Annotated in this window: 91 protein-coding genes and 5 pseudogenes (1 of these 96 only partly in view); 64 read left to right on the forward strand and 32 right to left on the reverse strand. The window is 36.4% G+C overall.

Translation table 11 applies throughout. The features are described from left to right. The 3 genes from ACFVS1_RS22800 to ACFVS1_RS22810 all read left to right on the forward strand — a co-directional run. A protein-coding gene (locus tag ACFVS1_RS22800; protein ID WP_387550797.1) for an Alp7A family actin-like protein crosses the window boundary here: on the forward strand, positions 1-76 show its end. The gene continues 1067 nt to the left of window position 1, outside the view; the window shows 76 of its 1143 coding nt (coding positions 1068-1143); its start codon lies beyond the left edge, outside the window; the stop codon is at positions 74-76. A gap of 9 nt (positions 77-85) precedes the next feature. Further along, a complete protein-coding gene (locus tag ACFVS1_RS22805; RefSeq protein ID WP_387550800.1) occupies positions 86-505 on the forward strand; it encodes a hypothetical protein in 420 nt (139 codons plus the stop codon). Between the two features lie 1292 nt (positions 506-1797). Further along, positions 1798-2481 (forward strand): MerR family transcriptional regulator, encoded by a 684-nt coding sequence (locus ACFVS1_RS22810; protein WP_387550803.1) that lies wholly within the window; start codon positions 1798-1800, stop codon positions 2479-2481. Positions 2482-3159: 678 nt separating this feature from the next. On the opposite strand, the pseudogene ACFVS1_RS22815 reads toward ACFVS1_RS22810, so the two are convergent. Continuing rightward, positions 3160-3758 (reverse strand): annotated as a pseudogene (locus ACFVS1_RS22815) (IS6 family transposase); the annotation flags it as partial. Between the two features lie 9 nt (positions 3759-3767). Continuing rightward, a pseudogene (locus ACFVS1_RS22820) lies at positions 3768-3896 on the reverse strand (transposase); the annotation flags it as partial. A gap of 380 nt (positions 3897-4276) precedes the next feature. Here ACFVS1_RS22820 and ACFVS1_RS22825 point away from each other — a divergent pair. From ACFVS1_RS22825 to ACFVS1_RS22965, 29 genes are all read left to right on the forward strand, one after another. Beyond that, positions 4277-5491: an ROK family transcriptional regulator gene (locus ACFVS1_RS22825; RefSeq protein WP_387550806.1), complete on the forward strand. Its 1215-nt coding sequence runs from the start codon at positions 4277-4279 to the stop codon at positions 5489-5491. 101 nt (positions 5492-5592) lie between these two features. Continuing rightward, on the forward strand, positions 5593-7089 hold the full coding sequence (locus tag ACFVS1_RS22830) for a sugar ABC transporter ATP-binding protein (protein ID WP_387550808.1): 1497 nt from the start codon (positions 5593-5595) through the stop codon (positions 7087-7089). A 161-nt stretch (positions 7090-7250) separates the two neighbouring features. Further along, on the forward strand, positions 7251-8117 hold the full coding sequence (locus tag ACFVS1_RS22835; protein ID WP_387550811.1) for an ABC transporter permease: 867 nt from the start codon (positions 7251-7253) through the stop codon (positions 8115-8117). An 88-nt stretch (positions 8118-8205) separates the two neighbouring features. Then, a complete protein-coding gene (locus ACFVS1_RS22840) occupies positions 8206-9246 on the forward strand; it encodes a substrate-binding domain-containing protein (RefSeq protein ID WP_387550814.1) in 1041 nt (346 codons plus the stop codon). Between the two features lie 28 nt (positions 9247-9274). Beyond that, positions 9275-10141, forward strand: coding sequence for a sugar phosphate isomerase/epimerase family protein (locus ACFVS1_RS22845; RefSeq protein ID WP_387511665.1), 867 nt, complete (start codon positions 9275-9277; stop codon positions 10139-10141). Positions 10142-10302: 161 nt separating this feature from the next. Next, positions 10303-10758: a cupin domain-containing protein gene (locus ACFVS1_RS22850; RefSeq protein WP_387550817.1), complete on the forward strand. Its 456-nt coding sequence runs from the start codon at positions 10303-10305 to the stop codon at positions 10756-10758. 26 nt (positions 10759-10784) lie between these two features. Further along, entirely contained in the window at positions 10785-12032 is a 1248-nt protein-coding gene (locus ACFVS1_RS22855) for a Tm-1-like ATP-binding domain-containing protein (protein ID WP_387550819.1), read from the forward strand. Next, positions 12025-12861, forward strand: a complete 837-nt coding sequence (locus tag ACFVS1_RS22860) for a phosphoenolpyruvate hydrolase family protein (protein ID WP_387511671.1) — start codon at positions 12025-12027, stop codon at positions 12859-12861. The genes ACFVS1_RS22855 and ACFVS1_RS22860 overlap by 8 nt, the downstream gene beginning before the upstream one ends. A gap of 98 nt (positions 12862-12959) precedes the next feature. Beyond that, positions 12960-13547 (forward strand): gluconate 2-dehydrogenase subunit 3 family protein, encoded by a 588-nt coding sequence (locus tag ACFVS1_RS22865; protein ID WP_387511673.1) that lies wholly within the window; start codon positions 12960-12962, stop codon positions 13545-13547. Then, positions 13544-15289, forward strand: coding sequence for a GMC family oxidoreductase (locus ACFVS1_RS22870; protein ID WP_387550822.1), 1746 nt, complete (start codon positions 13544-13546; stop codon positions 15287-15289). Before ACFVS1_RS22865 ends, ACFVS1_RS22870 begins: the two co-directional genes overlap by 4 nt. A gap of 298 nt (positions 15290-15587) precedes the next feature. Continuing rightward, positions 15588-16769, forward strand: coding sequence for a glycerate kinase (locus ACFVS1_RS22875; protein ID WP_387550825.1), 1182 nt, complete (start codon positions 15588-15590; stop codon positions 16767-16769). 940 nt (positions 16770-17709) lie between these two features. Beyond that, positions 17710-19416: a sigma-54 interaction domain-containing protein gene (locus tag ACFVS1_RS22880; RefSeq protein WP_387550828.1), complete on the forward strand. Its 1707-nt coding sequence runs from the start codon at positions 17710-17712 to the stop codon at positions 19414-19416. 195 nt (positions 19417-19611) lie between these two features. Further along, entirely contained in the window at positions 19612-21684 is a 2073-nt protein-coding gene (locus tag ACFVS1_RS22885) for a hydantoinase/oxoprolinase family protein (RefSeq protein ID WP_289324674.1), read from the forward strand. 3 nt (positions 21685-21687) lie between these two features. Continuing rightward, positions 21688-23466, forward strand: coding sequence for a hydantoinase B/oxoprolinase family protein (locus tag ACFVS1_RS22890; RefSeq protein ID WP_387550832.1), 1779 nt, complete (start codon positions 21688-21690; stop codon positions 23464-23466). 20 nt (positions 23467-23486) lie between these two features. After that, positions 23487-24731 carry a Zn-dependent hydrolase gene (locus ACFVS1_RS22895; protein ID WP_387550835.1) on the forward strand — a complete coding sequence of 415 codons (1245 nt, stop codon included), beginning with the start codon at positions 23487-23489 and terminating at the stop codon, positions 24729-24731. 420 nt (positions 24732-25151) lie between these two features. Continuing rightward, entirely contained in the window at positions 25152-26570 is a 1419-nt protein-coding gene (ncs1, locus tag ACFVS1_RS22900) for an NCS1 family nucleobase:cation symporter (protein ID WP_387550838.1), read from the forward strand. A 462-nt stretch (positions 26571-27032) separates the two neighbouring features. Continuing rightward, a complete protein-coding gene (locus tag ACFVS1_RS22905; RefSeq protein WP_387550841.1) occupies positions 27033-27782 on the forward strand; it encodes an aspartate/glutamate racemase family protein in 750 nt (249 codons plus the stop codon). Positions 27783-28065: 283 nt separating this feature from the next. Beyond that, a complete protein-coding gene (locus tag ACFVS1_RS22910) occupies positions 28066-29526 on the forward strand; it encodes an NCS1 family nucleobase:cation symporter-1 (RefSeq protein WP_387550843.1) in 1461 nt (486 codons plus the stop codon). Positions 29527-29960: 434 nt separating this feature from the next. Next, entirely contained in the window at positions 29961-30887 is a 927-nt protein-coding gene (gene yhfZ / locus ACFVS1_RS22915) for a GntR family transcriptional regulator YhfZ (RefSeq protein WP_387550846.1), read from the forward strand. Between the two features lie 68 nt (positions 30888-30955). Next, positions 30956-31321 carry a PRD domain-containing protein gene (locus tag ACFVS1_RS22920; protein ID WP_387550849.1) on the forward strand — a complete coding sequence of 122 codons (366 nt, stop codon included), beginning with the start codon at positions 30956-30958 and terminating at the stop codon, positions 31319-31321. A gap of 12 nt (positions 31322-31333) precedes the next feature. Further along, positions 31334-31696, forward strand: a complete 363-nt coding sequence (locus ACFVS1_RS22925; RefSeq protein ID WP_260357359.1) for a DUF2620 domain-containing protein — start codon at positions 31334-31336, stop codon at positions 31694-31696. A gap of 22 nt (positions 31697-31718) precedes the next feature. Continuing rightward, positions 31719-33017 carry a YhfT family protein gene (locus ACFVS1_RS22930; protein ID WP_260357360.1) on the forward strand — a complete coding sequence of 433 codons (1299 nt, stop codon included), beginning with the start codon at positions 31719-31721 and terminating at the stop codon, positions 33015-33017. Between the two features lie 146 nt (positions 33018-33163). Beyond that, positions 33164-34033 (forward strand): phosphotriesterase family protein, encoded by an 870-nt coding sequence (locus ACFVS1_RS22935; protein WP_260357361.1) that lies wholly within the window; start codon positions 33164-33166, stop codon positions 34031-34033. A gap of 9 nt (positions 34034-34042) precedes the next feature. Further along, positions 34043-35152: an aminotransferase class V-fold PLP-dependent enzyme gene (locus ACFVS1_RS22940; RefSeq protein WP_387550853.1), complete on the forward strand. Its 1110-nt coding sequence runs from the start codon at positions 34043-34045 to the stop codon at positions 35150-35152. A 39-nt stretch (positions 35153-35191) separates the two neighbouring features. Continuing rightward, on the forward strand, positions 35192-36412 hold the full coding sequence (locus tag ACFVS1_RS22945; protein ID WP_387550856.1) for a phosphopentomutase: 1221 nt from the start codon (positions 35192-35194) through the stop codon (positions 36410-36412). 15 nt (positions 36413-36427) lie between these two features. Further along, complete coding sequence (locus tag ACFVS1_RS22950) at positions 36428-37579, forward strand: YhfX family PLP-dependent enzyme (RefSeq protein ID WP_387550859.1); 1152 nt, start codon at positions 36428-36430, stop codon at positions 37577-37579. 156 nt (positions 37580-37735) lie between these two features. Next, the gene (locus ACFVS1_RS22955) at positions 37736-38485 is read left to right on the forward strand and encodes an HAD family hydrolase (RefSeq protein ID WP_387550862.1); all 750 of its coding nucleotides are present in this window, start codon (positions 37736-37738) and stop codon (positions 38483-38485) included. Positions 38486-38725: 240 nt separating this feature from the next. Continuing rightward, positions 38726-39469: a glucosamine-6-phosphate deaminase gene (nagB, locus tag ACFVS1_RS22960; RefSeq protein WP_387550865.1), complete on the forward strand. Its 744-nt coding sequence runs from the start codon at positions 38726-38728 to the stop codon at positions 39467-39469. Between the two features lie 213 nt (positions 39470-39682). Then, entirely contained in the window at positions 39683-40561 is an 879-nt protein-coding gene (locus ACFVS1_RS22965; RefSeq protein WP_387550868.1) for an aldose 1-epimerase family protein, read from the forward strand. Between the two features lie 611 nt (positions 40562-41172). On the opposite strand, the gene ACFVS1_RS22970 is transcribed toward ACFVS1_RS22965, so the two are convergent. Next, positions 41173-42318 carry a tyrosine-type recombinase/integrase gene (locus ACFVS1_RS22970; protein ID WP_387550871.1) on the reverse strand — a complete coding sequence of 382 codons (1146 nt, stop codon included), beginning with the start codon at positions 42316-42318 and terminating at the stop codon, positions 41173-41175. Between the two features lie 357 nt (positions 42319-42675). On the opposite strand from ACFVS1_RS22970, the gene ACFVS1_RS22975 reads away from it, so the two are divergent. The 3 genes from ACFVS1_RS22975 to ACFVS1_RS22985 all read left to right on the forward strand — a co-directional run bounded on the left by ACFVS1_RS22975 (position 42676) and on the right by ACFVS1_RS22985 (position 45762). Further along, the gene (locus ACFVS1_RS22975) at positions 42676-43926 is read left to right on the forward strand and encodes a helix-turn-helix domain-containing protein (RefSeq protein ID WP_387550874.1); all 1251 of its coding nucleotides are present in this window, start codon (positions 42676-42678) and stop codon (positions 43924-43926) included. Positions 43927-44330: 404 nt separating this feature from the next. Further along, positions 44331-45149 carry a hypothetical protein gene (locus tag ACFVS1_RS22980; RefSeq protein ID WP_387550877.1) on the forward strand — a complete coding sequence of 273 codons (819 nt, stop codon included), beginning with the start codon at positions 44331-44333 and terminating at the stop codon, positions 45147-45149. Between the two features lie 340 nt (positions 45150-45489). Beyond that, a complete protein-coding gene (locus ACFVS1_RS22985; protein ID WP_387550880.1) occupies positions 45490-45762 on the forward strand; it encodes a hypothetical protein in 273 nt (90 codons plus the stop codon). A gap of 44 nt (positions 45763-45806) precedes the next feature. Here the strand turns inward: ACFVS1_RS22985 and ACFVS1_RS22990 are convergent, their stop codons facing one another. Then, positions 45807-46457, reverse strand: coding sequence for a hypothetical protein (locus ACFVS1_RS22990; protein WP_387550883.1), 651 nt, complete (start codon positions 46455-46457; stop codon positions 45807-45809). A gap of 126 nt (positions 46458-46583) precedes the next feature. On the opposite strand from ACFVS1_RS22990, the gene ACFVS1_RS22995 reads away from it, so the two are divergent. The 22 genes from ACFVS1_RS22995 to ACFVS1_RS23100 all read left to right on the forward strand — a co-directional run bounded on the left by ACFVS1_RS22995 (position 46584) and on the right by ACFVS1_RS23100 (position 82083). Next, positions 46584-47027: a hypothetical protein gene (locus ACFVS1_RS22995; protein WP_387550886.1), complete on the forward strand. Its 444-nt coding sequence runs from the start codon at positions 46584-46586 to the stop codon at positions 47025-47027. 212 nt (positions 47028-47239) lie between these two features. After that, complete coding sequence (locus ACFVS1_RS23000) at positions 47240-47473, forward strand: hypothetical protein (protein ID WP_387550889.1); 234 nt, start codon at positions 47240-47242, stop codon at positions 47471-47473. Positions 47474-48548: 1075 nt separating this feature from the next. Continuing rightward, positions 48549-49757 (forward strand): hypothetical protein, encoded by a 1209-nt coding sequence (locus tag ACFVS1_RS23005; RefSeq protein ID WP_387550892.1) that lies wholly within the window; start codon positions 48549-48551, stop codon positions 49755-49757. Further along, entirely contained in the window at positions 49758-51026 is a 1269-nt protein-coding gene (locus ACFVS1_RS23010; protein ID WP_387550895.1) for a hypothetical protein, read from the forward strand. Between the two features lie 797 nt (positions 51027-51823). Continuing rightward, positions 51824-51994, forward strand: a complete 171-nt coding sequence (locus ACFVS1_RS23015) for a tyrosine-type recombinase/integrase (RefSeq protein ID WP_387551091.1) — start codon at positions 51824-51826, stop codon at positions 51992-51994. A 409-nt stretch (positions 51995-52403) separates the two neighbouring features. After that, positions 52404-54854, forward strand: coding sequence for a tRNA-guanine transglycosylase DpdA (dpdA, locus tag ACFVS1_RS23020; RefSeq protein ID WP_387550898.1), 2451 nt, complete (start codon positions 52404-52406; stop codon positions 54852-54854). A 207-nt stretch (positions 54855-55061) separates the two neighbouring features. Beyond that, a complete protein-coding gene (locus ACFVS1_RS23025; RefSeq protein ID WP_387550901.1) occupies positions 55062-55880 on the forward strand; it encodes a ParB N-terminal domain-containing protein in 819 nt (272 codons plus the stop codon). 100 nt (positions 55881-55980) lie between these two features. Continuing rightward, on the forward strand, positions 55981-56892 hold the full coding sequence (locus ACFVS1_RS23030; RefSeq protein WP_387550904.1) for a queuine tRNA-ribosyltransferase: 912 nt from the start codon (positions 55981-55983) through the stop codon (positions 56890-56892). Between the two features lie 75 nt (positions 56893-56967). Next, on the forward strand, positions 56968-57723 hold the full coding sequence (locus ACFVS1_RS23035; protein ID WP_387550907.1) for a hypothetical protein: 756 nt from the start codon (positions 56968-56970) through the stop codon (positions 57721-57723). After that, entirely contained in the window at positions 57704-60442 is a 2739-nt protein-coding gene (locus ACFVS1_RS23040) for a hypothetical protein (protein WP_387550910.1), read from the forward strand. Before ACFVS1_RS23035 ends, ACFVS1_RS23040 begins: the two co-directional genes overlap by 20 nt. Positions 60443-60730: 288 nt before the next feature. Continuing rightward, complete coding sequence (locus tag ACFVS1_RS23045; RefSeq protein ID WP_387550913.1) at positions 60731-64051, forward strand: SNF2-related protein; 3321 nt, start codon at positions 60731-60733, stop codon at positions 64049-64051. Next, complete coding sequence (gene dpdF, locus ACFVS1_RS23050; RefSeq protein ID WP_387550916.1) at positions 64044-66626, forward strand: protein DpdF; 2583 nt, start codon at positions 64044-64046, stop codon at positions 66624-66626. The genes ACFVS1_RS23045 and dpdF overlap by 8 nt, the downstream gene beginning before the upstream one ends. 44 nt (positions 66627-66670) lie before the next feature. After that, complete coding sequence (locus ACFVS1_RS23055; protein WP_387550919.1) at positions 66671-67525, forward strand: hypothetical protein; 855 nt, start codon at positions 66671-66673, stop codon at positions 67523-67525. Next, positions 67525-70704 (forward strand): hypothetical protein, encoded by a 3180-nt coding sequence (locus ACFVS1_RS23060; RefSeq protein WP_387550922.1) that lies wholly within the window; start codon positions 67525-67527, stop codon positions 70702-70704. Before ACFVS1_RS23055 ends, ACFVS1_RS23060 begins: the two co-directional genes overlap by 1 nt. 2 nt (positions 70705-70706) lie before the next feature. Further along, positions 70707-71363: a hypothetical protein gene (locus tag ACFVS1_RS23065; protein ID WP_387550925.1), complete on the forward strand. Its 657-nt coding sequence runs from the start codon at positions 70707-70709 to the stop codon at positions 71361-71363. Between the two features lie 10 nt (positions 71364-71373). Beyond that, complete coding sequence (gene dpdJ / locus ACFVS1_RS23070) at positions 71374-75897, forward strand: protein DpdJ (protein WP_387550928.1); 4524 nt, start codon at positions 71374-71376, stop codon at positions 75895-75897. Continuing rightward, positions 75890-76393, forward strand: a complete 504-nt coding sequence (gene dpdK / locus ACFVS1_RS23075; RefSeq protein ID WP_387550931.1) for a phospholipase D-like domain-containing protein DpdK — start codon at positions 75890-75892, stop codon at positions 76391-76393. The genes dpdJ and dpdK overlap by 8 nt, the downstream gene beginning before the upstream one ends. Continuing rightward, on the forward strand, positions 76386-78665 hold the full coding sequence (dpdD, locus tag ACFVS1_RS23080; RefSeq protein ID WP_387550934.1) for a protein DpdD: 2280 nt from the start codon (positions 76386-76388) through the stop codon (positions 78663-78665). Before dpdK ends, dpdD begins: the two co-directional genes overlap by 8 nt. A 553-nt stretch (positions 78666-79218) precedes the next feature. Further along, positions 79219-79878 carry a 7-cyano-7-deazaguanine synthase QueC gene (gene queC, locus ACFVS1_RS23085; protein ID WP_387551094.1) on the forward strand — a complete coding sequence of 220 codons (660 nt, stop codon included), beginning with the start codon at positions 79219-79221 and terminating at the stop codon, positions 79876-79878. A gap of 3 nt (positions 79879-79881) precedes the next feature. Then, on the forward strand, positions 79882-80364 hold the full coding sequence (gene queD, locus ACFVS1_RS23090) for a 6-carboxytetrahydropterin synthase QueD (protein WP_098936039.1): 483 nt from the start codon (positions 79882-79884) through the stop codon (positions 80362-80364). After that, a complete protein-coding gene (gene queE / locus ACFVS1_RS23095) occupies positions 80357-81079 on the forward strand; it encodes a 7-carboxy-7-deazaguanine synthase QueE (protein WP_387550938.1) in 723 nt (240 codons plus the stop codon). The genes queD and queE overlap by 8 nt, the downstream gene beginning before the upstream one ends. Positions 81080-81609: 530 nt before the next feature. Then, positions 81610-82083 carry a hypothetical protein gene (locus tag ACFVS1_RS23100; protein ID WP_387550941.1) on the forward strand — a complete coding sequence of 158 codons (474 nt, stop codon included), beginning with the start codon at positions 81610-81612 and terminating at the stop codon, positions 82081-82083. A 1407-nt stretch (positions 82084-83490) separates the two neighbouring features. Here ACFVS1_RS23100 and ACFVS1_RS23110 read toward each other — a convergent pair. The 4 genes from ACFVS1_RS23110 to ACFVS1_RS23125 all read right to left on the reverse strand — a co-directional run bounded on the left by ACFVS1_RS23110 (position 83491) and on the right by ACFVS1_RS23125 (position 86573). Next, positions 83491-84684: an AI-2E family transporter gene (locus ACFVS1_RS23110; RefSeq protein WP_144551304.1), complete on the reverse strand. Its 1194-nt coding sequence runs from the start codon at positions 84682-84684 to the stop codon at positions 83491-83493. Positions 84685-85250: 566 nt separating this feature from the next. Then, on the reverse strand, positions 85251-85523 hold the full coding sequence (locus tag ACFVS1_RS23115) for a DUF1206 domain-containing protein (RefSeq protein WP_387550944.1): 273 nt from the start codon (positions 85521-85523) through the stop codon (positions 85251-85253). Between the two features lie 11 nt (positions 85524-85534). Continuing rightward, positions 85535-86110, reverse strand: a complete 576-nt coding sequence (locus ACFVS1_RS23120) for a DUF1206 domain-containing protein (protein ID WP_387550947.1) — start codon at positions 86108-86110, stop codon at positions 85535-85537. Between the two features lie 208 nt (positions 86111-86318). Continuing rightward, positions 86319-86573, reverse strand: coding sequence for a GlsB/YeaQ/YmgE family stress response membrane protein (locus tag ACFVS1_RS23125; RefSeq protein WP_387550950.1), 255 nt, complete (start codon positions 86571-86573; stop codon positions 86319-86321). Positions 86574-86867: 294 nt separating this feature from the next. Between ACFVS1_RS23125 and ACFVS1_RS23130 the strand changes: the two are divergent. Both ACFVS1_RS23130 and ACFVS1_RS23135 read left to right on the forward strand, forming a co-directional pair. Then, a pseudogene (locus ACFVS1_RS23130) lies at positions 86868-87152 on the forward strand (YflT domain-containing protein). A gap of 257 nt (positions 87153-87409) precedes the next feature. After that, on the forward strand, positions 87410-87646 hold the full coding sequence (locus ACFVS1_RS23135; protein ID WP_387550953.1) for a hypothetical protein: 237 nt from the start codon (positions 87410-87412) through the stop codon (positions 87644-87646). A gap of 473 nt (positions 87647-88119) precedes the next feature. Here the strand turns inward: ACFVS1_RS23135 and xerS are convergent, their stop codons facing one another. The 8 genes from xerS to ACFVS1_RS23175 form a co-directional block, all read right to left on the reverse strand. Next, complete coding sequence (gene xerS, locus ACFVS1_RS23140) at positions 88120-89247, reverse strand: tyrosine recombinase XerS (protein ID WP_387550956.1); 1128 nt, start codon at positions 89245-89247, stop codon at positions 88120-88122. A 131-nt stretch (positions 89248-89378) separates the two neighbouring features. Further along, the gene (locus tag ACFVS1_RS23145) at positions 89379-89540 is read right to left on the reverse strand and encodes a hypothetical protein (RefSeq protein ID WP_185151477.1); all 162 of its coding nucleotides are present in this window, start codon (positions 89538-89540) and stop codon (positions 89379-89381) included. A 15-nt stretch (positions 89541-89555) separates the two neighbouring features. Continuing rightward, positions 89556-89960, reverse strand: coding sequence for a type VII toxin-antitoxin system HepT family RNase toxin (gene hepT, locus ACFVS1_RS23150; protein ID WP_387550959.1), 405 nt, complete (start codon positions 89958-89960; stop codon positions 89556-89558). Then, positions 89950-90357 (reverse strand): type VII toxin-antitoxin system MntA family adenylyltransferase antitoxin, encoded by a 408-nt coding sequence (gene mntA / locus ACFVS1_RS23155; protein ID WP_387550962.1) that lies wholly within the window; start codon positions 90355-90357, stop codon positions 89950-89952. Before mntA ends, hepT begins: the two co-directional genes overlap by 11 nt. A gap of 961 nt (positions 90358-91318) precedes the next feature. Continuing rightward, positions 91319-91498: an IDEAL domain-containing protein gene (locus ACFVS1_RS23160; RefSeq protein WP_387550965.1), complete on the reverse strand. Its 180-nt coding sequence runs from the start codon at positions 91496-91498 to the stop codon at positions 91319-91321. Positions 91499-92022: 524 nt separating this feature from the next. Further along, entirely contained in the window at positions 92023-92886 is an 864-nt protein-coding gene (locus ACFVS1_RS23165) for a carbohydrate ABC transporter permease (protein WP_387550968.1), read from the reverse strand. Further along, a complete protein-coding gene (locus tag ACFVS1_RS23170) occupies positions 92883-93779 on the reverse strand; it encodes a carbohydrate ABC transporter permease (protein WP_387551100.1) in 897 nt (298 codons plus the stop codon). Before ACFVS1_RS23170 ends, ACFVS1_RS23165 begins: the two co-directional genes overlap by 4 nt. 240 nt (positions 93780-94019) lie before the next feature. Beyond that, positions 94020-95318 (reverse strand): ABC transporter substrate-binding protein, encoded by a 1299-nt coding sequence (locus tag ACFVS1_RS23175; protein WP_387550971.1) that lies wholly within the window; start codon positions 95316-95318, stop codon positions 94020-94022. A gap of 424 nt (positions 95319-95742) precedes the next feature. Here ACFVS1_RS23175 and ACFVS1_RS23180 point away from each other — a divergent pair. Next, a pseudogene (locus ACFVS1_RS23180) lies at positions 95743-96535 on the forward strand (putative hydro-lyase). Between the two features lie 241 nt (positions 96536-96776). Here the strand turns inward: ACFVS1_RS23180 and ACFVS1_RS23185 are convergent. The 8 genes from ACFVS1_RS23185 to ACFVS1_RS23220 all read right to left on the reverse strand — a co-directional run bounded on the left by ACFVS1_RS23185 (position 96777) and on the right by ACFVS1_RS23220 (position 104438). Beyond that, the gene (locus ACFVS1_RS23185) at positions 96777-97085 is read right to left on the reverse strand and encodes an excalibur calcium-binding domain-containing protein (protein WP_387551103.1); all 309 of its coding nucleotides are present in this window, start codon (positions 97083-97085) and stop codon (positions 96777-96779) included. A 318-nt stretch (positions 97086-97403) separates the two neighbouring features. Next, complete coding sequence (locus ACFVS1_RS23190; protein ID WP_387550974.1) at positions 97404-98510, reverse strand: Ger(x)C family spore germination protein; 1107 nt, start codon at positions 98508-98510, stop codon at positions 97404-97406. After that, complete coding sequence (locus ACFVS1_RS23195; RefSeq protein WP_387551106.1) at positions 98507-99565, reverse strand: GerAB/ArcD/ProY family transporter; 1059 nt, start codon at positions 99563-99565, stop codon at positions 98507-98509. Before ACFVS1_RS23195 ends, ACFVS1_RS23190 begins: the two co-directional genes overlap by 4 nt. Before the next feature lie 30 nt (positions 99566-99595). Continuing rightward, a complete protein-coding gene (locus ACFVS1_RS23200; RefSeq protein WP_387550976.1) occupies positions 99596-100960 on the reverse strand; it encodes a spore germination protein in 1365 nt (454 codons plus the stop codon). An 825-nt stretch (positions 100961-101785) separates the two neighbouring features. Next, positions 101786-101917, reverse strand: coding sequence for a hypothetical protein (locus ACFVS1_RS23205; protein ID WP_286676073.1), 132 nt, complete (start codon positions 101915-101917; stop codon positions 101786-101788). Positions 101918-102337: 420 nt separating this feature from the next. Then, complete coding sequence (locus ACFVS1_RS23210; protein WP_387550979.1) at positions 102338-102964, reverse strand: hypothetical protein; 627 nt, start codon at positions 102962-102964, stop codon at positions 102338-102340. Beyond that, entirely contained in the window at positions 102948-103436 is a 489-nt protein-coding gene (locus ACFVS1_RS23215; protein ID WP_387550982.1) for a hypothetical protein, read from the reverse strand. Before ACFVS1_RS23215 ends, ACFVS1_RS23210 begins: the two co-directional genes overlap by 17 nt. Before the next feature lie 603 nt (positions 103437-104039). Next, the gene (locus ACFVS1_RS23220; RefSeq protein WP_387550984.1) at positions 104040-104438 is read right to left on the reverse strand and encodes a JAB domain-containing protein; all 399 of its coding nucleotides are present in this window, start codon (positions 104436-104438) and stop codon (positions 104040-104042) included. 1220 nt (positions 104439-105658) lie between these two features. Here ACFVS1_RS23220 and ACFVS1_RS23225 point away from each other — a divergent pair. Together ACFVS1_RS23225 and hpaB are read left to right on the forward strand one after the other, a co-directional pair. After that, positions 105659-105772: pseudogene (locus tag ACFVS1_RS23225) on the forward strand (YjcZ family sporulation protein); the annotation flags it as partial. Between the two features lie 285 nt (positions 105773-106057). Next, positions 106058-107503, forward strand: coding sequence for a 4-hydroxyphenylacetate 3-monooxygenase, oxygenase component (gene hpaB / locus ACFVS1_RS23230; RefSeq protein WP_387550987.1), 1446 nt, complete (start codon positions 106058-106060; stop codon positions 107501-107503). Positions 107504-107665: 162 nt separating this feature from the next. Here hpaB and ACFVS1_RS23235 read toward each other — a convergent pair whose 3' ends face one another. From ACFVS1_RS23235 to ACFVS1_RS23260, 6 genes are all read right to left on the reverse strand, one after another. Then, positions 107666-107797 (reverse strand): hypothetical protein, encoded by a 132-nt coding sequence (locus ACFVS1_RS23235; RefSeq protein WP_387550990.1) that lies wholly within the window; start codon positions 107795-107797, stop codon positions 107666-107668. Positions 107798-108169: 372 nt separating this feature from the next. Then, positions 108170-108733 carry a hypothetical protein gene (locus ACFVS1_RS23240; RefSeq protein WP_387550993.1) on the reverse strand — a complete coding sequence of 188 codons (564 nt, stop codon included), beginning with the start codon at positions 108731-108733 and terminating at the stop codon, positions 108170-108172. Between the two features lie 397 nt (positions 108734-109130). Continuing rightward, positions 109131-109781, reverse strand: a complete 651-nt coding sequence (locus ACFVS1_RS23245; RefSeq protein WP_387550996.1) for a hypothetical protein — start codon at positions 109779-109781, stop codon at positions 109131-109133. Between the two features lie 51 nt (positions 109782-109832). Further along, a complete protein-coding gene (locus ACFVS1_RS23250) occupies positions 109833-110030 on the reverse strand; it encodes a hypothetical protein (protein ID WP_387550999.1) in 198 nt (65 codons plus the stop codon). Between the two features lie 358 nt (positions 110031-110388). Continuing rightward, positions 110389-110958, reverse strand: a complete 570-nt coding sequence (locus tag ACFVS1_RS23255; RefSeq protein ID WP_387551002.1) for a TIR domain-containing protein — start codon at positions 110956-110958, stop codon at positions 110389-110391. A gap of 46 nt (positions 110959-111004) precedes the next feature. After that, complete coding sequence (locus ACFVS1_RS23260; protein WP_387551005.1) at positions 111005-111859, reverse strand: macro domain-containing protein; 855 nt, start codon at positions 111857-111859, stop codon at positions 111005-111007. A 707-nt stretch (positions 111860-112566) separates the two neighbouring features. On the opposite strand from ACFVS1_RS23260, the gene ACFVS1_RS23265 reads away from it, so the two are divergent. Both ACFVS1_RS23265 and ACFVS1_RS23270 read left to right on the forward strand, forming a co-directional pair. Then, positions 112567-113223, forward strand: a complete 657-nt coding sequence (locus tag ACFVS1_RS23265) for a hypothetical protein (protein ID WP_387551008.1) — start codon at positions 112567-112569, stop codon at positions 113221-113223. 16 nt (positions 113224-113239) lie between these two features. Continuing rightward, positions 113240-113449, forward strand: coding sequence for a hypothetical protein (locus ACFVS1_RS23270; protein ID WP_387551011.1), 210 nt, complete (start codon positions 113240-113242; stop codon positions 113447-113449). Positions 113450-113546: 97 nt separating this feature from the next. Here ACFVS1_RS23270 and ACFVS1_RS23275 read toward each other — a convergent pair whose 3' ends face one another. Further along, complete coding sequence (locus ACFVS1_RS23275) at positions 113547-114635, reverse strand: protein rep (RefSeq protein ID WP_387551013.1); 1089 nt, start codon at positions 114633-114635, stop codon at positions 113547-113549. A 210-nt stretch (positions 114636-114845) separates the two neighbouring features. Beyond that, on the reverse strand, positions 114846-115226 hold the full coding sequence (locus tag ACFVS1_RS23280) for a hypothetical protein (protein WP_387551016.1): 381 nt from the start codon (positions 115224-115226) through the stop codon (positions 114846-114848). Positions 115227-115343 lie beyond the last annotated feature (117 nt).

The raw sequence follows: 115343 nt of genomic DNA on the forward strand, positions 1-115343 counted from the left end.
CTATTTTAAAATTTTGCTTATGTATTTACAAAGTAAAGGGATATCTACACAAAACGTGGCAGCTACAAAAGAGTGATATAAATCCATGGAACAGTTTGAGCCTGGAAAAACCATCTCTTTTCGCTTACCCTCTGATACCCCTTTACATGTCAGTGAGTATTTAATAAGCAGGAAAAAGGAATTAGGCAGGAAATTCAGTAGTGAAATAGCTCCGATCTTTGTTAAGGCTGTTTCCCAAAAAGCCTTGGGGAATACAGATAGCGATCAAATCACCATTAGCTTGCCCGAAGGTTTGACAGCTGAACAAAAGGAATGGATGAACCACCCTAATACAAAAGCATTGATTGGTCAACTTCTTTATCAGGTAGTGACCAAGCCTACTAAAGCCTTTGAATTTAATCAGCCTCTAGAAAATAAGCAAGAAGAAAAAACCGCATTTAAAGCAAATGCAGCGATTCAAAAATTCGCACAAAAAACATTCTTAGATTTTGACGATGACGACTAACCCCATCCTTTGATGGGGTTTTTCCTGATATAGACAAAATCAGTCAAAACCAGAGAAAGGACATTGCTTATTGAATGTCAAATACATATAGAGCACAAACAACTTGTATTCTCCAATTATTGTGTGACTCACATGATTAGATTGTTGCCCCTCCCCCAAAGTTGCAGCAAACGAAACTCTTTAAAGACCATTTGTGTTCTATAAGGAATATATAGTCTATAAATTTAACAGGATTTAAGCTAAAGATGGTGATTTCAAAGATCAATCTACCCCTGCTCCATAACTGGCTATAACTTTCTCTTAAAAAAGAATAAATATAATAAATCAAAGTTGGCCAACTAATAATTCCTTTTTATTTTGTTATTCGTTACTGGTCTTGTATAATATTATTATTCTTATAGACCATTTGTGTTCTGTAAGCTATATATAGTCTATAAATTTAACAGGATTTAAGCTAAAGATGGTGATTTTTGTGGTCCATTTGTATCTTGTGTTCCACATATAGGCTATAATTTAAAGGCTAAATCTAGATAGGTAGTTTTCAAGTTTCAAACCAATGTATCTTACCTATCCTAAGAAAAGGAACTTATAGAGCACATATGCTCTATATTATATAAATGGTCTATAAACTATTACTATATATAGCCTACATAAACTCGGATCCATAACTAGATCGTTTTTTAATCATTTTCTTTTGGCCATTTAACAATTACTGCAAGCATAACAGTTTTTGATGTAGACCATTTGTGCTTTGTATTCTACATATAGGCCATAACAAAGAGGCCATATCTACACCATATATCCTCTGTTTCTTACCTAAGAAAAGGAACTTAGAGGGCATATACTCTATAATTCATAAATGTCTATTAAGTATCACCATATATAGCCTACATCAATCTGGAACTACAGATAGATAATTATATTACCCTTTTCCATTCTATTACTTAACTGCTACTTTAATTGTAACAGTTACTAATGTAGACCATTTGTGTTTTGTATTCTACATATAGACTATAATCCAAAAGCTACATTTCAATACTAAAAACCAATTTTCAGGTAAGAGTTTTCGACTCTACGATCAACGGTCATTTTGTTACTTAATTTGAAAAAGGATATAGAGCATATATACGCTATAATCTATAAATACTCTACATAAACAGAGCATCTTATTATTCTTTCTATTACTACTGGTAAAACCTTCATATATGTAGACCATTTGTGCTTTGTGTTCTACATATGGTTCATTAATTAGAGACTTTTAAGACAACATTATAAATTTAGGGGGTTCAACAATGTCAGAAGAAACCTTTTGGAAAATTAGCGATTTTGTAGAAACGTTAAAAAATCATCTGAACAATCAAAATATACATATTAATACAGTGGACGGATGGTTTAAACGGTTAGAGAAAGAACGCCTCCATTATATAAATCGTACTCTAGAAACCAATGAAAAGGTGTACGATGAATTAGATTTAAAGATCGCAATGTTTATAAAGAAGAGAAGGGAAGAGAAGTGGGCCTTATCAGCGATTTCAAATGATCTCTCAAACTTTTTTGAGTTAAGACCATTCCCTGTAAAAAAAGAGAAACCTGCACCATATGTAGACAATATGGAGACTTTGAAAAAACAGATAACAGATGAAGTAAAGAAAACCTTTGAAGAAATGGCTACCGCAAAAGTCGAAGAGTTGAAAAGCCAATATGAACAGTTACTAAACGGCTTGCCCAAACCACCATCTATAGAAGAAAGGAAGAACCAAAGCTTTCAAGCGATGGTAATCCAGAGAAAGATTGAAAGTTCACTGGAAGAGGAGGCGAACCAGGCATGGTCCAACTTGCCTGAGGATCAACGCCTTAAGAGGGTGGGTTTTTTTAGAAAAGACATCGATTTGGAGAAAAAGGATCAGTTTATCCGTACTTATATCAATGACCGTTTTGTGGAACGGTTGAAAAAAGAAATGGAACTTGATAAGTAATTAATGGATGGACATATTCTATAAATAACCGTACATTTACGTTAAGAGTTCAATCCCGTTTTTTCATGTATGGATGAAATTGGAATACCCTTGAATCAATCACAATCATTAAGACCTTAATAAGGTCTTTTTTTATTACCATTTACACTTAAAGGGTTATCCCAGTCTTTTGCGTTTGTTACCCACCAAATCTAGCCATACGGTTTGCTAAGGGCTTTCAATATGAATTATAGAAGTGCTACTGTTACCTATCCACTAACTCGAGGATAGACTATAGTTCTTGTTGGAGAATAACGAGAAATTTAAGTAATTTCTATCTTTTTGATATAAATAGTGAGTATATAAGACGTTTACCTAATATAATCCGCGATATAGTAAAAGATTATTTGTTTGCACTAATAGATACACATTCAGTAGTTGGACAATGAAGATAAGAGGACGTTTTGCAAGAAATTAATTACTTAACTCTGTTTTGTTAAGGATAGAGGAATTAATTAATTATTCTGCAGAAAGATTTACCTTCAATAATAAAAGATGAAGATCACATTTCTCTTTTAGAGGACATCAAAAAATATCATCATCCTAAAAAACTCTATCTGGATAGAGTGGAAAATATGATTCTGGTGCAAAGATGATTTCAAAAAAACATAGGACATAAATTTCCTGCTAACTTACGGATTATGATGCGATGCCAAACAGTTTATCAATGAATTCTTTTCGAATTTGGGCAAGTTCACCCCTTGGTGAACTTGCCCTTTTTTCATCATATGCATGGCTTCAATGCCACGTATTATTGAAGTAGCAGTTTCATACGTTTTGAATCCCAGCATGGAGCGTATTCTTTTCTTAATGAAACGATGATCTTGTTCTACGATATTATTGAGATATTTCACTTGTCTCATTTGGATGCCTTCAGCATCTTTTGCCCGTCTTTTAGCTGTTGAACGGATACAAGATACGCTGGATTTTTATCTACAGTTATGACACGAGGCTTAGAAACATGAAAAGACCGCAAAGCTTTCTTGAAGAAGTACTTTGCAGCCTTGTGGTCTCTCATTTTGCTTAGGTAATAGTCAATGGTGTTTCCTTCGGAATCTACTGCACGATACAGATACAGCCATTTACCTTTTATTTTGATATACGTTTCGTCCACTCTCCATGAATCATTTGTACGTTTTATGACGACGAAGTTTCTTGTCTAATCCAGGAATATACTGATGAATCCAACGCATAATAGTCGTGTGAGCCATCGATAATCCTCATTCCTCCATCATTTCACAAGATTACGAAAGCTCTTTAACCCATTTATAAATAGTAACTTCTGATACGCCATAATCGCCGCTTAATTCTTTGACCCGATTACCCGAGTGATAAAGATCTACAATAGTCTTCTTGAATTCATTATTATATTTTATACCTGTATTCTTACGTTCCAAAACGGACACATCCTCTCAAAAATCATTGTAAGGACTTAACTAAAATGTGTCCATCAAACTATACGAACTCCAAGTTTTGTAGATATATTATGGTTTAACTTACTTAGCCTTTATATAAGCTTTATCAAAAGTTCTTATACTCATTTTTAATTAATTCTTATACTTTTTTATATTGACCGTAAAAAGTTACTATAATAAATTAAGAACACGAAATAGTTTTTTGAATATTCAATATACATTTTTAATTAATTCTTATACTTTTTTATATTGATTTAAAAAAGTGAACATTTAAAATTTGTAAAATAATCAAAAGGATGTGGTTTTATCTTTAACATGTTACGGAAGGGGTGAGGGTTAGGATGAATATGCCGCCGGGAACGAGGAAAGTTTTACAGGCAATTTGGAAGAGCAAAAAGCCAAATTCTAAAGCTGAAATAGTGCGGGCAACAGGTTTTAGTTTAGCGACGGTAACAGAACATGTTGAAACACTAGTTAGGAGTAACCTGATAATCGAAGAAGAGATGGGAAATTCTACTGGCGGAAGAAGACCAAGACTCTTAGCGTTCAACCATGAAGCTGGATACATAATTGGAATTGATTTGGAGTCAACTCATGTTCAGGTCGGAATAACAGATTTGAACTGTAGTGTCGTATCATCAAAAGCTAGTGATATAGACGTAGCAGCAGGACCTGCAGCAGTTCTTGAACATATTAGAGAAATGATCTATTCCTTACTTGACGAAAGTAACATAGAGATTTCCAGAATCAAAGGAATTGGTATGGGAGTACCGGGACCGGTTGAATATAGCACTGGTTTGCCTGCATCACTTCCTATCATGCCAGGTTGGGATCGCTACCCGATTCTTCAGTTCTTGTCCCAACACTTTGATTGTGCATGCTATGTTGACAATAATGTCTATACGAGGGCACTCGGGGAGCGTACTGTTGAGGGAGTTTCCGGAACTGATAATCTGATTTTTCTGAAAATTGGGAATGGAATCGGTGCAGGAATTATATGCAATGGTCAGATTTATCGCGGATCTACTGAGTGTGCAGGTGATGTTGGTCACATAAACATTGGGCAGGATTTGCTTTGTTATTGCGGGAATCGGGGTTGCTTAGAAACAATTGCTGGCGGTAGAGCGATTGTACGAAGAGCAGAGGAAATTGCTAGGAATGGCCAAAGTGAGATACTTGCAAAAATAATGGCGACCAAAGGGGAGTTAAGCCTGGAGGATTTTAATCGTGCAGTACGAGAATCAGATCCAAGTGCTGTTGAACTAATCCGGGAATGTGGTTTTCAAATTGGAAATGTAATAGCTGGTCTCATTAATTTCTTTAATCCTTCTCTAGTTTGTATAGGGGGTAGAGTGTCTGAGGTTGGTGATGTACTTTTGGCATCTATAAGGCAAGCTATCTATCACCGTTCATTGCCATTGTCTACACGTAATCTAATAATACAGCCGTCATTATTGGGTGAAAAAGGTGGAATAATAGGCGCTGCGGTTTTAACAGTGGATAAAATAATCGAGGATTCACTTAAGAAAACCAAAGAGGGTATCTTTTCTTTTTAAATATTTTAGGAGAAATATATAAAGATATCTAATTTAAAATATTTGTAAACGATTGCATGAGTGTTGAATGGATTAATCTAAAGAACAGGAGGCTGTCTTTTATGGAGGTTAAAGCAAATCTTCCCCTTCTTGAGATGCGAAATATATCAAAAAGCTATTCTGGAATTACAGTGCTCAATAACATCAACTTAAAGATTAATTCTGGTGAAATATTAGCGCTTGTAGGAGAAAATGGAGCCGGAAAATCCACATTAATTAAAATTCTTTCCGGTGCAATAAAGGCAAATGCAGGAAATATTTTAATCAACGGCAATCAAGTGGAGTTTCATACTCCTCTTGATGCAGAAAAAAGTGAAATTGTAACCGTTTACCAGGAGTTTAATTTATTTCCCGATCTTTCAGTAACTGAAAACCTCTTTTTTAATAATTTTCATAAAACTAAAGGACGTATTAATTGGAGGGAATTACATAAAGAAGCCGAGAGATTCCTTGATGAATTCGGGGTACAACTTCCAGTAAAAAATCCTGTATCCACCCTTAGCATCGCACAAAAACAGATGCTAGAAATTGCCAAAGCACTTTACAGTAACGCACGCCTTATGATTTTGGATGAACCGACAGCAGTTTTAGGCGGAGATGATGTGGATCGGCTAATTACTATTGTGAAAGAGTTGCAGAAACGAGGTATAGCGGTCATCTTCATTTCTCATAGATTAAATGAAATCTTCGGTTTAGCAGATCGGTACTTGGTTTTAAAAGACGGACAACAGATTGGTGACGGCCGCATTGAAGAGACGAATCCTGACGAATTAGTAGGGATGATGGTCGGACGTCATATAAGCACTGCTCCTCGCAATAAGATTAATTATGAAAAAGGGCAAGTTGTACTGCAGGTTGAAGGCCTATCACGTAAAGGAGTCCTTCATGACATCAATTTCTCCCTCAATAAGGGAGAAGTGTTGGGTATAGCCGGTCTAAGAGGAGCCGGTAGGACTGAGTTGGTAAGAGCAATATTTGGGGCTGATCCCATAGATTCTGGCAAAGTGACTGTTAATGGTCGTCAAGTTAAAATTAACTCCCCTAGACAGGCAATTAACATTGGAATAGGTTTGGTCCCCGAAGATCGAGGAGGACAGGGGTTGTTTAAAAATCTTTCATGCTTACAAAATATCTTTATGGCGAGTACTAAGATGAAAGTAATTAAAAACAAAAAGGAACAAATCATAGCAAAGAAACATGTAGAGTTATTAAAAATAAAGTTAGCCCATTTGGGGATATTAGTCGGAAGTTTATCAGGGGGGAATCAACAGAAGATCGTCCTCGCTAAATGGTTGGAGTCAGGTATTGATATTCTCCTTCTGGATGAGCCGACTAGGGGTGTTGATGTTGGAGCCAAAGCCCAAATTTATACCGTGGTTAGGGAACTCTGTGAGCAGGGAATGTCTGTCATTTTAATATCCTCAGAATTACCTGAAATTCTTGAAAATAGTCACCGCGTTCTAGTTATGTATAAAGGTCAAATTTCTGGTGAGATGGATCACGAGTCAGCCACTGAGGAAGAAATCATGAAATATGCCGTAGGAGGGACGAATAAGTGAAAAATGAAACTACTATAAATCCCACAGAATCTGTTGTTCAAACTTTGAAAACCGACAACAATAATGTCTTTAGGCAGTTATTTAAGCAATATGGAGTGACCCTTCTTCTTTTTATCGCTCTCCTTATATTTACAGCACTGTTAACACCGGAATTTTTCAATTTGCAAAATATAATCAATGTTGCTCGTCAGGCATCCATCGTTGGAGTCGTTGCTATAGGGATGACATTTGTTATTTTAACCGGGGGAATCGATCTTTCGGTAGGGGCTATCGTTGCAGTTTCCGGGGTATCTTTCGCATTGATGATAAACCAAGGTGTTGCGGTTCCACTAGCACTCTTAATCGTCATGTTAGTAGGTATTGTAATTGGAATAATCAATGGAATTGGTACCACTTTCTTTGGAATTCAACCCTTTATTATGACTCTTGCTACAATGGCCGTAGGTAATGGTGTCGCTTTACTTCTATCGAATGGTGCACCCCAGACTTTTACGACAAACAGCAAGATTGTAGATATGTTAGGTAATGGTGGAATCGGGTTAATACCAGGCCCAGTGATTTTGTTCATATTGAGTGCTCTTGTTGCCTGGATGGTGTTACGATACTTATCTTTTGGTAGGTTTATATATGGAGTTGGAGGAAGTTTAGATGCCGCACGTCTGTCTGGAGTCAAAACTACTCGTATCTTACTAATGGTTTATGCCATCAGCGGTTTATGTGCTGCTGTTGGAGGATTAATAAATACATCAAGGCTTTTTGTTGGGCATCCGACTGCAGACAGTGCAATCATGCTAGATAGTATTGCAGCGGTTGTTATTGGCGGAACCAGTTTAATGGGTGGCAAGGGAGGAGTTGGAGGAACAGTACTTGGGGCACTATTGCTGGCCATGGTTGCAAATCTCTTGAATTTATTGGGAGTATCTCCATACAATCAACAGGTAGCGAAGGGACTAATAATCGTGGCCGCAGTTTTATTTACGACTCCTGCGCTAAAGCAGCTTATTAAACAGCAATGGACAGGACTTTGATGTTTTAAAAACAAATTTGAGGGAGGACTGGTGTCTTAATAACACGTTTATAGCGGATCTAATCAGTAATGAAAAGGGGGGAACGTTAATGAAGTTTAGGAGAAAGGTGTCAATAATAGGTTTTTCAATGCTCATGCTTGTTACAGTGGCTTGCAGTAATAACTCTTCTAAAGAGGTTGTAAAGGTTTCGACTAAAGGGCCAATTGATTACGGTCTTTACTGCAATTCCGAGTGTGAAAGTGTATTGGAGCTAAAGGCTTCACGGGAATCTATTAAAGGAAAGGTAGGAATGGCCATAGCGTCCACTACATTTCCTTATGGTGTAGCTATTAAAACCCAATCTGAAGAAGCCGCCAAAAAATATTTCCCTAATATGGAATTATTAGTAGGCGATGGCCAAAATGATCCAGTTGCCCAAACTAAACTTGTGGATGATTTTATCTCTAAAGGAATTAAAGTTTTGATTATAAACGCCGTAGAGAAAGATGCTTTAGCCCCTGCGGTCAAACGAGCAACTGCTGCGGGAGTAAAAGTAATTGCCATTGACCGTACAGTCAACGCCCCAGTTCTTACGACAATAAAGGCAAATGATTTAGATTTGGGAATGAATGCGGGTAAGGACCTAGTGTCCCGCTTAAATGGGAAAGGAAATGTAGTTGAATTGCAAGGAAGCCCTTCAGCTTCGCCAACAATTGATAGACATAAAGGATTTATGGAAGCGCTTAAAGAGGCTCCTGGAATTAAAGTGATTGCGAGTCAAAGTGCTAACTATGATCAGGCGCAGGGACTGAAGGTGATGGAAGATCTATTGCAGCGATACCCTAAAGGGAAGATTGATGCAGTATTTACACATGCGGATATTATGACTCTTGGTGCTATACAGGCAATAAAGGCAGCAGGCAGAGAAGATGAAATTAAAGTGATCAGCATAGATGGACAACAGGCGGCATTTGATCAGATTACAAATGGTGTCATAGATTCTACTACTGTTTATCCGGTCATTACTCCTATGAGCATTATTGCAGCCGCAAAAGCGTTAGCCGGAGAGGAACTACCAGAGAAGATTAAATTAGACTCACCTGTTGTAACAAAAGAGAACGTGGAAAAATATAAAGGCACTACCTATTAAACTAGCAAATAAAAGGAGGAAGTTTATTATGACAATGAAACTATCATTTAACACTTGGCCTTACGCAAGTTTTCCAGTATGGTTACCCGCTTATCCGCTTGAGGAAGTAATTAAGAGGATTGCCGCTATCGGTTATGACGGAATTGAGATTGGAGCGGCCAGTCCACATGCTTATCCACCTACTTTGTCTACAGAAAGACGAATGAACATGAAAAAAATATTAGAACATTATGGGTTAGAGGTATCAAGCATGCTTCCAGCTCTAAGCGGAGGGCCTGGCCATAACGTAGCTTCTCCTATCCCTGAGGAGAGACGACATACTATTGAGCATTATAAACAAGTTATCGAGTTATGTGCCTATTGGGGAGGTAAAACCGTACTTTATATTCCTGGTTGGCAGGTTTTCGGTACTAGCCGAAAACAAGCATGGGAGTGGAGCCGAGAAGCTCTGAGCGAGATTTCAAAAACTGCATTGGATTATGATGTAACGATGGTTATAGAACCAACTCCATTTGATAGCAATCTAGTAGATCGTTGCGATGATGCTATTGAGTTGATGGAAGAGGTAAACAAACCGAATGTAAAACTTATGTTTGATACATTCCATGCTCTTCACCGTAAAGAAGTTTCAACCGATTACGTGTACAGCATGGGAGAGAATCTTCACCACATGCATATATCTGACAATGATCGATTAGCTCCTGGGCAAGGAAGAGGAGATTTCGTCTCTCTTATCTCTGCACTGAAGGACATCAATTATGACGGATACCTGGCTATGGAACTTGGTTTTGATCGCCGTGATATTGAGCCAGACTATGTGGCACGTCAAGCGTTTGAGTACCTCAAGCCATTGGTCGATGAGGCAAATAAAAGTTTATTGATCAAGTCTAAATAAGAAAGGCTGGAGCACTAGGTAATCAAGTCGTGTTCTAGCTACTCTTCCGTAAGTTAAACAGATGATCAATGATTTACGTGAATTGCGACAGTAAATGAAATACAAACTTTTTGATTGTGGATTAAATACCTTAAATCTTGTTTAAGAAAGGGGCCAATACCATGAGTGTTGAAAAAGGATATAGTGCTTCAGTGAGTGATAAAAAGTTGTATATAAGGCCAGATGATGTAGAAACATTGATGTTTGATTGGGGCTGTTTCAAACTGACATCCACTCCAGAGGTTACTGGAGCTGAAAGATTTAGTACAGGAATAGTCGTTGTTGATCCAGGTAAAGGGCATGAACGACATAATCATCCTGGTTCAGAGGAGATCATTTATATTGTCTCTGGTGAAGGTGAACAGATGGTTGAGGATGAGAATGGCAACCCAGTGATACAGAAGGTATCCGCTGGATGCACAGTATATGTTCCAGAAGGCAGGTACCACTACACCATCAATACAGGCTGGGAGCCAATGAAATCATTTGTTGTTTATTCACCAACTGGTCCCGAGGCGGAGTTGCGTGAGTTACCTGACTGCAGAATCGCTCCACCTGGTGAAATACCAAAGCGATAGGGACAAGCAATGGAGGGATTTCGCATATGGCAACGATTGTAGTCTTAGGTACACTTGATACAAAGGGTAACGAACATAACTTTGTAAATCAGATTATTCGCACCAGAGGTTGTGAGGTAATTCTTGTTGATGTTGGTGTTCTAGGACAACCTCAGATTCCAGCTGATGTTACCAGAGTCCAAATTGCTAGTGCCGCTGGGACCGATATCGAGGAGCTTATAAGCAAAAACGATCGTGGTATAGCCATGGAGGCAATGGCAGTCGGTGCAACAGAGGTAGTTCGTAAACTCTATACAGAAGGCCGTCTAGATGGAATTCTTGCATTGGGAGGGTCAGGTGGTTCTTCAATAGCGACTCAAGCGATGCGTGCACTACCGATTGGGGTGCCAAAGCTAATGGTTTCTACTGTCGCTTCAGGTGATACGAGGCCTTATGTAGGAGAATCGGATATCACTATGATGTATTCGGTGGTGGACATTGCCGGTATAAATTCTATATCAGAAAAGATACTTTTCAATGCTGCAGTCGCTATTACTGGAATGGCAACAGCGAGCAAAACCTACCGTCCAATAAAACAAAATAAGCCATTGATCGCTATTACTATGTTTGGAGTTACAACGCCTTGTGTTTCAAAAGCCAGTAAGTGGCTCGAAGAGAATGGATACGAGGTAGTAGTATTCTCCGCTAATGGTACCGGGGGGCGTGCGATGGAAGCACTTATGAGAGATGGCTTCATTAGTGCTTCCTTGGACGTCACTACGACTGAACTTGCTGATGAGTTGGTTGGCGGGGAGCTATCAGCGGGTCCAGAGAGGCTTGAAATGGCCGGACGTCTCGGTATCCCGCAGGTTATTTCGCTAGGCGCCCTAGATATGGTGAATTTCGGACCGGCATACACGGTACCCAGACATTTCCAGGGGCGGAAGATAAGTAAACATAACCCGAATGTTACTCTTATGCGTACTACAGTGGAAGAGTGCGCTCAATTGGGTCAAATAATTGGTCATAAAATAAACCAGGCAAAAGGACCCGTTAGTGTTTTTGTCCCGCTCAATGGCGTCTCTGCAATCTCAAAAAAAGGGGAGGTTTTCCATGATCCCGAAGCGGATCAGGCGTTAATCCAGAACCTTAAGGAGACACTCGATTCACATATTGATTTGGTATTAATGGACTCAGATATTAACGATTCAGATTTTGCTGAGGCAATGGCGAGAAAGTTAAACCAGCTCTATAAAACTAAAATAAGAAAAGAAGAGGTGCTTAGACATGAGTAGAAAAGAAATATTGAAGCAATTAAAGGATCAAGTGGCAGCAGGAATACCAATTATTGGAGCCGGAGCAGGTACTGGGATTTCAGCAAAGTGTGCAGAAGCTGGCGGTGCGGATCTTCTTATCGTTTACAACTCTGGAAGATTTAGAATGGCGGGACGTAGTTCAATATCTGGTTTAATGCCTTATGGAGATGCAAACCAAATCGTAGTTGAAATGGCAAGTGAGGTCTTACCGGTAGTGAAGAATATACCTGTACTCGCAGGTGTTTGTGGTACGGACCCATTTAGATCGATGCCTAGTTTCCTTGAAGAGTTAAAAAAGATTGGCTTTAAAGGGGTGCAAAACTTTCCTACTGTAGGACTCTATGAGGGACGGTTGCGCCAAAATATGGAGGAAACAGGGCTTGGGTATGATCGGGAAGTAGAGATGATCAAAATAGCTCGTGACCTAGACCTATTAACGACACCCTATGTTTTCAATGAGCAAGAGGCACGTGCTATGGCCGAAGCAGGAGCTGATATCATAGTTGCCCATGTTGGTACGACGGTTAGTGGATTAACTGGAGCGCATAGTGTAATGACTCTTGATGAATCCGCCAACATCATTCAAGCCATGCACGATGCGGCAAAAGAAGTGAACCCAGATGTACTTGTGATCTGCCATGGTGGTCCTATTGCAGAGGTCCAGGACGTTGAATATATATTAGAACACACAACGGGCATTGATGGATTCTATGGCGCTTCTAGTATGGAGAGACTGCCGGTTGAAATAGCCATTACAGAAAATACACGACGATTTAAAGAACTTCCACTCTCAAAGGCAAGGGTTTGAGTTGATAACTTAAAAAAAACGTCAAAATATGAATAAATGGGGAGAGATTGCTCTCCCCATTTCACTTTAAGAGAGTAGAGTTTAAAGGAGGGGAAGAAATGTACAAAAGCGAAGAATTTCAAGTACTCATGTTTTTTAACAGGGACGAAGCAAGTACAATTGAAGCAATTGCCTCCCGGCTCATACCAAGTGACCTTGTAAGTCCTGGTGCAAAAGAAGCAGGGGCGGTCATGTTTATTGACCAATCACTCGCTGGTTTTTTTAAACATCTTCAAACATTTTACAGGCAGGGTTTGATGGAGCTCCAAAGGTACTGTGAAAAGAATCATGGTGACGCGTTCATCGCACTTACTGAGGAACAACAGGATCAGGTTCTTCGTGCTATTGAGGGATTTGTAGCTGAGGATTCCTTAAATTCCGGTGAAAGTTCAGACAGAAGGGGCAGTGTACTGGCACAATTCTTTGCTGTTGTATATGAGCATACAATGGAGGGAACCTTTGGTGACCCTCTATATGGAGGAAATCGTGATGCTATCGGTTGGAAGATGATTGGATTCCCGGGTGCACAATGGGGTTATACTCCGGAACAGATGAAATTAGGTTTCAATATTGATCAAATTAAGGTGAAAACTCTTACGGATATCCAAAGGGAACATAGACCAGTGATAACAGAGGTGGAATTATGACTCAACAAATAGATGCAATTGTAGTTGGTCTTGGTGCTTCAGGTGGACTCATAGCAACAGAATTGGCTCGAGCTGGTTTGAAGGTTGTTGGTCTTGAGAAGGGAGCATTCTACCAGGATGCAGATTTCTTAACAAAGTTTGATGAAATTCGTTACTATACTCGCAGTGCAATGGTCCCGCATATGGGTTCTGATCCCATTACATGGAGACCAAACGAAAACAAAAAGGGTGCCATTCTTCCGTGGGCTTCTAACAAAATGGGACTAGGTGATCCTTTCCAGACACCTCCATCTATAGGGACGGGAGGTGGCACTCGATCATGGGGTGGAGCTGCATTCCGATTTCGTGAAAAAGATTTTAGTATGCGTAGTACAATCATTGAAAGATTTTCTGAATCTGCTTTACCTGAGGATACAACAATTGTCGACTGGCCTATAGGTTATAAGGAGTTGGAGCCGTATTATGACCGAGTCGAGTGGGAACTAGGAGTTTCGGGTAAGGCGGGTAATATTAAAGGCGAAATTCAGCCTAATGGCAATCCTTTTGAATCAACTCGCGATAGAGGCTACCCAATGTCTCCTTTACCACGTGCAGCAGCGGATAACCTTTTTGTAGAAGCTTCTACTAAGTTAGGTTATCATCCATATCCTACTCCATCAGCCATTGCGACTGAAAATTATAAGGGTAGGTCGGCTTGTACCAATTGTGGATTTTGCCATGGGTATCACTGCCATGTTGGTGCTAAAGTATCTACTCATGATTTAGTTAAAACCGCAGCCATGGAGACTGATAATTTAGAAATCCGCCCTTATGTTCGAGTTTTTCGAGTAAATAAGGATTCCACTGGTCGAGTGCGTGGAGTCTCCTACTATGATTCCGAAGGGAAAGTTGTTGATCTTGAAGCTGATATTGTCATCTTGGGCTGTTACGCTCTTGAGAATGCTAGATTACTTTTAGCCTCAGGAATTAATGAGAATGGTCATGTGGGGAAGCATTTGGCAATGCACAATTATGGTTGGTTTACTGGAATATTACCTGAGTGGACAAATCCATTTATGGGGTCCCTCCAATCAGGTAGTGTTCTAGACGATTTAACATCCGAGTTAATTCCTGACAACGATGAGGGCGTTCTTTGGGGTTCTCCTATTAACACTTGGACTGGTGATATGCAACCGATGGAAATTATTCATAGTCTCCCACCTCATGTCCCTCGTTGGGGGAAGGGCTTTAAAGATTGGATGAATGAAAATTACCGGAAACTTTTCAAGATGTACTCCCAGCATTCTTCCTTACCATCAAAACAATTCTACGTTGACCTTGATCCTAAAGTGAAGGATAAGTTTGGTCAGCCAGCAATGAGAATTACCCATGATTGGACTGATAACGATCGCAAGACGGTGGAATATTTCATGAAGATCAAGCGAGTAATCGCTCAGGAGATGGGGATGACTGATTGGTGGGAGGATTCACCAACACCTGCTTATCATATTTCTGTTCACGATACTGGTACTCACAGAATGGGATGGGATCCATCTTCATCAGTTGTCAATCCATTTGGAGAAGTACATGAGTGTAAAGGACTTTATGCTGTAGGTGGAGGGCAGTTCCCTACCCTCCCTTCATACAACCCGACAGAGACTATTATGGCATTAGCTTATTTGACCGCAGATCATCTTCTTGGACGAGGTCAATTGGAAGGGAAAAATACAAAAATAATAAATGCCCAAACTCACTTAGCTTAATGTCTGTTATAGGACGCACATAAAAACCTCTTGTTTAACAAGAGGTTTTTATGAATCTAGAGAGAGTACTAATATTTAAAAATAGTTCTTTACACTATACACCGATTAAGGTCCTAAAATTCATTACTGGTTGATTAGGGAGAAGTTAAGGCCATTATTTATATCATAAAAAGGCGATTTCCAAAGGGTAGAAATTAAATATTGCTGTCTTTTTGTGTATGATTTTAGTATTTTTATTAGTTTCATTATTAATAGCATTAGAGTGAGCATATACGATAAGGGTTTTGGGAGGGGTTTAATGAAAATTTTAATTTCACCTGATTCATTTAAAGGAAGTTTATCAGCAGAAAATGTCGCAAAGCACATTGAACGCGGTATTAAAAGTGTGAAAGATGATGCAGATACATTAAGAATACCGATGGCAGATGGTGGTGAGGGTACACTCGAAACACTGGTAACCGCAACAAATGGCAAAATTGAAAAAGTTCTAGTGAATGACCCGTTAGGAAGAAGGATTAACGGCCACTTTGGTATTATCGGGAACGAAAAAACGGCGGTTATTGAGTTAGCAGTAGCCTCTGGCCTGCCATTGTTAACATCAAAAGAATTAAACCCTGCAATTGCCTCAACATTTGGAACAGGCCAATTAATTAAAGACGCTTTAGGGAAAGGGATTCGTTCTTTCATTATTTGTCTAGGAGGTAGTGCAACAAATGATGGAGGAACTGGAATTTTAAAAGCGCTCGGTTATCGCTTTTTAGACAGAGAACGAAATGAGTTAAAAAGTGGAGGACTAGCACTTAAAGACCTTTCAATTATTGATGACACTTACGTAGATGAACGAGTAAAAGAAGCGCATTTTCAAATTGCTTGTGATGTTAGTAATCCATTGATTGGTCCAAACGGGGCATCTCATGTATTCGGTCCACAGAAAGGTGCTTTACCGGAATTAGTAAATCAATTAGATCAGGCCCTTAGAGTATTTGCAGATGTTGTCTATAGAAAAACAGGCAAACAAATTCATAACTTAGAGGGGGGAGGAGCAGCCGGGGGAACAGCAGCAGGCCTGTATGCATTTTGTCAAACAGAAATGAGACCCGGAGTAGAACTCATGATAGAGACATTAAATCTATCAACCCTTTTTCACGAACAACAATTTGATCTTATTATAACCGGAGAAGGAAAATTGGATGAGCAAACCGCCTATGGAAAAGTGGTTTCAGGTATAACAAAACTATCGAAACAATATAAGGTCCCTATCATTGCAATAGCTGGAACCGTTGAAGGGGATATCACTCCTTTGCATGAATTAGGGTTAACTGCTGCGTTCAGTATAATAAACGGGCCAATGGATTTAGAAACAGCTTTTGCGGAAACTGGTAAATTGATTGAAAAAACAACCGAACAGTTATTTCGATTATTTATTAGACAGGGAAAAAGCAATATAGGAACAGATAATAGTTACTTGTACGTACCATAAAGGGCTTTTTTTCTTATATTATTTACCACAAGAGTCATTATGGGAACATAAGAGTTTGGGTATCTAAAAAGCACTTGTAGACCTACCTTCCTTTAAGATCGGGTATACCGTCGTGGTCTTATCGAATGTTTCATTTCCTTTAATCATCTTGACTAATATATTTGCAACTGTTTGACACGTGAGAAATGGGAATCAGATTGTGGAATTCCCTTTTTTTATTGCAAGGCGGTAAGAGTAGCTGGGGTTGGCTCTATAAAGCTGTAAGTTAATCCAAATAGCAGTCCACATATGAGCGAGAGTACTTGAAGCTGTGACTCAGTCAGCATAAACCGGCTCCGATTGCGATATATAGAAGTGTTTTAGCCACCTAAAATTGTAGTATGGCCACTAAAAAAATCATTTAGAGTTATGCTTAAGTCTTGCCGGGTTTTTTTCTAATTTATTTTAATTCCTTCACTCGTTTAAATGCATGGCTCTCAAGAAGCTTTTGAGTGTGTGAGACCTGTTTCTTTGGTGTACTTGTTAGGGCGGACCTCTCTGATTCAAATATAAGTAAATGATATAATGAAAGAATCCTACTCTTAAGGAATCCAAAGTTTTTTTATGATAATGGTTTTGAATTTATCTCCAACTTAAAAAGGCAGAAAATTCATAATAGTAATACTATAAAGTTGTCAAAAAAAATTGAAGCAATAAAACAAGGGAAGAACTTAATTGATTGAAGTATCCCAAGATCAGTTCCATGTGGTTCCCAGTTCAAGAGACGTAAGGATTGTATTCAACTTTCAAACTGGCGGGTTGCCGTATTGGTATGTAGTGGGGAATGGAGATACTTTAATATGCTTGGGTGCTTTCTTTAGCTGCTGAGCGGATTCATCCTAAAAAAATTTTATTAAATCTATGATCTCAAAATAAGTGATGTTAAAAGGGGTGTGTTAATTTGAATAATTTACAAGAAATAGTGAAATATTTTCCCTTTGGTCTGCTATTAGTAAACAATAAGGGTGAAATACGATATGGGAATGAACTTTGTGAAAGTATACTAGGAGTCAAAAAACTAGATAAGAATCTTATACAAGTTGTATTACCAGGTTGTAACATAATAAAAGTAATCAAAGAAGGCGGATTTGAAATTACCGCTCATAACTCTTTAGAGGAAATGCACCTCATGTGTTTCTCATTGATGACTGGGAATCTTGGGATAATTCTATTCATTCCTAAAGAAGTTTATAATAATGACATCATAAGTAAGTCTCCTAATGTTATTGAGTTAAAACAAGAACTGGAAGCGATTATGAATTTGAGTGGTGAGCTTGTAACAATCACAGATGCTGAGGGAATCGTACTGCGAGTTAATAAAGCATGCGAACAGATTCTAGGAGTAAAGGAATCTGATGTTATTGGCAGATTCGCCTCTATCATGGAAAAAAATGGTGTCATAAACTCATCCTCAACAAAGCATGTAATAAAGCACAAGCGTAAAATAACCATGAATCAAACAACGATGTCTGGACGGCGGTTAATGGTTGATGCGCACCCAATTTTTAATGATGATGGGTCATTGAATAAAGTTATTAATATTTCAAAAGATGTAACAGAGATATCAAACCTTCAAAAAAAATTAGAAGAAACCAAAAGCATACTAGATTACTATCAGCAGGAACTTAGTATTCTTCAGAAAAAAGATCAAGAAATAGTTGTTAAATCCATGGCTATGGAAAAGGTTTATGAACTGGCATGTAGAGTAGCCGATTCGGATGCCACCATTTTTCTGCAAGGGGAAACAGGTGTAGGTAAGGAAGTTCTGGCTAGAACGATTCATAATTCAAGCATTAGAAAAGAAGCTCCGTTTATAAAAGTGAATTGTGGAGCAATTCCGGAAAGTATTATGGAATCTGAGCTTTTTGGTTATTCAAAAGGCACTTTCACCGGTGGGAATAAAGATGGAAAAAAGGGGTTAGCCCAGGCAGCGCATAATGGAACTTTATTTTTAGATGAGATTGGTGAATTACCACTTAATTTACAGGCGAAATTACTTCAACTTTTAAATGAAAAGCAGTTCACTCCACTTGGAGAAATAAAGCCAGTACAAGTAGATGTTCGATTTATAGCTGCGACCAATCGTAATTTAGAGGATATGGTGAGAGAGGGAACTTTTCGTGAAGACCTATATTATCGTTTATTTGTTATACCTATTACCATTCCCTCTTTATCAGAGCGAAGAGAGGATATACCCTTTCTAATCAACCATTTTTTAGAAACATTTAACCATAAATACAAATTATATAAAACAATTGATAAGGAAGTAGTACAGTTTTTCATAGATTATGAATGGAAGGGAAATGTAAGAGAATTACAAAATACTATTGAAAGACTCGTTCTTATATCATCAGCTCAGCAAATAGAGTTAAGTGATCTATCAGATAAATTTAAAAAAGCCGCTTCTCTCACTAAAGGAATCAGTGGCGAAGGTTTGAATCTAAAGCAAACAATGGAGCAATTTGAAAAGCAAATCCTTGTTCAAACTTTAGAAACGTCTAATACAATGAAAGAAGCAAGTGAAAAATTGGGAGTGGATGCATCGACGATTACCAGAAAAGTTAAAAAATACAACATTAATGTTGCAAAATTGCAATCTCTATTGTGATTTTGCAATTTTTATTTTAAGCCTAGTTTTATGAATTTTCTGATATAAATTATGGATGTTAGTCCATTTAGGATTGCACCTTTGCAATTTTGATTTATTCTCAATCTTAAAAAGCTATTTTTATCAGCTTTTTATACTTTGGCATGAACCTTGCTGTAAATAATAATAGAACACAATTTAAAGGGGGAAAGTGTAATGAAATTATTTGGCGTAGACGTCGGAGGAACTTTTACCGATATAATTTTTAGCGATACTGAAACACGGGTGACAGCTATTCATAAAGTCCCGACAACATTGGACGATCCATCAACCGGTGTGGTTCAGGGTATTCTTGAACTTTGTGACCGTCAATATATTGACAGAACTGCAATTGATCATGTGTTTCACGGAACAACGATTGCCACTAATGCGATTCTTGAGTATGACGGGGCAAAAACAGGGATGATCACAACAGAAGGATACAGGGATATCATACATATCGGGAGGCATCAACGACCACAAAACTATTCCATCATGCAAGAAATTCCATGGCAGGATAGACCATTAGTCCAGCGAAGACATCGATTAGCGATTGCAGAGCGTATGGGCCCAGTTAAAGGCCAGGTCATCACTCCAGTACAGGAAGATCAAGTTCGGGGTGCGGTTGCAACGTTAAAGGAAAGGGGCGTTGATTCTATTATTGTTAACTTCTTATTTTCCTATACTAACCCTGAGCATGAACAACGTGTAAAAGAAATTATCGAAGAAGAATATCCGGAAGCATTCGTCACGATTTCTTCTGAAGTTTCACCGCAATTTCGTGAGTTTGAACGTTTTACCACAGCTTCCATTAACGGCTTTGTGGGGCCGAAGGTGAAAAATTACATTCAAAACTTGGAACAGAGTTTGAAAGATTCAGGAATCTCTGCTGAACTTCATATTATGTGCTCAAACGGTGGAGTAGCAACGCCTAAAACTGTATCTGAAAAGCCTGTCAATACGCTGTTGTCAGGGCCTGCAGCAGGTATCCTGGGAGGAGCTTGGGCCGGGGAATTAACAAATCGTCAAAAACTGATTACCTTTGACGTAGGCGGCACTAGTGCTGACATAGGTATTATCACTGATAGCGGTTATGGCGAATCGTCAGCTCGTGATACATGGATAGCCGGTTATCCAGTCATGGTACCGATGATTGATATTCATACAATCGGCGCAGGTGGCGGCAGTATAGCCCATATCGATGAAGGCGGTGCATTTAAGGTTGGGCCAAGAAGTGCAGGTTCTCGTCCAGGACCAGCCTGTTACGGCCATGGAGGGTTAAAGCCAACAGTAAGTGATGCTAACGTTGTGCTCGGAAGGATTGATGAACATAACTTCCTTGGTGGAGAGATGAAAATCTATACAAATGCAGCATACAAGGTAATAGACGAATTAGCGGGACAATTGGATTTAAGTAGAGAAAGAACAGCTGAAGGTGTCTTGCAAATAATGAATAACAACATGGCAAATGCGATTCGCGAAAAAACGATTCAAAAAGGCGAGGACCCGAGGGAGTTCTCATTGGTTGCTTTTGGCGGAGCCGGTCCGCTACATGCCGTAGAAGTCGCTCAGATTTTAAATATACCAGAGGTAATTATACCGTTATACCCAGGAATCAACTCCGCCACTGGTTTATTAACGACAGATTTAAAATATGACGTTATCAAAACGGAATTTATGATGAGTACTAATATGGATTTCTCCGGCTTGAACGAAGATTTAGCTGGATTAGAAACCCAGCTTATTAATCAACTAAAAGAAGACGGAGTCTCCAAACAAGATATTCGCATTCTTCGAAGTGCTGATTGCCGATATGCCGGTCAGGGGTATGAGTTGCGTGTTGATCTGCCAGACGTATTTCTTGATGAAGAAACTATTGTCGATGCATTGAACAATTTTCATGAGAGCCATAAAGCAGAGTATGGACATAACTTTACAGACAGCCCAATTGAGTTTGTGAATATTCGCGTAACTGGAACTGGCTACATGCCGAAGATCGAAAAGCAGGCAATCCATCACGAGTATCAATTGGAAGATGCATTGTTAAAAACAGGTGATGCTATTTTTAATATCGATGGAAGCCTAGTAAAAGTCGAAATCAATTTCTATCAAAGAGAGAAGATTCCTGTTGGTGCTGAATTTAATGGTCCTTGTATTGTGCTACAAAAAGATACAACCACTGTCATTCCTCCTAACTGTACTGCCTATATCGAGGAATACGGAAATATGATTATTAAGGTAGGTGTTTAATTTATGTCAAAAATCCATACTGACTTAAAGAAGATCGACCCAATTACGGTTCAGGTTGTTCTAGGTTCTTTAGAAAATGTTGCGGTTGAAATGGGACACAAGCTTGCCCGGATGTCTTATTCCAGTATTATTCGGGAATCTGAAGACTTTGGTTGTGCCCTAGTTGATGTCAGAGGACAACAGCTATGTGAGTCCTCTCACAGTACACCTCTTCAATCTGGTCCGATTCCGGGTTATATAAAGGGGATCCGTGAAATCATGGAGGATCGCAACGATACCTTCAATCAGGGTGATGTCATTATGCATAATTCACCATATCATGGAGCTTCCCACGGTCCAGATGTAGGATTTTGTATTCCGGTGTTTTATAAGGCCGAATTAATTGGATTCTCTGTTACGACGGCACACCATTTAGATATAGGATCATCAACTCCAGGAAGCTGTGGGATCGTAGATGCGGTAGATGCCTATGCCGAAGGCCTTCAATTTAAAGCTATAAAAGTCTATGACCAAGGTGTTAAAAACCGTTATGTATGGGATATTTTGAAAGATAACATACGCGCTCCGAAATTAGTCGTTGGTGATATGGAAGCCCAAATAGCAGCCGCTAGAATCGGTGCACAAAGGTATATAGAGATTATTGAAAAATATGGATTAGACACCGTTCAAGCAGCAAGTGAAGAACTGATGAACTACTCAGAAAAAATGATGCGGGATGCCATTAAAAAGCTGCCAGATGGAGAATACACTGCTGAAGGTTTTTTGGATGGATATTTAGACAGTGACGATCCTGCTAAAAAAGATTTAAGAATCAATGTAACAGTGAAGGTTGATGGGAGTGATTTGACAGTCGATTTGACTGGAACATCTCCTCAAGTGACTGACAAACCAATCAATATGCCATTATTAGGAACAGTCGATATTGCTATCTATCTTACATTACGGTCAATCTTACTAGATTCCACAGTATATGGGAATTTCCCGCAAAATTCAGGGTTAATCCGGCCAATTAAGATTGTGGCACCGAAAGGTACATTATGTAATCCAATCTTTCCTGCGCCGACGATTGCTCGATTCAATTCTGGGAATGCAGTTGCTGATACTTTAATGAAAGCTTTAGCACAGGTTGTTCCGCATCAGGTCAGTGCTGGTGTCGGTAACCTTCAGGTTGTGGCATTCAGCGGTCAAAGTAATGAGAATTACTGGGTTTATATGGATATCATGGAAGGGAGCTATGGAGGTCGCTACGGCAAGGATGGAATGGATGCAGTAGATACTTTATACGCTAACACGAGAAATAATCCGATAGAAGATATTGAATCTCACTATCCTTTAAGAGTAAATCGATATGAGCTAAGAGATAATGATAGTGCTCCAGGGAAGTGGCGCGGAGGAATAGGATCCATTCGTGAGGTCAGTTTCTTGGCTGATGGAAGTTTCTCTGTTGAAGCGGATGGACATAAATATGCACCGTGGGGATTTGATGACGGGCAAGACGGCTATGTCGGAAGCTTGTCTATTCGAGACAATGAAACAAATGAACTCGTCCAATTGCCTTCCAAGCTCCCTAATAGACACGCTCAATCCGGAAGCACCATTCAATTAGTAGGCCCATGTGGAGGAGGTTATGGCAATCCACTTGAAAGGGAGCCTGAGAAAGTTCTATCAGACTATTTAGATGGATTTATTACAAAGGAAAAAGCTCTAGTGGAATATGGAGTCACGATTACTGATTCAGAGGAAATAGATTATGAGAAAACGAACGAGTTAAGAAAGGTTTAAAGTTAAAAATGGAGGACGCTATGAAAACAGTAACTATTAGTAAAGAAAGGTTACACATCCATATAGAACAACTAGGTGAAATAGGAAAGACGAAAGATAAGGGCGTACAACGTCTTGCATTATCCAAAGAAGATAGAGAAGCTACCCTGCTAGTTTCTGAATGGATGAGAGAGGCCGGCCTTACAGTTACTCATGATCATTTTGGAAATTTAATTGGACGGAAAGAGGGAGAAAACCCAAGCCTTCCTTCCGTAATGATCGGTTCTCATATTGATTCTGTTCGAAATGGCGGTAAGTTTGATGGGGTTATTGGAGTACTGGCAGGGATTGAAATTGTCCACGCCATATCCGAGGCAAATGTCGTTCATGAACATTCAATTGAAGTGGTAGCTTTTTGTGAAGAGGAAGGTTCAAGGTTTAATGATGGATTATTCGGAAGTAGAGGCATGGTTGGAAAGGTAAAACCCGAGGATTTACAAAAAGTTGACGATAACAATGTAACTAGATATGAAGCGCTAAAAACCTTTGGCTTTGGGATAGATCCTGATTTTACCCAGCAATCTATACGGGTGATTGGTGACATTAAACATTATTTTGAGATGCATATTGAGCAAGGGCCATATCTAGAAAAGAATAATTACCCAATAGGGATTGTAAGTGGGATTGCGGGTCCTTCTTGGTTCAAGGTAAGGCTAGTTGGAGAAGCTGGCCATGCGGGGACTGTTCCTATGAGTCTACGCAAAGACCCCCTGGTCGGGGCTGCGGAAGTCATTAAAGAAGTAGAAACTCTTTGTATGAACGATCCAAATGCTCCCACAGTCGGCACTGTTGGTAGAATAGCGGTTTTTCCTGGAGGAAGTAATATTATTCCTGAATCAGTAGAGTTTACCCTTGATATCAGGGATATTGAACTGGAGAGACGAAACAAAATTATTGAGAAAATAGAAGAAAAGATCAAACTTGTAAGTGAAACCAGAGGATTGGAATATCAGGTTGAAAAAAACATGGCTACAGTTCCTGTGAAATGCTCTGAAAATCTAATCAACTCCTTAAAACAATCATGCAAGGAGCTGGAGATAGATGCACCGATTATCGTTAGCGGTGCAGGACACGATGCGATGTTTTTAGCGGAAATAACAGAAATAGGAATGGTGTTTGTCCGTTGCCGTAATGGTATAAGCCACTCACCAAAAGAGTGGGCGGAAATAGATGATATTCTCACTGGAACTAAGGTACTGTATGAATCAATTGTAAAACATATATAAACTTTTGTATGGCGGTCTGTATGGACTGCCATACAATTGAATAATTATAATATTTATTTTCGGAAAATTCTTAATTTTTTAAAAAATATTTTTTGGATTTCACGAACAAAGGAATTAGTAACACCTATTGAAGGTAAATGAAGTGGACTAAATCTCAAAACTTCGAATCTTAGAATACTTACTGATAGGTGAAAAAATAATTGTTAATTAACTATTTGAAAGTGAATTATTGATGTTAGGCCCCAACATCAACGTTATTTTCTCCATAAGTATTAGAAATGGTTTTGCTCTTAGACAATCATCACAATAAAAACTAGTAACACAAACAAAATGTCCTGTTATGAGAGAATCAATCGGAACATTATGAAGAACTTCAAAGAAGATTTCTTTCTAAGGAAAAATTAAAAGGAGGTAATTTCTTTGAATAACGTTAATGAAAAGGGGATTAGTTTAAAGGGAAAAGACATCATGCCGACAGTGAACAAGGAAAGAAATATGTCCGCAATAGCGTATTTTATTTTATGGGTTGGGATAGCTGTACAACTAGTAACCCCCATAACAGCGGCTCAGCTTTATCCAGCATTATCACCCCTGCAAATCATCATAGCTTGTATCCTTGGTAATCTAATTGTCGCTATTCTTTTAACATTATTAGGTGATATTGGGGTGAGATATGGAATTCCATATGCGGTTTATATTAGGGCGAGCTTCGGTTATTTAGGAGCCCATATACCAGGTATTGTACGTGCCGTTCCAGCGGTATTCTGGTTTGGTTTTCAAACATGGATGGGTGCATATGCCTTGGATGCAATCATGGAAATGTTAACGGGTTACTCGAACCTGACATTGTTAATTATATTATTTGGTGTAGTGCAAATCATTAACACTGCCATGGGAATGGAAGCTATTACAAAATTTGAATGGCTGGCTTCTCCTAGCATTTTAATTATAGGGATTATTTTACAAGTATATATTATGAAACAGCATCATTTAACATTCAGTGAGATTTTCTCCCATGGGGGTGACGGTGGTGTTTCAATGGGCTATGCTGTCGTCGTAATGATGGGAACATATATTACGATGGCTTTAAATGCCCCGGATTTTACCCGGTTCTTAAAGACAAAAACTGGTAGTAGTGAGCCTAATTGGTGGAAAGTCAATAAAGGAAGTTTTTGGGCACATACATTTGGTTTGATAGGATCAATGCTACTCTTTACGATTATCGGTTTAACGAGTGGGGTTGCAACGGGAACATGGAATCCAATAGATGCTATGATCCAAACAATGGGAAAAGATAACCCTTTCCTTTTAATTGTATGTTTAGCCTTTGTTATTTTAGCTCAATGGTCTACAAATATTAGTGCGAATCTATTGCCTCCAGGTTATATCATAGTAAACCTTTTCCCACGTAAGATATCATTTCCGATGGGTGCGATAATAGCAGGGATTATTGGATTACTTATTCAACCATGGAATTATGCGGAGTTTGTTCCTCAAATTCTAATGGTTATAACAGCCACACTAGCCCCAATCGTAGGTATTATGTTTACCGATTATTATTTGCTTAGAAAACGCAGGCTGAACTTAGATGAACTGTATAAAGTCGATGGTCAATATAAGTATTGGAAAAATGTTAATCCCGCAGCCATCATTGCATACATTCCATCCGGTTTGTCAGTTATTTTGTTTCCTGATTATGGATTTGTTACAGCATTGTTAATTTCTATGGTTTTGTACTATACCTTAATGAAATATTGGATTTGCAAGATCTATGAACAGCCTGAAATTACAGATGCAAATTTTAATATAAAAAGTCAAGGATTTACGAAGGAGGGATAATGAATAAAAATTAAAGTAATTAACCCAAGAAATGACGAATGGCATTGTACACAGGTCAAAAAGTGAGCTGGACCGGACATACAGATCATTACGGTACCCGAAATGGGTCACGCATCAATTGAATCCTACTATGATGGAATACTTGAGTATTTCTGGAGTACTCCTGAAAATACAAAAGAAATGTAGAGGGCACTACACTTTCAGTTGAGGAAGGTAAGTTACTAGGTTGTGCCGGTATGGCGGATTTAACCGATAAACTCGAGAAAGAACTTGGGGTACCTGAAATTGATGGTGTAGTAGTGATTGATTGTTTATAGAAACAATTGTTGACCCTTGGAAAAAACAATCAAACTAAAAACTTATAAATCACCTGAAAAGAAAGAATATAGCGGGAATTAAGAAATTTGGGTCCGTGGAAAAAGCTATAAAATAAATTCACTAAATTCTAGGAGGAAAATGGTTATGAAAATTAAAGTTATCAACCCGAATACAACTTTGGCAATGACAAAGGGAATTGAACATGCTGCTAAGTCAGCTGCAAGATCTGATACTCAAATTGTTGCAGTGAGTCCTAAAATGGGTCCGGCTTCAATTGAATCCTACTATGATGAATATTTAAGTATTCCAGGAGTAATTGAGGAAATTAAAAAGGGAGAAGAAGAAGGAGTAGATGCATTTGTTATAGCATGCTGGGGAGACCCTGGATTGCATGCTGCGAGAGAAGTAACAGATAAACCAGTTGTAGGCATTGCGGAATCCTCCGTTTATTTAGCATCAATGCTTGCTGCCAGATTTTCCGTGGTCACAGTTTTACCTAGAATTAAAACAATGTTAGAAGACCTGGTTGATTCATACGGTATGCAAAAACGTGTAGTAAACATCCGTACGACACCAATGGGCGTATTAGATTTTGAGAGAGATCCAGAAGCGGGAATTGAAATGTTAAGGCAGGAAGGGAAAAGAGCGGTAGAGGAAGATAATGCAGAAGCTATTTTACTTGGATGTGCTGGTATGGCAGAATTTGCGGATAGCCTTGAAAAAGAATTAGGAGTTCCCGTTATCGATGGAGTTGTAGCGGGTGTGAAATTCGCCGAAGCAATTGTTGATCTAGGAAAGAAAACAAGTAAATTAAAAACTTATAAATATCCAGAGAAAAAAGAATATGTTGGGGCATTGGAGAACTTTGGCCTGAATCAAACAACTACAAAATAAAAAATTAATTGGTTTTGGCACAAAAATTAAAGAGTTTTCACGCTTGTTAAATGATAGATAGTTTATATCAATTTTATTTAATTTTGGGCGAATTTCACTTACTAGTGAAATTGCCCATTTTTTAAAAGCATAACAGGGATTCAGTGATATTTACTGTTAGGCAGAACAGAAATTATATTATACATCCCTTGAATGAATTATTGCATTTTTAATCGAATGGGTGAACTGTAAAAGTTCTTACATCAATATATATCAATAAAATGAAAAAGGAGTGGAGATATTCATGGATTCAAATTCTAACAGTGTCATCAATCCAGATCCTTCGTTATACAATGAAGATCTTGCCCCGGTTCCAAAAGAAAAGAGAACATGGAATTGGATATCCTACTCAATGATTTGGATGGGAATGATACACAATATCGTTTCTTATGAGCTTGCCGGAAGTTTAATTGCTATGGGAATGAGTGTATGGCAGGCATTGGGTGCAGTTATTGTGGCAAACGTAGCGCTAATTGTAGCCATTTGGTTAAACAGTGCGGCGGGTACAAAGTATGGTTTGCCCTTTCCTGTTTTGATAAGAGCCTCCTTCGGATATAAAGGGGCACATATACCAGTATTAACTCGGGCGTTCGTGGCCATTTTTTGGTTTGCGGTGCAGGCGTATGCAGGGAGTAAAGCAGTTGGTGCTGTAATAACTGTACTTTATCCTGGATGGGCTTCTCTTGGAGACTACTCTTTTTGGGGAATGGGCCTTAATGATTGGATAGGCTTTGGGACGTTTTGGTTGCTCCATGCTTGGGTGATTTCTCATGGGATGGAGAGGGTTAGACGTTTTGAAATGTGGGCTGGACCGTTAGTCATTGTGTTAGGTTTAGGTTTGGTGTATTGGGCAGTTGATGTAGCAAATGGCTTTGGGCCGCTTTTCTCCATTCCTGGTACCCTTGCTGGAGATGAGTTCTGGAAAAGCTTTTTTCTTTCAGTTACGGGGATGATTGGTGTATTAGCAACCTTAGTTTTAAACATTCCCGACCTTACTCGATTTTCAAAAAGCCAAAGAGATCAAGTCATTGGCCAGGCTGTAGGATTACCCATTATGATGACGTTTTTTGCATTTATGAGCATCATGATCACGGCAGGAACAATTATTGCATTCGGAAAGCCGATAACAGATCCAGTACAACTACTAGTCCAATTTGATAATCCTATTGTTGTATTATTGGGGGCATTTTCCCTGCTAATAGCGACCCTTTCCGTTAACGTTGTTGCTAACGTTGTCTCGCCGGCATACGATCTTATTAACTTGATTCCAATAAAGCTCAATTTTGTCAAAGCAGGAATTATTTCTATAGTAATTGGTGTATTTTTTGCACCTTGGCTATGGTTTAACAACGCAGGCACGATTTTTAATATCATTGGTGCTATAGGAGGAACATTAGGACCAGTATCAGGAATTATGATCGTGGATTATTTCCTTGTCAGACGCAGTCAATATGATTTAAATAGTTTCTTCGTGAAGGATGGGCAGTATACATACCGTAACGGGTGGAACCCGCGGGCGTTTATTGCAATGTCAATGGGTGTAATTGTTGCCTTGATAGGACTAGTGGTACCTTCTTTACATTCTCTCTATACCTATAACTGGTTTTTAGGGATAGCAGTAGGCGGAGTATCCTACTTTTTCTTAATGCGTTCAAACCCAAAGTCCATAACCACTGTTGTGGAGGAGAATGCTATTATTAAATAAAACGAAGACCGCTCATACCTATATAGGTAGTGCGGTTTTTTGCGTGCTTGTTAAAAAGAGAAGGTGCCCAAGCCAAACTAAATTGAGTCCCTTTATGCAAGGTAATACCCTAAGCTATTATCTGTAGCTTCATCTTGCGCTTTTGGAGGAAAGCTGACAATTATAAACGCCTTTTTTTTCACTTGGAATGTATATAGTAAAACTTGGAGGTACATCCTGTCAGCGAGAAATTCTCCATAACAAGCCATAGCACCGGATAATTCCATGTTAGCCCCAATTTTAGTCGTACATATGCTTAAATGTGTTTTGGGAATTAGAGTGAATAATCTAATTTTTTTAAAAAGGTAGTAAAAACTATTGTGAAATCGTGTAAAAACGTTTACACTTGCAATATACTAAATTTAGTATATTTAATTTATTATAGGAAGTTGATTATGTGGGATAAATTTTATTCTAAAAATGGGTTAGCTGCTAAAAATATAGCCAAAGTGTTGATAGAACTAGAGGTAGGCAAAAGAATACCCCGGGTTTCAGATTTTTGTGAAGTACTTTCATTTGGACGCGGGACTATTCAAAGCGCTCTTAATTTGTTAGAAGAAATGAAAGCGATTAAATTGGAAGCGCGTGGTCATCTCGGAACCTTTTTATTAGGAAAAGATGATGAGTTGTTACTTGAAATTGCTGGTATTGCACCTTTGGTTGGATCCATGCCGCTTCCTTATTCACGCAAATATGAAGGGTTGGCAACAGGGTTAGTTGAAGCCTTTGAATCAAAAGGTAAAAGAATCAATTTAACTTTTATCCGGGGGGGAATTAATCGAATTGAATCCATTCGTATGAAAAGATGCGATTTCGCAGTTGTTTCTAAATTGACTGCAGAAGCACAAATATTACAGTTTCCAAATTTAAAAATATTCGAAGAGCTTACGCATAATAGTTATGTATCAGCTCATAAAGTGTTTCTGTCTAATTCGAGTGAAACTAGAATTAGACAAGGAATGAAAGTCGGTTTGGACATTGAATCCCTTGACCAAAGCAGATTAACGTTTGCAGAAGTTGAGGGCATGGACGTTCAGTTAGTTCATGTAAACTATATGCAGTTGTTTGATATGCTACATGCCAAACAGATAGATGCAACTATCTGGAATGTGGATGAAAAAAAAATGATTGAAACCTTTAGAGCTGTAGAGTTTCAATCACCTTTAGCTCGGCAATTGTCATTGGACACATCCGAAGCTGTCATAGTTATTGATGGTAATAGGGAAGATGAAATTAAACAAAAATGGAACTGTGTAACCAAAGAAATGATTCTTAAAGTTCAAGCGCTTGTTGAAACAGGAGAAAAGGTTCCTCGTTATTAAAAATATCGAGGAAATTTCTAAAATATTTTTATCAATATACTAAATACAGTAGATTGGAGTATGTGAAATTGAATAAAGCAGAAATGAATCAAAAATTAGATATATTAAAAGACAATAAGATTATTACCGATTTAGCCTATGACATTACAAACGAAACATTTGATTTAATGTCAGAAAAGTACAAAAAGACCGATATATCTGAATCCGATATGTTTTGGACACATATGTGCATGGCATTAACAAGGATTCAATGTGAGGAATCTATAGAAGGACCACTTGAAATGATTATGGTAGAAATCAGACAAACACCTTATAAAAATGAAATAGAGGAAATTATCAAATTTGTTAATAATAGATTTTCTCAGGGAATTCCTAAAGAAGAACAGGATTATTTCTATCTGCATCTACATCAAGTACTAGATAAAAATCAATAGGAGGTTTTAATAATGATCAAAATTGTAGTAGGTGGACAGTTAAATAAGCAAACAATCGAAAAGCAAATCAAGGAGTTAGGAGGAAGTGAGGTTGAAGTAAGTGTTAAGAGTGATTTAGAAGCCGTAATGGCGTTAAAAAATAAACAGGTTGATTATTATGTTGGAGCTTGTGAAACAGGGTCTGGTGGGGCGCTTGCTATGGCATTAGCACTTTTGGGACATGATCATTGTGTAGCACTTGCTTCCCCAAGTAAAGTTAAGAATCAAGAAGAAATTCTTGAAGAAGTTAATAGTGGGAAAATCGCTTTTGGCTTTACTGCCCCTTCGTCCGCTAATGTGTTAAAAGCTTTAGTTCCAGCATTACTTAATAAATAAAAAAATATCAGGGGGAGTACTTTTGGATTTTACTATCATGCAACTAATAACCATAGCCGCACTTGGTTCTATGGGTTCCATTCTTGTTAACCGAGGTGTAGCTGTTTTTAATGACGGTTTACGTCCAATTGTTCCAGAGTTTTTAGAAGGCCGGATTACCAGAAAAGAATTGGCAGCAACCAGTTTTGCGTTAAGCTTTGGATTAATTATTGGGTTTGGTATCCCGCTGTCCATAGGTGCAACAATCATTATTGCGCATAGTATTTTACTTGCATGTGACATTATAGGAATATGGTCACCTGACAATAAAAAGGGCATAATCATTTCTGGTGTCGTAGGTGCTGTTTATAGTATTGGTGTATGCCTTGGACTACAATTTGTTGTTGATCTATTTGATAAACTACCTATTAACTTCCTTGACTCTTTAAGTCTAGTAGGTACACCTATTATTATTGCATTTACTGTATTCCCTGCTGTAGCCGTAGGTTACCAGCATGGTTTTAAGAAGGCTGTAATTACTGCTAGCATTACCTTTATTTCTTATCTATTGTTCGCTCGCTTTGGAACTTTTACTATTTCAAGCTACAAAATTGCATTAAGTCCTGAAGGAATGTCTTTATTATTTGGGATGTTTATGATGGTTTATTTTGCAGCAAGAGTAAAAGGTGGGGAAGGTACTACAAACGCAGATTTAGTTAATATATTTACAGAACGTGTGAACAGAATTAAAAAAAATCGCTGGTTGCTTGCGATTATGGGTGGCTTGGTTGCATTAGTTTCAGCCCAGATGATTCTTGCGGTTGACGCGATGCCACAAGCTTTAATTAATGATGGGAAATACTCGGAAGCAGCAATAGCAACTTTAGCACGTGCCATAGGATTTATACCTTTAGTATTCTCGACTGCCATTGTGACAGGTGTATATGGATTAGCCGGTACAACTATGGTGTTTGTGGTAGGGATCATTTTTAGAGAAATGCCGATTCTAGCATTTTTTGTTGGTGCAGTCGTTATGTATGGGGAAGTTATGCTGTTATCTGTTGTTACAAAAAGCATGGATAAATTGCCTGGTGTACGAGAAATGGGAGAACACATTCGTACGTCCTTAGCTGATGTTCTCGGGATGGCTATCTTAATTGGTAGTGCGATGGCAGGAGAAAAAATTGCACCAGGAATGGGCTTCTTCTGGGTAATGGGCTTTTATCTACTTAATCGTATAGCGAAAAAGCCATTAGTGGAATTAGCAGTTGGACCAGTAGGGGTTATTGCCTTAGGTATCTTAGTGAATATTCTTCATTTATTTGGTTTATGGTCTAAATAAAGGAAAAAAGAATACCTCTTCCGTGATTATTTTAAAGATAATAATGGGGGAGGTATTCATTAGTTAATAGAAACTACACATCTAATTATGAACAAAACTAAATCAATTCGATCAAAATTTTATGAAAGAAAGTGATTTTAGTGTTAATGGACGGTATTACTCTTATGCACGAACATACTACGATTGATTTATCAGAAGTTAAAAATACGGAGGATTGTCAACTTGATGTCTTTAGTGAAACTTTAAAAGAATACAAAAAATTATATGAAAAGGGTGTTAGAAACATTGTAGATGTAACCGTTTTTGGAATGGGAAGGAATATCCCGTTTGTCCAAAAGATAGCTGAAGAAAGTGGCATCAACATTATTTATTCTACTGGTTTTTATCAAGAGGAATTTTATCCAATCCAGGTATTTCGTGAAACACGGGAACAATTAGTTGAAAGAATGGTTAATGAAATCAACCATGGAATTAAGGGAACGGGAGTAAAAGCAGAAATCATTGGTGAAATCGGAACAAGCTATAACGTATGGACAGATACAGAGAAAAAAGTGTTTGAAGCGGTTGTAATTGCCCATCAAGAAACCAAAAAACCTATAACCACTCATACCTCAATTGGTACCTTGGGACATGAACAAGTAGACTTCTTTAAAAAGCATAATGTTGACTTAAATCGTGTTGTTATTGGTCATGTTGATTTAACTGGGGATGCTGATTATATATTGAAAATGTTAAAAGATGGTGTTTATGTTGAGTTTGATACTGTAGGAAAAGAGAGCTATATGCCTGACCGAACACGTGCAGAAATCTTGAAAAAAATTCAGGATGCAGGATATATCGATCATGTTTTCCTTTCAATGGATATCACAAGAAAATCACATCTGGAATATAAAGGTGGGCTAGGTTACAACTTTTTACTAGACTCCTTCATTCCTTTACTTACTAGCCATGGACTAACAGATGATTCTATTGAAAAAATGTTAGTCACAAATCCCTTGGTATTTATGAATCAATGAGGTGATAAAATGCAAACATTCCCTTTAAAAAGTCTTTCAATGGAAGAAGCCCAACAAAAGCAATTTCAGTTAATTGATATCATTACTCGTTATTTTCGAGGTGATGAAATACTTTCACTTGGAGATTTAGGTGTTGTGAGAGGTGTGAATAAACCCCAATATACAAAAAAGGTAGAAGAAATATTGGCAGATTTTTTTCATGTCGAAAGAGCCTTGTTTGTACGAGGCGCAGGAACTGGAGCACTACGATATGGATTTATGAGTTTTTTGAAACCAGGCGACCAAATCTTGGTCCATGACGCACCTATTTATCCAACAAGCAAGACAACGCTAGATAGCATGGGGATAGAAGCGATATTTGTTGACTTTCATCAAAAAGAGAAAGTGAAAAAAGTAATTCAACTTCATCCTGAATTAAAAGGCGCACTCATTCAACATACACGTCAAAAAATGGATGATCATTACGATATAGGCAAAGTCATTGGGCACATTCGTTCGATGAATCCTTCTCTATACATCCTTACTGATGATAATTATGCAACAATGAAAGTAGAACAAGTAGGGGTTCAAGCTGGTGCTGATTTGACAACCTTCTCATTATTTAAATTGTTAGGTCCAGAAGGAATCGGTCTCATAATTGGTAAGGCAGACTTGATTAGAAAAATAGAAAAAATGAACTACTCTGGTGGTAGCCAGGTACAAGGTTATGAGGCGCTAGAAGCTTTGCGTGGGCTTGTCTATGCTCCAGTTATGTTAGCCATTCAAGCTGAAGTAAATGAAAAATTAGTATCAAATCTTAATCAAGGGATAGTAACAGGTGTAAAACGTGCTTTCTTAGCAAATGCGCAATCAAAAGTAGTATTAGTAGAGCTAACGGAACCAATCGCAGAAGACGTACTCCATTATGCAAACGAACTTGGGGCAGCCCCGTATCCAGTAGGTGCCGAATCCAAGTATGAATTTGTTCCTATGTTCTATAGAGTTTCAAATACCTTTCTTACATCAGATCCTACTTTATATAAAAAAATGATTCGGATCAATCCACTAAGAAGTGGAACAGATACGATTATCAGGATATTAACGCAATCCATTCATAAGGCTCAGGCTAAAAGTCAGTGACTTTTGGGTCAGACTGCACAAGATGGAGGAGTAATAACAATGAATAAAAGAGTAATCGTTATAATTTTAGACAGTTTAGGTGTTGGTTATATGGATGATGCAGTAGAATATCATCCCCAAGATGTTGGTGCAAACACCTTTTATCACATTTTAGATGCCGTTCCATCACTTCGGATTCCTACTTTTGAAAAGTTAGGAATTAATAAAGTCCTGAATCATCCAAGTTTAGAAAAGAAAGAAAACCTGGCCAGCTACGGTGTAATAAAACTCATGCACCATGGTGCTGATAGTTATGAAGGTCATAATGAAATAATGGGCTCAAAGCCTAAAAAGGCCTATCTTGCCCCTTTTATCGATAATATGGCTGAAGTTCGAACTGCCCTTGAATTAGATGGCTATAAAGTAAATATTCCTAATCGGGATATCCCCTATTTATTGGTGAATGATTTGGTCATCGTCGCAGATAACATTGAGACTGATTTTGGACAAATTTATAATGTGAGTGCGCCGCTGGACAATATATCCTTTGAGGAAGTTCTAAAAATAGGCGAATGTGTTCGGAGAAATGTGAGGGTCAATCGAGTAATTGCGCTAGGCGGTGAGAACGTAACACCTGAACACCTACAAAATTCAGTGGAACTTCGTGAAGATGGATTGGTTGGGGTTAACTCACCAAAGTCAAATGTATATAAAAAGGGATATCAAGTTCGGCACTTAGGGTTTGGCATTTTACCTGATCATCAATTGCCAACTTTGGCTGTTAAAGAGGGAGTAGAAGTTTCTCTCGTGGGTAAAATGCAGGATGTGATCTATTGTGAAGGGGCAAATAAATTCCCTGGTGTTGATACTGAACAAGTAATGAAGGATATCCTAAATCAAATGGACCATGTTCAAAATGGATTAATTGCTGCAACTATACAGGAAACAGATTTAGCTGGGCATGCTCAAGATCCAGAGCGCTATGCTAACCGGATTTCGTTAGTAGATCAATATTTAGCAACAATAGTAGAAAAAATGACGGAACAAGATTTACTAATCATAAGTGCAGATCATGGGAACGATCCTACCATCGGCCATAGCCAGCATACACGAGAAAAAACATTCTTGTTAGTCTATAATAAATTGCTTAAACCAATGAATCTTGGAGAAAGAGAAACACTTTCTGATATAGCTGCAACAGCAGCTGAATATTTAGGGCTTGATGCCACTGAAAACGGGACGAGTCTTTACAATATCAAGGAAAGTAACAAAGGAAATTAGATTGGAGAGATATTAATGTTTTTAGACATAACTCAACAACGCAATCCGAAGTTAATAGAAGCTTCCTTAGAACTACATCAACAAGGCGCTATTTCTCCAAATACGTACGTACTAGATCTGGATACCATAAAATCGAATGCTACTCTTTTAGCCAAAGAAGCCAAAAAACAGGATATTGAATTATTGTTTATGTCCAAACAATTCGGTCGAAATCCGTTGGTAGCTAAAGCCATTGTTGAGGCAGGAATTGAAAAAGCAGTGGCTGTGGATCCGTGGGAAGCACTCACTCTCAGCAAAAATGGAATTAAAATTGGTCATGTTGGACATCTTGTACAATTGCCAAAAAGAATGATACCGAAGATTTTAAATATCGAACCCGATTTTATCACCGTTTTTAGCTATGAAAATGCAAAGAATGTTAGTGATGCTGCAAAACTGGTGGGAAGAATCCAAAAAATTTTCTTGCGCATTGCAAACATTGGTGACTTTATTTATAACGGCCAAGAGGGTGGTTTTACTCTTCATCAGCTCCAGGAAGAAGTAAAGAAACTTGAAGAGTTGGATGGTATTGTTATAGCGGGATTAACGAGTTTTCCTTGCATATTAATACAAAACGATACTCCTGCCGTTACACAGAATGTCAAGTCGATGCAACTGGCAAAAGAATTGCTTCAGCAAAGAGGACATCAACATTTGCAGATGAATATGCCGAGTGCAACTTCCGTATCAACGATACAATTGTTAAAAGAAAACGGAGCAACTCAAGGAGAGCCAGGACACGCTCTTACTGGTACGACCCCTTTACACGCAATCCAACATTTAGAAGAAAGACCAGCAATGACATACGTTTCTGAAGTTTCTCATTTTTATCAAGATCGAGCTTTTGTCTTTGGAGGCGGTTTTTATCCGCGTTCCCATATGCAAAATGCCTTTGTAGGGAAAAATATAAATAGTTTGAAAAAAGTGCCTATCATAGTAAATGACCCTTCCAATATCGATTACTATGGAACATTAAATACACGTGATGTCAAAATTGGTGACACTGCCATATTTGCTTTTCGTACTCAAATATTTGTCACTCATGCCCAAATAGCAATTGTAAAAAATCTTTCAACTAAACCGGAACTTCTTGGGATTTATGATGCAACTGGTAATTTAGTAAATTAAGAGAAAAAGGCGCTAAACTTTATATAAGTTGAAGACTCAATGATACATTAACTTCTTAACTTCTTTTAACTTGTGGGCTAAGCCCTCTTCTTCCTACTCGCCTGTATATCCAATGACATAGGCAGTGGGTCCACCATAATAAGGATGTGTGATAGTATGTATCGAATTGTTTTTCTGGATATTGATGGAACTATTTTAAACTCTAATGAACAACTTGAAGAAAGACTCATTGAAAGCATCATTAAGTTACAACAAAAGGGTGTATTGGTAGCTTTAGCTTCAGGAAGATCTTTGGTTGCTTCAAAAATATATGGAGAAAAATTTAGATGCTCGATATATGTAACATACAATGGGAGCTTTGTCATTTCGAATAATGAGGTATTATATGATGTCAAAATACCATCACAGTTAGCTTTTAATTTATGCAGCAAAACGAAAGAATACAATGGTGCTTATTTTCATTTTTCATATAAGACTTCCCGTTCGAATCGACCCCAGCCTGATATTGAACATTTACTGCCACAAGCTACACAATCTAATCTTACTGATACAAATCGCGACGCTCACCGCTTAGCCCTTTATCTTGATTCTACTAAAGACCGTGAATCCCTTAGAGCTGAAATAACGGATGAATATGTTTTTGATGAAGGCAATCGTTTGGAAGTTTATCCGGTTGGATCTAAATGGTCTGGCATTATACCTATCTTGAATCGTCTGGGAATTTCTGCGAGTGAAGTAGTGGCAATTGGTAATGGCATAAATGATATAGAGATGCTAGAAGCAGCCGGATTAGGAATCGCTATGGGAAACTCACCTGATTACGTAAAAAAATGTGCGAATTTGATAACTGAGGATAATGATCACGATGGTGTTGCATTAGCATTAGAAGAAATATTTAATTTATAAGCCATTAATCAATAAGTAACAAACCATGGTAATGGTCCCATTGTCGAACCCTAATGGGAACACCCTTACTTATAAATAGTTTGCAAAAAACAAAAATAGTTATTGGAAATAAAGAAGCGTTATAGATACCTCAGCAATCTTAGGCAACTTGGAAAGTGTATGAGACCTGAGTTCGATAATAGTATTTAAAAGAACGTAGGATAAAACGATAATTTTTTCTAAAAATTTAGGAGTGTTAAGATGAAACTTGTTAAAGTTAGAAATCCTGAAGAGATGAGCGCTTTTACAGCAAGACGAATCATTGAAAAAGTAAGTTCTTCCTCTATGTTATCACTTGGTCTTGCAACAGGGGGTACACCTGTTGGTACTTATGAATTTTTAATTGATGACTATAAGAAGAAAAAAACAACCTACAGGCATGTTTTTACGTATAATCTAGATGAATATGTTGGATTAGAATCTAGCCATCCAAATAGCTATCATTATTACATGTATAATCATTTATTTAATTACATTGATATACCAAGCAAAAATGTAAATATTCCCAACGGTATGGCAAGCAATCTGAAACAAGAAGCTATAAGCTATGAAGCAAAAATAGACAAAGTACGTGGTGTGGATTTACAACTGTTGGGAATCGGTGAAAACGGACATATTGGTTTCAATGAACCTGGAACAGCGCTAAATATGCCAACACATGTGTTGGCTCTTACAGAGTCAACCCGGCAAGTAAATGCACGTTATTTTAATAATTATGATGAAGTACCAAATCATGCAATCACAATGGGCATATCAACTATTTTAAAAAGTAAAGAAATAATACTTCTTGCTTCTGGAGAAAGTAAGGCAGAGGCAATATACCGCATGTTTACAGAAGAGGTAGGTAGTAATTGTCCAGCTACTGTACTAAGAAACCACTCAAATGTAGTAGTAGTTGCAGATGAGAAGGCCGTCTCCAAATTGGAACATCATTTGTATTGTTAATGTTTATCTTGGGTGTTTAGTTCTAAACCTTAATAATGTTCATTTTCATAATGTAACTATGTCTGTCCGAGAATAGTTACTTTTTTTGTCTTTGTTTCCTCTTACTGTGTGATGAAAAGATATATATCGTTCAAAAGGTAGATGAAAGATTGCAAATCCAATGTTATATAATAAGTGCGAAAGAATCAATAACGGAACAGAAAGGAGCCTGCAATGATAGTCCTTGAAAATGAAGCATTAAAAGTAAGTATCTCCACTTCCGGTGCAGAAGTACGTGAGGTTCTAAATAAAAAAACAGGGCTGAGTTATCTGTGGAGCGGCGAAAGCACGCATTGGGGAAGAGTGTCGCCGATACTGTTTCCAATTGTTGGGCGGTTAAAAAAGGATCAATATAAGCTGAATGGAAAAACATATCACTTGTCGCAGCACGGTTTTCTGCGAGATGTTGAATTTACTGTTCAGGCTCAGCATGTAGATCATGTTTCTTTCTGCTTTGAGTCGTCTGATGACTTTTTGGATGTGTACCCGTACCGGTTTCAGGCAGTAATTCACTATGCATTGAAGGAGCAGTCACTGAACGTTCGCTGGGAAATTAAAAATGAACAGAAAGAGACAATGTATTTTTCCATTGGAGCTCATCCTGCATTTAACGTGCCGCTCACAAGCGAGGAAAAAGCGGAAGAGTATACGTTAGCTTTTACATCGGCCGTTGGCAAACGCGTCACGCGATATGAACTGGCCAAATCATTGATCAAAGAAAAAGAATCGGCTGAATCGATTGAGCCGATCACTATTCAAGCGTCTTTATTTAAGAATGATGCATTTATATACAGTCACATTGACCATGTTTCGCTTTTATCAGACCGGACAGGTCATGGAGTTGAAGTTGACTTGGCTGCTTTTCCATTTGTCGGAATATGGTCGAGCTACAATCAATCAAATGGCACGATGGCTCCGTTTGTATGCATTGAACCTTGGTACGGTCTTGCCGATACGGAAGACACATCTGGTCAGTTAAAGGAAAAAATAGGAATTAATAAGCTTGAAGCAGGCGGCTGGTTTGAAGCAAACTATACGATGACATTCATTTGACATTTTTTAGAGTATGACAAAATAAAAACATACTAAGATTAGTAGCACAGACCAAGGCCATTGTTTGCTGCTATATTTTGTAGTAGAAGTAAATAAAAGGTCAAGTCAACCACTAGAGTTATTTTTGGATATAAACCTCATACTTTTTCTAATAATGTATTTACATTCTATTCTTTCCCATTTAAACTCTAAATCAAAAATGTTGATTTGAAGACATTCAAAGTTACAATTGCATTTCACTAATCATCATCTTACAATCCCTTATAAATATGGTTTGGACAATGATTACAATTGAAGCTAATCAAACCTCATATTAAATAGGAAGAAAGACATTTTAGACGTAAAAGTACACTTTTATAAACATGCTAAACTGCCCTTGTCTATTAATAGTAAGGGTAATGCTGTTTAGCATGTATAGTTTCTCTAAGGAATAGAGAGTGTAAGCTTTTTACTAGTGTCTAATTGCGGGTAAAATCGTTATTTATCTTTGATTAAATCCCGACCATTTTTCATATCTTCAATCATTAAACCATTGTAGAAATGGATCGTTTAAGTCAATTGGAGTACAAAAATACAGCAAAAACTTCTCTAAATATGACGACTTTCTTCTATTATATATACTCTCCAAACACATCTGATTTCCACAAATGAATCGCATGGCGTTCTTTTTCAAAAACCTTCTCCAAATAAATTTCTGTAGTTGATAGCTGCTCATGGCCCAGACTCTTCATTATCTGATAGACATCCACTCCATTTAGATGAGAAATGATGGCAAAAGCATGCCTGAAGGTATGAGGACCAATGGAAGAAGAACGAAACTGCAAAAAACGCAATCCACTTTCCTTAATGGCTTTTGATATGTATTGAGACAAATATGAGGGAGAGTAGGCACGGCCGGTATTGGTCGTAAAGAGCGGGTCTTCTCCTTCTGCTCCGGCTATATCTTCGAGCCCTCTAGCTGAACGGAACATGCGAATGCTATTCATTCCTTTTTCTTTCAGTGGGATTTGCCTTCTTTTATTTCCTTTACCCAGTACCTCTAAAAAATACGTACTGGTAATGGAATCATATTGAAGATCCTTGACTCGGAGTCTAGTAAACTCTTCATTACGCATGCCTGTCATCGTGAGGATATGAATGATTGAAAAAACGATGGGGTGGTTGATTTCCCTGAAGTAATCAAGCAGCTGAATGACTTCCTTCGGTCCCAAATCACGGTTCGGCCGATCATCTTTACGAATATTGACCTTAAAGAACCCTTCATGAATGGGCTCCGTAATATATCCTGATTCGAACAGAAACTTCAAAAAACTTTTAATGATGGTTGTCTTTCTGGATAATGCGGCAACGGAATACACTCCATTTTTTAAGACATAGGGGCTTTTTTCTGATAACCATTCCTGATACCTTCGAATGTGCCGTGTAGAGAGAGATTTAAAGAGGGAACCTTCCACAACTTGTTCCATGTCTACATGGATTTCCGCCGAATACGTGAGTAATTGTTCAATAAATTGAAGAAGTTCCCTCTCATAGGCTTGGACGGTGCGGGTGGACTTTTCATGTTGTTGTTTTAAATGCTCCCGCCTTTGAAGAAACCACTGGAGCATGTCTAGATCGTTAAAGCCTGAAAAAGGATGATGCCCATCTCTTTCTGCCGTATCTAAACGCTCCTGTAACGTATGAATCGAAATGTCTGAAAGACTCTTTTTCCATGCATGGCTCTGAACCTCTTTCGTTATTCCCATCAGTTCATGCATACCTGTATCCCTCACTTTTATTATCCATTTATTAATAAGAAAAAGTATAATAATTATTTTCATTATTTGTGGTTATACATTACATTATAACAAACTTCAAGAGTTAACTAATTATGAAAAACCTAAATAAATTCTATATTTATTTAGGTCTTCCTTAATTAATATAAAATTAGATTCAAAAATTATAATAATATTGTTAGATTCAAACATTAAATCTATAATGATTATATAAGAGAAATTTAGAATTATACTTATTTAAGAAAACATTATATATTATGATAGATATATGAAATAAATAGTTAATCATGAGATAAAAATATATATAACAATAAAAGATAAAAGGTGAAGAGAAAAATAATGAATAAACAAAACCATGAAAAAAACACGCAGACTGAATCATATGAAATGGGGGAAACGGTTTTTGTTCTCCAAACATGTACGGAAGAAGAAGACCCAGAGAGTTTTCACTACTTTAAACAATTTGAAAAAAAAGAAGGCGTGATTTTGGAAGTGATCGAACACCCACGTCTCCAATATCGTGTAAAATTTGGTCAGGCGGAAGCAGTCTTGTATCATGAGGAATTGACGAATGGGAACCAACGGGATGTTCCAATAACAGGAACGGATCATCAAGAAGGATGGGAGGGAGATAAAGTGGAATGGTATACACAAAAAGAAGTAGCGGATTTATTAGGCGTATCCAAGGCAACGGTCTACCATTATGGAAAGCAGAAGAAAATCATTAAGATTCTGGACCCACATCGATTACATCGAGAGGCTCGTTATCAAAAAGCGGAAGTGGATCGATTAGTATCTGAGAAACAAACTTTACCTACTGGCATGAGTCCAAATGATGTGGCAAAGAAATTGGGATTATCTGTACAAAGTGTTTATAAGTATATACAAGATGGTTCGATAAAAGCTAAGGCTGTCCCGTATGGTGATGAAAGAATCACTTATGTCATTTCGGAAACAGCCTATCAGGAAGCAGAGAAATCACTCAAACCAACTGAAACACTGCGACCAAAAAAATATGAATATTATGATTCGAAAAATGACATTGCTTTGTATCAAAGATTTCAATCGTCTAAAATACCAGAGGCACGTGTGGTTCGTAATGAAGATAATGTATTTGGTTTCTACCTACCCAATATCCAAAAGTGGTTCACGTATGAAGAAGGAATTAACAATTATGCCTTAAAGCCGTCATACTCGATTCACCAATCTACTTTAGATTATAAGGGCTATATTGAACTTCAGATGCCAAAAAATGAAGTTGTATTTTATCCCTTCATTGACTATTTATATGAAATTTGGGGAGTGGAAAACATTCGACTTAGAGAACAAAGTGAAACAGTTTTACTCTGCATCAAGGCAGGGGAAAAGCCGTTAAAAACTGAGGTGTTTGGTATTGCTGATATCTTACCGTATTTAATCAATGGAGAAATGCATCATGAAGATGATTCGTTGATATTACGTAGTTCAAATAGAAAAACTAGTTTTGAGTTACCTATCGAATTGTTAGAAACAATTTCAGATTTAGCTGAACAAGAAGGGATTAGTATTAGTAAATGGGTTGAGCAAAAATTATCTTCGATAATAAAATAACTATATAAAAATTTTTTGCTGCGAAAATGGTACAAAGGCAATCTCAACTGGATCCTACAGGCTATACTTTACGGCCCTGAATGATTTGATTCTGTCTTCGGAAAAGGTACAGAGTCGGCATTATCTAAATTCCGGAAAGAAAAAATGATAGGTACAAGAAGGCAGGTAACCCCACTTTCAGTAATTTATTTACTTCATAACAAAATGGATGAATATTTAAGTCCGGCTGGCGGCAACAGGTCGGGCTATTTGATGTTAAAACATGTGCGAGGTTGTCGGAGATTTATTCTTAAACTAAACACTGGATTATACGTTTACAAATTAATAAAAATGGTAATATATATATTCTATTGTGATTTCTAAACGAAAAAGTGAGATTTATACATGAGAAAGGAGTTTATTTTTTGAGTCCATATGATTTATTATTAGAGCCTGTTTTAAACCTTTTAACCTGGTCTTCAAAAAAGGAAGAGTATTTAATAACAAATAAGAAGAAGATATACTTATGTTTATTTAGGCTAATGATAATTGTTCCGATTTATTTGTTTATTTATATAGTCTCATATGTCTTAGTATCTCTTTTTGGAACCACTGATCTTCATAACAAAGGGCCTATTGTTAAGTTCTATCTCTCTATTATTCTTCTTTTACCTTTATTACTATTACTATTATTAAATATCCTACGAGAAGAGAATATTAGCGACAAAATAATGAAATTTTTTCTAACTTTCTTAATCACAAAAGATAGCGTAGGTATAGATTTTCTTCCTTTAAAAGTTGCATTTCATATGGTTGGGGGAGCAGTTTATATTTCATTAGCCTCGTGGCTCTCATATTATGTAATTCTTTATTCAAACATAAATTTATATAAGTACATTAGTCAAGAAGGATATGTAAATAGCTTATTCGTATTCTTAGTGATATTACACTCCTCCATTTACGTTTTTGTATTATTTTATGGATCCCCAGAAGAAACTGAAAAACAAAAGTTTAAAAAGTTAAGAAGGAAATTTCTTTTATGGCTTATTTCAATGATAATTACTATTGGATTTGTTGTGATATCTATTTTTAAGGGTTATTCAACATTACATCCATTTTATTTTATCTTTATTATATTAATTGCTATGGAAAGAACCATAGCCAATTATAAAGCTTTAACGGAACATTTGTCTTCGCAAGGTTTTTATGAAGAGTGTTTAAAAGGGTTTAAAGGAGAAAATTAAAAATATAAAAGAAGAAAAGTTAAGGTCAACAAATCCTCTTTATGCGTTTTTTATGACGATTGCTGAAAATCAGCATTGTTATTTTTTTTGCTTAAAAACACAGTTGGAAGGTGCGCGAAAATACGAAGGCAGTCGTCATTGTATATAGGGGGCGTAAAACTTTTGTCCGAAAACGAAAGGTAGCGCCTATTATACAGTAAGGACAAATAGTTTCAGGAAAAGTGCGCGACTTTAGACTCTCGCGCCTATTATTTTATGAACACGTCCGAAAAAAGAAAAAGCGGCGGCATTGTTTGTAAGGGGCAGAAATTTTCAGTAAAAAAACTAAGGAGGAATCGAAATGGAATATTCACCAGAACAACTAATAAAGCACTTTGGCGATCCAACCGGCTTTTCGCGTATATCCAATACACTCGTCCATTTTTATACACTTCTGGACGGATTCGATGTTACAATAGCGGGCTTATATGCGTTTCTCCGTTCTTGGCGAAACACAACCAACGAAGATATTCGCGGCATTGTTTCATTCCCACGAATATTTGCATTTGCAGGCACAATCGGGGCTTGGGCGCTCATAAGAAGAAGTTGTGCATCCGCTATTGATGTATTTTAGTGCGGTGGAGACCTTAGAATAATCTATAATATATTTATCTTCGTTTATTTTTCATCTTTTATGTTCAGATCTACTTGTGGCGGGTTAGGGTATAATTCATTAATTAGCAGTACCAGAGCTTCATTCAATTCATATCGTTCAATTTTCCCTTTGTACTCTAAATTACGGATGTAGTCAATAGTACTATCTAGGTTATCGAATACGCGATTCTCTTGTTTTGGTGATATAGATGTAAGATGAAGATCATGTAGCCTATCAAAAAAATTAGGAAAGCCCTCTGCTGAAAGAAACTTGTTAAAAGACTCTCTCATATCTTTCCTCATGTAGCTAGCTTCATTTTCAGGATCTGTAATTTCTCTTATGGCTTTTATCGCTTCGCCATTCAAGCCCATATAAGAACACGCCTTTTCCAATGAAAATGAATCTTCATCAGTTTCACCAGTGAGATAGCCAATATCTAGACGAAGGAAATCTGCAATTAAAAGCATAGTATCGTATTTTGGAAAGCCGACTTCTCCATTTTTAATTTTGGCTCCCGTATTCACCCATCGGCTAACATCTTTTTGGCTATAACTAGTTCCATATTTATTGTTTAAGGCTTCAGCAAAGGATGCCTGAGTATATCTGCCTGCATCCATACACTTTTTTAATCTACTTTTCCAGTACGTCGCCTTTTCTTTTAATAGGTCATCCATATTATAATATTCCTCCATTTGAGACAAATTATATACCTTGCGTAAGTCTTGTGCAACTTAAAATTTCGCGCTACTATTATATTAGAAAATCCGAGAAGAACAGCAGAAAATCGAGGAGGTGCTTACATGGAAACCCAATTCATACCCAATCAGAATATGACCGGGGACGTAAGAAAAAGTAAGAACAAAAGCTTTTTTGAAAAAGCTAAAGAACATAAGAAGGAAGTAGTAATTGGAACAGCAATTGTGTTTTCGGTGATGGGAACGATCCTTTTTGTTAAAAACAGTGCAGTTATTAAATCATCCATCAAGTCATCGCTCGTAGAAGAAGTCTTTACCAAAAGTATAGAAACGAAAAATAATGTCAGTCCGTTAGTTTCAGAACCTATTGAAAAAAGTATCATGAGTGAATTTCCAATTGATAATACGATCAACGTTAGAGGACATATTCGAAATCTTCCTGAAGGCTGTAATCCGTCGACTAACAAAGTTGAGTTAGCGTCAAAATATGGATATTCATTAGAAGGACATCAAACATGGGTAAACGCTTATACAAAGGCATCTGCCTGAGTAAAGAATAAGATGTGAGGAGTGAAATTAGGGATACATGTGAAAACTCTCAACGATCGTTGTCTGGCGGCGTTTTAACTCTTCCTTGGGAAGACGGAGATAAAGCTCATGCATACGTCACATGCCCATACTGTGGACATGAGAATATTAAATACGGTTTTGGCGGAGATGATGACTAGAGGTAATTCTCATCTTGAAAGGAGAAAAATAATATGATATGCCCAAGATGCGGAAAGCATTTTAATGTAAGCGAAACAAGATCAAGTTTTAATCATTATTATAGTGGTAGTGCTGAATGGGATTATGATAATGATCTATCAGAACGTTTATGTGAAGATTGTGCCGAGGACGATGTAAATTCTAGATGGATGGATGGAACTCTTAAAGCTGCTGATGAGGACCCATCTCCAGAAGATCAGAAAAAATGGTGGAATTTAAAAAAATGAGCATTTTCTTCATAAATGAGTAAATTTCATAAATCATAGCCCTTGTGGGACAAGGTTTTTGAACGTGCCGCTAAGACTTATCTTATCTGAAGACCTGATAGATAAACAGGATAACACTATCCTACTCTTCATTCGGGGAGGGGAAAGACCATTAACGACAAAGGGTTTCGTTGCGACTGATATCCTGCCATTTTTAACAAAAGGAGAGATCCATAATAAAGAGGGTAATTTGATTTTGCGAAGTTACTATCGAAAGAATAGTTTGGAATTACCTATTGATCTTTTATAAAGTATGACAGAGTTAGCTGAACGAGACGGAATTATTATGAGTAAGTGGGTAGAGCAAAAATTATCATCACTACTAAAGTGATTTTTAATGAAGAAATGATTTATTGGCTAATGAGAATGAGGTTATAACCAGAGTGTGACTAACATTGTTATAAGAAATATTTATGTACTGCATGTAAGAGAAAAGGATTTTTAGATGTGATGGTATGCCAAAAATTATAGAAAATTAGGACGGATACTCGTTAGTCTACTCCCTCTGATTTAATGGTCAGGGGGAGTAATTTTTGTAGGAGTAAATGTTGAATGAGTAACATAGGAGGATTGATAGGGCGTTTAGTATCAATCAGGCTAAATAATATCACAAGTAAATGAGGTTTTTCATTATTATTGAATTTATATAACCATGCTTTATTAACGTTTGATATAATTATGTTATAAGAGCGACTTTGTCTAAAGATTTCAAATAGCCCCATCTATTTTTTTGTGAAAATACTAGTAACAGTATTGTTTTACTTCCTTATAATTAATTCTTTTCAATAGTCTAACTTGTTAATAAAGTTTTTAATTTACTGGTACTAGCTTTTTATTATAACTTTTATTGCTAAAATCATTCTGCTTGTAGTAATACTATTCTATTACTTTAAAGCAGATTGGATTAATTATGGTTAACACTACAAGTCTAATCCTGATTGTTGAGGTTATGGGTTTTGAAGTGTTACCAAAGGCATTTGAAAATAGCTTGGTATAGAAAGATGATTAAACAGGTATGAGAAGGTGAGTGATTAGGGTGAGAGTTGTTGACAGGAATTTTGATTTTAATGCTTTCGCATTGTCAATTTCTACAGTTATGGAATTGAAAAATTATACTTCTTTAACTGATTACGCATTTAGGCAAGATGGAAATATTGAAGGTCAAAGAAGTGTTATATCTAAATCGGCAGCTGCAAGCAAAATTAGGGATAGAATGATAAAAGACTTCAAAAACGGAGGAATTTTTCCCCCTGTTGTTTTAGGTTTAATTGTAAAGGATGAAGAATTACAAAATTTAAAGGAAGCAAGTGATTTAGACACTGACTTTAATCAAATATTTGAGAACTATCCTGTTGAAGATATTTCGATAATTGATGGTATGCAACGAACTAATATATATAGAGGCTGTTTAGAGGGCAATGAAGGTAGGGAAATTCGTGTTGAGTATTGGATCGCTACTAGCATTAATAAACTTCTTTATAGAATGTTAGTTTTAAATACTGGGCAAGTTCCTTGGAACGTTAGAAGACAAGTTGAAGTTATTTATAAACCAATTATTACAACAATAAAAGAGATGATAGAAGGTAAGGATAGCGAATTATATTCAAAATTAAATTTTTACGACATTAACGACAAAGGTCGTAGGACTAATTCAGGTGAATTCCATAAGAATCAGATTGTAGATTTATTTTTGGTGTATAGTCTTAGAAATGAAAAAACTGATATCTCTACTCAACTAGCTGAGGAATACAAAAAATTAGATTTGCTGGACTCTTTGGATCAATCAATAAGTTTAGATAAATTCGTAGATATCTTTATAGCTATGTGTAAGTTAGATATTGCACTAGGGAATCTAGACTTATCGGAAATTGAGTTAGAGGGAAGATTTACTAATGGAAAGGATCTATTTTCTAGTCATCCTGTTAGAGTAGGTTTTGTTGCTGCCGCTACAGAGATTATAATCGGCAGAAAGGGAAGAGAGAGAGATCCTGAGCAGTCGAAAGAAGCATTAATTAGATTTAAAGATAATATTGATGAAATCATATCTAAGTTAGATGCAGATAAATTTTCAATCGATGAAATAGAGGAATTTTTAGACTTCCAAATGCTAAATCAATGGCTTGCAACTCTTCCTAAGAGTAAGGTAGGAGAAGAAGAGAGAACAGGATTTAAGAAAGCTTTTACTATGATGTTTGAAGAAAAAGAAGGCTTTATTAAATTAGGCGAATATTGGATGAAAATCTAAATGGCTAGAAATATTATTGAAACCATAACAAAAATATTTGACAACTTAGAAAGTCAAATAAGTGATGAAGATAAAATAAGAATTTTACCTGCCAAGCAAAGAACTATTTCTCCCTCCTATCCTGAGTCTATGAAAAATAATATGAAAGTCCTTATAAATAGTAAAGTTAGTTATAAAATTCTTTTAAATAATAAAACAAACGTTTTTGGACTTGCTTTTGATAATAAGACATATGTCTTAATACCAGGAGAAAGTCAATTAGAAAATGGATTTTCGCCTGGTTTTTTGTTAAAAGCTTCGGACAATAAGGATTTTGCTGATGGGTTTAAACTAATTGCAATTTCAGAACAACTAGTAACATTAAATTCTGATATTGATTTAAGTTTAAATCTAATAGATAAAGTATATGGTTTAAACCCTGATGAAGAACTAAAAATTGAATATGATATTAATGAAGTTTTATCTTTCTATCCAAATTTTGAAGTTTGGGAAATAGACAAAGAAATATTTGATATTAACAATGAGAATGATTTATATAGGATATACATATTGTGGAGGATTAGTAATGAGAAAGAGATGGTAGACAGACATAAATTCTCACTGGAATTTTCATATAATACATTAGAGCAGTTTGTGAAATTAACTCAAAATCCCAATAGTAAGCATATTGCAAAAGTATTATATAGAGCAGTATCATCTACTAGTTGGGAACATTGCTACTTAGAGTTATACAGGTGTATTGAAAATTTATATTCAGTCTATCATATAGATTATTTACAGGACCGATTAAAAACAGATACGAATGATATTGCAAATTCTCTTGAGGACATAGGTTTTAGAAGTCGTGAGGTAAATGATGTAATAAAAATATTTAGGAAATTAAATATAAACCAATATTTATTAAAAAAGTTAAAAGAAGAAGTTTTTAATAATAAAACTTCCGAAAAAATTAATATAAGCCAAGATACACTTAAGAGTTTAAAAGAGTTAGTCCAAAATAAAACGACTAAGTGTGAGTCTGATATTAGTTTGTTATTTAGTAAACTTGAGAAAGAATTTAATAGAAACTCTAATGAAAGCTTACTTGACATTGCCGAAAAAATGGCAGAAAAGTTATATGAGATTAGATGTAATATCGCTCATTTAAAGTATAAGCATAATCATGTTGATTTTGATGACAATCAATGGAATGAAGTTATCTTTATTATTCTAAATATAATTGAAGAACTATATGATATATATGGAAAGCGCCTAGAAGAATTAATTTGATAAAAACCTCATTTAGAGACATTACGGAGAAGCTCATCATAAAAGGTTTGTTAGGAAGAGCTCTGTATTGATTTCGTATCTATTCAGAAAATTTCTCGTTATTTTGTAGTGAGAAACTATAGAAACAACGATGTCCATGTGGATCATAGGTCATCCGAACGGCGGAAGCATTGTTAAACAATGTTTTTGCCGTTTTTTAATACCCTCAAAATATGCTAAAAAGCAAGCAAGGGAAGGATACCTTGCATCTCAAGGGAAGAGGTTACTTTAAAGTAGTTTTAAACAGTTGTTTAAATTTGTTTAAAATATTTTAGGGAGCTTCTTTATGTCTATAACAGGTAAAAGAGGACAAGTAAAATTAACTCGGAGTAATGTAGATACAATTAGTAAAGGCGAAACATTATATGAATTATTCAATATCTATACAAGAAGCATTACTACAAAACGTTCTCCACTTATCTATAGGAATACACTTCATTTCATTTCCAGATGAAGTAACAATGAATACAAATAGAGAATTGATGAACACTTCAAAAAGGAGCACATACAGCACCAGAACAATCCTAACGTGAAGGATTGGGGAAAAAAAAGGTAAAAGGTGTGTCTATCGCCACTGTAAACTCCATTCTTAGGCATATGAAGGCATTCTATTACTTCCTTATTGATGAGAAATATGTTGGAAGCAATCCTTTGCTTAATATCAAGCAATTTAAGGAAGTAAGCGAAATTAAATCACTCACTATCTAAAACAGCCCGACCAACTCTCATATGCAGGGTTTAGAATAAATTACTTCATGATGTTTCTTTTACTTGATACAGGTATGAGGATAAGTGAAGCGATTGGTCTTAGAATAGAGGATATAGTCCTCAAAACGAATGTGATTGAATTAAAAAGTGCTACTACGAAGAATAGAAAAACAAGATATGTTTCGATTGCTCAAAAAACAAATAAGATACTTAAAGAATAGCTTGCTGAAAAAGAAAATTTTTCAACGCAAGTATTGAGATGGTAAGAAAATATGTCAACATTACAGACAAGAACATCTTTTCTCAACATAATAATTAAAATATAGAAATGGGTATGGGTTACATTTCCAGAATAAATACCATAAAATTATTTTACCTTGGTTAGCCATAATATGGATTTTTTATAATTCCATGCAATATATTAAACATATTTGCTTTTAATCCAATTTTTTAGTAACATAAATAATTCATTTATTTTTCATGCAAATAATTTAAGATTAGTTTCTTAAATTATTTATCATTGTTAAATAACTTTAAATTAACATGTATGTTCACATAAGTTGGAGTAATACTAAATGTGGGATATAATATTTATGTTGAATATGTCTACTACAAATGAGGTTACGCACTATGATAAAGAATATCCTTAAAACATTGATAATAACTTCATGTACTGGTGAAAAAAGATTTAAACCAGAGAATGAATTAATACAAGATGATTTTAAAACAAATGAAACATTATCCAAAAGAGAAAAAGAACTAGAAGAATATGAATCAAATGCATCTGACTTATACACTGGAATGCAACATTTAAGATTAATGGAAGGGATTGACCTGTTAAGAGAAAATTATGGAAATGATATAGTGGATTTATCCATTATCTCAGCTGGTTATGGATTAATTAGTGAAAGGAAAAAAATAGTTCCATACGAAGTTACTTTTAACAATATGAATAGTAAAGAAATTAAAGAATGGTCTGACCATTTACAAATCCAAAATTCAGCGAGTAATGAATTTAATAAGTATGACTTAATCATATTTTTATTAGGTGATAAATATATAAGGTCGCTTCAACTTCCAATTAAAGGTTTAAGAGGAAATCAAAAACTAGTGTTTCTTGCTAGTAAAACCAGTAAAAAATTTATTCCTGATAGTAATCCATACTACTTTTTAGAAGTAGGACAAAATGATGCAAAAGAATTTAGTTATGGTTTAGTTGGACTAAAGGGGTTTTTGTTTAAACTGTTATCTAAAGAGATAGTAACCCACGGAAAAGATTTTCTAAATGAAATCTATAATAATCCAACAGTAATCATGGATGCCTTAAATAAGTACAGAGTAAAAGATAATAGTAACCAGCAGCTTTCTTTATTTAATGAAAAAGAAAATGATATACAATCCTCTAACAAGAAAATGAAAGATAAGAAAAAGAAAGATACCCAATTAGCCCAAGTAAATATTTCTATTCCCGAGTCTCAATATGCTAAGAACTATGAATTACACAATCTTAAATTCTTTATGCCTGAAAATGATGATAGAGTGGATCCTAATTTTAATTTTATTACAGAAGAACATACGAAAGATAGAGACCCTATTTCTGATGATGTTTATGCACATGAAATATATGATAAACCAAACTATGATGGAGTCCTTATCTCTAAAATAAATATTGATCAGACAAAAACTAGAAAAGAGCAAATATTAAATGCTGGTGGATTGCATAAATTCTTGAGACTTCCAAATAACATTCCATTATATGGTGATTGTGGCGCATTTAGCTATATACAGAAAGAAAAGCCACCATATGAAACAGATGAGATTCTTGACTATTATGAACAGATGGGTTTCGATATAGGTACAAGTATTGACCATTTAATCATAGGGAAAATTGCTGATAATGAGGAAATGAGAGAATTCCGTTATCAATTAACATTAAAAAACGCCAATGATTTTATTGAAAAACATAAAGAAGGTAATTATACATTTATTCCATCAGGAATTGCTCAAGGGTGGGACGTTGAATCATATCGTAACTCCTTTACAGAACTAATTAAAATGGGCTATCGTCATATCTCCCTTGGGGGACTTGCACTTGCAAAATCAGAGGAAATATTAGAAATCTTACATGCGATTGCACCAATTGTGCCAGAGTATCTAGAAATTCATTTGCTCGGTGCTGCAAGATTAGATTATCTTGATGTATTCCATAAACTTGGAGTAACTTCTTTTGATTCTACCGCTTTCTTAAAGAAAGCTTGGGGAGGAGCAACTGGAGGGAATTATTTTACTCAAGATAAAAATAAATACGCAGCCTTACGTATCCCACAGGCTGATGAAAAGAAGAATGCGCGTGTTAAGGAACTTGTAAATAGAGGAATTGATACTATAGATGGTTTTATTAAACTTGAACAAAAATCTTTAGGGAATGTGAGAGAATTTGATTTAGGAAAAATAGACGTAACCAGTACGGTTGAAACTGTACTTGAATACGATTCCTATTTTGAAACATTAAAGGACTATAAACAAAAATATAAAAAGGAAAAAGTCATAAGAGATAAATATATTTCTGAGAAGTTAAATATAAGTGAGCAAGAATTAGATCGTATTGAAAAGGACTTATTAAAAATATTGAAAGAAGTAAACAAAAAGAAAGAAATCATCGGTATGGAGGAATATCTTTTAGGAGATATAAGCTTCCATTCACTTATTAGTAGGAATGAAGCTCTCTTTAAAGATGCCTTAGATAATGTAACTTTAGAGCATATGAACAAACTTAGAATTGTAGAAAAGGAAGCTATAGAGGTAAAGAATTTGCCTTTATTAGAAGCAACATTAAAGGATTTCTTTGTTGAAAATTTTGATCGTATATATTCAACTAATAAATTAAGACCGCTTTACCATGAAGTATTAACTGACAAACCATGGAAAAATTGTTTTTGTTTTGTCTGTAGAAATGTAGGTGTTGAAGTAATTATTTTTCGGGGAAATAATAGAAACCGGAGAAGAGGTTTTCACAATACGTATGTTTTTTACAATCAATTAAAGGAAATTGTTAAACAAAAGGAAGGATCATTCTCTTGATCTTTCCTTTTTTACTTTTAATTTTACCAACAATAGGGAAACATGTTTATCCCAAAAAAGGATTAAAAAAATATCTATAGAAAATAATATATAATAAATGAAATAATTATTTATTAAATTTATTAAATTATTTACAGCAATAAAGTGTATATTACATGGTAGAAGTCCTTGCATTTTTTTAAAAAAATTTAAAACATGGTGATAAAATTGATTAGTTTAGAAATAAGCGGTGTACAGAAAATAGATATAAAAGAAAACAAGTCAATATATAGTTATATTGCTACCAAAGAGGAAATATTAAGTTGGAACATAAGAGAGTCAAAAAATCCGTCCTACTATTTGGATGGATTAATAATTATTATATGTAAAACTATAAATGAAAATAAAGAAGGTGTACATCTTACTATTGAGATAGTAGATCCGATTATTATTAGCAAATTTACGAAAAAGGAAAGGCAAGAAAAACAATACTTAATTTTCAAAGTGGAAAATTTACCGGAGATACTTCTTAATTCATTCATTAAAAGTAGTAAACTTAATAATTTAGTTGAAATGAAAAGTACTAACTTGAGTAAAAATTCCTTAAAACTTATTACCTATTCTTCACTCGAAAATTTAATATTCGAAATTTTCGAGTTCAGTAATTATTCAAATACAGATGAACTTGGTAGTTTGTTCAAAGACTATTTTGAGCAGTTAATTAAAGTGAATAGTCTTTACTTTCCAAATAGTTTACGTGAAGTTCAGGAAATAAAAGAGAAAACAGTTATACATAATTTAAACTCTTGGTATATATTGTTATGCTTTTTTAAAGAACAATTGGAAGATAATGTTGTTGATATTCAAATACCAAACCTAACAATGGAAATTAAATATAAAAATTGGACTGGAACATTTTTTGACCGAGAAAATCCAATATGGGAGGAACTTTATCCTAATTCCAGAAAAAATTATCCTTCCAAAAAAATCAAAATTAAAACTTATAATCATTGGAAAAAATTAACAAAAGAATTGCCTTCAGAATAGGGCAATTTTTTTGTTTGGAAATTATCTTTAATAATTCCAACTATAGGTATATAATTAGTTTATCACGTATCTTCACGTATCATTTAAAGGGGTGGGTAATTTGGATTTTTACGTTAGTTGGTCACATAGCGATGCTATATTTAGTGATTATTTTGATTCTTGTCCAATGCTAATTTCAGCCATTCCGGAAAATAAAAATACCCTTAAAAGATTTTCTAACTATCCAAGTAAGTTAATCATTGATTCAGGGGCATTATATTATGCCCAAAAAAAGGGGATTAAGAGTCTAAAAGAAATAATGGACACACAGATGTTTTTAATCGATTCTATACCTGATACTCTCCCAATTAAAATAGTACATTTAGATGAGCCTTTATTAGATAAAAATTCATTATCTGAAAAATATGACTCCGTTGAAAGAACGTTATTTAATGCTTTGGAACATATGAAATTATTTAATTCTATTAAATCTCCTAAAAATGTTTCAATGATTGGTGTAATACAAGGGTATGATTTTCCAAGTATTCAATATTCGATTCATGAATTGAAAAAAATGGGGTATACCAGTTTTGGCTTAGGATCATTATTGAATAAATCTGCAAAAGAACAAATTAAATATATAAAATATGCCTCAAGTTTTGTTAGACCTGAGAATTTACATATATTTGGGGTTACCGGAATTGAACAAATTAAACAAATGGCAAACTTGAAAATATGTTCGTTTGACTCGAGTCGACCCACTATGGCAGCAGCGTTCTTTCAGGTAATGTATAGTAACCCTTTTAGAACTTATGTAATATCATCGTCCAAAGTAAATAAACCTCAAAAACGCATAGAAAAACCATTAAATTGTAATTGCCCAATATGTTTAGTAAATCCACACGACATACTAAATATCTCCCATCGATATTTTATGAAGAAGCGATCTGTTCATAATTATTACCATCTAGTTAAAACAATTGAAAATATAAACAATGTAGAAGGAGGAAATATTGGTTACAAGCCTGGGTAGATCATTTGTCTTGTTTAAGATTATTTTTATTTGGACAAATAGTATCAAAATATTCTACGAAAGGTGTGTAGAGAAATGTCATTGTTCCAGATTTGTTATGGGCCAGAAATTCATTCAGTATTTCATACCATTCAAAAGTACCCTAATATTAGAATGAGTGATTTAGTAAACAAATTTCAATATAAACCTAAGGGTGACATAACTTCGTTAATAGAAGCAGTTCTTCAATTCTTACAAGCATTAGAAGTTATAGATATTGACAAAAACAAACAAATATCTACAAAAGAAACTCGCTTGGATTTTATAGACATTCATCTTCGTTTTAATACGATTGCAGATAATTTAAATGACCCATCAAATCCAAATTATGTTTTTACAACAATGTTCTTTGACTTATTTGTAAAACCTAATACTCTATTTATTCACGATTTACATTTTGAAACAAATAATAGATTTAAAAGTACCTCAATAAGTCAAGAAAAAATTAATGCGTGGAAAAGGATTATGGAATACTTAGGATTGGGTTATCGCTATAATGGGGGGTTCTACGCTCTACCTCAATATAAGTTAATTAAACATTTAATAAATTATATTGGGGATTGGGAGGGTCCACTTCACCTATTTTTTGAAGATAAAATACACCCAATAATACCATGCGTATATAAAGGAAATGTATACAATGGAGTAATTTATAGTATCTTAAATTTAAATGATTCTCACAAAATCCAGTTAACAAGAAAACAAGATTTACCATTTCAGGCTTATGGTGAAAAGAAGGAATGGAATTGGATTACAGTAAGGAGTGAGGCGAGTGTTACCTTGTTTAAATAAAAGTTCTATCAAAAACCTATATAATACGGCCGATGAGAGATACAATTTTTCACCTGAATTTTTTCGTGAGACACATTATCCTCAAGTTTTGAATAGTTACTATAAGAATGAATTAATTGAAAAAATGACCGAAGCCCAATTACTAGAAGAACTTGAAGAAGATCATTCATATGGAAATAGAGTTTTTGTGATTTTTGGTTCTACTGGTTCAGGTAAATCAGAGCTCTTATGTTGGGTTAAAGATCAGTGGGAATTTAAAGGAAACACAAGGCCGATAATAAGAATTTCACGAAGTGAACTTAATCCACAAATGTTGGTAAAGAAGTGTTATGAGTCAGTCGGTCTAGAAATGGAAGATATAATAATAGATGAAAAGAAATGGGATTTATTAATTAGTAAACCCATTACCATTATTAATCAGATGGTGTGGACAACAATGTCGGAATTTTTCGAAAGTGATGATGAAATTGTGCCAGCTACTATGCTACTTAGACCAGTGATTGAAAAAAACATTTTAAAATTCAGTAGGCAAATAAAAAAGGGTAAATTATCAAATCCTTTAGAAATAATCACAGAACAAGAATTTTCGTTATTAATAGAGAATACAACTTTACCAATACAACTTAGTTATAATAAGTTAAGAGACTCTTTATTAAAAAAGTTGGACCATTTCTTATTCCAAGGAACGGATATAATAACTATATTTAAAAGATTATCATCAATTCTCACAAAACAAAAGATAAGACCTGTTATCCTGATCGATGATCTTGTTCAATCGTTAAATCTTTATTCTGCAGAAGTTTTGGATTATTTTATTACTCTTGAAGAAGGAAATTGGGACGTTGTTATAGGACTAACACCAGGGGTAATAGAGGGGAATAATTTTGAGACTGGTTTAAAAAATAGAATCAAGAATTTAGATACGATAGATGACCGGGTTAAAAAACTTTGGTTATCAGACGAATCAGGGAGAAATTCTTTTTCCATAGATCGAGATAAAGCGTGTAACTATATAGAAAATTATTTGACTGCATTAAAGAAAGCAAACGGATATGAGTGCTCCAATAAATGTAAACATGCTAAGACCTGTACTAGTCTTCTAGTGGGTCCAAAGACAAGTTTAAAAGAAATCCCTTTAAATCAACCCCTAATTCAGCGTATCTATGACGCTGTACCAGACGGAAAAGGTTTATTACGGTACATGGTTATCCATTTAAAAGAAATCCTTTCATTTTTTTATAGAGGGATGGACAAAGATACAGCAAAAATTAAACATTACTTCTACAGAGATGTTTATGCCGAACATGAAGATACTCTAATTAAAGTAATAGCTGAAATGTATGCAGATTCAAAAAGTAAGGATATTACCATCCCAAGTGAATTACTTAAACATTTTAATCCCAAATATAATGATAATATTACAGTTAAACTTAAAGTTATAAGTACATTTACAAATAATATATTTGATGAAGAGCCTACATTTAAAAAAAGTCCAAAGGTAAACCATATTAGGGATTGGATAGAAGGTCAAAATGTAAATGACCAATTACTTGAGCCAGTTAGAGCGGGTGTAGCAACAATTATAAATGAGGTTGTAAAAGGAACTTCATTTGGACGAGACTATACACCAAGAATGACTAAGTCCACTTCTACTATTCAAAGAACAGAGGTAATAAATAGGTTTAAGTATCCAATTACTTTTAAAGAAAATAATAAAAAAAATCAAGTGGTTGTTCAAAAACATATCAGTCTGCTTAACATAGCCAATTATCAACAGGTAAAACTTCAAGATAGACCTGAGATATTTAACGAACTAGCTAATAATCATAATGTGGCACAATGGATATATCTCGGAGAGAAACTTAAAGATCAATGGAATTTGGAGATAACACAGGAATTAGGAATGGAATTGGAGCATTTTGCTTATCAATTAAAAAAATATATAACTAAACTTATTAAATTGGGTGAAAGCGAGTGGATTTCTCAAATAGAGTCACCTATTTCACCTGACATACAAGAGAGTGTAGAATTATTATTTTTAGATTGGTTCTCTTTGCGGGATAATATGATAGATTATTATAAACTAGATTTAATGAAGGAAGATTTGAACTTTGAAAAATGGTTATTAACCATAAATCCCTCAAAAGTATTAAATAAATATAGTTTAAAAAATGTACCACTTCAGACCTTCATTTTAAACTTACAAGGAAATATAAAAACCTCTTTTCTCCAAGTTATTCCTATAATAGAAGAGAAAATAAAACAAATGAAATCATTCAAAGATTTTATTAAGATACATTCCGAAAACTATTATGAAAAGCTAATGGAAATTATTCATACTGACTATGTAGATAAGATTTCACTAGATTACTTACTAAGATTAGATGATCTAGAAAAATGGTTTTCTAGCAACCATGAACAATATTATAAAGAATGGAAAAAACAACGACTTTTAGAGGAAAACATAAACAACATTTTGACATTGCTAGAAGGGAATAACGCTCTTTCTTACAATATTGATACAATTGATAAATTTCAACATTACTTGGTAAATAAATTAAATATAAGGAAACAAGTTTCATATCATCTACTTAACCTTATTGAACATGGTCATACGCAATTACCTAAAAAACAATGGAGAGGTATATTAAAGGAATTGGATGAACACTCGCCACATCTTTTTGAGAAGATTTTAGTTCAAATTTCTATTAGAAAGTAAATAAGAAAGGAATTTTAAAATCTTTAAGCGTGGGTAGACTATACTCCATTTTAGAAAGTTATACTGAAACTTGTAATAAATTTAATTTCAGACTATTCTTAAATTTATTTAAAAACAGATGGATTTATCCATCTGTTTTTTTGTTTCAAATAATGACCAACTTATATATTGATTTACAAAATATGATTTAAAAATAGTATAATAGATACATTAACTTATTAAAATAAACATGTCATATAACCTATTGTGAGAATACTTTACTAATAAAGAAATTTTTAGGGGGAAATTATGCTTAAAGAAGGTATGTACGTACGGTGTCCGCTTGACAATGAACACCCTGAAAACCCTCGAATGTTTATACTAGGTGAAATTATTAATATAAATTCGTTTAGTCACGAAGTAACTGTCTCGTTTCATGATCCACATGAAATGAAAAGTGTTTATGGAGTTCCAAGTATTGAAAATTATAGTATTGATGATGTGGATCATGTTGAAGTACAAATAAACTCTAAGGTACGTGTAAAATCTCTTTCCTTGGATGGGACTGTTATTAATACGTCTGGTGAAACTCCAGACGGATATCACAATTATTATATCCAATTGTATCAGGACAAAAATCCAAGTATTGTCGTCATTGACGAAAGTGATTTACGAATCCCGTTTACTCAATCTAACATTCACCCACTGCAACAAATTAAAAATTACGAATTGCACAATCCGGTTTGGTACAAGCACCGAAGCATCGTTTCAAAGTCTGTACACAAGTTAAAAAATGCGACCTATGGGTTTGACACGTTGTTAGGTTCCCGTGTGTTTTTACTCGTTCATCAAGTCGATACGATTATACGTGCGATTGTGGAGCATCCATGTCGCCTCATGTTAGCCGATGAAGTTGGATTAGGGAAAACGATTCAAGCCGCTGTCATTAAAAAAGGGCTTGAACAGCGTTTAGGTAAATTAAAGACGCTTTTCATTGCGCCCGAATCACTCGTTCATCAATGGAAAAATGAAATTTCCTATAAATTTTGGGAAGAGATTCCAGTGTGGAAACAAGGCGACACTGTGTCAGGAAATCAATTGATTTTCCCGCAAGAAAAAATAAATACTGTCCAAGGAAAAAATATTCTTGGGATGGAATGGGATTTATGTATTGTAGATGAAACGCATCAATATATTCGTTTAGAAGCTGAATATGAATTACTACTTCAGTTAAGTAAAAAAGTAAATCATCTGTTACTTTTATCTGCGACACCTATTCAATCGCGAAAAACGGAGTATTTGAAATTACTTTGCTTATTAGAACCGCAAAAGTATACAGGAATGAATGAAGAACAATTTGACACACTTTTTCAAAAACATGAGTATTTAAGTGGGAAAATTCATCCACTTGTTCGTGATTTACCGGAATATCATTCGGATGACCTAGCAGAAGATTATCTCGACGAGTTAGAAGAAATTTCAGGCCGACTTGGGGATTCTTTATTAGAGGATTTAGTTGATGCGATCGAGTGTGATAGCGAAGATGAAGGGCTTGAAGCGGTCCGTTTAGTGCTTGCTTATATTGCGGAACATTATCAAATTGACCGCCGCATTATTCGTCATCGTCGAAAAGAATTATCAGACCAATTAGCAGAGCGAACGTTAGATGTTTATTCGTATCCGATGCGCGGAGCAGAAGTAAGTTATTATGAAGCTGAAGTGTATGAAATGTTGTTGGATTATTTACAAAATATTTCAGCAGTAGAAAATACAGAGCAGGGGGTTGCGTCATATTATCGTCTTTTCTTATCCGCGTTCTTTAGTTCGCCGTGGGCATTTGAAAAGGTGCTTAATCAACGAAAAGCTCATCTTGTACACTCAAAGAACGGATTTATCGCGACGAAAACAGTTAGTCTGAACGATGTAATATCTTCTGTAAAGTCGTTTACAGAAGAAAAAGAGATGCTCGCAGATCTTCTATTAACTTGTGAAAACTGGAAACTAGGGGTACAAGATGAGTTTGATAGAAAACAAGATTTATTTGATGACCCAGATTTAATTAAAGGCCGTTTAATGCGGGTTGTTGATTATGTTGTACAGTCGGTTGATGAAAAGTTTGTAATTTTCTCGAGTTGGAAAGAGACAGTTCTTGGACTTGAACCCCTATTTACTGAATTATTTGGGGAAGAAGCCGTTAGTGTTTTCTACAAAGGGATGACAGATGAACAACTGCAACATTCAGTTGACCGCTTCCAACGTGATCCACAGTGTCGTTTTATTCTTTGTGATGAGCTTGGAGGAGAAGGTCGTAACTTCCAAATGGCCGACGAACTCATTCATATTGATCTGCCGTGGTCACCGACGACGTTAGAACAAAGAATTGGTCGACTTGACAGAATAGGAAGGGATAAAGAAGTTCACTCGATTGTTTTTTATGCGGAAGAAACTTTAGAAGAAGAGTTGTTTCATTTATGGGAACAAGGTTTAGGTATTTTTAAAGAGTCCTTAAGCGGTTTGGAAATTGCGATTGGCGATATCCAAGCGGAAATGAATCAGTCACTCGTTTCGAATTTGCGGTTTGGATTATCTGAAGTGCTTGAACGCATGAACGATTTTCTTGGTGTGATGAGAAAGAAAGTAGACCAAGAGCGATACTTTGATATGGCTCGCCAATTAGACAAGAATGTCGAAGAACAACTTGTTCTACTCATTGAACAATTTGATGGGGAAAACGGTAAAAAACTGACGGATACGATGATGTCGTGGGCGAAATTAACCGGTTTACATGGTTCAAATGTAGGGAACGAAAATATCTTTGTTTTCCTAAAAGAGAGAGCCCGTATTAATTCGATGAAAAAGACGATGCTCATTCCTCCGGATATGAAACAAATTCATAAACGCTCAAAGCAAAATCAAAAAATTAATGGAACTTTCTTACGTAAGTATGCGGTCGTTCGTGAAGATCTTGTATTTTACGCACCAGGTGATCCTTTCTTTGATGCGATCGTTCATAATGCGTACAACAGTGAGTTAGGTCGTTCGACGGCTTTCTATCAAAAAAATTCTGAAATTAAATGGAGAGGCTTTGTGTTTACTTGGAACGTGTCGATAAATCCGATTCCGCTTCTGCAAGCAGGTTTTCCAATTGAAAATCTCGCCTTGGCACAAGGGTTTATTCCACTCGAACCGCTTATAACGTTTCACGGGTTGACAGAAGCAGATGACAAAGTAGATACACAATTAGTTCAGCAAGAATTTTGGAAGCCTTATGTGAAGCACGATACTGTTCATTTAGGAAAGCGAGGAGATGGTACATTTGACCGTTTTCGAGAGAAGTTCCCAAGAGACGATTGGCAGAAACGAGTAGAAGAGGCATATGAAAATAGCCAACAAAGAGTGCAAGAGCAAATTATTAAACGAATTGATACGAAACGCGCTAAAGCCGAGTTTCAACGTCGCATAGACGGGATTAAGGCGGCCAACTTGTATTATAATCGCTTTGATATTAACCATTCTATGGAACAAGAAAAATGGGCAAAAATTTTTCAAGCCTTACAAGAGGGACTAGAATCTCCAAAAATTACGCTAGATTCTGTAGCGCTCGTATGGATGGAGGGGAATAATGGATAAAGTCATTCGGATCGTCAAACAAGTGTTACGTAAACAAATGACCCCTAAAGACGGTTTAGTTGCTTTCCATCATTGGAAAAAAGAAAACCAAGACATGTTGAACCGTTCCAAAAGTACGTGCGTGTACCGACTTCTTTCCTCTCTTCAAGTCGTTGAAAGGGATAATATGTCTGGATGGTATGAAGTTGCTTCTCATTTACGCCAAGTCATCCTCATGTACAATACTCGATTTATCGTACACGCTGATTATGTACAAAACTTAGAAAAGATAAAAAGTACATTTCAACTGTCGATTGATCCGACTAACGAAGTGAATGCACTTGCGAAATATCCGGCGTGGGTTAAGCATGCTGACCAATTAAAACGTGTATTTCAGCTAGAGAGGCGTAGAGTAAATGAACGGAAAATCGGGGATCCTTTACTTTATCAAATGACGGGATTTTCACACTATTATTCGAAAGAACAAAAAGCTCTCGTTCAAACGTGTTTATCGATGAATGAAGGTGAAACACTTTTAGCATCCTTACAAACTGGGGGAGGAAAAAGTTTAATTGGGCAACTTCCTGCATATTTAGAAACAAAAGGAGGAACGATTCACGGAGGCGTTGGTACAGGGGGAACGACAATCGTTGTCGTTCCTACTGTTGCGTTAGCTTTGGATCAGCATCAAACGTCTTTAAAATATTTCCCAAAAGCGTTAAGTGAAACACATCGTCCACAAGCGTATATCGGTGGGATGAGTGAAGATCGTCGAAAAATTATTATTGAGGGGTTGCAAAACGGAACCCTTCCTTTATTATTTACGTCACCTGAAGCTTTACTACATGGATTTTTACATGAAACGTTGATTGAAGCTGCAAAGTTAAAGCGTGTGAACCGACTGGTTATTGATGAAGCACATATCGTAGTCGACTGGGGAAGCAATTTCCGTACTGATTTTCAGTTGCTCTCCGTTTTTAGAAGAAAATTACTTGAAGCGAGTGGCGGAAAGTTAAAAACGATTCTCTTATCTGCGACCCTGACAGATACGGCTACTGTGACATTAAAAGAATTATTTGTCGATAATGGAAAGTTGATTGAAATTCGAAGTGACGCTCTTCGCTTTGAACCGATTTATTTTTTAGATCAACCGAAATGTCAAAAAGTGCGTGAAGAACGAATTTTAGAAGTTATCCCGTTATTGCCCAAACCGATGATTTTGTACGTTACAAAAAAAGAGCACGCTCAAAACTGGGCTTCTATAATTAAAGCAACCGGTTTCCAATCAATTGAAACGTTTACGGGTGAAACGAGTAGTACGGAAAGGGAACGAATTTTAAACTTATGGAATGCTGATCAACTCGACATCATCATCGCAACTTCCGCGTTTGGAATGGGTGTTGATAAACCGGACGTCCGTACAGTCATTCATTGTTGTTTACCGGAAAGTACGAATCGCTTTTATCAGGAAGTCGGTCGAGGGGGGCGTGACGGTTTTGCGTCTATTAGTCTATTATGTACGATTGACGAGGATAAAAGGGACGCTGCCAAATTAATGAGTAGTAATGTTCTAACTGAACAAAATATGACGGAACGTTGGGATAAAATGTCTACCCAACCTGTAGAGAGAGTTGGGGGGGACTCGATGTGGGTAAACACGAATGTCCGTCCGAAACATTTAAAAGATGATGAAACAGGGCAACAAAATGCGAATTGGAATGAAACGACGTTGCTGTTTTTATATCGTGCCAAACTCATAGATATTCTGGATTATCGTAAAAGAGAAGAAGACCTACGGAGAACGATATTAATTCAACTACTCGATATTGAGAATTTACAAGATAAAGAGAAGTTGATCGAAAAAATTGCTCCTGATCGTGCCAAAGAAAGAAATCTCATCAACTCAGAGTTAGGCTATATGAAAAGTTTAGTCCAATATGCTGAAGATACGTGTTTTTCACATTGGTTTCAGAACACCTATTCATTTACAAGTGAAGTTTGTGGTGGGTGTCCAGCTTGTCATGAAGAACAACGTCTACCTTTTCATACCGAAACGATTACAGAGGTTGTTGGTCAGACAAATCTGCGAATCCAGCGTCCTGTCGGTAAAAAAATTGGGCAGTCGCTTAGTTTATTTCCAGAACTGTTCATTACGTTACCTCAACAAGAAGGTGTGATTAATAGAGACGTTTTTGTGTCGATATTAAACGAATTAGCAGAAGCAAAAGTGAAGATAATTGTTGTTCCAAACGAATGGATTGCACTTGTTGAAAAAGATTGGTTCGAATCTGGTTATAAAACGTATACGAATACGCTGTTATTAACAGAAGATGAACTACTCAAAGATGGTAATAGTTATACAGTTCATCAACCTATGGCAGTTTTGTACCCTCCTGCCAGTGGAAAAGCAGATTTATTATATGAATATTGCCGTGAGTGGATTGAGCAATCTTCAAACCGTCAAGTGGTTCATATAGCCTATAAAGATACTTTTATATACAGTCAACGAAAAAAGCTAATCGAATTGGTTGACGGCAATGTCGTACCATTTGATTATGTATTCATGAAAGAAGAATTAGAAGAAGAGTTTATTTAAAAAGTAATTCCATTTATCATTTATGTTTAGGAAGGAGTTAATCGATGCCTTTTGTTGATCGAATTACAAATGGAATGTCTCCACATCGGGTTTTTGCTTTATGTAAGCTGGTACATTATTTTCAACATGAAGAAATGAAAGAGTTAACCAAAGAGAAAGCTGGAGATTTTCTTCAACCCAATGCTTTAATGAAAGAAAAAACACAGTTTAGAGAAGTATTACAGTTTGCTAGATCCGGAAATTTAGTGACTGAAAATGAAGATCAAGTGCTAACAACAAATTTAACAAAAGAAGATTTCTCATCAATCGAACATTTTAAGCGAGCAATTATCGCTAGAGCGATCGAAAACAAAGAGTTAATGTTTTGGAAATTTACGAGTTGGTATGTGATGAGAGATAATCGTGTTTTGAATGAAAAAACAAAAGATTTAGAGACAACTTTTAACCAAGAACTAAATACCGAGCAAGATGCAACGTTCATTTATAATGAAACGAATATTAACGGTTGGAGAACGTGGGCTGTTTTTTTAGGCTATGGTTTTCTTCATGCTGGGATTGTGCTTCCGAATTTAGCGGTACGTCTGAATAACTTATTAATAGAGGACCATAAACTCCAACGAAATCAATATCTCCCCATGGCTGATTTTATGGAATGGTTGCGGGATGCTGCCCCTGAGGTAGACGGTGGCACATTAGGGGAGATGTACCGAGGAAAGTCTAGTTTGTCGGTTCAACATTTATCACTGGGACTGTCTACTGGTTTACGTGCGTTGCACGATCAAAACGTCATTACGCTTAATTACGTGAGGGATGCACGCGATACCTGGCATTTAACGAGGGCTCCGTTTCATGAAATTACCGGTCAAGTTTCACAAATAATGATAAGGAGTGAAGGATAATGGGTCTTAGAGATGAGTTATTGCATATCAAACAAAGAATTCCTCAAGTAATTCGAGCCGATGCCACGAACGTTAGCAGGAATATTTTTTTAGCGACCCATACTCCATTTAGATCATTACGTTACGTTCCAAGTGGTATTACCCAGCAAAATATGAAGACAATTGATGAAGAAACTTTCTTCCAGCAACATTTACTTGATAAAAGAAATGATCATCAATTTATGATTGTCCAAGGGGATAATGGTTCCGGGAAGTCTCATTTTATTCGCTGGTTAAAGGAGAGGTACGTCTCTAAAATTGCCGCAACAGAAGAAGCGGTTTTATTTATTTCGCGCGCTCAAAGTACCCTTCGTGGAGCACTAGAACAAATCATACAATCCGATTTGTTTGAAGAAAACGATTTAAATGACCAACTGAAAAAGTTGATTCAAGCAAATGAGCATTTAAGTAAAAGTAATCTAAATAAACGAATCATAACTTTATTTGCAATTGAAGCATCCGAAGATGAAAATAATGATGATTCGCTTTTAAGTAAACGCCATAAGAAAAACTTGTATGCATTTCTTGTCGACCCGCTCGTTCAAGAAATTTTATTCCAAAAAGGTGGGCCTATTGATCGAATTCAGATGCGTTTAAGTGCTGAATTTACGAACAGTCGGTTAGATGATGTTTCGCCACGCTTTATGGCAGAAGACTTTATCATTAGTACAGACAAAGTAACCGAATTACAAAGTCAACAAGTCAATCGCAGAACACTGAAACTTGCGGAAAGTTTAAGTGAAATAAATGGAGAAGCCCCTGAACTTCGCAAGCAAGTCGCGGTCTATTTAAATCAATTTTTAGAATCTGTCGTTCAAAAATTCACGAATTTGCGTGGTTCAGACCTGGATGAAGTATTTAAACAACTTCGGCGAGAGTTAAAGAAAAAGGGGAAAAACCTAACATTATTCATTGAAGATATTACTTCGTTTACAGGGATTGACCGAGCATTAGTTGAAGTACTCGTTACGGAACATCGTGGAACCGCATTTAACGAAGAGTTTTGCCGGATTTATTCTGTGGTCGGCATAACGAATGATTATTATAATACGGAGATTCCGGATAATATTAAAGATCGTGTAACTGGAAGACTTTTATTAGACGAAGCGTTTTTAACGAATGAGCAAGAAATTGCTGAATTATCGGCACGCTATTTAAATGCGTTATATTTGGATGAAAAGACGTTATTAGAATGGGTAGAAAGCGGGGAAGATGACCAAAATTTACCGATTTATACGGGACATGTATCCGAAAAGTGGGCATCATTTACATTTGAAGATGGCCGAGAATTTAACCTTTTTCCATTTAATCAAGCGGCGTTAAGCAAGTTGTACAAAGGTATTGAACCACAAACACCACGAATGTTTTTACGTTTAGTTTTATCCAATATGATAACGATGTATTGTGAAAAAATGGAATATAAAGAGTTTCCTCAAGGCTTAAAAGAGTTAAGCCTTCAATATAAAATTCCAAATTGGCATGCAGCACTTTCGTCGCAAATTGTTGAACGCCAAAGCCCTGAATATAGTGACCGTTTAACTGCATTCTTACGCTTGTGGGGGGATCAAACTGTCATTCGAGCGAACATGAATGGAGAAGAAACGGTTGGTAGTTTACCGAAAGCGGCATATGAAGCGTTCGGACTTCCGTTTATACCTGGTGATACGGATATAGGAGATGGAAGTGGTGGAAAAACAGTTCCAATCCCGTCGCCTCCAAAAGTGAAAAATACTGGAGTTTCAGGGACGAACAAACCAGATGAAGGAACGATAGAACCGACTGAAACGAAAGAGCAAAAGGAATTTAATAAACTAGTTGAGGAATTAGAAGCATGGAAAAATCAAGATAAATTGTATAGCTATAATATTTTGAGAAAAAGTGCATATGACGCGATTTTTGATTTTATCGATTGGGAATCCAAAGGTGTACCAGTTCCTATAGTTTCTAGTTATTTTAGTCGGGTCGAACAAGTGGAAATTGAGGGGCAAGTAAGTAGTGGTCGTAGTAAAACTTACTTGAAAATAAAACGAAATACGGATAGTTATAACGGCTTTCTAGCCTTGGGTGCCTATCATTATTTAGGGAATAAATCATGGGATTTTCCAGAAGCTACCGATTATTTGCCATTATTGTATAACTGGTTACACCAAATTGAAGATGAAGTCATACGAGCTGTAACCAAACCTGATATATTGAGTGAGCAACAAACATGGGATTATCGCAAATGGAATATTGCTGCTGTATATTACTCGCATTTGATTGCGGGGAGTTTAGAAAACCCAACACAGCGGTACCCTGAAACGTATCAGCAATTGTTTGCACCGCCTACTGATATTATTGTTGATGATCATCGGTCAGAAACTTGGCGAGATATCCAAAAGAGGCTCATACAAGCTGATCCAAGCCTTTGGCTAAAAAATAGTTACGAAGTATTTGGTCATATGGATAATCGGATCCAAGGAAATCTTACTAAGTCCACGAAAGTATATTTTATCGACGCCGTTGAAATTATCCGCGAAATTCGTAAACTGAATAAAATCAAATGGGATCTCGATCAACTTTATTTACCTGATCTTAATGTGAAAAATGATGAAAAGCAATTTGGATCATTTTTATTGCTAAAACTTTTCCAACAACTTTTACCGATTGCTCTTAAAGAAGAATTAAAGTATGTCGAAGAGACCTTCACGACGTTTTGCTCGATAGTCGAAACGAATCCAGAAATGGAACTCGAAGGTCAAATTAAACATTTGTTAAAAGAAATGAATCAATTGCTCGATTTTTTTAAAGATCATAATATTAACTATTCCACCGATTGGTTTAGGATATTGAATAGTAAAGGAAGTCGTGTTCAATTATTCAAAGCAATTAAACAAATTCATGAAATCCAGCACACGGATTCCGAGTTGAAAAAAGTAAAATATCTCGTCGACCATCCGGTTACGCATTTGAATGGGTATTTGACGTTATTTGAGAATATGGATAAGTTGTTAGAAAATCGTTTGAATAGTTACCATTTGAAAAAAAAATATTTAGACGAGGAAGAAAGCAAGGTAAAAGTGTCTGAACTTATTTCGAAAACAAAAACGGAATTAAATATCGTCATTACAAAGTTAGAAGCGATTGGGGGTGAAGAGTAATTATGCTTTTAGAGAAAATAAAAAACATGAAAGCGATTGTTGAAGAAGTCCATGATCTTCAAGAAAAAGTTGATCAGCATCAACAATTCAAAGAATTCTATGAATCATTATTACAAGAGATTCAAAAGTGCACCGTTTATTTGGATGTTCAACAGGATTTACAAGAAACATTCCCCACCACGTTTCAACATCCGAATTATTTAGTGATTATTTCTAAAATGAAACAACTTGAGGAAACATTTGAAAAGGAACCAAAAAAAGGACGAGTTGTCACTACCTTTCGAAATTTTGACACGTACCTGACTAATCTTGGAGAACAGTGGTTTTCGTTTGCCAAGGCACAAAGCAATGAAGCGATTAATACATTAAAGAGCGTAAGTAAAATTATGGGGGCAAACCCTGAAATCGATTTGATCATTCAATCCTTAAACGGATTATCAAATAAATGGCCGGTTAGAAAGCAAAATATTGATTATTTTAAACAGCTATGTGAGAATGCCAAACTGACATTAACGAAGTTACAAGCTAGCCCAGCCGTTCAAGGGTTCTTAAATAAGGTTAGCTGTAATGAAGCGACCATTAACGATTTAAATCCTGAAGTGATTGATTGGTTGAAAACCAATCAGTTAGATCGTAATTTAGTGATTCGTTTTAAGTGAGGGGAGTATCATGAGACCAGTATTAGATTATCTTTCTGAAGAAATATTAACGCAAATTGAAAAAGAAGAACAGAAAATGCTAAGTTGGGGCTTTTTCGGAGCCTCCATCCTAGCGCAAGAAAAAATAATCGAAGTACTCGAAAATCCGCCGACTCCTTTAATTACGGAGTTAGCGGATACATTTATCAAAAATTTTGCGGACCTAGCAGATCAAATCGTTTTAAATTTAAAAGAGCGTAAATTATTATTTGCAGTAGAAAAAGACGGTTCACGCCTTCGATATCGCAGCCGTTTTGCCGAAACGATTCGCTTACTGTATTTATTGAAACAACGGTTTAAAATGAAAGACTGGTCGTATGCACCAAATTTAGTAAGTAATATTAAGACCGAATTACCGTATCGTAAATATCCGATTCGAAATCGCTCCTTAGATGAGATAGTTCAAACATTAAAAGAAGGGCGAATATTAACGGATACTCGGTCTGAGATTATTGAATATTTATTAGAAAAGGGCAAGATTGAATTGTCATCTTTCCAAGTTGATTCACTTCTACAACTTTTGAGAGATTTTCCATATGATTCCGGAACGATAATCGGAGCTGGAACCGGTTCAGGGAAAACGAAAGCGTTTTATACTCCAGCATTAACAAAAATTTGTGAAACCGTTACTAGCGATCCAAGAAGTTGGACGAGAATGCTCGGTATATATCCGCGAACAGAATTATTAAAAGATCAATTTCGTGAAGCGTTAAGTGAAATTGAAAAATTAAATAAAGTAATGGAAAAACAATCTACGCGTCCGTTAAAGATTGGGTGTTATTACGGAGACATTCCGTATTCCGCTGATTCTCTTGAAAAATCTCCATATATTCAATGGGAGAAAAATGAGAAAGGCTATATTTGTCCAACCGTAACTTGTTTATCAGGCAAATGTGGAGGAGATATGGTTTGGACGTTTGAAGATGTCCAATTAGAAATACGCCATAACAATGGAAAACATGAACGACTCACATGTTCAAGTTGTTCAAAAACGATCGAATCGGACAATATTTTATTGACGAGAAGACGGATGGAAGATACGCCTCCTGATATTCTCTTTACGACGACGGAAATGCTAAATCGAAAATTGGGGAGTGTATACGATCAACACGTATTCGGAATCGATGCCAAAAAACCACCGATTTATGTTTTATTAGATGAAGTACATATTTATCACGGCGTTCACGGGGCCCATGTTTCTTACGTGATCAAACGTTGGCGCCATTTAGTAGAAACATATACGAACGGCCCCATTCATTTTGTTGGATTATCGGCGACCCTACCGAATCCGCAATCTTTCTTTTCCCAATTAGTCGGGGTTAGTGAAAATGCTTGTTCTTATATTACGCCAAAAGATGAAGATATGATCGAAGAAGGCGTTGAATATAATCTCGTCCTCCGAGGAGATCCTTTTTCTTCAACTGCTTTACTTTCTACTTCTGTCCAAACCGCGATGCTTTTAGCGAGAATGTTAGATCCAATCCATACTTCGGTTTCTCACGAAGCTTGGGGTTCAAAAGTATTCGGATTTACTGATAAATTAGATATCATTAACCGCTGGTATCATATTGAATTGGATGCAGAACTAAAAAAAGTGCTCAGTCACTTACGTGATCCGAAAGAAGTCGATGACTATATAAATAGCAATCCGTCGATAAAAAAAATTCAAAATAAATTAGGACAAATTTGGAATGCAGCATCTCAAATTGATTCTTCGAGTTTAGTCAATCCACTTCGAGTCGATATTACATCTTCCCAACAAAAAGGGGTAAATGTCGATGCCAAACTCGTCATTGCTACAAGTACGTTGGAAGTAGGATATAATGACCCGCAAGTAGGAGCTGTTATTCAACATAAGGCGCCGCACAGCGTTGCTTCTTTTATTCAACGAAAAGGGCGTGCAGGAAGACAAAGAGGTATGAGACCTTGGACCGTTGTTATTACGTCTGCTTACGGTCGAGACCGCTTCGTTTATGAGTATCCTGAACAACTTTTTAGTCCGAATTTAACGAATTTAACGCTACCAACAAGAAACGTGTACGTTCAGCGCATCCAGATCGGTTACGCAATTATGGATTGGTTTGGTTATAAATTAAAACAACAAAATTATGAAAATCTTACGATGTGGGATGTCTTAAAACCAGGAAAATTGGGTTATACCGAGGAACGAACATACTTAGCGGATCTAATTCTTTCGATTTTAGAAGGCGAAGACGATGAATTTAAGAGTTATTTAGGAAAAGCTTTGCAACTAGAGGATGTCCAATTAGACCGAATTTTATGGACACCACCGCGATCGGTTATGCTTCATTTATTACCGACATTATACAATCAGTTAAGAACGAATTGGGGAAGAAAACTAGCTTTTACACCTGCGAAAGAATTGACGTTTGAAAACGTACCGCTAGCTGGGTTCGTGCCACAAAATTTATTTTCCTCGTTAACGATTAATGAAATTACGTTAGTCGGTCCGAATGAAAAAAAGCATGAACATATATTACAACAAGGGATTATCGAATTTGCACCAGGTAATGTTTCAAAACGTTTTGTCAATTTGAACAGAACTAGGGAAGCGCTTTGGATTGATCCAGGTGAAGAACCGGTAATTGATTTAGTGATGGGCCCTGTTAATGGGAAACATATCGGCACAGTTATGCATGAAGGAAAATCATTGGAAGTCATCATCCCAGAGTATTATAAGTTGACACAAATTCCTTATCAATTAACCGATAAATCGACCGGCTTTCTAAGTTGGGGCATAACAGTTGATTATGAAAATGAAGGGAATGTAACCGACGGCAATCATCAGATTAATCTCTTACCACAGTCGCCACTACATGATTTTCTTGAAGCGATAGATGTGTATATCGCAAATGAAAATCGTTATGTGAAACTGACACGCTACGGTTATGAGGTATCCGTTCATAAAAAGTTAATTAACGGCATAGAAGAGCAATCAAAGCGTTATTTTACCTATGAAGGAAAACAAGCATCAATCGGATTTCAATTGGAAGTTGATGCGCTTATTTTTCGTTTGAAAGATATTTCATTGCTCAACTTTCAACAGCACCCGGATTATCAGAAATTTATAATTGAAAGTAAGCCGGATTATTATTTATTTCAACTACAAACGGATGAAAGACTTTCTAGCACCTTATCTACGTTTGAAATTGAATGGTTATGGCAAATTTGCTTCTCATCCACAATTGCTACAGCGGTAAGCAAACAAATCACGATTGAAGAAGCAGTTGAAATTTATCGAAAAAACCGAAAAGAAATTTCGATTCGGGCGTTAGATGTGATCTTCCAATCAACTGCCGTACAAATGGATATAGAGGATGAAGATGTCGATTATCAAGAAGCGAAATTGTATAAACGTTTACTAGCACATATCGATAATGAAGAAATCATAGCTCCGTGTTTAGAACATTTATCAGTTTTATCCGAAGATTTATTTCAATATGGCGATTATCAAAGGTGGTTACAAGAACGTTTAAAATCTACAATCGCAGCGATGCTGTTCAAAAGTTTTGAAAATCTGTTACCGGACATCAATACGGATAACTTAATTATTGATATTATTGATAATCAAATCGTTATTTCTGAACTCGATGCTGGTGGAACAGGAGTCATTACAAGTATCAGTTCTGCGATTCAAACGTATCCGAGTAGATTTGATGAATTATGTTCTCATTCGTTAGATTATTGTCCAAGGCATGATATCGCTTCTGGTTTAAATTCAATCATTCAGAAGTTAGACGATGAAGAACTTGGTCAATTTTTTGCACAAATGCGCAAGACGAGTAAAATTGAAGAACAAAAAGAGCAATTAGAAACATTACAGAAAAAGTTAAGTGCTATCGGGGTGACACCTAAAAAAGAGCTGGTCGTGACGTTACTCACGAAATTGTTGCATAGCAATAGTAATGAAAAAACAGACGAATTAATACGCGATTTACACGAGTTATGGAAAAAAGAAGAACAGCGTCTCGGTTGTAAAATTGATGCACGTATTTTTACCGTTGCTTCGCTTCGCTTAGAAAATTTGTATGAGCGAATGGAAAATATTTTGACCAATTTAGTACCGAACGGTGAAATTGATGAAAAACAAATTTTCTTATTAGTCGAATCTTTGTTATGGAATAATTGTGAAGATTCATGTCCGGAATGCTTACAAATTTATAGTCCTTTTCAGTCGTTTAGAAAACCGTCTCGAATGTTAGTCAAACTGTTAATCACTCCCAATTATCTTACCATTGATTGTACTCAACCACATTGGCAAGAGGCAGTCGTTGAGGGGTTACAAGATTATAAATTGATTCGAGTCGTCGCTTCATTTGAGGAGATGATCAACTGTCGAAAAGGTCTGTTTAAAATTATGAATACACCAGTCGATATTCATTTTGAGCAATATTATCCGTACTTGGCGAGTGTTCATAATATCGGTACGAAATGGGTATTTGAGATCAAGATTAGGGAGGTATCTCATGCTTAGTCGAACAATTAGATCTCACGGTGGGACTCAATCATTAAAAGACTGCTTATCTACGTTATTGTCATTAGAGATTATAGAACCTAGTCAAGAAATTTATTTGATTTCACCCTTTTTAAGTAATACACCCATTATGGATAATCGCTTAAAGCAGTATAGTGACTTACTTCCAATTGTAGAAGGAAACTTTATTTATCTTTCAGATATAATCAAAACATTAGCATGGAAAAAAGCCAAAATACGGATTATATGTAACCCAGAACGAAAAGAAACAAAGGACTTTCTTAAGTTACTTGGCTCAGATGTAGAAATTCGGGAGTTGAAAAACAATCATGAAAAAGGGCTAGTTACTAGTAACTTTTACATCCATGGTTCGATGAATTTTACGTATAGTGGGATCAACATTAATGGAGAAAACGTAAGAGTTAGCTTTTTAACAGCAGAAGTCAACCAGGCCCTAATGTCTGCTCGTGCTAGATGGGAGGAAGCAGATGGTTAATGGGGTTATATTAAGAGATAAACTTAAAAAAGAATTTTTAAATCACTTGTTTGCGGTTGATCAGACTAATCCTTATGAGATTAGTCTGAATGATAATACATTTATTTGTACCAATCAAAATTTGTATCCATTTATCACACGGATGGAAGAAAACAAAGTGACAATCGTTCCTTATAAACAAAAAAGTTCGATTCACTGGTTGATATTAGCACCTAATTTAAGGGAACTATCAATTGCTCATGGAGAAATTAAGCAATTTCTAACGCCTTTCTATATATTTAGCATCCCTTTGCAAGTTCAACAGTTTAATGAAGAAAAATCAAAACTTGGAAAATTAGGGAAGCGATTATATCCGAGTGGATATTTATCTTTTAAAACAGACCTTGAAAAAGAATCCATCATCTGGAAACAGTTGTCGATATGGAATAAACTCGACTCAAGACGACCAAAAATATCTTATGAAGAGTTGGAAGTAACGGCTTTTACATTAAGAAATAAATTTCAAAATGCGATTGCCATTCAGGACTGGAAGACATCTAAGACCGTATTATTAGAATTGAAACAGGGTCATTATATTAGTGATGAAAACCTAATGTTCCTACAATTGCAGTTGTTAAGTGCTCAATTGAATTGGGAGAATATTTGGGAATCCGAAGATTATGAACTGATTACGGGGTTAGATAATATTCCTAAAAAGGTTCGTTATACATTATTAAATGCATTTTACCAAAGCGTGTTAATCCAAACAGACCTTGAAACCAATTTTCTTGTTTCATACGAAACCTATAAGAAATACAGGTATCGTTTAGGTACGTTAATCCGCAGTCAATTAGGCTTAGATGAAGAAGAAACGCTGCGCATTTTCGCATATGAAGCTGGCTTTAAAGGCAATGAGGAAAAATTACTACGATACAGTGAAAAAACAAATGATAAAACGACAAAGGCATTAATTGACTACCTTTTAAGTTCCCTTAGTATTAAGGAGGCTGAATCACCTGATCCAGTAAGGACGAAAGAAGAGCAAGCCTTACTTTGTTATCAGCAACAACAGTACGAGGATGCTCTCATCCTTTTAATTGACAGCCCTTTGAGTATAACTAAAGTGAATCTTTTATCAGGAATTGCAGTGATGAATGAGAGTGAAGAAACTTGTACACTAGCTTATGATTCATTTGCCAGCCTATCACATGATGAACAATCACAATTATTGAATGATCCCATGTCAAAAGCTCAAATCAAATTCGTTTTAAGGTGGAATGAAAATAAAGGTATCACTCTTCCTGTTGACGATGATGAGGAGATAGAAATCTACACTTGGAATGACTGGTTTAAAGCTCTAATACAAGGGGAAGATAGCAATCGTCTAGATTTAGAATTATATAAGATGGACGAACAGGAAGGTACGATCCAATGGTCCTTACCTATGTTAAAGCAATTAACAGAGCAAATAACAGAAATTGCACTAACCGACTTATCTTCTGATCAAAAAATCTTAATAGAGACAGCCTTATCGATGTTCATCAATGAATTATTACAAGATCGTCATTTTCCGAATCCTAGAGCTTTTGAGATTTACGAGTACGTTACCGAAACGATGTTAATTTATTGTAAAAAAAATGAAGCAAATACTAAAGTATTCCTTCGTTTATTAGATGGGTTACTTAGTATGGACTTAACAAGAATTAATGATTATTGGAAGCGAGTTTACAATTGGTTTAACTTTCAGCCAACTTTAAAATTATCTAATTATTTATTAGACTCTTTAGAAATGTTTATTGAATATGGGTTAGTTAAGGAACATTTACACGATTTATGGGTTCATTGGACGACCGTATTACTTAATCAATTTAATCAAAAACATATAACACAAATTGAATCTTGGGTAAAAGTAGGGCAGCAAATAGCATTTGACCCACAATTAATAGAAAGACTATTAGAAAAATTAGTATACGAACCAGAAGAGGATAGTATTACATCCCTTCCTCAATTGACCATTTCGATTTTTTCTTTGAGAGAAAAACCAGCGGTACGAGCTGCTAAGAGAATTATGGACCGCAATTCATCATTAAACTTGAGAGTTTGTACGGATGATAAATTAACAAATGAAGCAAAAACATTCGCTAGAAATTCTGACATAATTATCCTTGTCACAACATGTATGTCACATGCATTAACATATGGGATTGGACCACATATACGAGGTAAGATCTTATATTCACGTAGTTCCGGTGAGACAAGTATTGTAGAGGCTCTGGAGAATTATACGTACTAATAAACAAAAAGGGTAGACAAATCTATACACAGAAGAACTTGTATATCTTTTTGTACTTTTGGGGAATTTAAAAAAGATATGGAATCAATGACATCTACACTTATATAAGGCATTTAACGAATATGGAAATCAGAGATTGGTTACGAATTGATTGGTTCTTTAGTGGAGAAGGATATCGTTATGTTCTGTGAAAGAATTAGTACAAGAGACTAAGAGTAGGAAGATTCCTTTTCGACTAAAGCCACAATTTCTATATATCCCTTACTTGAATGTCCAGTTCTTCGGGCAGTTGAGCAAATAACGATAGAACACGAATCTAAAGGTTACAGTACACCTCGCTATTAGCTAACAAAATCGGAACTTGAGCAACTCCCTTTGCATAAAGTTCCATTTTAGGGTTCGTAAACACTTTTGTCGAAATTTGTGTTATTATAGGAGTAAATCAATAATATAAGTCAGAGGTTCTAGCACCCCTCTTAAAAAAAACTAAGATGAAGCAGTACTTCTCTTTGAGTGCTGTTTCTTCTATTTTGAAAGGAGTTTTCCTTTAATGTTGAAAGATGAGAAAGCAATTGTTGTGTTTAGTGGTGGGCAGGATAGCACAACTTGTTTATTTTGGGCTTTAAAAACTTTTAAAGAAGTAGAGGTTGTAACCTTTAATTATAATCAAAGGCACAGTTTAGAAATAGAATGTGCCAAAAAAATAGCGAATGAACTTGATGTCAAGCACCATATTTTAGATATGTCGTTATTAAACCAACTGGCACCTAATGCATTAACACGACTCGACATTGAAGTCACAGAAGGTGCAGAAGGTGAACTACCGTCGACTTTTGTTCCAGGCCGCAATCTTTTATTCCTAACTTTTGCTGGAATATTAGCGCATCAGGTTGGCGCTAAGCATTTGGTTACAGGTGTATGTGAGACTGATTTTAGTGGGTATCCGGACTGCCGAGATGTTTTTATAAAGTCATTAAATGTAACTCTAAATCTTTCTATGGATTATCAATTTGTCATTCATACTCCACTAATGTGGATTAATAAAGCAGAGACTTGGGAATTAGCCGATAATCTCGGTGCTTTTGAATTTATTCGGGAAAAAACGTTAACGTGCTATAACGGAATTATTGCGGATGGATGCGGTGAGTGTCCTGCTTGTATACTGCGTCAAAAAGGTCTTGAGGATTACTTAAAAATTCGAAAGGAGCGATAATTCATGTACGGGTTTCGAATTGTCGATAAGCTTCAAAAAATCGATGAAGATATTCGTCGCGAACAGTTAAAATATCACAAAAAGCGAGTAATGGTGAGCAAGGAATTTACGTTTGATGCCGCCCATCATTTACACGCTTATGATGGAAAATGCATGAATTTACATGGACATACGTATAAAGTGATTTTTGGTATAAGTGGATTTTTAGACGATCGCGGCTTAATGATAGATTTTGGGGATATAAAGGATATTTGGAAAAATGAAATCGAAATCTTCCTTGATCATAGATATTTGAATGAAACACTACCACCGATGAATACAACTGCAGAAAACATGGTCGTCTGGATTTATGAAAAAATGAAGGATGCATTGAATAAAGATAATCGACAGCAACAATATTTAGGGGCAAGAGTTGAATTTGTTCGACTCTTTGAAACCCCTACTAGTTATGCAGAAGCAAGACGGGAGTGGATGGAAATTGAGTAAAGTTCCAGTAATGGAAATTTTCGGACCGACCATTCAAGGAGAAGGGATGGTCACTGGGCAAAAAACGATGTTCGTTCGGACTGCCGGTTGTGATTTCTCCTGTTCCTGGTGTGACTCATCTTTTACATGGGATGGTAGTGGAAAGCATCTAGTAAAACAAATGCAGGCAGAAGAGATATGGAATGAATTGAAAGCGATTGGTGGTAATCGCTTTTCTTTCGTTACTATTTCAGGCGGTAATCCAGCGCTCCTGAAAAATCTTAATCTATTGATTAATTTACTAAAAGAAAATAATATAAAAATCGGCTTGGAAACTCAAGGAAGTATATGGCAGGACTGGTTTTACGATATTGACGAATTGACACTTTCTCCAAAGCCACCAAGTTCAAATATGGTAACAAATTTCAATGTATTAGACCTGATTATATCTCGTCTAAGCAGTTCAATAAAAAGCTTTAGTATTAAAATCGTTGTCTTTGATGAAGTGGATTTTGAATATGCCCGTGGGATTCATCAAAAATATCCAGACGTACCGTTTTTTTTGCAGGTAGGTAATGAGGACAGTACAACTACAGATAATATGAAATTAGTAACAGACCTTCTTCAAAAATACGAATGGTTGATTAACAAAGTCTTAGAAGACTCCGAAATGAATGATGTAAAGGTTCTTCCTCAATTGCATACCTTAGTTTGGGGAAATAAAAGGGAGGTATAAATACACCCTTTTTTTCTAGAAAATAAAAAACCTTGGCTCCCTCTTATAGTCTGGGTCAGAGAGAAATCAGAAAAATAACCTAAAAAAGCAAATACGAAAGCAGAGATACCTGTTGGAAGGTAACTTTGTATAAATCTATTAGTTTTGGTTATACTAACTAATTTGCATGTCTTTAAATGTTGTGAAGAATGGTGTAAAAGATTCGAAGCATTCGGTGCGATACAGCAACGAGTGCTTTTTTCTTGCCACTTCGCAACTAATGACCAATATTTTATTGATGCTCACTCGATGATGAATAGGGGAGACGGAAAATGCAAACTAAAAATTCATAATTCACTTAATGCAATTATTCCATTAAGAGGATAATCCGCTAACTTTTCTTTTTAGTTACATAACATTTATTATAAGATGTTATAACACTCACAAACTTATACCACAAAAAGACAAGTAAACTTTTGAATAAAAGTTGGTGTTTTGTGAAGGGGAATTGTTCCTTTTGTCGAATTGAGTACGTAAAAGGGAGTGATTTAATGAGTGGAGGAACTAAAGAACTTGACTTAAAACTAAAATTGAAAAAACAGTGGTACTGTGACTACTGTGGTGAAATTATTGAATCTGAGAGAGATGGCATGTTAGAATGGTATACATTTTTCCATGAGGACGGTAGAGAATTTTCTGCCGACAATTTTAGAATTGTTCATCGTAGAGATATAAAAAATTGCAGACCTAAACACGCTGATGATTATTTAGCTGATGGACATTTATATGAGTATACTGGTTCAGAAGGACTTTCTGAATTGCTTGCTATTCAAGCTGAACATACCTTAGACACTTTAAAGTTTCATAAGATTATTAGAAGATTACATGTAGATTACTATGAAGAAGCAATTACTTATTTACCACAGGCAATAGAAGATGGAGAGGACGCAATTGACCAAAATGGGGATGGAGATATTCCAAAAGCAGACCTAAAGTGGTTAATTAAAAATTATGGAAACAAGTAATATTAAGGCACCTGTCAAGCGTGCTTTTTATATTTAATTTGTGTATATGGTTAGGGATTTCAAAACGCTGTACAGGGATTCTGGGGATTCTGGGGATTCTGAGGACGTTTAAAAGGGAATGTATAGGCTAGGAATAGGGCTAAAATTCATTAGTCACTGTTGGGCATTAAAAACGTTTGGTTGTCCTCTAAACATTCAGCCACCCAAAAATTTGAACCCAAAGCTTTCGCAGATTTGGAAACAACATTGAATACTGAAACAGCTAATCATCAGGCCATAAGGATCAGTTGACCATCAAAACAGCTGAATATGGCGCAAAGGTTAAAGAGGCTTGCTGCATCCAACAATACACTTAAAAACTTGAATGCTACACCTAAATATGCGTGGATGCAATAGATATCACTATAGATAAAGCAGATACACCATCAACAGAAGATGTACATTAAGAAGGATATCAATTAGTGTATAATTTCTTTTTTGTCTCAAAATATAAGAATACTAGTGGCAATACTAATAAAAAAGCCTCTAAAATATACCTAGAGGTTTTTGCTGTCTACGGAGTCCTGGAAAAACTGTAAATGGAGTTTCCTCAAATATAGATTACAATAAAAGAAAATGATTCAAGAAAAAGTAATATTTTTTTAATCCGTCTCAATAAAACAAGATTACTTGTCATTTTGATACAGATTTTTTTTGAACTATTAACTTCCTATAATTTATCTTATGTAAACTAAGAAAAAGGGCAATCTGTAGCTAATACACAACAAGCCGTGAAGACTCCTCCAATTATCAAATGTTTAATATCCAGACTTTTGAGCATTAAATCGAGGCTTGATTCATAGAAGCCGCGTATCGGTATTAATCAATAATGATGTCATTTTTGTGAGGTTTTATCTCATCTATAATTTAGATAGAATGCATATCTGAGTGATAATAGATAGGTTCCACTTGTTTATTCAACGGTTCATTGTTTGCTAGGCCAATAGCTTCTCCCCTGCTTATATGTCGAGTGTAAATAACAGGTATCCATTGTTGACGTCATGTATGAACAAGAGTCATGGCATTTGAACAATGTCATTCATACCAACAACATTTGATTTACCATTTTCTTTTTGTAGAGCGATCAATAGAAGAGCTGTTTTTTTCATATCCAATGTAGCTCACTCCTAAATTTTCTTTCATCTTTTCAACTTCAACTTCAGTTATATTGTTTCATTCAAAATTGCATGGTACATGATAGTTGATTATCTATCATGTACCATGTACGTCTTCGGAAAAATGAATATGACGTAAAATGTCACCACTGTCTTCTTTATAATTTTCATAATAAGAATTATTTAATTATCTACTTTCAAAGAGAGTTAACACTTGCTTGCTAAAACATACATATGATCTGTATTTTCACTCCTACTTTTCTTCTCTAGGCTTGATATTGTAAGGAATAGGTTCTTCTTTCTTAATTTTCTTTGTATCTGTATACATACTTGAGCGTAAACGGATAAATTGATAAAGGTGTGTGACGATCACTTTCAGTATGGCATAACCCGGAACTGCTAGAATAATACCTATAATTCCGAATAGATTTCCTGCAGTCAAAATTACAAAAATGACAGTAATGGGATGAATGTTCAAACTTTTACCCATGATTTGAGGTGATATTAACTTACCTTCAAGTAATTGGACGATAATCCAAACAATAGCCAGTTTTAGAACCATGAATGGTGACATGACAAAAGCAATGATAATAGCCGGTAAAATAGCAATAATCGGGCCTAAATAAGGAACTACGTTTGTCAACATAGCTATAATTGCGAGCAATAACGCATAGTCAATCCCAATAATTAAATAGCCAATAAAAAACAGGACACCGATACAAGTAGCAACAAAAAGTTGACCTCGAATGTATGAACTTAATGCATGATTCATGTCCCCAAAGATTTCTTTTGCTTCGGGACGTGTTTGATTGGGTAAAAGCCTTACGATGTATTTCGGTAAATCTTTACCATCCTTTAATAAATAAAAAAGGATAAAAGGCAAGACAGCAAACGCTAGGATCACTTCAGTGAGTGTACCAATAAAAGTAAGAACGCCCTGTGAAAAGCCGGAAACATACTCGTTAAGATGACCGGAAAAGCTTTTAGAAACCTTATCTATGTCAGTATTAGTCGCTTGGGCTCCCTGATTAACATACTTATTTTGAGAAACATTCTGAACCATATCTTGAATATCATGACTGATTTTTGGAATGTTACTTACTAGACTTTGTACTTGATCTTTTAAAGGGGGGATAACAGATAAAATGACGATCACCAACAAACCTATTATGACTAAGTATAGTAACAGAATAGATAGAATCCTCTTATTCCCCTTCTTTTCCAAATAATTAATCAATGGATTAAACAAATAAAAGCAGACGCCAGCTAATAAGACCGGTAAAAAGATCGTTTTTGCAAAGATTGCGAACGGCACCAGAATAAAAGTGATTTTAGATAAAGCAAAGGTTGTGATGCTAAGTAAAAAGACGATTATGGTATAGACAATGAATTTGCTATTTAATATCTTCTTTTTGAAAAAAGTATCCCTGGGATTTTCGTTTTCCAAAAATATCCAACTCCTAATTCTATTATTTACTATTTTGATTTAATAACTCCTTTATCGTATCATCTCATCGTCCTTTCCCATAACTCACATACTGCATTCACTCAAAATCTATTATATACTAACAATTCATCTTTTTTAGCACGGATTGTTACTTCAACTTTTTCTATTTAGGAGAACTCTTATGTCCCATTTAAGATATTTTATGAGTATAACCTCAAAGAAAAAGGGTAATCTTAAATAACTGATTAATTTCTCTAACACACTTAATGAAGGTTTTATCATGAATGAAAACAAGGGAACGAAAAAAAAACAGAAGGAAAACTTGATAAGGTAAAAGTAGAAGTAAAAGAAAAACAGGGCAATTAACAATAACAAAGCGTTAAAACTTGAAGGGAAATGGGATAAAGATAAAGGAGCTGTTAAGGAAACGGTTGGTAAAGTAAAAGATGCATGGTCCCGATAAGGATAAGAAATAAAAATCCGGTCATAAATAAACCTGCAAATGGTGAAACAATTACCATTTGCAGGTTTTTTCATTTTTTATTCCTTGTATGGATGTAAAGACATTAATTGGGGGGAGTAAGTCTTTTGTAACGCGCCTCAGCAAACATATATACACCGTATGCAATTAATCCAAGTGAAACAATCGTGAGCATCACAGGTCCAAACGGTTGAGTGGCCACCTCAGCAAGTGCGCCGTCAAGACCTTTGGTTTCATCCGGGTCAGCTTTGATTGCTGTTTTAATAAGAAAAACTCCAATAATTCCAAATATTACGCCCCGTGCAGAAATCCCAAACTTCCCAAGGTATTTACTCCACTTCCGTTCCTTTTGGCTCATCTCATTCTTTTTTAACTGTTTTGAAAACGGCCGGACAATGCCCAGAAAATCTGACCTAATCCGACGATAAGAATGACTGTACCCGTGATGGCTATGATAGTTTGTCCGAATGGCTGTGCTAGCATTCTTGCTGATAATGTTTGATAATGTCCACTAGTTGTATGAACTCTCGTATGAAGTAAAATTTTTACCGTACTGACACATAAGCCAATATAAATAACAGCAACCACCAAATAACTGATTCTGCTAACAATGCCTTTTATATTATAACCCTTATTTTCAGGGTCAAAAATTGTCCTTGTAATTTGCCAACATGCATATCCACTCAGTCCCACAGCTAAAATGATAACCACTAAGAATCCAAACGGTTGTTTTGCAATGGTATATAAAGCCCCTTGAGAGTTTGTTAACTTCCCTCCGAGACCAAACGCCATTTGAATGGCCAACAATCCTATTAGGAAATAAACAGAGCCTTGAGCCATATGACCAAAACGAGCAAAGCGAAACAGCCATGGCTTGGCATCTGCTTTTGCTTGACATAACTTATTATCAAGAGTTTTCTTCTTATCAAACAGAGACTTTTTCATCCAGAATCCCCTTCATAAATATAATAAATAAAAGCTGGCGTATGGAGCATTAGATTAGCTAACCAGTTTTTTAAAAAAGTTAAGTTGTAAATTTCACTTATAGTTTTATAAGTAACGTCTAAGCGTTCTCTGTAATTGTCTAAGGCAAATCTAAGATAAAATTCTATTAAAATAAAAAACGGACACAATCTTGTGTCCGTTTCGATAGTTAACCACGTTTTCGCAAACTTCTTAAAATAAGGCTGATAATAAAAACTAAGATAATGGCTCCAATAATAGCCGGTACGATAAAGAAACCGCCTACTTCTGGTCCCCATGATCCTAAAATTAGAGAACCTAGCCAAGCGCCGATAAAACCAGCAATAATGTTCCCAATAATTCCACCAGGTATATCACGGCCTGCAATAAGACTTGCAATCCAACCGATAATTCCTCCAATAATAAGTGCCCAAATAAACCCCAAAACATTTCCTCCTTAATAAAAAACATAAATGTTGAAAAACATAAAATGATGAAAAATGTATTTCGGTAGTAATTTTCCCTGTTTTGAAAGCTATAAACCTAAAAAAGAAAAAAGAATTATGAAATTCTCCCCACAGTCCTACATCTCAAATGAAAGGGTTAATATTATTGTTGGATAACTTCTCATTTAAGTACTAAAAAAATTCAAGTTTTACATCTAAGATAAACGGGGTACTACTTGAAAATAATTAACATCTCATAGGAGGAATCAACTAATGAATACAAATAATAGTATCTGGTACGTGAATTTAATACTGAGCAAGAAGTTGTAAATGCTGTAAAGGAGTTAGAATCAAGAGGACCTATATGTTTTGACACATGAGAAGGATCGAACACAAAAAATTGCTGATAAAGCAGATACTAATACTATCGGTGTGGAAGAACAAGGTTTAGGAACAACTATTAAAAATGCCTTCCAAAAAACCGGAGATGAATTGCGTAATAAGATGGAAGAAATAGGAATCAAGGAAAAATATTATTATTTGTGAAGGACCAAGAAAAGGATCAAGGATGGGTATAAAAAAGAAGAATTTGTATCTTTTGCCTTGACTTTAATAATTTTATGTAACTCGATTTCTACGCAACTTCCCCATTCTATGTTCATTCAGCTAACAAGCATATATCCCGGTGGGTGTTTGAATCTTTTGGTACGCTGATAAAGATAATCGGAATATCTTTGGGCTTCTCAATTTGCTGGATACGTCTTCGGAATCGATACCCTTGATTTTAGCTTCATAATATCAAGCTGGATTAAGTCAAAGGGAAGGATTGAAAAGTATGCGCGAAGAACAATACACAACCAAAAGATGGATAGTCTACTGTCCATCTACCCAACGCTATGTGAATGACGAAATTTCTTTTGGAGGGACGGATGAAAAGGAAGGAGAGATCGCTACTTGTACAGGTATCGAGGATTGCTGCTGCAATTGTTTGTTTCTTCTTGGTTATCGGTCCGTAGGTGGGTCAGGAAAGAAAAAATCAGTTTTATCAATTCAAATCTCCAAAAACAAGTAAATTTATATAAGTTCATTTATAAACCCTTATTCCACTCCCATGAAAATTAAAAAAGCTCAAAATCCAGAATAAATCACAATAAAACAGACCCAGTAAAAACGCTTTTTAAAAAAGGCTGAGCCTTATGAGTGATCAGATTGAGTTTGGTAAATCGTTAAACAAAAGCCTCCAATCATAGCAAATTAAGTAGAGGCTAGCGCGACGACCAAAAAAGGAATAAAATCACAATATATAGAAAAGATTTCATACAAGTTTGCACTTTTTCACACAAAGGGTTTTATTAAGAATGTAAAATACTTTTATTGTTTGGACTACTTAGTTGAATTCAGCATTAATGCTTCCCGCAATATATTACAGGCATTTATCTACCTTTTATTTAGCCTTACCAAGTGATAGAAGCTTAGATGTATCTTTTATTTTAATTTCTACACACATATAAAAAGAGAAGACTGGAAAATCTTCTCCTTTTTCATTTAATCCTTTTCACGATAATTGGTTCTTCTCTCTCCTAGCTGTTTTGCAGCCTTTTTAGCCTTCTCTTGCTCAGGGTTTGTATATAGGGCAGCCGTTGTAGTTGAAGTATGACCAAGTTGCGTCATCAGTAAATGGATGTCTCTTGACTGTTCCATTAAGTTCGTCCCATAGGTGTGCCTAAGTTTGTGTGGAGACATGGATTTGTTGGACTTAAATGCCTTCGTGTATTTCTTTACTAAAGCCTCGATGGCGCGGTTGGAAAGAGGGGTGGCTCCATTATTCACCCTAGTCAAAAATACATAGGCCGTATCATCGTTTGATCCCCTATAACGTTCAGTTCGCACTGCTAGGTAATCTTTTATGTCCTGCATAGACGGAGGAGAGACTGCCACTACATCCTTTTTTCCACCCTTACGTAAAACATGTATTTGTTTTTCCTCGAAATCCAAGTCTCGTAGCCTTAAGTTGGATAACTCATTCACCCTGATGCCACTTCCTAAGAAGAGAGATAAGATTGCAAAATCACGTTCCTTGTCCCTTTTAAAATATATAAGTTTTCTGGACTTTTCAGGTAGCTCCTTTTCATAGTCATGCTTCACGAATTCAAGAAAACGAGCATCCTCATCATTGTGGAAAATCTTTGTCGATATTCTGGAAGCACGCGCCCCCAAAGTCTCTTTCACTTTATTCACTTCAATTTTCAACATGACATTTCGATAGAAGTAAGGTTCGCCTTCCTCATTTTCCGTCTGGGTCGTTAAATACTTGAAAAGGGAACGCAATGCCGAGATTTTCCGATTGACGGATACCTTTTCAGCTTTTTTTGTTTCCTTCTTATTGATAGGGATATTTCTCCGTTCCAAAAATTTGATAAAGGATTGAGCTTCGATCAACTTCAACTTTTCAAGAACTGACAGGGGGATATCCTTAATATGCTCCTGCTTAGCAATGCCTTCCGCAATCAGCCACTCCAAAAATAGTTTATAATCAAGAACGTAATTCAAAAGAGTGGAAGGGGACCGGGTATCCAATTTATTGTCAACATATTCAACGATATAGAAAGGCATGGACTTAACCAGCTGTTCCAATTTCTGCTCATGGACTTGATGTTGTCTGGTATTGGCCATTAGTTGACTCCTTTTTAAAGATATTTATGCGTAAAATTCAATTTTTACGAATAGTTGTTTACATAATTATATTATGTTTAAGTTACTAACTTACGTAACAGCCCATGCACTTAAGGGGAGGACTGAAATAATTAACTTTTCACTGGAACTTTCACATACTCATATTTATCTGGATATTGAAGTTTATGATTTTCGATAGTTGCTTCAGCTGCATTTTTATCTTCAAAAATCTCATCTAACTTAATTGTTTCTTTATTTGTATGGAGATCATAAACTCGGATTATGTATTTCATCATAAAACCCCTTTATCAGAATTTAAGGATTTGTTTTGTATAGTCGGTAAAATCTCCAAGATGGTTTTCAATAATTTGCTGCAAAATATCTATATTTACGGTCTGGTAATCATGAACAGCTATGTTCCTGAAACCAACCATGGCCTTTAATCGTTTGACAGTATTTTCGTCAATAATTAAAGCCGCGTGAAGCATATCAAACGAATCTCTACTGGTTTGAGGCAATCCCAATTTCTGTTCAGCTACAATATGCATAGCCAAGTCGATTGACGCTTCACATGCCCTTTGAATATTGAGTATGATGGAGTCTTGTTTAGTAAAGTCCTTTAGGCTTCCAGCATCGTTGGCATATACATCGCGAACGCGATTTATGCAACGTTCTATTACACTGATTTTGTTCAAAATCACATCATTCTTCATAAATGGTCCCACTTTCTCCTATTTTTTTTAGTATATTTTCACGTTCCTCATTCAATTTAGCGTACATGCTTAGAGCAGTCATTTGTTGGTTTTTAAGTAGGATATCGTCTTTAGAATAAATCACAGTACCGGTTGTATAAATCTGTGCCTGGAAAACCGTTGATGCCGTCCTCAGATTAACCAGGTCCACATCTATTTTAAGGATATCAGCCAGTTCCTGGGCCAATAAAAAAATCTCATATGTAAGATGTGAAGAATCTTGACTGTAGAACGCCACATCGATGTCACTGTCACTATGTGTAGTGTTCTTCGAGTAAGAACCAAACACGATAATAAAGGAAGGATCTATTTTGTCTATTAGGAATTCTTGAATACTTTGAAACATCTCTGTTTTCATAAGACACGCTCCCTAATGATAATATGAATATTATACCAAACGTCTATTCCTATGTCCATTTATTCGTAAAATAGATATTTTACGCAAAGATAACACCATCCCCCCTCTCCTCATAATGAAATTGGGACAGAATCAAGAAAATAATGAGTAACAGTACATCTGGGACAAAAGGAAACGTTTTTAGATTTACAGTGGTTATATTATAAAAGATACTCTAACGAGGTGTATGGTGCATGAAATTTAATGCTATATTTTTTCCTTTTTATTACTGAAAAAAAGGCTACCCATAAGGTAAGCCCCAAATTTTTAGTGAAGGTCAAAATCTATTATATTAATCTAATACGATCGCGTTCCTCAAAACAGTCAATATATATGTTATATAGCCCGCCAGCCTTACCAAGATCCCATAAATGAATCAGGAGGTTAAGCAGCTTTTCCTGATTCATTTATTATTATTGTTTAATCGTTATGGACCTACCTTTTATCTTGTTAAATAAAGAAGTAAGGTAGGAGTTGAGTTCAAATCGATCTTCCTGAATAAATTCCGTTAATGAAACACCAGCTTTTTTCATTTCTTTTCCCCCTTTTTCAGATTCCATTTCATTTTGCCGCATAAACCTTTCATTCTCTTATACCAAGTGAATTCTGTCAGGCATGGGTTCAATTTATTGTTAGGTTTGAGCGGCCACCGAAGCTATCGTAATTCGTGTCCTTAAAAGGCTCATTTACAATAATAAAACTAAAATATTATCTGATGGTAAGCCTTCCTTTATCCCATTATGTTTTCTCTCCATTGGATTATCATGATTATATAAGAAAGCGCTTACAAAGTAAAATGTTTTTTTAGAGATTCCTATTCACTTAGAAAGGTTTCATACTATTAACCTTACCAGCTTAGTGCGAAGACACCACTTTTTAAATTTATTAACAAAGTTCAGTATGCATTTTCCACTTACAAAATTTAAGAAATACTCTTTAATTCATCCGTTAATCGCATAAACTCTTCCTTATTCCGATTTTTCAATGAGTCATCTATTTTTTTCTCAATTTGGACTTTCCTGTAATCAATAAGAGCTCTTTTTAGAACCATTTCAGCGATCTCTTCAGATTCTAGTAGCGTTCCAGGCAATTGCTTCTCCATACGAAACCAACTCCTTAACCTTTTTTCTATTATACTAAGTAACTTGGAGATTATTATTATATATTAATTACTTGTCTTGCCTTTTTTTCTAATTGCTTATTTCTCATGATTCCCACATAATCACTCTTCCATACATAAAAATTACTATATTCATTATCTATTAAATTTCCCGTTAAATTTTAGTGCTATTGTGGATATAAATGAATAAAAAGAACCTTAGTTCTAGTTCGATTCTTTATGCCTTGTGGAGCTTGCCATCGCAAAAACCTCCTCAAGATGTAGTGGATGACTGCCTGGCGATACTAACATTTTTGGCATAGGGACTGTCCGTTGAACCCAATTAACTTATATGCAACCTCCTAAACTCTCCAGTTAAAAGTTTAACTGGAGGGTTATTTCACAAGAATGAGACGCTTTTAAAATCCAAGCGTCTCATTCTTGTGATGCACCCTTTGATTAATGATAGATAAAGTGAGTTGAGTCAGTCTTATGAGGCAAACAAGCAAACATCTGGCCGAACTTGATTATCCCTTCGATCCGGAAGAAAGGTTAGAGCCTTCGATAAAATGCCGCTGGAAGATAAAGAAGAGAATTAAAGTCGGAAGCATGACGGTGAAGGACATTGCCATCAAGTAATGCCACTGGACCTGTACGTTTCCTTTGAAAGTCTGCAAACCGAGCTGCAAAGTATACAGCTTTTCATCATTTAGATATAAAAGCGGTCCTAATAAATCATTCCACGCACCGTTGAAGGCAAATAGTGCGACAATAATAAGCGCCGGTTTTGTTAATGGAAGCATAATATGCCACCAAATTCTTAAGTGGCTTGCTCCGTCCATGATCGCGGCTTCACTTAATTCATTCGGAATTGTCAGCATGAACTGGCGAAGCAGGAATATATAGAAAGCACTTCCGAGAAAGGCCGGTGCGATCAGCGGCAGATAGGTGTTTACCCAGCCGAGCTTTGAAAATATAATGTACTGGGGCACAAGGGTAACGAATGCCGGAATCAGCATCGTCGCAAGCAGAATGACAAACAATGCATTTCTGCCCTTGAACTTGATTTTGGCAAAGCCGTATGCCACCAGCGAATTTACAAATACATGGCCGACCGTGGCAAATACCGAAATAAATAGGCTATTAAGCCCCCAACGGGTGAATGCGCCGGTCTGCCATGCTTCGATATAGTTTGAAAATCGGAACGTCGCCGGCAGTAGAGAAGGCGGATGCTGGGCGATTTCCGCAGGTGTTTTCAAGGAAGTTGAAATCATCCACCATAGCGGGATCAAAAGCACGATACTACCCAATATCAAAATCACAAATACAAGTGCATTTTTGGTTTTTGTTTTAAACTTTCTCGTTTGATAGAACTTTACTTCATTGTTCAATTCTTGTCACCTCCATCGTAATGCACCCATTTTTTTGAGAATTTTAAATGGAAGACGGTCAAAATCATGATTAAAATAAAAAGGAACCAAGCCATCGCTGACGCATACCCCATGTTAAATATCTTGAACGCGTTGTTCCACATATGCAGGTTATAGAATAATAGGCTATTGGCCGGTCCGCCTTCTAATCCGCCGGAAGAGCTAAGGTCGTTGCCCCCTATCATGACATAGGCCTCTTGGAAGATTTGGAAAGAGAAAATTGTGCTTGTAATAATGTCAAAGAAAATAATCGGTGTCAGCATCGGAAGGGTGATATGGAAAAACTTTTGGAACGTATTTGCCCCGTCGAGGTCTGCTGCTTCATATAACGACTGTGACACATCCTGGAGCCGTGCGAGGTATAAGAGCATGCCGCCGCCGACGCTCCACAGCTTCATCAGGATAAGTGAAGGTTTGGTCCATTCCGGGTCGAACAGCCACGCAGGACCGTCGATCCCAAACCAGTCAAGGATTGTATTGACGAGCCCGGTTGAAGGGCTTAAAAGGTGCATCCACAGAAAATATACGGCTACTCCAGAAAGCACAGCAGGAAGATAAAAAATAGTACGGAAAATTTTCATGCCAGGAATTTTTTGGTTTAGCAGCAGGGCGATAAAAACCGCACCAGCTGTCGTTAAAGGTACAGAAAATATAACAAAATAAAGAGTATTCCATAACGATGTCCAGAATAAATTATCATTAGTGACCATCCGCTTATAATTATCAAGCCCTACGAAGTTCATTTGGGAGGTGATATTATAATCGGTGAAACTTACATATAAGGAAAACAGAAGCGGTCCTGCCATTAAGAAGAGCAAGCCGGCGATCCACGGGGAAATGAACAGATAACCCATTAGATTTTCAGTATTGCCGCCTTGTTTTCTTTTTCGCTTCGTAGGCGGAGACTCTTCTGAAAGAGCTGCTGAAGTAAGGTCTAGTTCCGATATTTTTTCGGGAGAATATGTTTTTTGTTTTTTAGTTCCTGCCATTTCATTCATCATAAAGCTCCTCTGATTACAGAAAGAAGAGAAGTCCGCTGACTTCCCTTCCTTTCTAGATATTTTATTTATTCTCCTGAATTTTGCTGTTATCTGTTACTTTTCGCTTTTCTTTACATCTTTTTCCGCCTTTTTTAAAGCCTGTTCCGGTGAAATCTTGCCCTGAATGGCATTGTCGATGATTGGATCCACAATGCTCTTATAGTCCGGATATTTCACTGGTACCGTGTGGAATGGCGTGTCTTTCAAGTTATTAACAGCACTCTCGTATACCATTTTACCGTCGCCTTCAAGCCCGTCGACTACGCTATCTGCGGCATTTTTGTTTGCCACATTGTCAAAGTTCTTTTCAGCCCAATACTTCTGTACCTTATCACTTGTCAGATATTCGATAAACTTGGCGGCTTCCTTAGGATGGTCAGAACCCTTCGGCACTTCCATGACAAAGCCTCCTCCTTCATTCCAGTTGCGGCCTCCTTCTTTGAAAGCAGGAATCGGAGCTATACCGAAGTTTATATCTGTTTTAGAATCGCGAATTTGCGTATAGAAATTTGCGGTATCAGTCCAAATTGCAACCTTTCCAGAAATAAAAGGATTGGTTTGTCCGTTGCCGAATTCGGCTTCAAATGCCTGAATATTTTTTTGGCCAAGGCGTTTCTGCCAACCAGCAACCCACTCAAGACCCTCGATTTTATTTGCTGTAGCAAAATTCACCTTGCCATCTTCGAAATACCCCTCGCCATCATCCGCGTTTGACATCCAGCTGCTTGCGCCAAAGCTTCCCCATAACGGGTAGTAGCCGATGCGCTCATAGCTATTTCCCTTTTTCACATCAAGCTTTTTCGCATGCTCTTCAAGCTCATGCCATGTGGTTGGCGGCTTTTCCGGATCCAGTCCTGCTTCCTTGTAAGCATCCTTATTATAGAAAAGCAGGCGGTTATCGGTTATAAACGGAACTCCATACACTTTATTCTGGTATAAGCCCGATTCCCATAGGTTCGGATAAAGCTTATTTTTAAGATTTTCACTCAAATACTTAGTTAGATCTTCTGTTTGTCCATTCTCCGCACGGACCGCCACAGTGAATATATCATTCACAATCACATCGGCAGGATTTCCTGCGGCAACTGCTGCCGTGTTCTTTGTCCAGATATCTCCCCATGGTACGAAGGTGTGCTTTACCTCAATTTGGTCCTGTGACTTGTTAAAGTCAGAAACAATTTTTTCAATAACGGGCTTTCTTGTTTCAGAGCCCCAGAAGGTTTGGAAGTCAAGAACCACTTTCTCATCTTTACTTTCCCCACGGGCGCCTGATCCTGAACCCTCAGAGCAAGCAGATAAGATTAAGCTAAATAATAGAATAAAAATAAAACCGAAACGAAACCCTCTTCCCATCGAACTTTTCCCCCTATTTAAAAACAGTCATATTCATTCAACTTCTTTTACCCCTTCATGAGTCAATCAAACATGTTAAAATTTCCCTTCGACTGATTGCATGGCTACACGGAATTGCGGAGAACTTTGCACTAGTGTGGATCAAAAATCGCTTTCAAAGATTCTTTTACCGGAACGCACGCCGTATTTAAAGAAAGTAAATGAACAGCTTAAAAAAGATAGTTTTACAAATAAAAGATAAAGCTTTTTTAGAATTGATGGTAAGAGAATGCCAAAGGACGGATTCTTACTCCTAATCAGGTGTGTGAAGGCGCACCCAAGCTTAAAATCGAAAGACGAAAGTTATTGGAGGAATTGCAAGCTGTACGATTATGGGAAAAGGGTTGGATGGTTTCTCAAAATAACCTAATTATATTCTAAAGAAATGGAGTTTAATAGCAATGGAGATATTAAACTAGAAGAGCTGCGTTCTCAAATAAGAGAAAATCAATTTACCAGTCCAACTGCCGGATACGCACCCGGGTACACACAGGCAAATCTCGTCATTTTACCGACGGATTTAGCTTATGATTTTTTATTATTTTGCCAGAGAAATCCCAAATTTTGTCCGCTGATTGAGGTTACGGAAAGTGGCTCACCGATTCCTAAGATTACTACACCAAATGCAGATCTGCGCTATGACCTTCCGAAGTATTTCATTTATAAAAAAGGAGAACTTGTCGATGAAGTGAGTGATATCGGGGATTATTGGCAGGATGATTTTGTTTCCTTTTTAATCGGCTGCAGCTTCACCTTTGAAAATCCGCTTATTGATAATGGACTTACGATTCGACATATTGAAGAAAAACGGAATGTACCGATGTATGTCACGAACCTTCCTAGAGGCTGGTGTGTTCCATGGGAATACGGTTGTCAGTATGCGTCCTTTTTTACCAAACGACGTAATTCGAGCTGTCGAAGTGACATCAAGATTTCCGTCTGTTCATGGTTCACCGATTCATATTGGCAACCCTGAAGAGATTGGAATCCAACATATTGCAAAACCGAATTTTGGTGATGCCGTGACAGTAAAGGAAGGCGAGATTCCTGTGTTTTGGGCTTGTGGTGTGACACCGCAGTCTATTGCGATATCCAGTAAACCTGAAATTATGATTACACATGCACCTGGTCATATGTTTATTACGGATGTGAGGGAGAGTAGTTATTCCATTTTGTAAACTAAGTCTTATTGAGAATATTTGTTATTAAGAAAATATCATTAAATAGACCAAATTAATATTAAGATATCGCGGGATAAATGGAACCAAGAGGGATAGGACGCGGGAAATAGTAGTAAAATAAAACAAAGCGAACCGGAAAAGCCCTGTCACTTATTTGGCAGGGTCTTTTTCGTGCCTATTTTATCAAATAGATTTCGATTCCAGGGAGCTTTCAACGAATCGGTGTACACATTACCTTTTATCGTTCACAAGCGTAATTATCTTTATCTCGGTCCATCTTCGCTTGATAAGCAGGATGGTCTGCTGGTACGCCATCTGGATATTTGGTACGTAAATCTGTGCAGTTCTGGAAGAACTCTGCTTCCGGTTCTGGTTCTGTTCCTGGTTCTGGAGTTGGAGCAGGTGCCGGTTTAGGCGCTGGCTTCGGTGCTACTGGCTTTGGTACTGGCTTTGGTGTTACTTTCTCTGGAGAATTAAAACCGTGCTCTTGGTCTACATGAGCATATCCGGGAATACTCCATACGCCAATCCTTTTATTACGAGCGATATCTTGCGCTTTATGGAACTGATCGAATTATGGGTGTCCCTCTACCAGTTGTATGGGAAACACTTTGCCCAAACCACTCACTAGAAATACTAGTAAAGAGCAATGAGACAAGTACAGAATGTTGCAGAAACCCCCAGTCACCGCCGACACCCTTGCCTTTAGCTAATAGTTCGCATATCCCACCGCCCCTAGCGGACTTTCACCGCCTAATTAATGAATATGCCTGGCACACCAAAAACGGCATAACCGTTGCATGCCGTCCATTTGTATAAAACTCTTGTATAAATCCGTAAAGCGCCAGCGGTATTTCACGCACCATTAGTACATCGTTCCAGTCCCACTAAGTGTTAGGTCTGTTTTGACCTTAAATTCTATAGTTGGATATAGGTTTTCCCACTTTTTCACTTCTTTTTCTGATACCCCTTGTTTAGCTTGATACATCAAGCCCAGACCCAACGGATCAGCTCCCATTTTTTGAATGTTTTTCAACGTTCCTTCTACTCTCTTATTGATAACCTCGGCAGCCAGCTTTTGATCTTCTAGCAGTTCATAATTATTTTCCAGCTTTTTTTCGGAGGCTTCAATACTTCCTTCAATTTTCAAATTCACCTGGACATAGGATTTTTTTCGCTTAGGAATCACCAGATTAATCTTTGTTTTAAATCGGTCTACATTGACAAAAAACTCATTATCCCCATGCCTGACATTAATTTGGCCTTTGCGGCTTGTATTTAAGAGTTCATTAAGGACTCTGGTTTCATCTTTATTCAGTTCACCAATTAATTTTTCTCCTTTTATTAAAGCTACCTTATTAATAACGTAAGTATCTTCCAATGGTTCAATAACAGGGAGGTATGGATCGATTCCGTCCTCTCTTAACCTCATATAATAATCATTAAGAATTTCAGATACTATGTAAGGAGAGGTATTGGTGGTTTGATCAAAGGATAAATTGAGAGCGTTTCCCGCTACTCTTTCTGATTTAAATCTTACTCTAAGGACCATCTCGGCAGTTGGTTTACCAATCGCCATGTAGGAAATCCCCTGGATGTCCCTCCTTCGCATGAACCAGTTAAGAACTTCAGCTTGGTGACTTTTTAAAATATATCTATCAAAAATAAGTACCCGGCAATGGCCAAAATCAAAATCCTTGTCTACCTTGGATTTCATGACCCGTACTGCTTCAGCAATAGAATCTGCATTTTCTGAAATAATCTGGAATTTAGCATTTCCCGGCTGAACCTGTGCAGAGGGAATCGATAATTTCAGGGAAACATGGAAGGGTTTCTTAGGATCATTGGACTTATCTACACCCATAGAAACCACAAAGAAGCGCTTATCTATATCCTTAAACGCACAACCTGCTAACATTCCCACAAGTGCAAGGACAGCACATAAGATTAATAAGGAATCTTTCTTTTTCATGTTTTTTTCCTCCTCAAGGAAAGTAGAAAAACAACCATAACTAATACCACTTCAACAGGCAGCCGTAAGTTAAACCAGTATTTTGCGTACCCGAAAAACTCCCTTTGGTTCACGGATTCTTGAAAATAGACACTCAGGAATCCAATAATAGAAAGAAAGGTTAATGTAAATAAGCGCATGCCAGTCTTTCTATCTTGTATACCAAAGGCACCTTTCATTAGCTCAAGGCCAACATTCCAGGTGACTATACCAAAGAGCATCGTTACCAGCATGAATACAAAAACTAATACAAAACTGGTTCGTTCAATAAACCCATATTGCATTCTTAATGAATCTGACGTAACCATCCATGGAAAGACAAAATCACCCATGGATTGAATCCCTAAAAATCCAAAAGGTATAAGATACGTAAAGGCAAGTATCAAAGAACCGAGTACGGGAATTATCCAAAAATATTTAAGGATCTCCTTTGCTTGGACATTTCTGTTAATAATCGCCAAATTGATGTATCCAGTAAATATATAACTGGCTGCTGCAATAGAGCTGTAGTTAGGCATTTGCCAGGTGAATTGTAGAATTCTCTTAATATGTACAGGGTAAAAATAATCACTTGATAGTGTTTTGAAGATAATAAAGCCTACGAATGGAAGAGCGGCCAGCATGGTAATTTCAGTTTTATACAAAATAGATTGAGTATTTCGGGTTGCTCCAAATATAAGCAAGAGAATAAGAAAACCCGAAATGATTCTTAGATCCATTTCCGGATTCAGATAGAGCTTAATAACATAGCTAAACGAATTTACAGCAAGGGTGCCGGCTGCTAGCCACATTAACGATAAAAAAAATAAAAAAGGAACTCTGATATATCCCGGCATTACCTCTTTAAATATTTCCGGCAGGCCCTGATATGGAAATCTGCCCATACCCTTTGTAAAAAGATAAGCCAACAGGGTGCCAAGGGGGATACTTATGAGAATGGATGTAATCGACCCATTGAAACGGTTTTGTATCAAAACCATGGGAACGTTGAGAATGATATTTAATGACATATTCATTAAGATAATGTAATAGTAATAACGTGCCAACTAACTCCGTTCTCCCTTCGTTTCCTCGCTTATTTTCTCTATTCTCTTAGAGGATCCCCAATATATTCTTAAAAAAGGTGTACCAAAGCTTCGTGTGTCAGTGAGGTAACAAACTATAATGATAATCCCCGCTAATAAACCCATTATTCCGAAAAAACTGGCCAGTAAGATCAAAGGATAGCGTGCGACCCGCACTGCAAAACTCATTGAATTAACGGGAATGGTAAAATTGGCAATGGCTACGAAGGCGGTAATGATAATCATGATTGAGCTGACAAGCTGTGCCTGCTGAGCAGCCTGGCCAAGTATTAATCCGCCAACTGTTGTGGCAGTCGGTCCAATTGTTTTCGGAAGCCTCAGGCTAGATTCAATAAGCATTTCTACCGCCAAAAGCATAAATATGACTTCAAAAAAAGATGGGTAAGGCACGCCTGCACGGCTGCCAGCAATCGTAGCCGCCAGCTGGGACCTTAGGATCTCAGGGTTATAGGAGGTCAGTGCCACATACAAAGCTGGAAGAATGAGCGTAATGATCAGCCCCATATACCGAATCAAAATCATTAACCTGCTCACCCAAAAAGTATGAGATGTGTCATCCATTGCAGATATAAAATCAAAAAATACTACCGGAACAATTAAACCAAAAGGCGTCCCATGCAGGAGAATTGCTATTTTTCCTTGCGCAAGATTTAAAGCAATCCGATCTGGTCTTTGTGTGTCCATCATGGTCGGAAAGAGATTGTGTCTATTCTTAGTTAAAGCATTCTGAAGCTCGCCGATGGCTTGAATCATATCCATTTTAAGTTCTGGGATTTTCTTCTTTAGATCCCTTAGCACATCATGATCGACCAGGTCCCGATCATACATAATGGCAATGGGTGTTTTAGACACCGTTCCGACTGATTGATGCTCCACCATAAGGCTTAAAGCGGGATAGCGGGTTCTTATTAAATTAACATTTGTGCTTAAGTCTTCACTTAACGCCTTTTGCGGACCCAGAACAGACATTTCCACGTTTGCGTCCTGCGGCTGGTCATTGGTGGCCTTCATAATGCGATACGAGTAAACGGCATCCCCTAAAAAAATGAGCAGATATCCATCTATTAATAATGATGAAAGTTTGTCACCGGTACTGACCTTTTTACATGTTGGAAGAGATAAAAGATGTAATAAATATCTGCTTTCTTTATCACATAAAAGCAAAGGTTCTATTACATCCTTCCTTATCTTTTGTTCATCACTCAGACTTTCGAGATATACTAGATAGATTTCCTTTTTGTAATATTCAAACTGGTGGACAATCAAATCTCTGTTATCATTAAATTCTTCTTTTAAGGTGCTGATGACCTCTTTTTGCTTTACCATAGCTCTTTCACACCTTCATAATTGATTTCATTCCGATAGTATTTGTAAAAAAAAATGTTTAATACGTTATTACAGATATCACTGTTAGTTGTTGACCTAAAACATAAAAAAAGGGCGTGACTCCAGTTTATTTTCAGAATCATGCCCTAAATACTTTTGCTTTTCAAGCTGCAATTCCCGCCTGAGCAGGTAAAAATTGCTTACTGTTCACTGCAAAAACTTGTCCAGAAACGAAAACCTCAAAAGCATTTCGTGTATCGCATCTTTCCCACATGCGGTAACCGGCCTCCTATTTAATCGCTTGTTACTTTCTCCTTTCAGGCCAAGGTCAGCTTCCCCGCTAGAAGTTTTTCTTGGACTCTGAGCAGTAGCTGATTTACTATACAAGTATCCATACCAGTTTGAGCATTTCTTCAATTTACCATTAGTTTCCTTATAGTATGGCTTGAACCCAACATAGCCTTTATCACCTTTTTTAAGTTTAAAAGAATATGTACTAGAGTCACTAGTACTATTAACCCAAGTGAAACCAGCGTTTGCCTTAATAGCAGATTTTTCTAAATAAAAGATGGTTTCAATTAGCCAGTAACTCTAGGACAAAAGGAAACTATCTTATATTTATAGAGATTACTTTTAACATTATATATTCTATCGAGGTGTATGGTCTTAAATATGACCTTCTTTTTCGAGTGATAACTCAATAAAGAGAACTGATGTCGATATATCAGTTCTCTAGTTAAAATTATTTTCTATATTCTTTATTTGTTATATGAGAAGAAGTTTATAGTGGAATCAAAAAAAATCAGTCCCTACTGAACCTTCCCATTATTCATTCTTATCATAATTCTCTTGGTTATTCTTTTCTGAAATTCGTCTTTGATTGGCTTTCGTCTTAGCATTCACATGGTTTGCATCATTTGGTTTATTTTTTTTAGATCCTCTTGCATCATTACTCATACTTATTCACCTCCCGTGGCAGCTTATATACGTATGTTAGCTTACTCTTGCCTCCAAATTTTATACGCCTCACCTGGATGTAGCACATCGCTAACTAGCAAAAAGACATTCCGTACAGACCGTGGACAACATTATTTCAATCACACAAAACGAGCAAACCCGTTTAGAGTCCGCTCTTGTAATGATTCAAAAATATCCCCATCAAAACCTATATCCCTTCGATGCTCAAATTCAATTGCGCCCTATTCACTACGTGAAAACCGAAAGAGGTACCTTATAAATGAATTCAGAAGTAGACGCGTTACAAATACTCGCTTAATCGCAGGATTTCATCACCCTTGAACCTCAGTGCAAAAGATCTTTAATAAAAGGATAGTTGTAACTATCCTTTCTCTGTGCCTGATTTTTTTTAACCGCTTATCAAAAGTAATCCTCAAAGTTCAATAAAATGGCCTTCATGGCTTGGCTTGAGTTTCCCTTTTCTTTAATCCTTTGCAGAAAGTCCATGAACAAAATCACCAGTAAATCCTCGACCTTCAACTCTTCATCCATCAAGAATGGGGAAATGTCATGCAGAAATACCTCACCCCGGTAAATCTCCGACTCCTTTATTCGAAGGGTAATCTCAGCTCGTTTTTCTTCTGAGGTCACCTCGATTTCTTCTTCCCTTTGCTCGAAAGAGAAAAGGGTGGTCGTCACCTGCTTCAATACCCTCTTTTCAATCATCGGTCGCTCCAGGAATTTTTTCTTGGAAGAAATCAAAAAAGGACAGAGCTGTTCATATTTGGCCCCCTTTTTCACTTGTTCCAGAAAATCGAAATATAAAAGGGCAATAAGGTGATACAAACTTAGGTTTTGCGGAGCCTCTTCAAACAAATCCTTCATGTCTTCGACGAATACCTCCCCCCTTAAAAATTCATAATAAGGTACCTCGATTTGCAGATATCGATATTTTGACAAGAAGTAATCAAAAAAACTCTTTTTTTCCTTTGTCCCATAAAACAGCTTGTTCGATAAAAGGTTAAATTGACTATAGGATTTCTTCAATGGAACCCCCTCTTTCTAACCAGGCAACGGTATGATGGATCATGCAAAAGGCAACCCTCCGATCTGACAGGTCCTGTAAGATGGCGACTCCATGCAATCCCCCCCTTTCGCCGTATTCCGTTTCCAGCAAGTAGGTGTGCATATATTCCTTCGTGTCCGTATAGTCCATTGCATAATTCACATCCTTCCACCTAGTCAAACCGAACCTTAGCAATAAGGTATTGCAGGCCGTTTGCGTCAAGGATTTTCCCGTATTTTGCTTATATATCGGATTTAACGTTTTGCACAACGTCCGGAGCTTGACCTTCATGACATAATCGACAGGGAACTTAATGTCATGCTGCTTGTCCTTCCTGACTTTCCTCACCGACGTTATTTGGTGCGAAGGACCTCCGGCAGATGTTTTTTGAATAGCTTTTGGTTTTGGATCCTTTTTCTTCATTTCCTCGAAAAAAGGGTTCAATGATGACATCCCTTCCCTCCTCTCCCCTCTCATTCTGTAAAAATGGGAACATACCTTAGGGTCACTTTGCCAGTTTTCCACTTTACTAACAATATAGTGGGGAAGGGGTCACTTTAGAACCGGGGAATGTATGAGCTTCCTTTACCATGGCGATACTATTTAGCAAGAATATTAAATTGCGAGGGATATATATGATGAAAAAGAACAAAAAGGATACGGAGATAAAGAAGCAGTTTGCGAAATTAATGGAACAGGCGGGTAAAAAGGCCGGAGGAAAAATTGTAAAGGTAAAGATAAAGTAAGAAAAAAGCGAAGGACTGACATTCTGACTTTTATTACAAGCGTAGAATATTTACTCAGCAAATTGTTCCTTCTACCCGAAGGCGCTACTGTAAGTTTAGAGGTTGCATCAATCAACCGTCAAGCAGGCTCGATGCCTGCTCTTAATCGAGAAAAAACGGATGTTTTTTCACCATGCGTGAATGCCACCAGCTGACGATTCAGCCGGTGTGCCTCCATTTATTGGTTGTTTCCTTCATTGCTTTTCCCAAGGGACTCAGTCCCTTGAGAAAATAAGGGAGAACGCCCCCCTCTTGCTCGTCTTTCTTCTTATTAAAAATACCCCTTTTCTTTTAAGCTAACATACTTACCCGTATGGGAAACAATCAAATGGTCTAAAACTTCAATCCCTATAATTTTCCCTGCTTCCGCCAATCGCTTTGTGACTTCAATGTCTTCCATACTCGGGGTTGGGTCACCCGATGGGTGCTGATGGCTGACAATAACGGAAGCCGCGTTGTTTAAAATGGCGCATTTCAGCACATCTCTAGGATGGACGACACTCGCATTTAGGCTTCCCACATGCGCCCGATGAAGACCTACCACATGATTTTTCGTGTTGAGCATCAAGACAAGAAAAACTTCCCTGTCCTCGTTTGCGATTTGCGCTGCGGCTAATTCTCGGGCATCTTCTGGATTGCGAATTTGAAAGGCCACAAACGGCTCAACCATTTCCCTGATTTCCTGCTTGATTCATACCACTTCAAAAATTGGGGTTAAATCCATTTTCAAAACTCCTTTTCATTTTATTTTTATTTGTTGCCCTTTTGTTATTTTCTCTGGTGAGTTTTTTTCCCTATTTTCATTTGCCTTGCGAAGCAAATTAGTTCCCCAAAGGGGGATTATTTTTCCCCTTTGACATGTAGAACGAAAAACACGCATAGGCAATCGGTCAAGGGATTAAGCACAAAAAGTTTTTGATGTTGCGATAGCGCCCCTAATCAAAAAGTTTTTTGCCCCTTGATCGATTGACTGGCCGTCTTGGCTTCCTGCCGGAAAGGTTCGGGTGTCCTACCGGCTGGGAGGTTAGCCGGCCTGCGCTGTTTTACGATTCGGAAGGCAAAGGAAAAAAATAAAAAAAGCAGCCGGGTGGCTGACCTTTTATTCTATTAATCCTTAATCCCTTAACCTTATGGCTTCCGGCTCGTTCGGTATGGCGGCGTAAGCCGTAAATGATACAGGAACCTACGGAATGTAGGCGAGGCATGAGCCGTACAGTTCGTCGTTATCGAATCATTTAATGCCGAAGCGACACGTACAGAATGTCAGGAAGGGGGTTCTTTCCTTCTGTACAGTCTGTAGTGCAACCGCACGAAATAGGTTCACAATGCTCTACATAACATATCTTTTATAATCTTGTCCCTTTGAAAGAGCGAAAGTAGGAAAATAAACCTACACTATCCCTTTGTGAAACCCGATTATCAGTATTATGTAAACTAAACACTGATAGTAAATCTGGCTTGTTTTATCAAATTTATGTAGTGAAGACACTTATGAAAGATAAAGTATTTTGAGTGATTAGTAGCCCTTAAATTGTTATATTAATTACTCGTATGTATCCAAAATTACGAATATCCATTTTTTACTCTTTCCTCTACTTTTCTTTTATTCCATCAAAACCGTTCGTAAAAGTGTATGTAAAATCACAAACGTTCATAAAGTGTTTTATATCTTTAACGAACGTTAAAACATGATGATTTTGCATAAAAAATAACCGTTCGTAAAAGTATACTTTTATGAAAGGTAGCAACAATGCTATACCCCCATTTCGGAAATTTTTTTTATCCTATGAACAGAGATGGAGACTATTGTGTCATTTTCCTAATTAGAGCATAAGGTGATATTACCCATTTAATTAGTATCCTCCTTAAAAACAATTAAGGAGATGTCTTATGTCAGGTTGTGAATCAAGGTGTGACGGCGGTTTTGGATTTGGTGGAGGTTTCGCCTTTATAGTCGTTTTGTTTATACTCTTAATCATTGTTGGAGCTAGCTTTGTTGGTGGTGGCTGCGGCTACGGAGGCGGTTACGGATATGGCGCCTGTTGTTAAAAATAGGATGAAAAAAGCCGACCTTTATTGGTCGGCTTCTTCAACTAATCTGCTCCGATAGTTGAACAAAAAATAGAGCAGACATAGAGATGTCTGCTCAAGTTGGTGGTTTTTTTAGATTTAGTCATTAAGCTCAACAATGAGCTTTAGAGGTTAAAACCACCAACATCTTCTCCTACAACCACAACGCCCGAATCCACCGAATCCACAGCGATCGCGATCATAAGGAGACGGTAGAACATGAGTATCATAAATGGTAAGGAATTTATTGAACGTTTAAATAAAATGAAAAATGAAATTTGGTTTGATGGTGTAAATATCAAAGGGGCAATTTCAGACCATCCTGCCTTTAAAGGAATTCTTAAGTCAAAGGCTTCCCTTTATGATTTGCAAAATTCTCAGGATCTAAAAAATGAGATGACTTTCTTTTCTTCAGAAAACGAAAATCCTATTGGACTATCTTACTTACAACCCAAAACGAAAGAGGATTTAAAAAGAAGAAGAAAAATGATTGAACATTGGGCAAGACAAACGCATGGAATGATGGGAAGAAGTCCTGACTATATGAATACGGTTGTAATGAGTTTTGCCTCTTCCGCCAATGTTTTAAGTGGTAGGAAAAATTGTTTTCCTGAAAACATTCAATCTTTATATGAAAGAGCAATGAAACATGATTTATCATTTACACATACCTTTATTACTCCGCAAGTGAATCGTTCACAAGTCTATTTGGGCTTTTCCAATGAGCCAATTTCCGCTAAGGTGATAGATCGAAATGAAAAAGGATTGGTTATCAAAGGTGCCCGCTTACTTGCCACTCAAGGTGGTTTAACGGATGAAGTTTTAGTTATTTCTGCACCAAGATTGTTTTTGGATCCTAGCGAGGCGTTCGCCTTTTCCATTCCATCTAATACGAAAGGGTTAAAATTTTTTTGCAGGGAATCCTTTGTGGGGGGAGAATCTTCGTTTAATTATCCGTTAAGTTCAAAATATGAAGAAATGGACTCAATCGTCGTCTTTGACAATGTTTTAGTTCCATGGGACCGCGTATTTTATTACGATAATGTAGATGCAGCGACAGATTTCCTTGTTGAAAGCTCTTTTTACCAATTTGCCTATCATCAAGTCATAACCAGACAAATAGTAAAAGCTGAATTTTTACTTGGAGTTGCTCAACTTCTTGTCGAGACAATTAATGTTGGAGAGTATCAACATATACATGAAAAACTCTCCGAAATCATCATCGGTCTTGAAACCATGAAAGCACTTTTAGAGAAATCAGAAAATGATGCAGAATTGGATGAATGGGGATCTATGCGTCCTAGTATTATTCCATTACAAGTGGCTAGTAACATCTTTCCTAAAATTTATCCCCGTTTCAGCGAAATTATACAAATAATTGGTGCTAGCGGCATGATATCAATACCAACGGAAAGCGCGTTTGATTCCGAAATTCGTTCAGAACTCGACCAATATCTTCAAGCGGATGGTATGAATGCCGAAGACCGTGTGAAACTTTTCCGTTTGGCATGGGATCTTACGATGAGTTCGTTTGGTACAAGGCAAACCCAATATGAAAGATACTTTTTTGGTGATCCTATTCGATTATCCAGTAATTTATACAAAAACTATATAAAAGATAAACACGTTGAAGAAATTAGAGGATTATTGAATCTAAAAAATTAAGAGTGTCTTATCAAATTGTCAATGCAGTATCCTCCAATTATAAATTCACAAACCAAAACCTTCACCATTTCCAACACGAAACAGGCGTTTCTACTACTGTAGAAACACGCCTGTTTTACAGATACTTCTTTTCATTGTTATAGACGGCTTTATCAGCAAATCTTAATACGGGTAGTGATGGTATGGATAGTGTGGGTGCGGATAGCCTGGAGCTCCAAAACCAAGTCCTGGTCCATAACCAAATCCTGATCCTGGTCCACCTAAACCAACCCTCTCATTATAGGCATTATTCATACAAACTTCATCTTCCTCATTTCATTTACATTAGAGCATATGCATTTGGGTAAAAGTTCTTGGGTATTTGTCTTGAATTTTAGAATTTAAAGGACATATGCCTCATCCAACAGATAAAATGAACTTTTCATTCAAAACTATTAGTCTGTATTAAATCAATTCACCACTCAATTGAAATTATCCAAACCGTACTCTTTTTCAACTAACCTGCCCCGTTAGTTCCATTAGAAAAAGTTGCCTTAAAAACAGCTCTGATTTTCAGCTAACGCACTCGTTCGTATAAAAATGACGATCCTTCCTGAATTAAACAATTCTGATACTTGGAATAATATAAAAAAAAGCCCTTCTCACACGATAGGGGCTTTTTTGTTATTAATATTCACTTACAGAATAACTTTTGTATGATAACTTGTTGTTTTCAAAAACCATATAAGCATATATGTCAGTGGTGTCACTGTAACGGCTCCAGGTATAATCTTTTTCGGTAATACCGCCAGAAGTATATGTTGAATCTAATTTCATATATTCACCAGTGATAGATACCATTTGATTATAAGTCATTCCTTTTTTTACATTCGTATATTCATTGAAAGTTATACCATTTTTAATGGGAGTAAAGAAATATCCTTTGGCTGTTTTTGTATACTTGACCCACTTTGTTCCTACTTTATCATAATCTACAAATGTTACTGTGGCATATGAAAAGTTTTTATTTGTTGCATATGGAGTTAACGTTACAGCTTTAGTTGTTTTTGCATTAATTGTATTACCTTTATAATCTTGAACCTTATAGGTAGTACCTACTAAGGCGCTCTTATAGAAAGTTGAACCGATCGGCTTTGTTACTGTTGCAGCTTCTCCTTTATTTGCTCCAACTCCTGCCAGTAATCCTAGAGCTAATACTCCTACAGTTAATGCCTTTGCTAGTTTTTTCATCTTAATTTCTCCCCCAACCCGTTAATTCTTATGAATTTATATGTACATTTGTAGAATACCAAATCTTTTTCAATGGGTCTATGACTTTTCGTAGAGAACGGGTATTTACAATATCCATCTTAGGCGGCCTTCTTAAAGAACTAACGCACAAAGTCGACAGCTGTTTTTTGTATATATTTTAGCAACAATATATAGTGTTCTTTTTTCGGAAATACAACTAAATATGCTAATAATTAAGAAGATAAAAACCCCTTTTTCACCAACAACTTTTTGAAAAAGGGGTTTGTCTACACTCTGAGACGTTCCTTTAAATATTATATATTACCATAATAGCATGACTAAAACAAAAATCTATGTCGTTATTCTGCCCAAAATGTTCCACTTGTCTTTCAAGGATTTAAATGTCTGTATCTGGTACGCTTGCTGTTTTTCTCCTACCTGAAACTCCCCTCTTTGATAAACGCATTTCAATGTGATTGGTCGCTAAATATAATTCCTTATAAATCGCTTTCAACTTAGAAGATAACTCTTCATTACTCAAATCTTTTAAATCTCTAATTAAGAAATCAAGAGATTCTGCGGCTTTATTTAAGTCCTCGATTGCTCCAGGATGTACATTTTTTGGATTAGCACCCATTACATAATTTAAATAATCAGGTGGCAGAATTGCTTCTGGATTATTTAGCATCTTTTCCTGAGTTCGAGCTAAATTCAGCAATTCCTCTAGAATAACCCCATTTAAATTATTATCATCTTGTGATGTTTTATCTTTAGAGGTTTTATCCTTAGGAATGGAAATATACTCGCTTTCTTGTTTTAGTAACGTTTGAAATTTTGCATCTAAATCGGGCCACCAATTTTCAAAAGTTTTTGTAAGCTTAAGATCATCAAGCACAGTTGATTTCGTAGCTGCGTATATATCCTTAACTAACTTAAGTATATCTGACCTATTATATGACGCATATTGAAATTGAAGTAAAGGGCTTGATGCATCAATATCAGATCCCTTTAAACCAAATAAAAATGGTGTCACAAATGCTGTGTCCATAGATTTTGCTAATGCCCCTGCTTCAAAATTGACCCAAGGTGCATTAATGTTCTATTTCGTTAAACATAAAATACCATAATTTGAGACTTCTAATTCCTGTCCTATGCTAGCGCTCCATCTTGATCCTTTTCTAATATCTTCAGAAGATACATAGGGTTCTAAAGTTTGAATCACTAGTGGTAGCCATTCTTTTAGAATTAGTGCTATATTCTTACTGTATTCTCCTGACCAGCTTAAAAATACCTTCATTTGTGTTTCCTCCAATAAATTTATAGAACCACTTACCATAATTCGACATAAATGAAATAATTCCTTCAATTATCGATATCTTATATTTTGTTGAACCTGAATTTGAGAAAATCTTTGATTTTAATACCATTAGTTAGCTGCAATTGTAGGCTTTCTTGTTTTTCGGAAAGTGAACAATGAAGCTTATAAGCTCTTTTTCTATGCCCAAATAAAAAAAGAGTATGACCAAAAATGTCTAGTAAGTCATACCCTAATTATAAAACATTCACCAGGTAAAACCCATTCCCGGCCTAGTCACCGGGGTTTTTCTAATCTATATTCTAACGAGGTTATTATTCTAAAAATACCCCTAATTGATTCAACAAGGATAAAAATATCTATTAACATCACACTTTGAATTAACCATAAAGTCAGTATTACTCAGAGCTTTTCTTATAAGATCTTTATTATTTGGTATATGGAGAGTTGGAACATTTTTCATAAAATCACGAAAGGCCGGTAAGTTATCCCATAAACCCTTTATGTGCTGTTTAAATTCTTTCGAACTGCAATTTATAATGTCACTCTTATTTTTATATTCCGGATAAACAACGATAACTGGTAGCCCATTTGTAACGATACCATAATTCATTTCTTCCCGTAATGCCCTACTATTTTTGGTTGCTGAACTTAAAAACAAAATAATATTCTTTGAATTATTAAGTCGTTGACGCAGCCTCGGTTTTAATGTCTTTTCCCAATCACTACCATCTCGCACATTATAGGTTTTATCATGTGAGTCTATGAACGGAAAGGTACTATCTGCTGATTTCCAAGCCCTTAATAAATTGTAATATACAAAATCCTTAGTAGCGAAAGCACCCAGTTTACTTTCATTAAATGGTTCACTGACATAAAACGCTGAATAATTACCACTTCTGAATGCCATATCATTCTAATCCCCTTCATATCACAGCAATTATTAAATCCCCTGACTAAATACTATTATTCTCAAATTCTCTTAGCTTATTAAAATCTATGTCTTCTATTTGATTTTCCCTTATAAGAATTTTAACTTTAGACGGTTCTTTGAATTTTACTTTGCTGATTTTAAACGTCCAGAGGATAACTTCGAGTAATTCCTGATTGGTAGCTGTAAAATCCTTATGTCTAGTTATACCTGTTCCTAACAATGGTAGTGCAATCGGATTTTGATTGTATAAAGAATTGGCTTCATCCCAAAATCTTAATAGGCATGTTGCATATTCTGCTAATCTCAAGTTAGCTTCATTTTTTTCATCAAATTTTGAAAATGCAACAAGAAAGTAGTCTTTATCCTGAAAAATACTCCCAAGTTCATACCTTGCTGTCTTTCCACCAAGCCTTCTGCTCACGCCTTCTTCTATTGCTTTCAATCTTGGTTCTTTTGCTACCCTTTTATCAAATGAATTAATTTCTCTAGCAGTTGGATATTTATTTAATAAATAGATTCCATTTAATGATTTTGAAGAAATTATTTTGTCATCTACTTTCGTATCGAAAAACTCATTAAAAGCAATCACTTTATAGCAATCATCCTGTTCGAAAATATCACCAGAAGTAATTTCAATTAATGAACCATCAACATTCAAAGTTATTTCCTTTAGACCTGAGGTAACAATGAAATATCTAATAATATAAATAATGGAGACAATTACTAAAGCAAAAAATAAAAATTTATTATAGCTTACTTCAAAAAACGTTAAAATAGCCATTACCAATGTAAATAATAGACCTGGAACAGCCATTGCTTTTTGCCAAAAACTCCAATTCTTTGACAAATCTTTTATTTTAGAAAATCTTTTTCTCATGATTCTTCCTTCTCATTTCTTAGATAGTTTGGATTGTTCATCGTATAAACTAACAAACTCTACGGTTCAAATATAAATAGGACAACTGTAATGAATGCCTTTTATACTAATACGATTATACCAATAGAACCCAGTTTCATCAATTAACTCCATTAATTTCCTCCTTTTGTTGTAATCCTCATATGCTTTTCTGACGATTATTAAAATCTCTCACCTGTTCATAATGCCTTTCACAAAATATCCTTCCAGATTTCCATTACTCCAATCATATATTGGCTTTAAATAATCGACCTGGGGGAACAAGGCAAAAAACGGCTCTCAAAAAATGCTCCTGAAGTAGCATGAACCTTCTATTAACTAACGCACCCCGTGTCGGGGCATCAGAGATATTTGTGAAGTATGTACGGAAGAGGGCTACGCACCTCTCGATGCAAGCGCAAAAAGGCTTACGCCTCTAAGATCATCGCTACGCGTTAGCACGCGCCTTTATGTAAAAAGATAAGGAGGGCTTACGCGCCTCCCCATTTTAATGTGCGCAAGAGTGCTAACGCCCTCTCTTTTTATGAATTTGGATTGTCTTGCTCAAACCTATCCCCGTCCGGGGCGTTCTTGTGAAAGTAATACACACAGGGAAGGTTTACACCTTCACCCTTTTCGAACCGTCTCGTTTTGAGGCGGTATTTTTAGTTTCAGGAGGAATTTCAAACATGGATTCAATTAATTATGGAATGGCTCTTTCTCAAGCCTTAGAAGGAAACAGTTGTTTAATTTCAAGAACTCATTGTCCACGTGAGATGGAGAGACCAGAAAATTTTTTCACGCTGCACCGATTGGTTTATAAAATCTTGAAGACTCAACCATCAAATCACATTTTAACTGAACAATTATCTGGTGGTTTAATGAAGTACAACGTGAAAAAAGCAATCTTTCAGGTAGCCCAACAGGAGCCGGACGAAAGGATGGTTACGCATTACTATCACTTAATACGTGACCATAAAAACAAGCTTGCAGGACTAAAAAACGATCCTTTCGGCATGCAAATTTTATCGCGTTATCAATCGATTCTTTCTCAGGCTATGGATTGGGAGGATTCCTTCCAAACAGCAGCGTGGTTGTTACGCAACAGTGATATAACAGACCTTTATCAATTTTCTTATCAAAATATCATTCTTGTTCAGCCGCATCTTATATACCGTCAAAATAATACAAATGCCCTTGATTTCTTTTATAGCTTTTGTGAATGGATCGAAAACTTCACAAAGCGAAATGTATATATAGTCGATCACCAGGGATTAGTCAGTAAATACGAAAACAGCAAATTCATTTTTTTCACCAAATTAAACGAACAAACTATAACTTATTAAGAAAGTGGGAAACCTAATGATTATCAGTAACCATGCAATCAAGCGATTCCAAGAAAGAGTAACCGAAGGGACATATGAATTCATCAAGAGCTTCATCCAACGCGAATTAACTCAAAGTGTTTTGCTTTATAGTTTAAACGGTGTCGAAAAGCATTATGTCCGAGGCATCGTTTATATTGTGGAGAAACAGACTGTCATCACATTATACCCCTCTGTAATTGATTAACCTTTTGATTGGTGTGAACCACGGCTACGCCTTGTGGCTCAATGGATATAGCCTGCTGCCATCATCAGAGAAGATGACATAACTTAATTAAAGAAAATTATATTTTTGTATAATTTGCTATTCCAATATTCCATTTGTACATTTGTTCTAACATATTACTTCCGCATGTAGGGCAATTACAATCTTTCGAAACCGAGCCTTCATGAAGATCTATATCATTTATTTGGTCTATTTGGTCGAGCTCAAGCAAATGATTCCAAGTCTCTTTTAAAATTCCCCCGTAAGCAATCATCCTTCGATTCTGTAAAGCTTTATCCAAGGAACCTATGGCTTCTTCAGTTCCATTCTTATCCCCTTCAATCAGGTAACTTCCAGGTTTAATCGGATATTTTGCTGTCTCAACCACAGCAGCTTCTAAAGCTTTCTCCTTTTCAATATCTTTCAACTGATTGAATTCACTTTCTTTGTTTCGTTTCGGCCTGATTTTACGAATATCAACAACAGGTACATATTCTACCCTCAGTGCTTCTTGCCAAAGCTCACTCCACTTTTGCTGACTTATATAATGGCTTCCTGAAAAATAAGACAGTTTCACGGCTAATAAGACATGCAGATGAGGATGATATGTCCAGTCCTCATTGTTCCTGCTTACTTCTAACGCTCTAAACCAACCTGCAACCGAATTTCTAAATACTTTACGTTGTGACAACCTCTGCCATGCCTTGAATAAATTTGTTATTTCTTCGGGAAGTTCACTGCCTCTTACATTTCTCACAGTTAGGGTTAAAAATAACCATTTTACCTTTTGTTGTTTATTCGTTTCATGAGCCACTCTTTTTAATTGTTGGACCAATTTTAAGGAACGCCGCCAAGAACACAGGGGACATAATCTCACTTTACAAAAATAAGCACGTGTTAATTGTTTTTTATGTCCTGACGGGCACTCATTAAAGGTTAGATAATTACCGCAGTCAGAAACCCTTAGCGCCTTTTTCTCTTCTCCGATCTTTTCATAAACTTTAGATAGCTTCAGGGTTTGTTTTTTTCTCCGTGTCCAAGGTTTCTCTTTGCCACTTATCGATGTATCACTAAGGAGTTCATTAGCCATATTCTTTATTACCTCTCGACTTTCTTTAAATTGTCTATTTTCCGTTTTAAAGTAATATCGGCAAATTTTTATAGACATCAATAAAAAAGGAATTCAGAATTCTCAATTCCATTCTGAGGAGGCTCGTTATATCCGGCAGGTTATTCGCTGTTTAGCGACATCCCGACTGCAAGGAGACCCATTTTCACAGCCCTTTAAGGGGTGTGTGTAAATGGGCACTCCTTGTAAAAGTGGATATTCTATATAGTTCCCATAAAAAAAGGCCAGGGATTATCCTGGCTCCTTTTTTTATTCGACTATGTCAGCTTCGATTAAAGGCAGTGTGATGGTGTGTCCTGCAGTTGATTCATAGGTGTGTCCTCCCTGAACCGTCCCATAGACCGTAATCACGTCTTCCTCAATAAAAGTAGTGGTTCCTTGATAGGTCACATACACAACATCATTGAAATCGTAGCCGTAAGAACCCTTGGTTACAGCAAGGCGAATATCGGCTTGTGTTCCGTCCTCGATAATCTGTAGTATTTCTCCCTGGAATTTCACAAACTCACCCGTAAAAGCATCCGGATTCTTTTCAAGCTCTCCATAACGAATAACTTTGGCGCTGTCCTTCTTGGCCTTAAGCTCCTGTGCTTCCTTTTTCTTTTCGAGGCGGTCACGCTCAGCTGTCATTTTCTTGACCTCATTCGTAGTATACCCTTACAGCATTTTCCCGAAGCTACCCTTATATAAAGAAAAATATAAAAGAGCCTTGCTACGTATAGAATGTAGCAAGGCTCTTTTATAGGT

This window comes from Peribacillus sp. NPDC058075 (genome assembly GCF_042885195.1).
GTDB lineage: Bacteria > Bacillota > Bacilli > Bacillales > DSM-1321 > Peribacillus.

Excerpts from the sequence above, each read along its gene's own strand:
- ACFVS1_RS23250 (WP_387550999.1), bottom strand. The coding sequence starts at position 110,030 with ATGAAGGTATTTTTAAGCTGGTCAGGAGAATACAGTAAGAATATAGCA.
- ACFVS1_RS23215 (WP_387550982.1), bottom strand. The coding sequence starts at position 103,436 with ATGTCATCATTGAACCCTTTTTTCGAGGAAATGAAGAAAAAGGATCCA.
- nagB (WP_387550865.1), top strand. The coding sequence starts at position 38,726 with ATGAAACTTGTTAAAGTTAGAAATCCTGAAGAGATGAGCGCTTTTACA.
- ACFVS1_RS23120 (WP_387550947.1), bottom strand. The coding sequence starts at position 86,110 with ATGAAAAAGTCTCTGTTTGATAAGAAGAAAACTCTTGATAATAAGTTA.
- hepT (WP_387550959.1), bottom strand. The coding sequence starts at position 89,960 with ATGAAGAATGATGTGATTTTGAACAAAATCAGTGTAATAGAACGTTGC.
- ACFVS1_RS22855 (WP_387550819.1), top strand. The coding sequence starts at position 10,785 with ATGGCAACGATTGTAGTCTTAGGTACACTTGATACAAAGGGTAACGAA.
- ACFVS1_RS22850 (WP_387550817.1), top strand. The coding sequence starts at position 10,303 with ATGAGTGTTGAAAAAGGATATAGTGCTTCAGTGAGTGATAAAAAGTTG.
- ACFVS1_RS23260 (WP_387551005.1), bottom strand. The coding sequence starts at position 111,859 with ATGAGAAAAAGATTTTCTAAAATAAAAGATTTGTCAAAGAATTGGAGT.
- ACFVS1_RS22995 (WP_387550886.1), top strand. The coding sequence starts at position 46,584 with ATGGAAACCCAATTCATACCCAATCAGAATATGACCGGGGACGTAAGA.
- ACFVS1_RS23220 (WP_387550984.1), bottom strand. The coding sequence starts at position 104,438 with ATGGTTGAGCCGTTTGTGGCCTTTCAAATTCGCAATCCAGAAGATGCC.
- ACFVS1_RS23270 (WP_387551011.1), top strand. The coding sequence starts at position 113,240 with ATGATTATCAGTAACCATGCAATCAAGCGATTCCAAGAAAGAGTAACC.
- ACFVS1_RS23205 (WP_286676073.1), bottom strand. The coding sequence starts at position 101,917 with ATGAGTAATGATGCAAGAGGATCTAAAAAAAATAAACCAAATGATGCA.
- ACFVS1_RS22810 (WP_387550803.1), top strand. The coding sequence starts at position 1,798 with ATGTCAGAAGAAACCTTTTGGAAAATTAGCGATTTTGTAGAAACGTTA.
- ACFVS1_RS22985 (WP_387550880.1), top strand. The coding sequence starts at position 45,490 with ATGGAATATTCACCAGAACAACTAATAAAGCACTTTGGCGATCCAACC.
- ACFVS1_RS22895 (WP_387550835.1), top strand. The coding sequence starts at position 23,487 with ATGAAAACAGTAACTATTAGTAAAGAAAGGTTACACATCCATATAGAA.
- ACFVS1_RS22990 (WP_387550883.1), bottom strand. The coding sequence starts at position 46,457 with ATGGATGACCTATTAAAAGAAAAGGCGACGTACTGGAAAAGTAGATTA.
- ACFVS1_RS22870 (WP_387550822.1), top strand. The coding sequence starts at position 13,544 with ATGACTCAACAAATAGATGCAATTGTAGTTGGTCTTGGTGCTTCAGGT.
- ACFVS1_RS22840 (WP_387550814.1), top strand. The coding sequence starts at position 8,206 with ATGAAGTTTAGGAGAAAGGTGTCAATAATAGGTTTTTCAATGCTCATG.
- ACFVS1_RS23255 (WP_387551002.1), bottom strand. The coding sequence starts at position 110,958 with ATGGCATTCAGAAGTGGTAATTATTCAGCGTTTTATGTCAGTGAACCA.
- ACFVS1_RS22975 (WP_387550874.1), top strand. The coding sequence starts at position 42,676 with ATGAATAAACAAAACCATGAAAAAAACACGCAGACTGAATCATATGAA.
- dpdA (WP_387550898.1), top strand. The coding sequence starts at position 52,404 with ATGATAAAGAATATCCTTAAAACATTGATAATAACTTCATGTACTGGT.
- ACFVS1_RS22910 (WP_387550843.1), top strand. The coding sequence starts at position 28,066 with ATGGATTCAAATTCTAACAGTGTCATCAATCCAGATCCTTCGTTATAC.
- ACFVS1_RS22955 (WP_387550862.1), top strand. The coding sequence starts at position 37,736 with ATGTATCGAATTGTTTTTCTGGATATTGATGGAACTATTTTAAACTCT.
- ACFVS1_RS23175 (WP_387550971.1), bottom strand. The coding sequence starts at position 95,318 with ATGGGAAGAGGGTTTCGTTTCGGTTTTATTTTTATTCTATTATTTAGC.
- ACFVS1_RS23015 (WP_387551091.1), top strand. The coding sequence starts at position 51,824 with ATGTTTCTTTTACTTGATACAGGTATGAGGATAAGTGAAGCGATTGGT.
- ACFVS1_RS22825 (WP_387550806.1), top strand. The coding sequence starts at position 4,277 with ATGAATATGCCGCCGGGAACGAGGAAAGTTTTACAGGCAATTTGGAAG.
- ACFVS1_RS23035 (WP_387550907.1), top strand. The coding sequence starts at position 56,968 with ATGTCATTGTTCCAGATTTGTTATGGGCCAGAAATTCATTCAGTATTT.
- ACFVS1_RS22925 (WP_260357359.1), top strand. The coding sequence starts at position 31,334 with ATGATCAAAATTGTAGTAGGTGGACAGTTAAATAAGCAAACAATCGAA.
- ACFVS1_RS22970 (WP_387550871.1), bottom strand. The coding sequence starts at position 42,318 with ATGCATGAACTGATGGGAATAACGAAAGAGGTTCAGAGCCATGCATGG.
- ACFVS1_RS22935 (WP_260357361.1), top strand. The coding sequence starts at position 33,164 with ATGGACGGTATTACTCTTATGCACGAACATACTACGATTGATTTATCA.
- ACFVS1_RS23275 (WP_387551013.1), bottom strand. The coding sequence starts at position 114,635 with ATGTCTATAAAAATTTGCCGATATTACTTTAAAACGGAAAATAGACAA.
- ACFVS1_RS23280 (WP_387551016.1), bottom strand. The coding sequence starts at position 115,226 with ATGACAGCTGAGCGTGACCGCCTCGAAAAGAAAAAGGAAGCACAGGAG.
- ACFVS1_RS22845 (WP_387511665.1), top strand. The coding sequence starts at position 9,275 with ATGACAATGAAACTATCATTTAACACTTGGCCTTACGCAAGTTTTCCA.
- xerS (WP_387550956.1), bottom strand. The coding sequence starts at position 89,247 with ATGGCCAATACCAGACAACATCAAGTCCATGAGCAGAAATTGGAACAG.
- ACFVS1_RS22805 (WP_387550800.1), top strand. The coding sequence starts at position 86 with ATGGAACAGTTTGAGCCTGGAAAAACCATCTCTTTTCGCTTACCCTCT.
- ACFVS1_RS22860 (WP_387511671.1), top strand. The coding sequence starts at position 12,025 with ATGAGTAGAAAAGAAATATTGAAGCAATTAAAGGATCAAGTGGCAGCA.
- dpdJ (WP_387550928.1), top strand. The coding sequence starts at position 71,374 with ATGAGACCAGTATTAGATTATCTTTCTGAAGAAATATTAACGCAAATT.
- ACFVS1_RS23245 (WP_387550996.1), bottom strand. The coding sequence starts at position 109,781 with ATGGACACAGCATTTGTGACACCATTTTTATTTGGTTTAAAGGGATCT.
- ACFVS1_RS22905 (WP_387550841.1), top strand. The coding sequence starts at position 27,033 with ATGAAAATTAAAGTTATCAACCCGAATACAACTTTGGCAATGACAAAG.
- ACFVS1_RS23195 (WP_387551106.1), bottom strand. The coding sequence starts at position 99,565 with ATGAATATGTCATTAAATATCATTCTCAACGTTCCCATGGTTTTGATA.
- ACFVS1_RS22875 (WP_387550825.1), top strand. The coding sequence starts at position 15,588 with ATGAAAATTTTAATTTCACCTGATTCATTTAAAGGAAGTTTATCAGCA.
- ACFVS1_RS23240 (WP_387550993.1), bottom strand. The coding sequence starts at position 108,733 with ATGAAAAAACTAGCAAAGGCATTAACTGTAGGAGTATTAGCTCTAGGA.
- ACFVS1_RS23045 (WP_387550913.1), top strand. The coding sequence starts at position 60,731 with ATGCTTAAAGAAGGTATGTACGTACGGTGTCCGCTTGACAATGAACAC.
- ACFVS1_RS22950 (WP_387550859.1), top strand. The coding sequence starts at position 36,428 with ATGTTTTTAGACATAACTCAACAACGCAATCCGAAGTTAATAGAAGCT.
- ACFVS1_RS22965 (WP_387550868.1), top strand. The coding sequence starts at position 39,683 with ATGATAGTCCTTGAAAATGAAGCATTAAAAGTAAGTATCTCCACTTCC.
- yhfZ (WP_387550846.1), top strand. The coding sequence starts at position 29,961 with ATGTGGGATAAATTTTATTCTAAAAATGGGTTAGCTGCTAAAAATATA.
- ACFVS1_RS23190 (WP_387550974.1), bottom strand. The coding sequence starts at position 98,510 with ATGAAAAAGAAAGATTCCTTATTAATCTTATGTGCTGTCCTTGCACTT.
- ACFVS1_RS23100 (WP_387550941.1), top strand. The coding sequence starts at position 81,610 with ATGAGTGGAGGAACTAAAGAACTTGACTTAAAACTAAAATTGAAAAAA.
- ACFVS1_RS23010 (WP_387550895.1), top strand. The coding sequence starts at position 49,758 with ATGGCTAGAAATATTATTGAAACCATAACAAAAATATTTGACAACTTA.
- ACFVS1_RS22945 (WP_387550856.1), top strand. The coding sequence starts at position 35,192 with ATGAATAAAAGAGTAATCGTTATAATTTTAGACAGTTTAGGTGTTGGT.
- ACFVS1_RS23055 (WP_387550919.1), top strand. The coding sequence starts at position 66,671 with ATGCCTTTTGTTGATCGAATTACAAATGGAATGTCTCCACATCGGGTT.
- ACFVS1_RS23135 (WP_387550953.1), top strand. The coding sequence starts at position 87,410 with ATGCGCGAAGAACAATACACAACCAAAAGATGGATAGTCTACTGTCCA.
- dpdF (WP_387550916.1), top strand. The coding sequence starts at position 64,044 with ATGGATAAAGTCATTCGGATCGTCAAACAAGTGTTACGTAAACAAATG.
- ACFVS1_RS22865 (WP_387511673.1), top strand. The coding sequence starts at position 12,960 with ATGTACAAAAGCGAAGAATTTCAAGTACTCATGTTTTTTAACAGGGAC.
- ACFVS1_RS22830 (WP_387550808.1), top strand. The coding sequence starts at position 5,593 with ATGGAGGTTAAAGCAAATCTTCCCCTTCTTGAGATGCGAAATATATCA.
- ACFVS1_RS22890 (WP_387550832.1), top strand. The coding sequence starts at position 21,688 with ATGTCAAAAATCCATACTGACTTAAAGAAGATCGACCCAATTACGGTT.
- ACFVS1_RS23065 (WP_387550925.1), top strand. The coding sequence starts at position 70,707 with ATGCTTTTAGAGAAAATAAAAAACATGAAAGCGATTGTTGAAGAAGTC.
- ACFVS1_RS23265 (WP_387551008.1), top strand. The coding sequence starts at position 112,567 with ATGGATTCAATTAATTATGGAATGGCTCTTTCTCAAGCCTTAGAAGGA.
- hpaB (WP_387550987.1), top strand. The coding sequence starts at position 106,058 with ATGAGTATCATAAATGGTAAGGAATTTATTGAACGTTTAAATAAAATG.
- ACFVS1_RS23160 (WP_387550965.1), bottom strand. The coding sequence starts at position 91,498 with ATGGAGAAGCAATTGCCTGGAACGCTACTAGAATCTGAAGAGATCGCT.
- dpdK (WP_387550931.1), top strand. The coding sequence starts at position 75,890 with ATGCTTAGTCGAACAATTAGATCTCACGGTGGGACTCAATCATTAAAA.
- queD (WP_098936039.1), top strand. The coding sequence starts at position 79,882 with ATGTACGGGTTTCGAATTGTCGATAAGCTTCAAAAAATCGATGAAGAT.
- ACFVS1_RS23115 (WP_387550944.1), bottom strand. The coding sequence starts at position 85,523 with ATGAGCCAAAAGGAACGGAAGTGGAGTAAATACCTTGGGAAGTTTGGG.
- ACFVS1_RS23000 (WP_387550889.1), top strand. The coding sequence starts at position 47,240 with ATGATATGCCCAAGATGCGGAAAGCATTTTAATGTAAGCGAAACAAGA.
- dpdD (WP_387550934.1), top strand. The coding sequence starts at position 76,386 with ATGGTTAATGGGGTTATATTAAGAGATAAACTTAAAAAAGAATTTTTA.
- ACFVS1_RS23170 (WP_387551100.1), bottom strand. The coding sequence starts at position 93,779 with ATGGGTTATCTGTTCATTTCCCCGTGGATCGCCGGCTTGCTCTTCTTA.
- ACFVS1_RS23060 (WP_387550922.1), top strand. The coding sequence starts at position 67,525 with ATGGGTCTTAGAGATGAGTTATTGCATATCAAACAAAGAATTCCTCAA.
- mntA (WP_387550962.1), bottom strand. The coding sequence starts at position 90,357 with ATGAAAACAGAGATGTTTCAAAGTATTCAAGAATTCCTAATAGACAAA.
- ACFVS1_RS22885 (WP_289324674.1), top strand. The coding sequence starts at position 19,612 with ATGAAATTATTTGGCGTAGACGTCGGAGGAACTTTTACCGATATAATT.
- ACFVS1_RS23200 (WP_387550976.1), bottom strand. The coding sequence starts at position 100,960 with ATGGTAAAGCAAAAAGAGGTCATCAGCACCTTAAAAGAAGAATTTAAT.
- ACFVS1_RS23235 (WP_387550990.1), bottom strand. The coding sequence starts at position 107,797 with ATGAATAATGCCTATAATGAGAGGGTTGGTTTAGGTGGACCAGGATCA.
- ACFVS1_RS22940 (WP_387550853.1), top strand. The coding sequence starts at position 34,043 with ATGCAAACATTCCCTTTAAAAAGTCTTTCAATGGAAGAAGCCCAACAA.
- ACFVS1_RS23145 (WP_185151477.1), bottom strand. The coding sequence starts at position 89,540 with ATGAAATACATAATCCGAGTTTATGATCTCCATACAAATAAAGAAACA.